The 114835-nt window shown below is 74.0% G+C and carries 97 protein-coding genes, 7 tRNA genes and 1 pseudogene (2 of these 105 cut by a window edge); 61 read left to right on the forward strand and 44 right to left on the reverse strand.

Annotation, left to right across the window (positions count from 1 at the left end; all coding sequences use genetic code 11):
* From LIX60_RS27345 to LIX60_RS27355, 3 genes are all read right to left on the reverse strand, one after another.
* A protein-coding gene (locus tag LIX60_RS27345; protein ID WP_374117927.1) for an RNA polymerase sigma factor crosses the window boundary here: on the reverse strand, positions 1-695 show its 5' portion. The gene continues 571 nt to the left of window position 1, outside the view; only the first 695 of its 1266 coding nucleotides appear in the window; it begins with the start codon at positions 693-695; the stop codon falls past the left edge of the window.
* 57 nt (positions 696-752) lie between these two features.
* A complete protein-coding gene (locus LIX60_RS27350) occupies positions 753-1109 on the reverse strand; it encodes a YciI family protein (protein WP_227961553.1) in 357 nt (118 codons plus the stop codon).
* 163 nt (positions 1110-1272) lie between these two features.
* Positions 1273-2070: a LysR substrate-binding domain-containing protein gene (locus LIX60_RS27355; RefSeq protein ID WP_227961555.1), complete on the reverse strand. Its 798-nt coding sequence runs from the start codon at positions 2068-2070 to the stop codon at positions 1273-1275.
* A gap of 60 nt (positions 2071-2130) precedes the next feature.
* Here LIX60_RS27355 and LIX60_RS27360 point away from each other — a divergent pair, with 60 nt between their 5' ends.
* Together LIX60_RS27360 and LIX60_RS27365 are read left to right on the forward strand one after the other, a co-directional pair.
* Positions 2131-2544 carry a DUF5997 family protein gene (locus tag LIX60_RS27360; protein ID WP_227961557.1) on the forward strand — a complete coding sequence of 138 codons (414 nt, stop codon included), beginning with the start codon at positions 2131-2133 and terminating at the stop codon, positions 2542-2544.
* 424 nt (positions 2545-2968) lie between these two features.
* Entirely contained in the window at positions 2969-3481 is a 513-nt protein-coding gene (locus LIX60_RS27365) for a hypothetical protein (protein WP_227961559.1), read from the forward strand.
* A 72-nt stretch (positions 3482-3553) separates the two neighbouring features.
* On the opposite strand, the gene LIX60_RS27370 is transcribed toward LIX60_RS27365, so the two are convergent.
* The 3 genes from LIX60_RS27370 to LIX60_RS27380 form a co-directional block, all read right to left on the reverse strand.
* Positions 3554-4540, reverse strand: coding sequence for a helix-turn-helix transcriptional regulator (locus LIX60_RS27370; RefSeq protein ID WP_227961561.1), 987 nt, complete (start codon positions 4538-4540; stop codon positions 3554-3556).
* Between the two features lie 184 nt (positions 4541-4724).
* A complete protein-coding gene (locus LIX60_RS27375; RefSeq protein ID WP_227961563.1) occupies positions 4725-5663 on the reverse strand; it encodes a sigma-70 family RNA polymerase sigma factor in 939 nt (312 codons plus the stop codon).
* 10 nt (positions 5664-5673) lie between these two features.
* Positions 5674-6882 (reverse strand): NAD(P)/FAD-dependent oxidoreductase, encoded by a 1209-nt coding sequence (locus LIX60_RS27380; RefSeq protein ID WP_227961565.1) that lies wholly within the window; start codon positions 6880-6882, stop codon positions 5674-5676.
* A gap of 264 nt (positions 6883-7146) precedes the next feature.
* Between LIX60_RS27380 and argC the strand changes: the two genes are divergently transcribed.
* The 5 genes from argC to LIX60_RS27405 all read left to right on the forward strand — a co-directional run bounded on the left by argC (position 7147) and on the right by LIX60_RS27405 (position 12088).
* On the forward strand, positions 7147-8175 hold the full coding sequence (argC, locus tag LIX60_RS27385; RefSeq protein WP_227961568.1) for an N-acetyl-gamma-glutamyl-phosphate reductase: 1029 nt from the start codon (positions 7147-7149) through the stop codon (positions 8173-8175).
* Between the two features lie 97 nt (positions 8176-8272).
* Positions 8273-9433: a bifunctional glutamate N-acetyltransferase/amino-acid acetyltransferase ArgJ gene (gene argJ, locus LIX60_RS27390; protein WP_227961570.1), complete on the forward strand. Its 1161-nt coding sequence runs from the start codon at positions 8273-8275 to the stop codon at positions 9431-9433.
* The gene (argB, locus tag LIX60_RS27395; protein ID WP_227961572.1) at positions 9430-10335 is read left to right on the forward strand and encodes an acetylglutamate kinase; all 906 of its coding nucleotides are present in this window, start codon (positions 9430-9432) and stop codon (positions 10333-10335) included. Before argJ ends, argB begins: the two co-directional genes overlap by 4 nt.
* Positions 10332-11546, forward strand: a complete 1215-nt coding sequence (locus LIX60_RS27400; RefSeq protein WP_227961574.1) for an acetylornithine transaminase — start codon at positions 10332-10334, stop codon at positions 11544-11546. The genes argB and LIX60_RS27400 overlap by 4 nt, the downstream gene beginning before the upstream one ends.
* 5 nt (positions 11547-11551) lie before the next feature.
* On the forward strand, positions 11552-12088 hold the full coding sequence (locus LIX60_RS27405) for an arginine repressor (RefSeq protein ID WP_227961576.1): 537 nt from the start codon (positions 11552-11554) through the stop codon (positions 12086-12088).
* Positions 12089-12152: 64 nt separating this feature from the next.
* Here the strand turns inward: LIX60_RS27405 and LIX60_RS27410 are convergent, their stop codons facing one another.
* The 6 genes from LIX60_RS27410 to LIX60_RS27435 all read right to left on the reverse strand — a co-directional run bounded on the left by LIX60_RS27410 (position 12153) and on the right by LIX60_RS27435 (position 16323).
* Positions 12153-12374, reverse strand: coding sequence for a DUF397 domain-containing protein (locus tag LIX60_RS27410; RefSeq protein WP_019708814.1), 222 nt, complete (start codon positions 12372-12374; stop codon positions 12153-12155).
* A 260-nt stretch (positions 12375-12634) separates the two neighbouring features.
* Positions 12635-13366: an FAD:protein FMN transferase gene (locus LIX60_RS27415; RefSeq protein WP_227962946.1), complete on the reverse strand. Its 732-nt coding sequence runs from the start codon at positions 13364-13366 to the stop codon at positions 12635-12637.
* A 31-nt stretch (positions 13367-13397) separates the two neighbouring features.
* Positions 13398-13955 carry an FMN-binding protein gene (locus tag LIX60_RS27420; protein WP_227961578.1) on the reverse strand — a complete coding sequence of 186 codons (558 nt, stop codon included), beginning with the start codon at positions 13953-13955 and terminating at the stop codon, positions 13398-13400.
* Between the two features lie 31 nt (positions 13956-13986).
* Entirely contained in the window at positions 13987-15387 is a 1401-nt protein-coding gene (locus tag LIX60_RS27425) for a ferric reductase-like transmembrane domain-containing protein (RefSeq protein ID WP_374117994.1), read from the reverse strand.
* A 286-nt stretch (positions 15388-15673) separates the two neighbouring features.
* Complete coding sequence (locus LIX60_RS27430; RefSeq protein ID WP_227961580.1) at positions 15674-16114, reverse strand: type II toxin-antitoxin system HicB family antitoxin; 441 nt, start codon at positions 16112-16114, stop codon at positions 15674-15676.
* Positions 16111-16323: a type II toxin-antitoxin system HicA family toxin gene (locus LIX60_RS27435; RefSeq protein ID WP_227961582.1), complete on the reverse strand. Its 213-nt coding sequence runs from the start codon at positions 16321-16323 to the stop codon at positions 16111-16113. The genes LIX60_RS27430 and LIX60_RS27435 overlap by 4 nt, the downstream gene beginning before the upstream one ends.
* 359 nt (positions 16324-16682) lie before the next feature.
* On the opposite strand from LIX60_RS27435, the gene LIX60_RS27440 reads away from it, so the two are divergent.
* Together LIX60_RS27440 and argH are read left to right on the forward strand one after the other, a co-directional pair.
* Positions 16683-17879, forward strand: coding sequence for an argininosuccinate synthase (locus tag LIX60_RS27440; RefSeq protein ID WP_227961585.1), 1197 nt, complete (start codon positions 16683-16685; stop codon positions 17877-17879).
* A 170-nt stretch (positions 17880-18049) separates the two neighbouring features.
* Positions 18050-19537 carry an argininosuccinate lyase gene (argH, locus tag LIX60_RS27445; protein WP_227961587.1) on the forward strand — a complete coding sequence of 496 codons (1488 nt, stop codon included), beginning with the start codon at positions 18050-18052 and terminating at the stop codon, positions 19535-19537.
* A gap of 38 nt (positions 19538-19575) precedes the next feature.
* Here the strand turns inward: argH and LIX60_RS27450 are convergent, their stop codons facing one another.
* Complete coding sequence (locus LIX60_RS27450; RefSeq protein ID WP_227961589.1) at positions 19576-20376, reverse strand: THO complex subunit 4; 801 nt, start codon at positions 20374-20376, stop codon at positions 19576-19578.
* A 337-nt stretch (positions 20377-20713) separates the two neighbouring features.
* On the opposite strand from LIX60_RS27450, the gene LIX60_RS27455 reads away from it, so the two are divergent.
* Positions 20714-21064, forward strand: a complete 351-nt coding sequence (locus LIX60_RS27455) for a hypothetical protein (RefSeq protein ID WP_227961591.1) — start codon at positions 20714-20716, stop codon at positions 21062-21064.
* Between the two features lie 99 nt (positions 21065-21163).
* Here the strand turns inward: LIX60_RS27455 and LIX60_RS27460 are convergent, their stop codons facing one another.
* Positions 21164-21832: a 1-acyl-sn-glycerol-3-phosphate acyltransferase gene (locus LIX60_RS27460; RefSeq protein ID WP_043468547.1), complete on the reverse strand. Its 669-nt coding sequence runs from the start codon at positions 21830-21832 to the stop codon at positions 21164-21166.
* Between the two features lie 248 nt (positions 21833-22080).
* Between LIX60_RS27460 and LIX60_RS27465 the strand changes: the two genes are divergently transcribed.
* The 3 genes from LIX60_RS27465 (at position 22081) to LIX60_RS27475 (ending at position 24585) form a co-directional block, all read left to right on the forward strand.
* On the forward strand, positions 22081-23247 hold the full coding sequence (locus LIX60_RS27465; RefSeq protein WP_227961593.1) for a glycerophosphodiester phosphodiesterase: 1167 nt from the start codon (positions 22081-22083) through the stop codon (positions 23245-23247).
* Positions 23248-23413: 166 nt separating this feature from the next.
* Positions 23414-23968 carry a sigma-70 family RNA polymerase sigma factor gene (locus tag LIX60_RS27470; protein WP_227961594.1) on the forward strand — a complete coding sequence of 185 codons (555 nt, stop codon included), beginning with the start codon at positions 23414-23416 and terminating at the stop codon, positions 23966-23968.
* Between the two features lie 89 nt (positions 23969-24057).
* Positions 24058-24585 (forward strand): GNAT family N-acetyltransferase, encoded by a 528-nt coding sequence (locus LIX60_RS27475; RefSeq protein WP_374117995.1) that lies wholly within the window; start codon positions 24058-24060, stop codon positions 24583-24585.
* A gap of 148 nt (positions 24586-24733) precedes the next feature.
* Here LIX60_RS27475 and LIX60_RS27480 read toward each other — a convergent pair whose 3' ends face one another.
* The gene (locus tag LIX60_RS27480) at positions 24734-25279 is read right to left on the reverse strand and encodes a hypothetical protein (protein WP_374117928.1); all 546 of its coding nucleotides are present in this window, start codon (positions 25277-25279) and stop codon (positions 24734-24736) included.
* Positions 25272-25643, reverse strand: coding sequence for a hypothetical protein (locus tag LIX60_RS27485; protein WP_227961598.1), 372 nt, complete (start codon positions 25641-25643; stop codon positions 25272-25274). Before LIX60_RS27485 ends, LIX60_RS27480 begins: the two co-directional genes overlap by 8 nt.
* Before the next feature lie 641 nt (positions 25644-26284).
* On the opposite strand from LIX60_RS27485, the gene LIX60_RS27490 reads away from it, so the two are divergent.
* The 8 genes from LIX60_RS27490 to LIX60_RS27525 all read left to right on the forward strand — a co-directional run bounded on the left by LIX60_RS27490 (position 26285) and on the right by LIX60_RS27525 (position 39226).
* Complete coding sequence (locus LIX60_RS27490; protein WP_227961600.1) at positions 26285-27361, forward strand: methionine ABC transporter ATP-binding protein; 1077 nt, start codon at positions 26285-26287, stop codon at positions 27359-27361.
* Entirely contained in the window at positions 27358-28068 is a 711-nt protein-coding gene (locus LIX60_RS27495; RefSeq protein ID WP_227961602.1) for a methionine ABC transporter permease, read from the forward strand. Before LIX60_RS27490 ends, LIX60_RS27495 begins: the two co-directional genes overlap by 4 nt.
* 139 nt (positions 28069-28207) lie before the next feature.
* Complete coding sequence (locus LIX60_RS27500; protein WP_227961604.1) at positions 28208-29086, forward strand: MetQ/NlpA family ABC transporter substrate-binding protein; 879 nt, start codon at positions 28208-28210, stop codon at positions 29084-29086.
* Between the two features lie 173 nt (positions 29087-29259).
* Entirely contained in the window at positions 29260-29895 is a 636-nt protein-coding gene (locus LIX60_RS27505; RefSeq protein WP_227961606.1) for a GNAT family N-acetyltransferase, read from the forward strand.
* A 139-nt stretch (positions 29896-30034) separates the two neighbouring features.
* On the forward strand, positions 30035-31264 hold the full coding sequence (gene cbiE / locus LIX60_RS27510; RefSeq protein WP_227961608.1) for a precorrin-6y C5,15-methyltransferase (decarboxylating) subunit CbiE: 1230 nt from the start codon (positions 30035-30037) through the stop codon (positions 31262-31264).
* Between the two features lie 257 nt (positions 31265-31521).
* A complete protein-coding gene (cobT, locus tag LIX60_RS27515) occupies positions 31522-36414 on the forward strand; it encodes a nicotinate-nucleotide--dimethylbenzimidazole phosphoribosyltransferase (protein ID WP_227961611.1) in 4893 nt (1630 codons plus the stop codon).
* A 608-nt stretch (positions 36415-37022) separates the two neighbouring features.
* Complete coding sequence (cobA, locus tag LIX60_RS27520; RefSeq protein WP_227961613.1) at positions 37023-38300, forward strand: uroporphyrinogen-III C-methyltransferase; 1278 nt, start codon at positions 37023-37025, stop codon at positions 38298-38300.
* A 107-nt stretch (positions 38301-38407) separates the two neighbouring features.
* On the forward strand, positions 38408-39226 hold the full coding sequence (locus tag LIX60_RS27525) for an RNA methyltransferase (protein WP_227961615.1): 819 nt from the start codon (positions 38408-38410) through the stop codon (positions 39224-39226).
* A gap of 345 nt (positions 39227-39571) precedes the next feature.
* Here LIX60_RS27525 and LIX60_RS27530 read toward each other — a convergent pair whose 3' ends face one another.
* On the reverse strand, positions 39572-40918 hold the full coding sequence (locus LIX60_RS27530; protein ID WP_227961618.1) for a serine/threonine-protein kinase: 1347 nt from the start codon (positions 40916-40918) through the stop codon (positions 39572-39574).
* A 205-nt stretch (positions 40919-41123) separates the two neighbouring features.
* On the opposite strand from LIX60_RS27530, the gene LIX60_RS27535 reads away from it, so the two are divergent.
* The 4 genes from LIX60_RS27535 (at position 41124) to LIX60_RS27550 (ending at position 44032) form a co-directional block, all read left to right on the forward strand.
* Entirely contained in the window at positions 41124-41363 is a 240-nt protein-coding gene (locus LIX60_RS27535; RefSeq protein WP_030542042.1) for a hypothetical protein, read from the forward strand.
* Positions 41364-41587: 224 nt separating this feature from the next.
* Positions 41588-41821 (forward strand): hypothetical protein, encoded by a 234-nt coding sequence (locus tag LIX60_RS27540; protein WP_227961620.1) that lies wholly within the window; start codon positions 41588-41590, stop codon positions 41819-41821.
* A 588-nt stretch (positions 41822-42409) separates the two neighbouring features.
* Positions 42410-43675 (forward strand): aminoglycoside phosphotransferase family protein, encoded by a 1266-nt coding sequence (locus tag LIX60_RS27545; protein WP_227961622.1) that lies wholly within the window; start codon positions 42410-42412, stop codon positions 43673-43675.
* 63 nt (positions 43676-43738) lie between these two features.
* Entirely contained in the window at positions 43739-44032 is a 294-nt protein-coding gene (locus tag LIX60_RS27550) for a zf-TFIIB domain-containing protein (protein WP_078649978.1), read from the forward strand.
* Between the two features lie 92 nt (positions 44033-44124).
* Here the strand turns inward: LIX60_RS27550 and LIX60_RS27555 are convergent.
* The 5 genes from LIX60_RS27555 to LIX60_RS27575 all read right to left on the reverse strand — a co-directional run bounded on the left by LIX60_RS27555 (position 44125) and on the right by LIX60_RS27575 (position 44596).
* A tRNA-Val gene (locus LIX60_RS27555) sits at positions 44125-44196 on the reverse strand.
* A 12-nt stretch (positions 44197-44208) separates the two neighbouring features.
* Positions 44209-44280, reverse strand: a tRNA-Val gene (locus LIX60_RS27560).
* A 69-nt stretch (positions 44281-44349) separates the two neighbouring features.
* Positions 44350-44421, reverse strand: a tRNA-Val gene (locus LIX60_RS27565).
* Position 44422: 1 nt separating this feature from the next.
* Positions 44423-44493: transfer RNA gene (locus LIX60_RS27570), tRNA-Cys, on the reverse strand.
* 30 nt (positions 44494-44523) lie between these two features.
* Positions 44524-44596 (reverse strand) — tRNA-Gly (locus LIX60_RS27575).
* Between the two features lie 174 nt (positions 44597-44770).
* Between LIX60_RS27575 and LIX60_RS27580 the strand changes: the two genes are divergently transcribed.
* The 3 genes from LIX60_RS27580 (at position 44771) to LIX60_RS27590 (ending at position 47666) form a co-directional block, all read left to right on the forward strand.
* On the forward strand, positions 44771-45880 hold the full coding sequence (locus tag LIX60_RS27580) for a chorismate-binding protein (RefSeq protein WP_227961624.1): 1110 nt from the start codon (positions 44771-44773) through the stop codon (positions 45878-45880).
* Positions 45877-46701: an aminotransferase class IV gene (locus LIX60_RS27585; protein WP_019708796.1), complete on the forward strand. Its 825-nt coding sequence runs from the start codon at positions 45877-45879 to the stop codon at positions 46699-46701. Before LIX60_RS27580 ends, LIX60_RS27585 begins: the two co-directional genes overlap by 4 nt.
* Positions 46702-46829: 128 nt before the next feature.
* The gene (locus tag LIX60_RS27590) at positions 46830-47666 is read left to right on the forward strand and encodes a GNAT family N-acetyltransferase (RefSeq protein WP_227961627.1); all 837 of its coding nucleotides are present in this window, start codon (positions 46830-46832) and stop codon (positions 47664-47666) included.
* 99 nt (positions 47667-47765) lie between these two features.
* Here LIX60_RS27590 and LIX60_RS27595 read toward each other — a convergent pair whose 3' ends face one another.
* Positions 47766-48290: a DsbA family protein gene (locus LIX60_RS27595; protein WP_227961629.1), complete on the reverse strand. Its 525-nt coding sequence runs from the start codon at positions 48288-48290 to the stop codon at positions 47766-47768.
* A gap of 196 nt (positions 48291-48486) precedes the next feature.
* Here LIX60_RS27595 and LIX60_RS27600 point away from each other — a divergent pair, with 196 nt between their 5' ends.
* Together LIX60_RS27600 and LIX60_RS27605 are read left to right on the forward strand one after the other, a co-directional pair.
* Positions 48487-48984: a hypothetical protein gene (locus tag LIX60_RS27600; protein ID WP_227961631.1), complete on the forward strand. Its 498-nt coding sequence runs from the start codon at positions 48487-48489 to the stop codon at positions 48982-48984.
* A gap of 88 nt (positions 48985-49072) precedes the next feature.
* Positions 49073-49297 (forward strand): hypothetical protein, encoded by a 225-nt coding sequence (locus LIX60_RS27605; RefSeq protein WP_019708792.1) that lies wholly within the window; start codon positions 49073-49075, stop codon positions 49295-49297.
* Positions 49298-49344: 47 nt separating this feature from the next.
* Here the strand turns inward: LIX60_RS27605 and LIX60_RS27610 are convergent, their stop codons facing one another.
* Together LIX60_RS27610 and LIX60_RS27615 are read right to left on the reverse strand one after the other, a co-directional pair.
* Positions 49345-49905, reverse strand: coding sequence for a CGNR zinc finger domain-containing protein (locus LIX60_RS27610; protein WP_043468584.1), 561 nt, complete (start codon positions 49903-49905; stop codon positions 49345-49347).
* 217 nt (positions 49906-50122) lie between these two features.
* Positions 50123-50536: an SsgA family sporulation/cell division regulator gene (locus tag LIX60_RS27615; protein WP_003959770.1), complete on the reverse strand. Its 414-nt coding sequence runs from the start codon at positions 50534-50536 to the stop codon at positions 50123-50125.
* A gap of 188 nt (positions 50537-50724) precedes the next feature.
* Here LIX60_RS27615 and LIX60_RS27620 point away from each other — a divergent pair, with 188 nt between their 5' ends.
* The 6 genes from LIX60_RS27620 to LIX60_RS27645 all read left to right on the forward strand — a co-directional run bounded on the left by LIX60_RS27620 (position 50725) and on the right by LIX60_RS27645 (position 55451).
* Positions 50725-51273 carry a TIGR02611 family protein gene (locus tag LIX60_RS27620; RefSeq protein WP_374117930.1) on the forward strand — a complete coding sequence of 183 codons (549 nt, stop codon included), beginning with the start codon at positions 50725-50727 and terminating at the stop codon, positions 51271-51273.
* Between the two features lie 53 nt (positions 51274-51326).
* Positions 51327-51401, forward strand: a tRNA-Val gene (locus LIX60_RS27625).
* 197 nt (positions 51402-51598) lie between these two features.
* On the forward strand, positions 51599-52861 hold the full coding sequence (locus LIX60_RS27630) for an ABC transporter substrate-binding protein (RefSeq protein WP_227961635.1): 1263 nt from the start codon (positions 51599-51601) through the stop codon (positions 52859-52861).
* Between the two features lie 13 nt (positions 52862-52874).
* The gene (locus LIX60_RS27635; RefSeq protein WP_374117931.1) at positions 52875-53876 is read left to right on the forward strand and encodes a carbohydrate ABC transporter permease; all 1002 of its coding nucleotides are present in this window, start codon (positions 52875-52877) and stop codon (positions 53874-53876) included.
* A complete protein-coding gene (locus LIX60_RS27640) occupies positions 53873-54802 on the forward strand; it encodes a carbohydrate ABC transporter permease (protein ID WP_265584948.1) in 930 nt (309 codons plus the stop codon). Before LIX60_RS27635 ends, LIX60_RS27640 begins: the two co-directional genes overlap by 4 nt.
* Before the next feature lie 7 nt (positions 54803-54809).
* Complete coding sequence (locus tag LIX60_RS27645; protein ID WP_227961639.1) at positions 54810-55451, forward strand: hypothetical protein; 642 nt, start codon at positions 54810-54812, stop codon at positions 55449-55451.
* A 132-nt stretch (positions 55452-55583) separates the two neighbouring features.
* Here the strand turns inward: LIX60_RS27645 and LIX60_RS27650 are convergent, their stop codons facing one another.
* Positions 55584-56291, reverse strand: coding sequence for a S1 family peptidase (locus tag LIX60_RS27650; RefSeq protein ID WP_227961641.1), 708 nt, complete (start codon positions 56289-56291; stop codon positions 55584-55586).
* A gap of 331 nt (positions 56292-56622) precedes the next feature.
* On the opposite strand from LIX60_RS27650, the gene LIX60_RS27655 reads away from it, so the two are divergent.
* Together LIX60_RS27655 and LIX60_RS27660 are read left to right on the forward strand one after the other, a co-directional pair.
* Positions 56623-57168 carry a hypothetical protein gene (locus tag LIX60_RS27655; protein WP_227961642.1) on the forward strand — a complete coding sequence of 182 codons (546 nt, stop codon included), beginning with the start codon at positions 56623-56625 and terminating at the stop codon, positions 57166-57168.
* Positions 57169-57454: 286 nt separating this feature from the next.
* Positions 57455-58360 (forward strand): PASTA domain-containing protein, encoded by a 906-nt coding sequence (locus tag LIX60_RS27660; RefSeq protein ID WP_227961644.1) that lies wholly within the window; start codon positions 57455-57457, stop codon positions 58358-58360.
* 212 nt (positions 58361-58572) lie between these two features.
* Here the strand turns inward: LIX60_RS27660 and LIX60_RS27665 are convergent, their stop codons facing one another.
* The 3 genes from LIX60_RS27665 to LIX60_RS27675 form a co-directional block, all read right to left on the reverse strand.
* Entirely contained in the window at positions 58573-58977 is a 405-nt protein-coding gene (locus LIX60_RS27665) for a type II toxin-antitoxin system VapC family toxin (RefSeq protein WP_227961646.1), read from the reverse strand.
* Positions 58970-59245, reverse strand: a complete 276-nt coding sequence (locus LIX60_RS27670) for a type II toxin-antitoxin system Phd/YefM family antitoxin (RefSeq protein WP_019708782.1) — start codon at positions 59243-59245, stop codon at positions 58970-58972. Before LIX60_RS27670 ends, LIX60_RS27665 begins: the two co-directional genes overlap by 8 nt.
* Before the next feature lie 102 nt (positions 59246-59347).
* Positions 59348-60268: an oxidoreductase gene (locus tag LIX60_RS27675; RefSeq protein WP_227961648.1), complete on the reverse strand. Its 921-nt coding sequence runs from the start codon at positions 60266-60268 to the stop codon at positions 59348-59350.
* A gap of 140 nt (positions 60269-60408) precedes the next feature.
* Here LIX60_RS27675 and LIX60_RS27680 point away from each other — a divergent pair, with 140 nt between their 5' ends.
* The 4 genes from LIX60_RS27680 (at position 60409) to LIX60_RS27695 (ending at position 63377) form a co-directional block, all read left to right on the forward strand.
* Positions 60409-61311 carry a helix-turn-helix transcriptional regulator gene (locus tag LIX60_RS27680; protein ID WP_227961650.1) on the forward strand — a complete coding sequence of 301 codons (903 nt, stop codon included), beginning with the start codon at positions 60409-60411 and terminating at the stop codon, positions 61309-61311.
* A gap of 173 nt (positions 61312-61484) precedes the next feature.
* Positions 61485-61958 (forward strand): carboxymuconolactone decarboxylase family protein, encoded by a 474-nt coding sequence (locus LIX60_RS27685; protein WP_227961660.1) that lies wholly within the window; start codon positions 61485-61487, stop codon positions 61956-61958.
* A gap of 362 nt (positions 61959-62320) precedes the next feature.
* Entirely contained in the window at positions 62321-62893 is a 573-nt protein-coding gene (locus LIX60_RS27690) for a dihydrofolate reductase family protein (protein ID WP_227961662.1), read from the forward strand.
* A 232-nt stretch (positions 62894-63125) separates the two neighbouring features.
* The gene (locus tag LIX60_RS27695; RefSeq protein WP_227961664.1) at positions 63126-63377 is read left to right on the forward strand and encodes a DUF2249 domain-containing protein; all 252 of its coding nucleotides are present in this window, start codon (positions 63126-63128) and stop codon (positions 63375-63377) included.
* A 103-nt stretch (positions 63378-63480) separates the two neighbouring features.
* Here LIX60_RS27695 and LIX60_RS31585 read toward each other — a convergent pair whose 3' ends face one another.
* On the reverse strand, positions 63481-72219 hold the full coding sequence (locus LIX60_RS31585) for an Ig-like domain-containing protein (protein WP_308102108.1): 8739 nt from the start codon (positions 72217-72219) through the stop codon (positions 63481-63483).
* A gap of 152 nt (positions 72220-72371) precedes the next feature.
* Positions 72372-73493: pseudogene (locus LIX60_RS31980) on the reverse strand (Ig-like domain repeat protein); the annotation flags it as partial.
* A 713-nt stretch (positions 73494-74206) separates the two neighbouring features.
* On the opposite strand from LIX60_RS31980, the gene LIX60_RS27750 reads away from it, so the two are divergent.
* Positions 74207-74587, forward strand: coding sequence for a VOC family protein (locus tag LIX60_RS27750; RefSeq protein WP_227961666.1), 381 nt, complete (start codon positions 74207-74209; stop codon positions 74585-74587).
* 231 nt (positions 74588-74818) lie between these two features.
* Here the strand turns inward: LIX60_RS27750 and LIX60_RS31605 are convergent, their stop codons facing one another.
* The 8 genes from LIX60_RS31605 to pnuC form a co-directional block, all read right to left on the reverse strand.
* Positions 74819-77500 (reverse strand): hypothetical protein, encoded by a 2682-nt coding sequence (locus LIX60_RS31605; protein WP_265584951.1) that lies wholly within the window; start codon positions 77498-77500, stop codon positions 74819-74821.
* Between the two features lie 68 nt (positions 77501-77568).
* Entirely contained in the window at positions 77569-78708 is a 1140-nt protein-coding gene (locus LIX60_RS27760; protein ID WP_227961669.1) for a VWA domain-containing protein, read from the reverse strand.
* Positions 78705-81914 carry a DUF5682 family protein gene (locus LIX60_RS27765; RefSeq protein ID WP_227961671.1) on the reverse strand — a complete coding sequence of 1070 codons (3210 nt, stop codon included), beginning with the start codon at positions 81912-81914 and terminating at the stop codon, positions 78705-78707. Before LIX60_RS27765 ends, LIX60_RS27760 begins: the two co-directional genes overlap by 4 nt.
* A gap of 13 nt (positions 81915-81927) precedes the next feature.
* Positions 81928-83076: an AAA family ATPase gene (locus LIX60_RS27770; protein ID WP_227961673.1), complete on the reverse strand. Its 1149-nt coding sequence runs from the start codon at positions 83074-83076 to the stop codon at positions 81928-81930.
* Positions 83073-86885 carry a DUF4132 domain-containing protein gene (locus LIX60_RS27775; protein ID WP_227961675.1) on the reverse strand — a complete coding sequence of 1271 codons (3813 nt, stop codon included), beginning with the start codon at positions 86883-86885 and terminating at the stop codon, positions 83073-83075. Before LIX60_RS27775 ends, LIX60_RS27770 begins: the two co-directional genes overlap by 4 nt.
* 363 nt (positions 86886-87248) lie before the next feature.
* Positions 87249-87881, reverse strand: a complete 633-nt coding sequence (locus tag LIX60_RS27780; RefSeq protein ID WP_227961677.1) for a DUF4291 domain-containing protein — start codon at positions 87879-87881, stop codon at positions 87249-87251.
* Between the two features lie 152 nt (positions 87882-88033).
* Entirely contained in the window at positions 88034-89050 is a 1017-nt protein-coding gene (locus LIX60_RS27785; RefSeq protein WP_227961679.1) for an AAA family ATPase, read from the reverse strand.
* Positions 89051-89247: 197 nt separating this feature from the next.
* A complete protein-coding gene (gene pnuC / locus LIX60_RS27790) occupies positions 89248-89961 on the reverse strand; it encodes a nicotinamide riboside transporter PnuC (protein ID WP_227961681.1) in 714 nt (237 codons plus the stop codon).
* A gap of 227 nt (positions 89962-90188) precedes the next feature.
* Here pnuC and LIX60_RS31840 point away from each other — a divergent pair, with 227 nt between their 5' ends.
* The 3 genes from LIX60_RS31840 (at position 90189) to LIX60_RS27805 (ending at position 93140) form a co-directional block, all read left to right on the forward strand.
* Entirely contained in the window at positions 90189-90734 is a 546-nt protein-coding gene (locus tag LIX60_RS31840) for a YcxB family protein (protein WP_227961683.1), read from the forward strand.
* A gap of 413 nt (positions 90735-91147) precedes the next feature.
* Positions 91148-92533 carry a hypothetical protein gene (locus LIX60_RS27800; RefSeq protein ID WP_227961685.1) on the forward strand — a complete coding sequence of 462 codons (1386 nt, stop codon included), beginning with the start codon at positions 91148-91150 and terminating at the stop codon, positions 92531-92533.
* A gap of 166 nt (positions 92534-92699) precedes the next feature.
* Positions 92700-93140: a VOC family protein gene (locus LIX60_RS27805; RefSeq protein ID WP_227961687.1), complete on the forward strand. Its 441-nt coding sequence runs from the start codon at positions 92700-92702 to the stop codon at positions 93138-93140.
* A 35-nt stretch (positions 93141-93175) separates the two neighbouring features.
* Here the strand turns inward: LIX60_RS27805 and LIX60_RS27810 are convergent, their stop codons facing one another.
* The 3 genes from LIX60_RS27810 to LIX60_RS27820 form a co-directional block, all read right to left on the reverse strand.
* Positions 93176-93391 (reverse strand): DUF397 domain-containing protein, encoded by a 216-nt coding sequence (locus LIX60_RS27810; protein ID WP_227961689.1) that lies wholly within the window; start codon positions 93389-93391, stop codon positions 93176-93178.
* Positions 93388-94236 carry a helix-turn-helix transcriptional regulator gene (locus LIX60_RS27815; protein WP_227961691.1) on the reverse strand — a complete coding sequence of 283 codons (849 nt, stop codon included), beginning with the start codon at positions 94234-94236 and terminating at the stop codon, positions 93388-93390. Before LIX60_RS27815 ends, LIX60_RS27810 begins: the two co-directional genes overlap by 4 nt.
* A gap of 209 nt (positions 94237-94445) precedes the next feature.
* Entirely contained in the window at positions 94446-97244 is a 2799-nt protein-coding gene (locus LIX60_RS27820; RefSeq protein WP_227961694.1) for an SCO7613 C-terminal domain-containing membrane protein, read from the reverse strand.
* A 367-nt stretch (positions 97245-97611) separates the two neighbouring features.
* Here LIX60_RS27820 and LIX60_RS27825 point away from each other — a divergent pair, with 367 nt between their 5' ends.
* The 4 genes from LIX60_RS27825 to LIX60_RS27840 all read left to right on the forward strand — a co-directional run bounded on the left by LIX60_RS27825 (position 97612) and on the right by LIX60_RS27840 (position 101120).
* Positions 97612-98073, forward strand: coding sequence for an SRPBCC family protein (locus LIX60_RS27825; RefSeq protein ID WP_227961696.1), 462 nt, complete (start codon positions 97612-97614; stop codon positions 98071-98073).
* 63 nt (positions 98074-98136) lie between these two features.
* Positions 98137-98211, forward strand: a tRNA-Val gene (locus tag LIX60_RS27830).
* 237 nt (positions 98212-98448) lie between these two features.
* Positions 98449-100428: a threonine--tRNA ligase gene (gene thrS, locus LIX60_RS27835; RefSeq protein WP_227961698.1), complete on the forward strand. Its 1980-nt coding sequence runs from the start codon at positions 98449-98451 to the stop codon at positions 100426-100428.
* Between the two features lie 134 nt (positions 100429-100562).
* A complete protein-coding gene (locus LIX60_RS27840) occupies positions 100563-101120 on the forward strand; it encodes an HIT domain-containing protein (protein ID WP_227961700.1) in 558 nt (185 codons plus the stop codon).
* Between the two features lie 124 nt (positions 101121-101244).
* Here LIX60_RS27840 and LIX60_RS27845 read toward each other — a convergent pair whose 3' ends face one another.
* Both LIX60_RS27845 and LIX60_RS27850 read right to left on the reverse strand, forming a co-directional pair.
* Complete coding sequence (locus tag LIX60_RS27845; protein WP_227961702.1) at positions 101245-102888, reverse strand: hypothetical protein; 1644 nt, start codon at positions 102886-102888, stop codon at positions 101245-101247.
* Between the two features lie 155 nt (positions 102889-103043).
* The gene (locus LIX60_RS27850; RefSeq protein WP_227961705.1) at positions 103044-105263 is read right to left on the reverse strand and encodes an elongation factor G-like protein EF-G2; all 2220 of its coding nucleotides are present in this window, start codon (positions 105261-105263) and stop codon (positions 103044-103046) included.
* A 208-nt stretch (positions 105264-105471) separates the two neighbouring features.
* Here LIX60_RS27850 and pgsA point away from each other — a divergent pair, with 208 nt between their 5' ends.
* From pgsA to yajC, 11 genes are all read left to right on the forward strand, one after another.
* Positions 105472-106143, forward strand: a complete 672-nt coding sequence (gene pgsA / locus LIX60_RS27855) for a phosphatidylinositol phosphate synthase (protein ID WP_227961708.1) — start codon at positions 105472-105474, stop codon at positions 106141-106143.
* Positions 106140-107090 (forward strand): phosphatidylinositol mannoside acyltransferase, encoded by a 951-nt coding sequence (locus LIX60_RS27860; protein ID WP_227961710.1) that lies wholly within the window; start codon positions 106140-106142, stop codon positions 107088-107090. Before pgsA ends, LIX60_RS27860 begins: the two co-directional genes overlap by 4 nt.
* Positions 107087-108280, forward strand: a complete 1194-nt coding sequence (locus LIX60_RS27865) for a glycosyltransferase family 4 protein (RefSeq protein ID WP_227961712.1) — start codon at positions 107087-107089, stop codon at positions 108278-108280. Before LIX60_RS27860 ends, LIX60_RS27865 begins: the two co-directional genes overlap by 4 nt.
* A gap of 184 nt (positions 108281-108464) precedes the next feature.
* Entirely contained in the window at positions 108465-109010 is a 546-nt protein-coding gene (locus tag LIX60_RS27870; protein WP_227961714.1) for a hypothetical protein, read from the forward strand.
* Positions 109011-109244: 234 nt separating this feature from the next.
* Positions 109245-110162 carry a pyridoxal 5'-phosphate synthase lyase subunit PdxS gene (pdxS, locus tag LIX60_RS27875; protein WP_227961716.1) on the forward strand — a complete coding sequence of 306 codons (918 nt, stop codon included), beginning with the start codon at positions 109245-109247 and terminating at the stop codon, positions 110160-110162.
* Between the two features lie 151 nt (positions 110163-110313).
* Complete coding sequence (pdxT, locus tag LIX60_RS27880; protein WP_227962951.1) at positions 110314-110916, forward strand: pyridoxal 5'-phosphate synthase glutaminase subunit PdxT; 603 nt, start codon at positions 110314-110316, stop codon at positions 110914-110916.
* A 44-nt stretch (positions 110917-110960) separates the two neighbouring features.
* The gene (locus LIX60_RS27885; protein WP_227961718.1) at positions 110961-111722 is read left to right on the forward strand and encodes a YebC/PmpR family DNA-binding transcriptional regulator; all 762 of its coding nucleotides are present in this window, start codon (positions 110961-110963) and stop codon (positions 111720-111722) included.
* A gap of 148 nt (positions 111723-111870) precedes the next feature.
* The gene (ruvC, locus tag LIX60_RS27890) at positions 111871-112533 is read left to right on the forward strand and encodes a crossover junction endodeoxyribonuclease RuvC (RefSeq protein ID WP_227961721.1); all 663 of its coding nucleotides are present in this window, start codon (positions 111871-111873) and stop codon (positions 112531-112533) included.
* Complete coding sequence (gene ruvA / locus LIX60_RS27895; RefSeq protein ID WP_019708754.1) at positions 112530-113153, forward strand: Holliday junction branch migration protein RuvA; 624 nt, start codon at positions 112530-112532, stop codon at positions 113151-113153. Before ruvC ends, ruvA begins: the two co-directional genes overlap by 4 nt.
* 66 nt (positions 113154-113219) lie before the next feature.
* A complete protein-coding gene (gene ruvB, locus LIX60_RS27900; RefSeq protein ID WP_043472272.1) occupies positions 113220-114305 on the forward strand; it encodes a Holliday junction branch migration DNA helicase RuvB in 1086 nt (361 codons plus the stop codon).
* A 168-nt stretch (positions 114306-114473) separates the two neighbouring features.
* Positions 114474-114835: the 5' portion of a preprotein translocase subunit YajC gene (yajC, locus tag LIX60_RS27905; RefSeq protein ID WP_227961723.1), read on the forward strand. 157 nt of this gene lie beyond the right edge of the window; 362 of the gene's 519 nt are visible here — the first part of the coding sequence; it begins with the start codon at positions 114474-114476; its stop codon lies beyond the right edge, outside the window.

Consider the following 114835-nt stretch of genomic DNA (forward strand, 5'->3'; position numbering starts at 1 on the left):
ATCAGGTTCGCCAGGACGCGGGCGAGGCGGAGCGCGTCCTCGCACAGCGCGGGACGGCACAGGTCGTCACCGGCCGTCGCCGCGTACCCCTCGTTGAAGACCAGGTAAATGACCTCCAGCACCGACGAGAGGCGCGCCTCCCGGTCGGCCCCGCCGGGGACTTCGAAGGGGACGCCGGCCCTGGCGAGCGTGCGTTTGGCGCGGACCACGCGCTGGGCGACCGCCGGTTCGGAGACCAGGAAGGCGCGGGCGATCTCATCCGTGGTCAGGCCGCCCAGCAGGCGCAGCGTGAGGGCGGCCCGGGCCTCCCGGGACAGCACGGGATGGCAGGCGGTGAAGATCAGGCGCAGCAGGTCGTCGTCGATGTCGTCCGGGTCGCCGAGGTCCTCCGGGCCGGGCGGGGGCACGTCCTCCAGGGTCCGCCCGACCTCCGCGAGCTTGCGCGCGTAGGTCTCCCGGCGGCGCACCAGGTCGATCGCGCGGTGCCGGGCGGTGGCCATGAGCCAGGCGCCCGGCTTCTCCGGGACGCCCGACTCCGGCCACTGCTCCAGCGCGGCGACCAGCGCGTCCTGCGCGAGTTCCTCGGCGATGCCCACGTCCCGCACGATGCGGGCGACACCGGCGGTGATCCGCGCGGACTCGATTCTGAACACCGCTTCGACCGTCTCGGCCGTGCTCCCTGCCGTCACAGCCACCCATCAGAACAGCCGCGGGGAGGCGCGAGCAAGCCGCGCCGGACCGTCGCGGGGCGGTCAGCCCTCGGCGATCTCGCGGACCTCGGCGGTGATGGTCCAGTACTCCTCGTGGGTCCGCAGGAACCGCTTCGTCCACTCCAGGGCCTCGGCCTTGTCCTTGGCCTGGATGATGGAGTAGCCGCCGATGACTTCCTTGCTCTCGGTGAACGGCCCGTCGGTGCAGTTGATCTTCCCGCCGGACCAGGTGACCCGGGTGCCCTCGGAGGTCGGGGTGAGCCCGGCCGTGTCGAGCATGACCCCGGCCTTGGTGATCTCCTCGAACAGGGCGCCCATGCGCTCCTGCAGCTCGGGGCTGGGGCCCTCGGCGGGGGCGTTCTTCTCGTCGATGCGGATCAGTGTCAGGAAACGCGGCACGGCGGCTGCTCCTCGCTCGGAAGGACGGGGCCTCTCCCCGCCTCTCATCCTGACGTCGAACGGGAGACGGCCGGATCGACATCTCGCCGGAACTTTTTTCGCGGAGATGTTCCGAAGGGGGCCGGCCGGGCGGCGGGATGGCGGCGGGAGCGTCCCGCCGGGGCTACGAGCGGCGGCGGGGCCGGCCGCGCTTGCCGCCCCTGGCGCCGCCGGAACCGCCCCGCGGGTTCTTCCCCGCGGCTTTCCCGGTCGGCTTCCGGGCCGTCTTCCCCGCCGGCTTCCCGGCCGCGGGTGTCCGCCGCGTCCCGCGCTGGTCGCCGGCGCGCTCGTCCTTCCGCTGTGCCGGTGCCGGGCGGCCACGGGTGCTGTTGACGGTCCGGCCGCGGACGATCCCGATGAAGTGTTCGACCAGGTCCGTGGTGGCGTCCTCCCGCCACGACAGGGCGACGCGCGACTGGGGGGCGTCGGAGACCGGCCGGTAGGTGAGGTCCCTGCGGTGGTGGAGACGGGCCAGGGACTGTGGGACGACGAGGACGCCCACACCCGCGGCCACCAGTTCGACGGCGTCCGCCGTGGTGGCGGGGCGCTCCTTCGCGGGCCGGCCCGGGAGGGTCTCCCAGCCGAGGGTGTCGTCGAGGGGGTGCAACACGATCTCGTCGGCGAGATCCGCGGCGGTCACCTCGTCGGCGGCCGTCACGACGTGGTCCTTAGGGACCACCACCACGGTCGTCTCGGTGTAGAGGGGGATCGCGCTGAGGTCCGTCCGGTCGGCCGGCAGCCGCAGGAAACCGGCGTCGGCACCACTGTCCCGCAGGACGCCGGCCGCTTCGGCGGCGGTCACCGGGAGAAGGCTCAGCGGGACCGCGGGCAGCCGCTCCCGCCAGATCCGCACCCATTTGGCCGGCGTCACGCCCGGGACGTACGCGAGCCGGAACGCGGGGGAGTCCTCCGAGCCTGTCACGCGGGCCAGGCTACCGGGTCGTGGTCGGGGGCATCGCCCGCGCTCGTTACCCTGGGCACCATGACGTCGCACCAGAACACCCAGACCATGAAGCCCGCGACCGCGGCGAAGAAGTTGGGTGTGTACCTCCAGGCCACCCCCGCCGAGTTCCAGGAGGGCGTCGTCACGCGCGGTGAACTGAACGCGCTGCAGGCCGACCCGCCGGAGTGGCTGCGGGACCTGCGGCGCGACGGCCCGCACCCCCGCCCGGTGGTCGCGGCGAAGCTGGGCGTGTCCATCTCGGGTCTCGCCCGCGGCGGCGTCACGGAAGCGCTGACCACGGAGCAGATCGACGCGCTGAAGCGGGACGAGCCCGGGTGGCTGCGGCAGGAACGTGCCACGCAGGCCGAGGTGCGGAAGGAAGCCGCGCGCCTCAAGGACCTCAGGGAGAAGAACGCGGCGCGGGACGCCGGGCCGGACCGTCCGCGTTCCTGACCCGCCACCGGGCACCGCCCGGCCCCCGGCGGAACGCCGACGCCCGGCGGGCCCCTCCGCCCGGGGCCGCAGCCGCGAGCACCGGTGGTCTCGGCTGCCCCGCCGCGCGCGGGTGGATCGCCGGACCACCGACGGGACCGCGCGGCACCTGGCACCACCCGTCCGCCCGCCTGCCCCGGGCCCTCCCGTCCCGGACCCTCCCGCCCCGGACCCCGTGCCGGGAGGAGCACGGCCCGGGGCCGGGCCGGGGGCGAGGGGCCGGGCGAGGACCAAGGGAACGGGAACAGCGCATTCCGGGAATTCCCGCCACCCACCGGAACCGCACCCTTTGATTGCGTATCCGTCGAATGTTTCGTCCGCCGGCCGGGGAGCGCCCCACGATGGGTCCCGCACGGTTCACCGTTCGAATCACGGAGGGACGCAGATGCAGATACGTCGAAAGGCTGCGGGGCTCGTCGCGGCGGTGGGGCTGGCCGGCGGCACGCTGCTGGCCGCGGCGCCGGTACAGGCGTCCGGCACGGCTCAGACCCCCGGCTCCGCCGAGCGGGCGGGAGGCGACCGGGTGCAGACGGCGCCGCCGGCTCCGGCGGGTGCGCGGGCGGACGCGGGCGTGATGGCGACGTCGCCGAGGATCTCGCCCGCGGCCGAGCAGATCCGCTACGTCACGTCGAACACGGACTACGCCTGCTCCTACGGGCGTCTGTGCACGCGCGTGTGGGACCCGGTCGTCGGCAAGTGGAAGATCTTCGACCTGTACGTCTGCCGCACCTACTCGCTGTCGTACTGGAACGGCACCGGTGGCTACGTCAACAACCAGACCACCGGCACGAAGGCGTACTACTACAACTCCAGCGGCGGGGTCATCAAGACCTCGACCGCGCTGGACACCAGCAACTCCTACAACTGGACTCCGGTCTGGAAGATCAAGAACTGCTGACCGCGAACACGGCGCGGCGCCCGCCCGGGATCGGAGAGAGCCCGGGCGGGCGCCGCCCCGCGCGCCGTTCCGTCACATGCCCTTGAGCAGGGCCTCGCCCAGCGGCGTCCGGCGGTGCAGCACGCGGTGCCCGTCCCGGAAGGAACTGATCAGCCCCGCCTCGCGGAGCACCGCGGCATGACGGCTGGCGCTGGCCGGGGAGAGCCGGAGCGTGGCGGCGATCCCGCCGGTGGACATCGGCCGGCCGAGCGACTCCAGCGCCCGGGTCCGGGTGAGCCCGAGCAGCCGGTGCAGCCGTTCCGCGGAACCGGACGACCGTTCGGACTCGGCCAGCCAGCCCGGTGCGAGCGGGAGAGGATGGACCAGCACCGGAGGGAGTCCGGGGTCGGCCAGGGTGATGGGCCACCGCGTGCAGAAGAACGACGGGACCAGCGTCAGGGGGCGGCCGTGCAGCTCCAGGGTCCGGTCGAAGGGGTAGCCGCATTCGATCCGGCCGTCCCGCCAGGCCAGCTCGGGCTGGTAGCCGGCCAGCAGCCCTTCCGCCCCGGCGGCCAGTGCCGAGTCGGCGCGCGCCGAGCGATCCGCGTCGACTGCGCGGTCGACGGCCGCCCGGTAGGGAGCCACCGCCACCGCGTGATAGCGGCGTACCGCCTCCTCCAGCCGGTGCAGCACGTCGCTTCCGCCCTCGGCGAGCCGGCGGGCGCCCGGGGGCATCGTCCGGCCCTCGTAGAGCAGGGCGAGTTCCCGCCGCAGGCGCCGTCCGGGCGTGGAGAGCACGGCGTCCAGTCCGGCGTCCGGATCGGGGCTGCCGAGCCCGGGGGTGAGGAAGTCCGGAAAGTAGGGGGCGCACGGGCACAGCTCCATCAGCGCCCGTGTGGTCCGGACCAGGCCCGACCGCGTCAGTCCTTCGCGCACCCGCTTGCGCCACGGGTCGAACACCAGGGCGGAATGCCGGTTCTGGAGCAGTTGCAGGCTGAGCACCACGTCCCACATGAAGTCACGGGTCCCCGCCACCCGCAGACGGTTGAGATCGTCCGTGCCGAAGCCGATACGCAGCATGCGTCCCGCACCCCTGTTCCCGCGACACACCGCTGTGAGGGACGGACCGGCGAGGACGGGCGGTTCCGGGGAGCAGGAGGATGTCCGGAAACACGGGCAGGGTGTGCCGGATTCCGACGGGCCTGTCCTGAACTCTCCGGTCCGGCCCGGGATGTGCGGTGCTTTCCGGTGACCGTGGCCGCGGTCACCAGGCGTCGATGACCGGAGCCCCGGGTTCGTACTGCCGCCAGGCCTCGTTGAGGCGCGCGAGGCGGTCCGCGGCGGCGATGCCGCGCAGGGACGCGACCTTGCCGTCGCCGACGTCGAACACCACGGCGCCCACGACCCGGTCGCCGACCACGGCGAGGACGGCCGGGCAGCCGTTGACCACCGCGATGTGCATCGCGGGCGAGCCGCCGGCCAGCCGCCGCTTCGCCGGCGTGGGCTTGAAACCGGCCCGCACGAAGGAGGCGACCCGCTCGGGCGTCTCCCACCGCAGCAGCCTCCGGCCCAGCCCGGCGCCGTCCGAGACCGCCGTCACGTCGTCGGTGAGCAGCGCCACCAGCCGTTCGGTGCGCCCCGACGCGGCGGCGGCGAGGAACTCCTCGGCGACCCGGCGTGCGGACGCGGGATCGGCCTCACCGCCCCGGCGGCGCCCGGCGGCGACCCGGGCCCGGGCCCGGTGGGCGTGCTGCTGGCTCGCGGACTCGGTGATGTCGAGGATCCCGGCGATCTCGGCGTGGCGGTACGAGAAGGCCTCCCGCAGGACGTAGACGGCCCGCTCGACCGGCGAGAGGCGCTCCAGGAGGGTCAGGACGGCCAGGGACACCGATTCGCGCTGCTCGAAGGTGTCGGCCGGGCCGAGCATCGGGTCGCCCTCCAGGAGCGGCTCGGGCAGCCAGGCGCCGGCCGCCCGCTCGTGGCGCGCCCGCGCCGAGCGGAGCCGGTCGAGGCAGAGGTTGGTGAGGACCTTGGTCAGCCACGCCTCCGGCACCTCGATCCGTTCGCGGTCCGCGGCCTGCCAGCGCAGGAACGTGTCCTGCACGACGTCCTCGGCGTCGGCGGCCGAGCCGAGCAGACGGTACGCGAGCGAGGCCAGCCGGTCCCGGCCGGCCTCGAACCTCTCGACGGCCGTGCTGTCCACGCGGAACAACCTAGGCGGCGGCACCCACACCGTCCCGGTCGGGTGCGGTGGCCAGGCGGCGCTTGCGCTGCGGCATGCCGAAGGTCGGGTGGGCGATGCCCCAGCCGGCCCCCGTGAGCACGCCCGCCTTGAGCCGCGCGGCGGTCCGGCCGCCCAGGTACCAGGACTTCGCCCGGGCGTCTCCGTCCACCACCTGGAAGATCGCGTCCCGCCGCCCGAGGCTGATGTGGTTGCCGTGGTACTTCAGCCCGGTGGCCGGGACCTCGCCGCCGGTCAGGCGCGCGACGATCGCGGCCGTCGCCCGCATGTTGGTCAGGCCGGCCGTGGCGCAGGACATCGGCAGCGGCCGGCCGTTGCCGCCGATCGCGTGGGCGCAGTCGCCGGCGGCGTAGACGTCCGGGTGGGAGACCGAGCGCATGGTGCGGTCGACGACGATCCGGCCGGTCCCGGTGGTCTCCAGGCCGGCGGCGGCCGCGATGGGGTGCACGGCGAACCCGGCCGACCACACGGTCACGTCGGCCGGGAGGGACGTACCGCCGGCGGTGATCGCCCGTGCCGGCTCGACGGCTTCGACGCGGGTGTGCTCGTGGACGGTGATGCCGAGCCGGTCGAAGGCACGGCGCAGGTGGCGGCGGGCCTTCGGGGAGAGCCAGTCGCCCGGCTCGCCGCGGGCGGCGAGCGCGACCGAGAGGCCGGGCCGGGACTCGGCGATCTCGGTGGCGGTCTCGATGCCGGTCAGCCCCTCGCCGACGACCAGCACGGTGCCGCCCTCGCCCAGGCCGGCCAGGCGCTCCCGCAGACGCAGCGCCGAGGACCGGCCGCATACGTCGAAGGCGTGCTCGGCCACGCCGGGGACCCCATGATGGGCCGCGGAGCTGCCGAGCGCGTAGAGCAGCGTGTCGTACGCGAGTTCGCCATCGCCGTCCGCGCCGGTCACGGCGTCCGCGCCGGTCACGGCGACGGTCCTGCGCTCGGGGTCGACACCGGTGACGCGCGCCAGGCGCAGCCGCACGCCGGTGCCCGCGAACACGTCGGCGAGCTTGCGGGATGCGAGGTCCCGGCCGGCCGCGAGCTGGTGGAGTCGCATCCGCTCGACGAAGTCGGGTTCGGCGTTGACGACGGTGATCCCGGTGTCGGCGGGGGAGAGCCGGCGGGCCAGGCTTCCGGCGGCGAAGGCCCCGGCATATCCGGCGCCGAGGACGACGATGCGGTGCTTCATGGGGATGCTCCTGTCTCGTTCGCGTGCCCCCTGAACGGGACGGCGCCCCAATTGCTGACACGGAGCGGATGTGACCTGAATCACTGCTCCGGAGTGGGCGGCCGGCAATCGGCAGGCGCCGACGTCACACGGGGCCGGCTGCGACACCCGAAGGCGTCAACTCAAGCGCCGGACGGCCGGATCGGCTGACCGGGCGGCCGCCGCACCCTTCTTGCATAAAACTGCGACCCTTCGTATAGTCATGCTGTCTAGCGGAGGAGTGACATGGCGACGCGTGTGGCAGTGGCGGGAGCGAGCGGGTACGCGGGCGGTGAAGTGCTGCGCCTGCTGCTCGGGCACCCCGGGGTGGAGATCGGCGCCCTCACCGCGAACTCCAGTGCGGGCCGGCGGCTCGGTGAGCTCCAGCCGCATCTGCTGCCGCTCGCCGACCGGGTGCTGGAGCCGACCACCACCGAGGTCCTCACCGGGCACGACGTGGTGTTCCTCGCCCTGCCGCACGGGCAGTCCGCCGCCGTCGCCGAGGAGCTGGGCGAGGAGGTGCTCGTCATCGACTGCGGCGCGGACTTCCGGCTGCGGGAGGCCGCCGCCTGGGAGAGGTTCTACGGCACCCCGCACGCCGGCACCTGGCCCTACGGTCTCCCCGAACTCCCCGGCGCCCGCGACGCGCTGCGCGGCGCCCGGCGGGTCGCCGTCCCCGGCTGCTACCCGACGGCCGTGTCGCTCGCCCTCGCCCCGGCCCACGCGGCCGGGCTCGTCGAGCCCGAGGCCGTGATCGTCGCCGCGAGCGGCACCTCCGGCGGCGGCAAGGCGCTCAAGCCGCATCTGCTCGGCAGCGAGGTGATGGGCTCGATGAGCCCGTACGGCGTCGGCGGCGTGCACCGGCACACCCCGGAGATCGTCCAGAACCTCTCCGCCGCGGCGGGGGAGCCGGTCACGGTCTCCTTCACGCCGACCCTCGCCCCCATGCCGCGCGGCATCCTCGCCACCTGCACGGCGAAGGCGAGGCCCGGCGTCACGGCGGACGCGCTGCGCGAGACATACGAGAAGGCCACCGCCGGTGAGCCCTTCTGCCACCTGCTTCCCGAGGGGCGGTGGCCCTCCACGGCCGCCGTCCTCGGCTCCAACGCCGTCCAGCTCCAGACGGCCCTGGACGAGGACGCCGGCCGCGTCCTCGTCATCGCCGCCGTCGACAACCTCACCAAGGGCACCGCCGGCGGCGCGGTGCAGAGCATGAACATCGCCCTCGGCCTCCCCGAGGAGACGGGCCTGTCCGCGGCCGGGATCGCCCCGTGAACGGCGCGCGCACGGCGGCGGCCGCGACGGCGGGAGCGGCGACGGTGACGGCGGCAGCGGCCGGCGGGGACACGACCACGGAAGAGACGGAGACGCAGTGAGCGTGACGGCAGCCAAGGGCTTCACGGCGGCGGGGATCGCCGCCGGCATCAAGGAGAGCGGGGACCCGGACCTGGCGCTGGTCGTCAACCACGGGCCGCGCCTGGCCGCCGCGGGCGTCTTCACCTCCAACCGCGTCAAGGCCGCACCCGTCATCTGGTCGGAGCAGGTCGTCAAGGGCGGCCAGGTCTCCGCCGTGATCCTCAACTCCGGCGGCGCCAACGCCTGCACCGGCCCGCTCGGCTTCCAGGACACCCACAGGACCGCCGAGAAGACCGCCGAGGCGCTGGGCGAGGAGTTCAGCCCCGGCGAGGTGGCCGTCTGCTCCACCGGCCTCATCGGCATCCGCCTGCCGATGGACCGGCTGCTGCCGGGCATCGGCACGGCCGTCGCCCAGCTCTCCGCGCACGGCGGCGAGAAGGCCGCCCTCGCCATCAAGACCACCGACTCCGTCCACAAGACCGCCGTCGCGGAGAGCCCGGCCGGCTGGACCGTCGGCGGCATGGCCAAGGGCGCGGGCATGCTCGCCCCCGGCCTCGCCACCATGCTCGTCGTCCTCACCACCGACGCCGACGTGGCGCAGCCCGAGCTCGACAAGGCCCTGCGCGCCGCCACCCGCACCACCTTCGACCGGATCGACTCCGACGGCTGCATGTCCACCAACGACACCGTGCTGCTGCTGGCTTCCGGCGCCTCGCAGGTGGCGCCCGGCTACGAGGAGTTCGCCGAGGCCGTCCGCGCCGTCTGCGACGACCTCGCCCGGCAGCTCATCGGCGACGCCGAGGGCGCCTCCAAGGACATCCGCATCGAGGTCGTGAACGCCGCGAGTGAGGACGACGCCGTCGAGGTCGGCCGCTCCATCGCCCGGAACAACCTCCTCAAGTGCGCCCTGCACGGCGAGGACCCCAACTGGGGCCGGGTGCTCTCCGCGATCGGCACCACCTCCGCCGTCTTCGAACCGGACCGGCTGAACGTCGCCATCAACGGCGTCTGGGTCTGCAAGAACGGTTCCGTGGGCGAGGACCGCGAGCTGGTCGACATGCGCTACCGCGAGATCCGGATCACCGCCGACCTGGCCGCCGGCGCCGAGTCGGCCGTCATCTGGACCAACGACCTGACCGCCGAGTACGTCCACGAGAACAGCGCCTACTCCTCATGAGCACCACGCGGAAGCACACCGCCCTCCCCAAAGCGCAGATCCTCATCGAGGCGCTGCCCTGGCTGACCCGCCACCACGGCAAGACCGTCGTCATCAAGTTCGGCGGCAACGCCATGGTCGACGAGGAACTCAAGGCCGCCTTCGCCCAGGACGTGGTCTTCCTCCGGCACGCCGGCCTCAAGCCGGTCGTCGTGCACGGCGGCGGCCCGCAGATCACCGCGCACCTGGACAAGCTCGGCCTGGTCTCCGAGTTCAAGGCCGGGCTGCGCGTCACCACCCCCGAGGCGATGGACGTCGTCCGGATGGTCCTCGCCGGCCAGGTGCAGCGCGACCTGGTCGGGCTGCTCAACCGGCACGGCCCGCTGGCCGTCGGCATGACCGGCGAGGACGCCCACACCATGACCGCCGTCAAGCGCTACGCCGAGATCGACGGCGAGAGCGTGGACATCGGCCGGGTCGGCGACATCACCGGCGTCGAGGCGGGAGCCGTCCAGGCGCTGCTGGACGACGGGCGCATCCCCGTCATCTCCTCCATCGCCCGCAGCGCCGACGACCAGCACGTCTACAACGTCAACGCCGACACCGCCGCCGCCGCGCTCGCCGCCGCGCTCGGCGCCGAGACGCTGATGGTGCTCACCGACGTCGAGGGCCTCTACGAGGACTGGCCCGACAGCGACGAGGTGATCAGCAAGCTCACCGCCACCGAGCTGGAGAAGCTGCTGCCCGACCTGGCCAGCGGCATGGTCCCCAAGATGGAGGGCTGCCTGCACGCCGTGCGGAACGGCGTCAACACCGCGCGCGTCATCGACGGCCGCGTGCAGCACTCGATCCTGCTGGAGATCTTCACGGACGAAGGCATCGGCACGATGGTCGTGCCCGACGCGCAGGGGGAGACGGCATGAGCCACGTGCACGGCAACCAGGAGCTCACGCAGCGCTGGCAGCAGGCGCTGATGGACAACTACGGCACCCCCCGCCTGCCGCTGGTGAGCGGCGAGGGCGCCCGGGTCCGGGACGCCGACGGCCGCGAGTACCTCGACTTCGTCAGCGGCATCGCCGTCAACGCCCTCGGCCACGCCCACCCCGCCGTCGTCCGCGCCGTCTCCGACCAGATCGCCACCCTCGGCCACGTCTCCAACCTCTTCGTCGCCGAGCCGCCCGTCGAGCTCGCCGAACGGCTCCTCCAGCTCCTCGGCCGCCCCGGCAAGGTCTTCTTCTCCAACTCCGGCGCGGAGGCCGTCGAGGCCGCGTTCAAGATCGGGCGGCGCACCGGCCGGAGCCACATGGTCGCCACCGAGGGCGGCTTCCACGGCCGCACCCTGGGCGCCCTCGCCCTCACCGGGCAGCCCGGCAAACGCGACCCCTTCCTGCCGCTGCCCGGCGAGGTGACGCATGTGCCGTACGGGGACGCGGACGCGCTGCGGGCCGCCGTCACCACCGACACCGCCCTGGTGATCCTCGAACCGGTCCAGGGCGAGAACGGCGCCGTCGTACCGCCCGCCGGATACCTGGCCGCGGCACGGGAGATCACCCGGGCCGCCGGCACCCTGCTCGTGATCGACGAGGTGCAGACGGGCATCGGCCGCACCGGCCACTGGTTCGAGCACCAGGCACAGGGCGTCGAGCCGGATGTCGTCACCCTCGCCAAAGGGCTCGGCGGCGGGCTGCCCATCGGCGCCACCGTCGCCTTCGGCGAGGCCGCGGAGCTGCTGGCGCCCGGCCACCACGGCTCGACCTTCGGCGGCAACCCCGTCTGCTGCGCCGCCGCGCTCGCCGTCCTCGACACCATCGCCGCCGAGGACATCCTGGACCGGGTCAAGCGCACGGGGGAGCGGCTGCGCGACGGGATCGAGGGCCTGGGCCACCCGCTGGTCGCACAGGTGCGCGGTGCCGGGCTGCTGCTGGGTATCGTGCTCACCGAACCCGTGGCCGCCCGCGTCCAGCAGGCGGCTCAGGAGGCCGGGCTCCTGGTGAACGCCGTCGCCCCCGGCGTCGTCCGGCTCGTCCCCCCGCTGATCATCGGCGACGACGAGGTGGACGCGCTGCTCGGAGCCCTGCCGGCGGTCCTGGACGAGGCCGCGGGCGACGGGGAATACCGACGATCCGGAGACTGACCACCATGAGCCAGGCGCAGGACACCGAGCACGGCGGGCCGGCCGTACCGCAGACCCGCACGGCCCGCCACCGGCGGATCGTCGACATCCTCAACCGCCAGGCGGTGCGCTCCCAGAGCCAGCTCGCCCGGCTCCTCGCCGACGACGGGCTGAGCGTCACCCAGGCGACGCTCTCCCGCGACCTCGACGAACTGGGCGCGGTGAAGATCCGCAGCGCCGGCGGTGAACTGATCTACGCGGTGCCGTCGGAGGGCGGCTTCCGCACCCCGCAGGCGCCGCTCGGGGAGTCGGTGAAGGAGCAGCGGATGGCCCGGCTGGCCGGTGAACTCCTCATCTCCGCCGAGGCCTCGGCGAACCTGGTCGTGCTGCGCACCCCGCCCGGCGCGGCGCAGTTCCTGGCCTCGGCCATCGACCAGGCCGAGGTCCACGACATCCTCGGCACCATCGCGGGCGACGACACCCTGCTGCTGATCAGCCGCGACCCGGCGGGCGGCCAGGCCCTCGCGGACCACCTCCTGCGGCTGGCCCAGCGGGCGCGCTAGCGCGCCGGCCGTTCTCAACGCCCGGTCGAACGCCGGGAGTCGGGGTGCTGGCGCCCGGGCGCCGTCACAACAGGTCGAACTCGCCCGCCCGGATGTCGGCGATGAACGCGGTCCATTCGTCGGCGCGCAGCAGCAGGGCGGGCCCGGAGGGGTCCTCGGAGTCCCGCACGGCCACGGTCTCCCGCTCGAACCGGGCGACTTCGACGCAGTTGTCCCTCCCGCCGCTGTAGGAGGAGACGGTCCAGCGCAGGGGCAGAGCCGAGGCATCGGGGACGTACGTGCTCATAGGCGTGTGGTGCCCGCTTCCCTGGCCGTGGCGGGGAATCCGCGCGGTGACACGGCCCACGGCCGGATCCGGTCGCAAGGCCCGCCCGCGCGGACCCCTCGCGCTCACTGTCCCTTGGAGGCTACCCGCGTCCCGGCCCCACCAGAACGCCCCGGCCCGCGCCCGTTTCCGTACCCGCGATCCGGAACCGGAGGACGGGCTCGGCGGCGCGCGTGCTCGAAGATCCGTCACCGTCCCGGGGAGCGCCGGAGCAGCGCCGGTCAGCCGGCCGTGAACTTGTCGAAACCCGTCGTGCTCCAGGTGCCGCCGTCCGCCGTCACCGCGAACGCCTCCACGTCCTCCAGCGCCTCCAGCCAGTCCCGTGCCGAGCGGCCCCGCGCGAAGGCCGCCGTCGCCCAGGCGTCCGCCGCCGTCAGGCCCTCCGCCAGCACCGTGACGGAGACCAGGCCGTGCCGGGGCGGGGAGCCCGTGCGCGGGTCCAGGACGTGGCAGCCGCGTTCGGCCGTGCCGCTGGTGGCCACGGCCAGCCGGCCCTCGCCCTCCACGACGGCGGCGAGCCGGCCCGGGCGCAGCGGGTCGCTGATCCCGGTGCGCCAGGGCCGCCCGGGGCCGGCGCGGCCGCACAGCTGGATGTCGCCGCCGCCGTTCACGCAGCTGTCGGCGGCCCCGGCCTCGGCCAGCCGCTGCGAGGCCCTCTCCACCGCCCAGCCCTTGACCAGCCCGGTCGGGTCGAGCCCGCCGGCGTACCGGGTGCTGAACCAGCCGTCGCTCATCTCCTCCGCGCCCTCGCAGAGCAGCAGGACCTCCGCGATCAGCGGATCGCAGTCACCGGCCGACAGTTCGCCGCGCGCCAGCCGGCTGAGTTCGCTCTCCTCCCGGTACGGGGAGAACAGCTCGTCCACCCGGTGCAGCCAGGCCACCGCGTCCTCGACCGCGGGCCCGGCCTCGTGCGCCCGCGGGCCCCGCACGTCGAGGGAGAAGACCGTGCCCATGGCCTCCTCGACCCGGCGGAACCGGGGAGGTTCAGCCACCGGCCCGGTCCAGGGCGCTCTGCAGGGACTTCTTGTAGCCCTCGCTGGTGAAGGTGGCGCCGGAGACGGTGTCGATCTCCGCGCTCTGCGCCTGCACGGCCTTCTTGCCGAGCTCCGGCACCGCCCGGGCGGTGATCGACTCCGTCTGCGGGTTGCCCGACGGGGCCTGGGCGGCGTCGGCCGCGGTGATCTTCCCGCCGGTGAGGGTGATCCGGGCCTGGACGGGCCCGTACTCGGTCTTGACCAGGTCGCCGGTGACGGTACGGGGCGCGTCCTGGGCCGGTGCCCCGCCCTCGCCCCCGCCCTGGCCGTCCCCGGGGGCCGCGGCCTCGCCCCCGCCCGCCGGGTCCCCGGCCGGTGCGCCCGGTGAGGGCGCGCCCGCTCCGCCCGTTCCGGGCGCCGCCGGCGCTCCGGCGGCCGGCGGCTGCGCGGCGGAGGTCCGCTCGGCCTCCCACGGCGCGTACGGCATCTTGAGGGCCAGGAGCAGGACGACACCGGAGACGGTGGCGGCGCTGCCCAGGACGACGCGGCGTATCGGGTGCTTCCTCATGGGTTCTGCTCCGGCTCGCTCTCGCTGTGGCTCACAGCTCGAAGGACTCGTGGTGGATGCGGCGGGCCGGGACCCCGGCCTCGCGCAGGATGGCCTGGAACTCCTCGGCCAGGCCGGGAGGTCCGCACAGGTAGACGTCGTGCTTGGCGATGTCGGGGAGGACGCGGGCCATGCCCTCCGCGGTGATCTGCGGCCGGGTGCCGTCGGGTTCGTTGACGGCGGAGAACAGCTTCGCCTGCCGCCGCCCGGCGATGACGCGCAGTTCGTCCCAGAGTACGAGGTCCTCCTTGCGGCGGGCCCGGTACAGCAGCGTCAGGTCCCCGGGGGCGGCGGGGATCGTCTCGAAGAGTGCCCGCATCGGGGTGATCCCGGCTCCGCCCGCGATCAGCAGCACCTTGGTGCCGCGCCGACCCTCCTCGCCGCGGGGCCGCTGCCGGCGGGCGGCGGTGAGCGCGCCGTACGGGCCCTCGGCCCAGACCCGGGTGCCGGCGGGGAGCGCGGCCAGGGCGGCGCTGTGGCCGCCCGCCGCCTTGACGGTGATGCGCAGCCGGTCGTCGCGCGGCGTCGCCGACAGGGAGTACGGGTTGGAGGTCCAGCGGAGCCCCGGGGCGAGGAACCGCCAGCGGAAGAACTGCCCCGCCTCGGCGTTCATCCCGGCCAGGTCCCGCCCCGACATGATGACGGAGGTGACGCCCGCGCCCTCCTCCACCACTGACTCCACCCGCAGTTGGTGGCGCAGGTTGAGCCGGACGGGGGTGATGATCCGGTACCAGAGCATGAGCGCGGTCACCGTGCCGTACAGCGCGTACCAGGCGGTCTGCGCCGCCGGGACGGCGAGGAACTCGGTGCCGGTGGAGAGCTGGTGCCAGAAGGCGAGGAATACGGCGGCGTAGGTGAGCAGATGCAGGTAGTACCAGAGCTCGTACGGCAGCTTCCGCCGCGCGGCGCCGGCCGAGATGAGGCCGATCACCACCAGCAGCACGGTGCCGGCGGCAGCCTCGATCATGTCGGGGAAGTCGAGGACGACGGTGAGGAACTGGTCGACGAGGCCGGTTCCGGCCTGCTCCGCGTAGCCCCACACGATCAGCGCGGTGTGCGCCACGATCAGGCTGATCGTGTAGCGGCCCGCCATCGCGTGCCAGCGGGCCACCCGGTCGGAGCCGATCCGCCGCTCCAGGACCGGCACCCGGGCCATGAGCAGCACCACCACGGCCGTGGAGTAGCCGGCCAGCAGCCCGGTGATCCGTCCGGCGCCGGTGACCCAGTCGGTGGTCGCCGAGACGACCGGGGTGTTGTACCACCACAGGCCCAGCACGGCGAGGGCGCCCGCCCACAGCGCGCCCAGTACGGGCAGGGCGCCGGAACTGCGCGGCCGCATCCGGACCTCGGCCCGCCGCCGCGCGGCGCGTCCGACGTCCGCGATCGTCTGGATTCTCGTCTGAGCCGCCGGCGTACCGGTCGCCGGCGGTGGTTCCGCCGGCTGCCTCGTCGATGTCTCAGTGGTGATGCTCACGGTCCTGCCTCCCCGCTGCGCCCGGCTACCGGCAGTAGCCCCCGGCCTTCTCCCACCAGTACGGAGAAAATCCCCCGGATGCTCAGCGCACGGGCGAAACGGGCCGTGGCACGCCGGCGCACCCCTCCGGCGGGCGTTGTGGCCCGTCGGAGCGCCGCGCCTCGCGCTCGCTCCCACGAGGCGCCCTGTCACGGGGAGCGCTCCGTCAGCCCCCGACTCTCTTCTTCGCGCGCCGGGCGCTCCCCGTGCGCCTCGTTCTGTGGGCGGCAGCGTCCGCACCGAGAAGTTGTGACACCCGCTGGAAGGACAACCCCATGACGCGGCCGGCGTCCCGCTGGCTCAGATCCCGGGTGAGGACCTCGGCCGCGCGGCGCATGGCACGGCGCTCCGCCTCGGCGGCTTCCGCGGCGGCCTGCTTGGCGCGCTCCGCCTGTTTCAGCGCCTGCCGCGCCTCTTCCGGCAGTTCGGTCTCGATGGAGACCTCGATGTCGCCCGGCTCGGCGCCGAGCATGACGGAGATGGCCTCGCGCGCGGCCCCCTCCGCCTTGTCGAGCCGCTTGGTCTGGCTGAAGACGCCTGGCAGAGAGGGCACTTCGAGTGCCCACCAATCGCCCGCCCGGCGTGCGGTCACACGGTAGGTCTTCATCGCCACCACTTCTCTCCGAGTTCCGTTTCCAGTGCCTTGCAGATGCTCTCTGCCGTGATCTCGTTGATCTCCTTGTGCTTCGGGATGGTCACCGGCGTCGCACCGCACGTCCACACCTGGTGACTGCCTTTCTGCCGACGCATCTCGAAGGGGATGTCCTTGGCCTTTGCTGCTTTTCTGATCCTGCCGACCAGGGTCTTGTACTTCACGAGTGTATGTCTAGTGTTGCTAGAACTCGCAAGTCTAAAGTCCCTAGACTGTTCACCCGGAAGAGTGTGCGCAGCCGAGTGGCGCGGCGGCACGGAGTCGCCGGGACGTCCTGGACCGGCTGCGCGGACTGGCGGGCGGCGACGGCGGGCTGACCCTGCTGACCGCCACGAAGGATGTCGAACGGAGCGCCGCGCGCGTGCTGGAGCGGGTGCTGGCGGACGGCCGCTGACCCGCCGCTGACCTGCCCCGCGGCGGCCGCCCGGGGCGGTGCCGCGCCATCCCCCCGGAGCGCGTTGACGAAACATACGGTCCAGTGCATACTTATGCCTGTCAGCGCATGCATCGTAAGGAGAATCCCGTGACCGAGCGCGTCGTACTCGCCTACTCGGGCGGCCTTGACACCTCCGTCGCCATCGGCTGGATCGCCGAGGAGACGGGCGCCGAGGTCATCGCCGTCGCCGTGGACGTCGGCCAGGGCGGTGAGGACCTGGACGTCATCCGCAAGCGTGCGCTGGCGTGCGGCGCCGTCGAGGCGGAGGTCGCGGACGCCAAGGAGGAGTTCGCCGACGAGTACTGCCTCCCGGCGATCAAGGCCAACGCCCTCTACATGGACCGCTACCCGCTGGTCTCCGCCCTCTCCCGGCCCACCATCGTCAAGCACCTGGTCGCGGCCGCGAGGAAGCACGGCGCCGGCGTCGTCGCCCACGGCTGCACCGGCAAGGGCAACGACCAGGTCCGCTTCGAGGCCGGCATCTCCTCCCTCGCCCCCGAGCTCACCTGCATCGCCCCGGTCCGGGACTACGCCATGACCCGGGACAAGGCCATCGCCTTCTGCGAGGACAAGAACCTCCCGATCGCCACCACCAAGAAGTCGCCGTACTCCATCGACCAGAACGTCTTCGGGCGGGCCGTCGAGACCGGCTTCCTGGAGGACATCTGGAACGGGCCGATCGAGGACGTCTACGAGTACACCTCCAACCCGGCCGACCCGCGCGAGGCCGACGAGGTGATCATCACCTTCCGGCAGGGCGTCCCGGTCGCCATCGACGGCAAGCCCGTCACCGTCCTCCAGGCCATCCAGCAGCTCAACGAGCGCGCCGGGGCCCAGGGCGTCGGCCGGATCGACATGGTCGAGGACCGGCTCGTGGGCATCAAGTCCCGGGAGATCTACGAGGCCCCCGGCGCCATCGCGCTGATCACGGCCCACCAGGAGCTGGAGAACGTCACCGTCGAGCGCGAACTGGCCCGCTACAAGCGGCAGGTCGAGCAGCGCTGGAGCGAGCTGGTCTACGACGGCCTGTGGTTCTCCCCGCTCAAGCGCGCCCTGGACGGTTTCGTCAACGAGGCCAACGAGCACGTCTCCGGCGACATCCGGATGACCCTGCACGGCGGCCGGGCCGTCGTCACCGGCCGGCGCTCGGAGTCCTCGCTCTACGACTTCAACCTCGCCACCTACGACACCGGCGACACCTTCGACCAGTCGCTCTCCAAGGGCTTCATCGAGCTCTTCGGGATGAGCTCCAAGATCGCCGCCAAGCGGGACCTCGCACAGTAAGCGGCCCCCCCCGCGGACCGGTACGGTCCCGTACCGTACGCACAGCAGGACACCACCGCCTCCGCGCCCCGTCCCGGGTCGCGGAGGCGGCCCGTATCACCGGCATGACCGGGGCGAAACGGCATGACCGGCACCACCGGCACACAGCGTCACGCGCACGAGGAGCACCGATGACCAACGGCCAGCAGCACCCGACCCCGGACGGCGGCGACGTCCGGCTGTGGGGCGGCCGCTTCGCCTCCGGACCGGCGGAGGCCCTGGCCCAGCTGTCGGCGTCCGTCCACTTCGACTGGCGGCTCGCCCCGTACGACATCGCGGGCTCCCGCGCCCACGCCCGCGTGCTGCGCTCGGCCGGGCTGCTCACCGACGACGAGCTGGCCCGGATGCTGCAAGGGCTGGACCGGCTGGAGGCGGACGTCGCCGACGGCTCGTTCACCGGCACCGTCGCCGACGAGGACGTCCACACCGCCCTGGAACGCGGCCTGCTGGAGCGGCTCGGCCCCGAGCTGGGCGGCAAGCTGCGGGCCGGCCGGTCCCGCAACGACCAGATCGCGACGCTCTTCCGGATGTATCTGCGGGACCACGCCCGCATCATCGGCGGCCTGCTCGCCGAGCTCCAGGAGGCCCTCGTCGGACTGGCCGAGGCGCACCCGGAGGTGGCCATGCCCGGCCGCACGCACCTCCAGCACGCCCAGCCCGTCCTCTTCGCGCACCACGTCCTCGCCCATGTCCAGGCGCTCTCCCGGGACGCGGAGCGGCTGCGGCAGTGGGACGACCGCACGGCGGTCTCGCCGTACGGATCGGGGGCGCTGGCCGGGTCCTCCCTGGGCCTGGACCCGGAGGCGGTCGCCACCGACCTGGGATTCGAGCACGGCTCCTCGGCCAACTCCATCGACGGCACGGCCTCCCGCGACTTCGTCGCCGAGTTCGCCTTCATCACGGCGATGATCGGCATCGACCTCTCCCGGATCGCGGAGGAGGTCATCATCTGGAACACGAAGGAGTTCTCCTTCGTGACCCTGCACGACGCCTTCTCCACCGGCTCGTCGATCATGCCGCAGAAGAAGAACCCGGACATCGCCGAACTGGCGCGGGGCAAGTCCGGCCGGCTCATCGGCAACCTCACCGGGCTGCTCGCCACCCTCAAGGCGCTGCCGCTCGCCTACAACCGCGACCTCCAGGAGGACAAGGAGCCGGTCTTCGACTCCTGCGACACCCTGGAGGTCCTGCTCCCCGCCTTCACCGGCATGCTGGCGACCCTCACCGTCAACCGGGAGCGGATGGAGGAGCTGGCCCCGGCCGGTTTCTCGCTCGCCACCGACATCGCCGAGTGGCTCGTCAAGCGGGGCGTGCCGTTCCGGGTGGCGCACGAGGTGGCGGGCGAATGCGTGCAGGAGTGCGAACGGACCGGCATCGAGCTGGACCAGCTGACGGACGAGCAGTTCGCCAAGATCTCCCCGCACCTCACCCCCGAGGTGCGGAGCGTCCTGAATGTGCCGGGCGCGCTGGCCGCCCGCAACGGCCGCGGCGGTACGGCACCGGAGGCGGTGGCCGTCCAGCTCGCCGGGGTCAAGGCCGACCTCGCCGTACAGCAGCAGTGGGCGACGGCCAAGGCGACGGCCGAGGCCATGGCCGAGGCGAGCTCCCCGGAGGGCTGATCCCGGCCGCTGATCCCGGCCGGCCGGGGCGCGGTGCCTCAGCCGGTCCGGTCGGCCTGCCGGGCGCAGAGCATGAGCGTGTCCGCGAAGGGCACCCGGAAACCGCCGGGCCGGGCGGCCTGCCCCGTGCCGCCGGCGTCCTCCTCCCGCTCCGTACCGGTCCGCGCCCCGGCGTCCGGGGCTCCGCTCTCGGCGAGTGCCTGGACGACCCAGCCGGGGACGTCCCGGTCGGCCGTGCAGTCGGTGAACCGCTCGGACCAGGAAGAGGGTTCGGGCGTGTGCTCCACGAAGCTGTCCACCACCAGCCGCCCGTCCCGCCACACCGCGACCCGGCCCTGGGTCTCACCGCGCTCCTCGAAGACGTGCTCGACGGTGCCGGTGAGACGCCCCGCCGCGTCGTAATGGACGGCGATGCCGCTGGGCGGGACGGCCGTCCCCGTGTAGGTGACGCGCGCGACGCGGGAGCCGTCGTCGCGGGCCCGCCACACCGTCATCGGCGGGACCTCGGGGATGTGCGCGCCCTGCGGGAGATGCGTGGCGATCAGCCCGGCCTCGATGGCCCGCAGGGTGCGGGCGGCGAGCCGGCGGGCGGCCGGGGAGCCGTCCTCGCGGTAGCGCTCGCGGAAGGAGCCGTCGGACTCCAGCAGCCACCGGACGGTCCGCGGGAGGGCGGTGGCGCGGGCCGCCGCGTGCGCCCGGGCCGGCGGCCGATGCCCCGTCTGCGGTGACGCACTGGCCGGGGGCCGGCTCCGCCGTTCCTCCGCGGCGGCCGGGTGTGCGGCGGGCAGACCGGTCGCCGTGACGGCGGTCAGTGTGGTGACGAGGGCGGCGAGGCGCATCGGGACATCCTCTCGGCCGGGCCGCGGGCGCCCGGCCTGTGGTGGGAGGACCGGCGGACCGGACCGGCGTACGGGACAGGACGCTAGTCACGCACCGGCCCAGGCGCTCTCCCGGCTGCTCCGATCCGGCGACGCCCGGCTGCTCCGATCGGCGGCGCCCGGCCCCGGCCGCTCCGGCGCACTCCGGCGCACACCGGTGTGCCGGTCGTGGGGCCCGTACCCACGGAGCCGCTCCCCGGTCGGGTGATTTTTCCGGCGAACCGCGCTGAACGTCCCCTTCCGGGCCCACAGTCGTGACGGCCGCAACCCGGCGCAACACGACACAAGGGAGTCATTCATGCGCAAGCCGCTCATCGCGCTGGCCGCACTCGCACTGCTCGCGGTGCCCGTCCACGGCACCGCCTCGGCCGCCCCGACCGGCCCGGCCGCCGAGAACGCCCCCTGCTACAACTGGTCCGTCAAGTCCCGCGAGGGCTACGCCAACGGGCGGCGCTGCGGGTCGAAGGTCCACGGCACGGTCAAGGACACCCGCGCCGACGGCCGCTGCCCGTACGTGCGGGTGAAGACCCAGAAGGGCTGGTACTTCGACGGTCCCTGGGTCGGCCCCAAGGGCAAGAGCAAGAAGTTCACCATCGACACCCGGGGCGACTTCGCCACCCACTACTACCTGCGGTACATCCACTGCTGACGGCCGGCGGCCCGGAGCCCGGGCGCGCTCGAACGGCGAACGGCGGCCCCGGCGGGCGGTTCCGCCGGGGCCGCCGTCCGTCGCGCGGGACCGGGGTGGTCAGGCCGCCTTCGCCTTGGTGGCGTACATGTCCACGTACTCCTGGCCGGAGAGCCGCATGACCTCGCTCATCACCTCGTCGGTCACCGCCCGCAGCACATAGCGGTCGCGGTCCATCCCCTCGTACCGGGAGAAGTCCAGCGGAGTGCCGAAGCGGACGGTCACCGGGGCGATCCGGGGCATGCCCTTGCCGCCCGGCTGGACCTTGTCGGTGCCGATCATCGCGAACGGGACCACCGGCGCGCCCGTCATCAGCGTGAGCCGGGAGACGCCGGTCCGGCCCCGGTACAGCCGGCCGTCGGGGGAGCGGGTGCCCTCCGGGTAGATGCCGAAGGCCTTGCCCTCCTCCAGCAGGCGGCGGCCGGTCATCAGCGCGGCGACGCCGCCGTGCCCGCCGTCGCGGTCGACGGGGATCATGCCGGACATCCCGAAGAACCAGGCCATCAGCCGGCCCTTGATCCCCTTGCCGGTGACGTACTCGTCCTTGCCGATGAAGAAGACCTGGCGCTTCATGACGAGCGCGAGGAAGAGCGAGTCGATGAAGGTGACGTGGTTCCCGGCGAGGATGACCGGCCCGGTCGCCGGGACGTTCTCCGCCCCCTCGACCCGTGGGCGGAACAGGACGCGCACGAGCAATCCGAGAAAAGCCTTGAGCGCAATACGGGACAACGGGCCCTCCGGTCTGGTCCTGGTCGTCGGCCGAGACAGCGCGCGCGATGTTTCCGCATCGCGGGAGTCTGCAGGTGAGTACGGTACTCGCGCGATCCCCGGAGACGCACATCCGTCCGGCTCGCGGACGCCGCGAGCCGGAGTGTGTTCGCCCGGTGTTCGGCTTGTGCTCTCCCACGGGACAGGTATAGCCGCCTACGATCACCCCCGGTTGTCGGGCAGGTTCACAACAAGAAACAGGGGATCTCATGGAGCAGGCGCAGGAGCACGGGCCGGGCCGCCGCGTACTGCTGGGGGCTGCGGCCCTCGGCGCGGGCGCGGCCGTCCTGGGCGCGGCGGGCACGGCGAGCGCGGCGGGCACGGCTCCGGCCGCCGGCAAGGACGGCCGGAGCCCGTACCGGGGGCTGCCGGTGCCCGCCGTCGTCGCCCACCGCGGCGCCAGCGGCTACCGGCCCGAACACACCCTCGGCGCCTACCAGCTCGCCCTCGACATGGGCGCGGACGTCATCGAGCAGGATCTGGTGCCCACCCGCGACGGCCATCTGGTCTGCCGCCACGAGAACGACATCACCGGGACCACGGACGTCGCCGGCCACCCCGAGTTCGCCGGCCGGAAGGCCACCAAGACCGTCGACGGCACCGAGATCACCGGCTGGTTCACCGAGGACTTCACCCTGGCCGAACTGAAGACCCTGCGCGCGACGGAGCGCATCCCGGCGGTCCGCCCGCACAACACCCTCTACAACGGCCGCTGGGAGATCCCCTCCTTCGAGGAAGTGCTCCGCTGGGCCGACCGCGAGGGCCGCCGTCGGGGCCGCCCGGTGTGGCTGCACGTCGAGACCAAGCACCCCAGCTACTTCCGGGGGATCGGCCTCGGGCTGGAGGAGCGGCTGGCGAAGCTGCTGCGCCGGTACGGGCGGCACCGGAAGAACGCGCCGGTCTTCCTGCAGTCCTTCGAGCCGACCAGCATGGAGCGGATGAGCCGGCTGGTCTCCACGCCGCGGGTGGTGCTGCTGTGGACCGCCGACGACCGCCCCTGGGACTTCCGGGAGGCCGGCGACCCGCGGACCGTCGCCGATCTGGTCACCCCCGAGGGGCTGGCGTGGATCGCCGGCTTCGCGCAGGGCATCGGCCCGCTCCTCGACCTGGTGATCCCGAAGGACGCCGACGGGAGGCTGACCACCCCCACCACACTCGTCGAGGACGCGCACCGCGCCGGGCTGGTCCTGCACCCGTACACGATGCGGAACGAGAACACCTTCCTGCCCGCCGGCTTCCGCCGCGGCAGCGACCCGGCCGCGTACGGGGACGCCTTCGGCGCGTACCGCGCCTACTTCGCCACCGGCATCGACGGGATCTTCACCGACAACCCGGACACGGCCCTCCTCGCGCGGGAGGACTTCCTGCGGGGCTGAGCCCCGGGGCGCCGGCCCCGCGCCACCGGCCCGGGGCCGGGTCAAGGGCCCAGGTCAACGGGGTGGGTCAAGGGCTCGCGTCAGGGGCGGCCGGCCCGGCGACACGGACGGGTGAGTTCGGGGAGCAGGCGAAACCATCCTGCATCCCCGGGGTGTCCCGGAGGGCATGACACCGAGTGACCTGCTCCTCCGGCTGCGCCCGCTGCTCGCCGCCGAGGCGGCGGCCGAGGCCCACGGCACCGCCGTGGAGGCCGCCGACCTCGAACAGGGCGTCTGGCTGCGCCTGCTGGAACACCGCCGGGAGACCGGTCCGATGCCGGAGCGGGCGGCGGCGGAGTGGCTGCGGGCCGCCGTCCGCAGCGAGGGGCGCGGGGCCCGGCTCCGGGCCCGCCGGGAGGTGCCGTACGCCCCGGTGGACGGCGGGGAGCCGGCCGCCGCCGGCCGGGCCCGGTCGGCCGGCCCGTCCGGGGTGGAGGAGCGGGTGCTGGCGGCCGAGGAGCGGCGCGAACTGTGGAGCGCGGTGCGCCGGCTGCCCGGCCGGTGCCCGGGTCTGCTCGCTGCGATGCTGTCCCCCCGCGACCCGACCTACCGGGAAATCGCAGGCGCGTTGGGAATCTCACAGGGAAGTCTTGGGCCGATTCGTTCCCGGTGCCTGGGATGTCTGCGCAGAATGCTCACGGCGGAGGTTGCGGCTCCCGGACTTCGGGGAAGGGAGCGTTAGCCGACCGGAGCCATGGACGCGGCGAATCCGTTTGCCGCTCCGGTCAGGGCATCCGGCCCGGGCGCCCCACCCTCGACCGCGCCCGGGCGATTCGAAAGGGGAGGCGTGCGCGTATGGGCATGAGCGTGACCATCTCTGCGGCGGCCGATGAGGACGCCGAACAGATCCTCAAACTCCAGTACCTCTGCTACCAGCGCGAGGCGGAGCTGTACGGCGACTACGGCATCGAACCGCTGACCCAGTCCCTGGACGACCTCCGTGCCGAACTGAGCCGGAGCCTGGTGCTCGTGGCCCGGCTCGGCACGGAGGTCGTCGGGTCCGTCCGCGGGACGGTGGACGCCGACGGCACCGCCGGCATCGCCAAACTCATCGTCCATCCGCGGATGCAGCGGCACGGTCTCGGCGGGCGGCTGCTCGCCGCGATCGAGACACGGCTCGCCGAGGAGTCGGAGGCCAAGCGCTACCGCCTTCTCACGGGCCACCGCAGCGAGGGCAATCTGCGGCTCTACCGGCGCTGCGGCTACGCGCCGGTCGGCACCGAGCAGATCTCGCGCGGGCTGAGCCTGGTGACCCTGGAGAAGGGCGCCGAGGTCGGCAGTCTGGTCGCCAGCGCCTGATCCGCGCACGCGGTCCCACCCCGGGCCGGCCGGCACGGCACACGCCGTGGCGGCCGGCCCGCCGCATGTCCCGCTCCCCGGGCCCGGGCTCCCCGTGCCCCGCTGTCCGCGTCGCGTCCGGATGCGCGCCCGGCCGCCTCGTCGGTCGTCAGGTGCGGCGGGCGCCGCGCAGCCAGAACAGCGCCGCCACGGGCAGCACCAGCGGCAGGAAGAGATAGCCCATCCCGTAGTCGGACCAGACCGTGGCGTCGGGGAACGCCGAGGGGTCCACCAGGGTCCAGGTGCCCACGGCCAGAACGCCCGTCAGTTCGAGTCCGCAGCAGACCTGCCCGAGGCGCCGGGCACCCTCGCCGCCCCGCACGAGCGAGAAGAGGATGACCGCGTACACGCAGGCCGCGGCGGCGGAGAGGACGTACGCGAGCGGGGCCTCGTCGAACTTCGTCAGCATCTGCGCGATGGAGCGCGAGGCGGCGCCGACGGTGAAGACGCCGTAGAGCAGGACGAGCAGCCGGCCCGGACCGCTGCCGAGCCGCAGGCGCTCGCCGGACGGAGCCTCCGGGGGAGCGGCGGGCCGGGCCGCGGTGCCCGCGGCCGCCGTGTCCGGGCTCGCGGTGCCGGAGGCCGTGGTGTCCGCGGTCGCGGTGCCGGAGGCCGTGGTGTCCGCGGTCGCGGTGCCGGGGTTCTGTTCAGGCACCGGGACCGCCTCCCCAGATGTCGTGGAGCCGTACCTCCAGCACCGCCAGCACCACCGCTCCGGCGGCCACCGTCACCGAGCCCCAGCGGGTCCGCTCGGCCAGGGACAGGAAACCGGCGGCGGGCACGGCCGCGGCCGCGCCCAGCAGATACGCGAGGAAGATGCCGGTGCCGCCCTCCGGCCGGTCGCCGCCCGCCAGCCGGACGATGCCGACCGCCAGCTGGGCCAGCGCGAGCACGCTCACCACGGCCACCCCGATGAAGTGCCAGTCCTTGGTGGGCTGGTCGCGGTAGGCCGCGAAACCGCACCAGGCGGCGAGCGCGAGAGCGGCCGCGGAGACCGCGAGCGTCAGTGCGGTGATCACCGGTACCGCCTCCGGCGGTGGTGCGGGCCGCTCTGCGGGCGGCCGGGCGGAGGGAGAGGCATGGAACGACTTTAGTGCGCCCGTTCCGGGCCGCCGCGCCCGCCCCCGGGACCGCCCCCGTGCCCGGCCGTACGGCGTGGTGCCGGCCACAGCCGGCGGCGCCACGCCTGCGGCCGGCCCCGGCCGGCGGCCCGCCTGCCGGGGGTTTCCGCCGGTACGGCCGATCTGCCCGATGTCCGGCATCCGATCACTGTTGTCCAACATGTGGAATGCTGTGATCGTTCGGTGCCGGGGTCTGCTTAACTGGGGCGCATGACCACGACGAGCAGCCGCATCACCGCGACCGAGGCGATCCAGACGCCCGGTGCTCGCCGCATGTGTCGAATGTGTCGCCCCTGAGGGCCCCTCTCCCGCTCCTCGCGCCCCGAAGCGAACCCCCGCGGCCGTGCCGCCCCGCCCCGCCGGGCGCACCGTGCCGCGACGCCCCGCGCCATGACCGCCCGGTCCGGCCGTGCCCGGACACCGCGGCGTCGTGACGCCACCGGGCCGCGCCCCCTCCCGTGGCCGCGGCCCGCCCCGTACCCGTATGTCCCGTGCCGGCGCCCCCGTGCGCCGCGCGCTCGAAAGTGACGGATATCCCTGTGATCACCACCCAGGACCTGACCAAGGTCTACCGCTCCCGGGACGGCCGGGAGACCACCGCCCTGGACGGTGTCGGCCTGCACGTCCGCGAGGGGGAGGTGTACGGCGTCCTCGGCCGGAGCGGCGCCGGCAAGTCCACCCTCATCCGCTGCGTCAACCTGCTGGAGCGGCCCACCTCCGGCACGGTCACCGTCGACGGCCGGGACCTCACCGCGCTCGCCGGGCGCGGCCCCCGCGCCGGCGCGGAGCTGCGCCGGGCCCGGACCCGGATCGGCATGGTCTTCCAGCACTTCAACCTGCTCTCCTCGCGCACCGTCCGGGCCAACGTCGAACTGCCGCTGGAAATCCTGGGACTCACCCGCCGCGAACGCGAGCGCAAGGCCCTGGAACTGCTCGACCTGGTCGGTCTCGCCGACAAGGCGCGGTCCTACCCGGCGCAGCTCTCCGGCGGCCAGAAGCAGCGCGTCGGCATCGCCCGCGCCCTGGCCGGCGACCCCAAGGTGCTCCTCTCCGACGAGGCGACCTCCGCGCTCGACCCCGGGACCACCCGCTCCGTGCTCCGGCTGCTGCGCGACCTCAACCGGCAGCTCGGGCTGACGATCCTCCTCATCACCCACGAGATGGAGGTCGTCAAGGCCGTCTGCGACTCCGCCGCCCTGATGCGCGAGGGCCGGATCACGGAGTCCGGCACCGTGCCGGACCTGCTCGCCACCCCCGGCTCCGAACTGGCCCGGGAGCTCTTCCCGGTGGCCGGCCAGGCGTCCGGCGAGAACCGGACCGTCGTGGACGTCACCTTCCACGGCGAGACCGCGACCGAGCCGGTCATCTCCCGGCTCGCACGGACGTACAACGTCGACATCGCCGTCCTGGGCGCCGCGATGGACACCGTCGCGGGCCGCCAGGTCGGCCGGATGCGCATCGAACTGCCCGGCCCCTTCGAGGAGAACGTCGTGCCGATCGGCTATCTGCGCGAGCAGGGCCTGGGCATCGAGATCGTGCGCGCCCCCGGCACCCCGGAGGCCGAGGGCACCAGCGGGACCCCCGCCGGACCGCTGGTCCGCGGAGGTGCCCGGTGACCTGGTCCGAGATGCAGCCGCTGCTGTCCGCCGCCTGTCTGGACACCCTCTACATGGTCGGCTGGTCCACGGTCTACGCGGTCCTCGGCGGACTGCCGCTGGGCGTGCTGCTGGTGCTGACGGGCGAGGGGGGCCTGCTGCGCAACGGCCCCGTCAACAAGGTGACCGGCGCCGTCGTCAACGTCGGCCGCTCGCTGCCCTTCTTCATCCTCATGATCGCGCTGATCCCGTTCAGCACCCTGGTGGTCGGCACCTCCATCGGCCCCACGGCGGCCGTCGTCCCGCTGGCCGTCAGCGCCGTCCCGTTCTTCGCCCGGTTGGTGGAGACGGCCGTCCGCGAGGTCGACGACGGACTCGTCGAGGCCGTGCAGGCGATGGGCGGCTCCACCTGGACGGTGGTCCGCAAGGCGCTGCTGCCGCAGGCCCTGCCGTCCCTCGTCGCGGGCCTCACCACCACCGTGATCGCCCTCATCGGCTACTCGGCCATGGCCGGCGCGGTCGGCGGCGGCGGGCTCGGCAACCTCGCCAAGACCTACGGCTACCAGCGGTTCGAGACCGACCTCATGATCGTCACCGTGGTGCTGCTGATCGTCCTCGTCAGCACCGTGCAGCTGGCCGGCGATCTCGTGGTGCGCGCCCTGGCCCGGCGCGGCCGCTCCGGGACCCGCCCGGTACGGAAACGCCGGCTCCGCGCGGCGCGCCGCTGACCCCGGCGCCCCGCCGCCACCCCCGGCCACCCCGCGCGGCCCACCGAACCTCCGGCCCGCCCGCTCCACACCGGGCGGAGCCGGACCCCGAGCCCGGACCCTTCGCCGGGCGGAACCACCCGCAAGAAAGGCACTCTTCGTGCGTACCCCGCTGGAATCCCTCCGCAAGCCCACCACCCTCCGGGCCGCGACGGCTGCCGCTGCCGCCGCCCTCACCCTGACCCTCGGCGCCTGCTCGGCCCCCTCCGACGCCGGTTCCGGGTCCGGCGGCGACTCCGCGGACGCCCCGCTCACCGTCGCCGCCACCCCCACCCCGCACGGCGACATCCTCGCCTACGTCAAGAAGAACCTGGCCGACGACGCCGGACTCGACCTGGAGATCCGGGAGTTCGACGACTACGTCCTCCCCAACACCGCCACCGAGAGCGGCGAGGTCGACGCCAACTTCTTCCAGCACAAGCCCTACCTCGACGACTTCAACGAGCAGAAGGGCACCCACATCGTGCCCGTCGTCAACGTCGAGATCGAACCGCTGGGCCTCTACTCCGAGCAGCTCGGCGGCATCGGGGACCTGAAGCCCGGCCACACCGTCGCCCTCCCGGACGACGCCACCAACGAGGGCCGCGCCCTCAGGCTCCTCGCCGACCACGGTGCCATCGAACTCGCGAAGGGCACCGGCAGCGACGCCACCCTCGGCGACGTCGCGGACGACAAGGGCCTGGAGTTCAAGGAACTGGAGGCCGCCCAGATCCCCACCCGGCTCGCTGACGTCGACGCCGCCGTGATCAACGGCAACTACGCCATCGGCGCCGGGCTCAAGCCCGCGAAGGACGCCCTCGTCCTGGAGAAGGCCGAGGGCAACCCGTACGCCAACTTCCTCGCCGTGAAGAAGGGCAACGAGGACGACCCGCGGGTGGAGAAGCTCGCCCGGCTCCTCAACTCCGACGAGGTCGGGGCGTTCATCGAAAAGCGGTTCGAGGGCTCCGTCCTGCCCGCCTTCGGAGCCGTCGCGTCCTGACCCGGCCGCACCCCGGGCCGCGCTCCGGCCCGCCCCGGAACCGGCCCCCGGCCCGCGGGCCCCGCCACCGCGCGGGGCCCGCGGCCGTCCCGTCCGCCCCACCCGGCGCTGCGCCCTCCCGCGCCGATGCTGCATGCTGGGCTGTCCAGCAGACCCCGGACCCGGAGCGGCCCATGACCCCCACTTTCCCGGACATCACGATCAGCACCGACCGCCTGGTGCTGCGCCCGTTCGAGGAGGGTGACGTGCCCGCCCTCGCGGACATGATGAACGACGAACTCGTCACGGCCTGGACCTCCGCCCCCCACCCGTACACCCTGGACGACGCCCGCGACTGGGCCGGCCGCGCCGCCCCCGCCGAGCGCACCGAGAGCCGCGGCATCGTCTTCGCCGTCGCCGAGTTCCTCACCCAGCGGCTGGTCGGCTCCGTCCACCTGCGGAACACCAACTGGCGCTGCCGCTCCACCGAGATCGGCTACGTCACCGCGCCCTGGGCCCGCGGCGAGGGCTACGCCAGCGAGGCGGTGCGCGCCGTCGCCCAGTGGCTCTTCCGCCACCAGGGCTTCGAACGGCTCGAACTGCGCACCGCCGCCGACAACACCGCCTCCCAGCAGGTCGCGCAGAAGACCGGCTGCATCAGCGAGGGCGTGCTGCGGAACGCCTGGATAGCCCGCACCCGCACCGAGGACGGCGGCTGGGCGGACATCCGCACCGACCTGATCGTCTGGAGCCTGCTCCCCGAGGATCTGGACGACCTCGACGAGGAGACGGCGAAGGGGGACCGGGCCGCCTACGCCGACTGGAACTGACGCGCCCGGCGGCGCCCCGCGCCCGCGGCCGGAACCGGCGGCCCCTGCGCGCGGTGCCCCGGGCCCACCGGGGTACCCTCACCGTGCCCGCCCCACCCCCGCGGGATCCGTGCGCGACTTTCCCAGGAGACTGACGACGATGGCCGACCGGGTCACGGTGATCGGATGGGACGGCTCGCCGCTGACCGCCGCGGCCCGCTCCGCCCTCGGAGCCGCCACCCTCGTCGCCGGCGCGCCCCACCATCTGGACCTGCCCGAAGTGCCGTCCACCGCCGAGCGGATCAGGCTCGGCAGCCTCGATCTCGCCGCCCGCCGCATCGTCGGCCACCGCGGCACCGCCGTCGTGCTCGCCGACGGCGACCCCGGCTTCTTCGGCGTCGTCCGCACCCTCCGCGCCCCCGAACACGGGCTGGAGGTCGAGGTGGTGCCCGCCGTCTCGTCCGTCGCCGCCGCCTTCGCCCGCGCGGGCATGGCGTGGGACGACGCCCGGATCGTCACCGCGCACAGCCGCGATCTGCGCCGGGCCGTCAACGTCTGCCGGGCCCACAGCAAGGTCGCCGTCCTCACGGCGCCCGGCGCCGGCCCGGCCGAACTCGCCCTGCTGCTGGGCCCGGTGCACCGCACCTTCGTCATCTGCGAGGAACTCGGCACCGACCGGGAGCGGGTCACCGTCCTCACCTCGGACAAGGTCGCCGACCACACCTGGCGCGACCCGAACGTCGTCCTGTCCATCGGCGGCTTCGCCTCTCCCGTCACCCAGCAGGCCGCCTGGCTGGCCGGCGGCGACACCGCCCTGGCCACCGGGCCGCGCGGCTGGGCGCTGCCCGCCCAGAGCTACGGAGGCGTCCTCTCCGAGGCGGAGACCGCGCAGCTCCGGGCCGCCCAACTCGCCCGGCTGGGGCCGCGCGTGGGCGACCTCGTCTGGGACATCGGCTGCGGCAGCGGCGCGGCGGCGGTCGAGGCGGCCCGGCTCGGCGCCGCCGTCATCGCCGTCGACCGGGACCAGGGGGCCCTGGTGGTCGCCGGGGACAACGCCCGCCGCTACGGCGTGCAGATCCAGACGGTGCACGGCACGGCGCCGCACATCCTGGAGGATCTGCCCGAACCGGACACGATCCGGATCGGCGGCGGGGGAGCTCCGGTCGTCGCGGCGTGCGCCGCCCGGCGGCCCGAGCGCATCGTCACGCACGCCAGGACCCGGGACGGCGCGGAGGCCGTCGGCAGGGCTCTCACCGACGGCGGATACGGCGTCGAATGCGCCCTGATCCAGACTGTGGAGTTGGACACGTCGCAGGACACGGGATGGGCCGAACGCCAGCGTGACGTGGGCTTTTTCCTGTGCGGACACAGGATCGGCCGTCCGCTCTGAGCTTGTCCACCCGTGCCGTGCGGGACGTCCGCGCCAGGTAGGCTGGCGGACTGTTGTGACGCAGCGGCGTTCGGCACTTCGTTCGTCAATACCCGGAACGCACCGTGCGTTTCGAGCGCTCGGTACGGAGCTCGGGGGACGTGTGACGTACCGACCGGCGCGGACGCTCGTTCCATTCCATGAGCGGCCTTCGCGTCGCGGTCGGGCGCGCCGGGCGGGCGGGTCGATGGAGCACTATCGATGGGCGAGGGGTACGCATGACTGACACCGGCCGGATCCCGGACGAGGGGCTGCCGGAGAACGGCGGACAGCAGGAGGCACCGCAGCACGCGACTCCCGCCGTCCCCGCGGGCGACCCCTCGCTGAACCAGGACGCGCTCCAGCAGGACTTCCCACTCCACCAGGACCCCTCACCGCACCAGGACCCTTCGCTGCGGCACGGCGCCCCGGGCGCCGGGTACGCCTACCACGGCCCCGCGGAGCCGGCGGCCTCCGCCGGGGACGACGACCTGCTGCTGATGCCCGGCACCCAGGGCGCCTGGAGCGAGCAGCCCGCGTACGACCCGCTGACGGATCCGCTGCCCGACCCCCTGACGGGGCCGCTGCCGCGGCCGGAGACCGGGCCGGCCTCCTCGTACACACCCGCGGCGGCGTCGTACGAGCAGCAGCAGACGCCCTACGAACCGCAGTCCTACGAGCCGCGGCAGTCGTACGAGCAGCAGCCGTACGAGCCGCAGCAGTCCTACGAGCAGCGGCAGCCGCACGACCAGCAGCCGTACATTCCGCGCCCCGCCGCCGAACAGCCGTTCACCGGGCAGCCCCGGTCCGGACCGGCCGCTTCCGCGCCCCAGCACACTCCCGCCCGGCGGCCGCTCCGCCCGGGCCCGCCGGTGCCCGAGCCGGGCGGTACGACCGGCGGTGTCGTCCGCTCGCTCGCCGACCGCGGCCCTGCGGGCGCTCCCGCCCGGCAGTTCCCCGGGATGGCGACCGCCCCGGCGCGGACCCAGGTGCCCCAGCAGCAGCCGCCCGTGACCATCCCGGCATACGCGCAGCAGCCGTCCGCCACGCTCCCGGGCCCGCAGCTCGGCGAGATCCCGGCGCAGAACGGCCTCTGGTCCGGGCAGCCGGCCGCGACGGACGCCGCGCGAACGCCCGTCCCGGCGGCGGCCGTTCCCCGCCGGGAGACGGCCGCGCCCGCGGAGACCGGCACCGCCGATGACGGCACGGACACCGGCGCCGGTGCGGCGCGAGCTGCCGCCCCGCCGTCGCCCGGGGCCGCACAGGCCGTTCCCGTTTCCGAGCAGAGGCCGCGGCCGGTACCGGAGGAGCCCGGCGCGGACGGCGGACAGGAGTCTTCCGCCGTCGTCGCCGAGACGGAGACGGAGACGGAGGGGGACCCGGGGACCGACCCGGCGACCGCGGCCGGGGAGGCCGGTCCGGCCGACGGCGCGGACCCGGCCGCCTTGCGCGCCGCACCCGGCGAGGACCCGTCCGCCGCCGAACCGGCCGTCTCCGCCGCCGAGCCGGAGGAGTCCTCTCCGGCCCCGGCCGCCGCCGGTCTCGCCGCGCCCGTCACCGCGCTGCCGGACGAGATGACGGCAACGGGCCCCGAGGCCACGGCGGCACCCGGGGCTCCCGAGCCCACGGCGGAGGGGGGCCCCGACACGGAGGCCGGCAGCCCGGACGCGGCGCCCGCGTCCCCCGCTTCCACGGCCTCCGCCGACGGGGCACCGGAGCACGCCGCGGGCAGGAGCCGGCGCGGCCGGCGCCGTGCGGCTCCCGCCTCCCCGCAGGAGCCGGCACCCGCGGCCGCACCGGCCGGTGCGGAGAACACCCCTGCCGGACCCGCCGGTGACGGCGTCTCACCGGACGCTGCGGTTGTGGACTCCCCGGGAACACCGGCCGGACCGGACGCCCCCGTGGCGGTCGCCGTGGCCGTGGCGGTCGCCGCCCAGCCCGGTGCCGAAGAGGCAGGGGCCGAAGAGGCCGGTGCCGGGGAGGAGGAGCGGCCCGCGAAGGTCGCCGCGGGAACGGGCCGACGGCGCCGGGCAGCCCGCCCCGCGACCGCCGAGCCGGATTCCGTGCCCGGACCGCAGGCAGGAGCCGCGGAGACGGCCCCGGCCCTCCCGGAGACGGAGCAGGCGGCTCCGGAAGGCCGGGAGACCGCACCGGCCGCCGCACCGGAGGCGGAGCCGGCCGCCGAGCCGGCAGCGCCGGAGAGCGCGGGCGACGCCGCGGAGTCAGCGACGACGGCGGCCGAGCCCTCAACCACCCCGGTGGAAGCGCCGGTCGACGCAGCCGCGCAGGAAGCGCCGGTCGCACAGCACGCACAGCAGGCACCCGCCGGCTCCGGGGCACCCGAGGCGGCCGCCCTCGACGCCGGCTCCGTGCCCACCGACGCCGGCGCCCCGCCCGTCGGCGACGGCTCCGCACCGGCTGCGAGCGAGAGCGCCGTCCCGCCGGGAACCGACGGAGCCGCCGCCCCCGGTGAGGAGGCCGGACCGGACGCCGTTGCCGGACCGGACACGGCAGCCGGGACGGAGCCCGGCACCGGAGCGGATGCCGGTACGGCCGCGCAGGTGGTCGAGCCGGACACGGCCGCACCCGGGCCCGAGGCCGGTGCTTCCGTCCCCGGGACGGAGAGCGCCGAGCCGGAAGCCGCTCAGCCCGAAGCCGCTCAGCCCGTAGGCGCTGAGCCGGAAGCCGCCGAGCCGGGCGCCGACCGGCCGGAGACGACCGGAGCGGATGCTTCCGGAGCGCGGCCGGAGGAAGCCGGCGTGGCGGCCGGCAATGAGGCCGGACCCGCCGGACCGGGGGCGCCGGAGACCGTTCCCGAGGGGGCGGAGCCGAGCGCTGCCGAGCCGAAGGCGGCCGGCCCCGCCGCAACGGAGCAGCCGGCCGTCGCCGAACAGCCCGCCACCGAACCGGAAGACACCGCGGCCGGGCCCGCCGCCGACGCCTCCACGGATCCCGCGCCGGGAGGGGGCGCGCCCGTAACGGGCCCCTCCGCCTCCGAGCCCTCCGCCTCAGACTCCTCCGCCTCAGACTCCTCCGTCTCCGAGCCCCCCGGCTCCGGGCCGGCCGCTGCCGCCGAGGAGACCGCCCCCGCGGGCCCCGGCTCGGCCACCGCTTCCGACCCCGCCCCCGACACCGTTCCGGCGCCCGCCGCCGCATCCACCACCGGAGTCACTCCCATTCCCGACGCCGACCCCGCACCCGACCCCGGTATCGCCCTCGCGGACCGGCTCCTCTCCGCCCGCACCGCCCCGCGATCCGGCGCCCCCGCCCCCGCACCGGAGACCGCGCGGCCGGCGAGCCCCGAGCAGGGCACCGGCGCGGACCGGCCGGACCGGCCGGATCAGCCGGATCAGCCCGCGGAGGCGGACCGGTCGGAGGAGCCCGCGCCGCCCTCCGGCCCCCGGGCCCCCGGCTTCGGCGAGGCCGAACGCGAAGCCGTCCTCCGCGTCATGCGGGAACGCCGCGACATCCGCAACGGCTTCCGCGAGGACCCCGTACCGCACGACGTGCTGCTGCGGGTCCTGGAGGCGGCGCACCACGCGCCCAGCGTCGGCCACTCCCAGCCCTGGGACTTCGTGGTCATCCGCTCCGCCGAGACCCGCCGGGCCATGCACGAACTGGCCGTCCGCCAGCGCGAGGCGTACGCCAAGTCGCTGCCCAAGGCCCGGGCGAAGCAGTTCAAGGAACTCAAGATCGAGGCCATCCTCGACACCCCGGTCAACATCGTGGTCACCGCCGACCCCACCCGCGGCGGCCGCCACACCCTCGGCCGGCACACCCAGCCGCAGATGGCCCCGTACTCCTCCGCGCTCGCCGTCGAGAACCTCTGGCTCGCCGCGCGTGCCGAGGGACTCGGCGTCGGCTGGGTGAGCTTCTTCGACGAGCGGGAGATGGTCCGGGTCCTCGGCCTGCCCGAACACCTGGAGGTCGTCGCGTACCTCTGCGTCGGCTACGTCGACGAGTTCCCGGCCGAGCCCGAGCTGGCGCAGGCGGGCTGGTCCAAGCGGCGCCCGCTGTCCTGGGTGGTGCACGAGGAGACGTACGGCCGCCGCGCCCTGCCCGGCGAGGAGCCGCACGACCTGCTGGCGGAGACCCTGCAGGGCATCCGCCCGCTGGACGCCAAGGCGCTCGGCGAGGCGTGGGAACGGCAGAAGCGGATGACGAAGCCCGCCGGCGCCCTCGGCATGCTGGAGATCATCTCGGCCCAGCTCAGCGGCCTCTCCCGGAAGTGCCCGCCGCCGGTCCCGGAGCCCGCCGTCGTGGCGATCTTCGCCGGGGACCACGGCGTCCACGCCCAGGGCGTCACCCCGTGGCCGCAGGAGGTGACGGCCCAGATGGTCGCCAACTTCCTCGGCGGGGGAGCGGTGTGCAACGCCTTCGCCCGCCAGATCGGTGCCGAGGTCTGCGTGGTCGACGTCGGGGTGGCCGGCGACCTGCCGAGCACGCCCGGTCTGCTCCCGCGCAAGATCCGGGCGGGCACCGGGGACTTCACCGCCGGACCCGCGCTGGAGCGCGAGGAGGTGCTGCGCGCGGTCGAGGTGGGCATCGAGACCGCCCGGGACCTGGTCGCCGCGGGCAACAAGGCGCTCCTCACCGGTGAGATGGGCATCGCCAACACCACCGTCTCCGCCGCGCTGATCTCCGTCTTCACGGAGAAGGACCCGGCCGAGGTCACCGGCCGCGGCACCGGCATCAGCGACGAGACGCACGCCCGCAAGGTGGACGTCGTACGGCGCGGACTGGAACTGCACCGGCCGGACCCGGAGGACCCGATCGGCGTGCTCGCCGCGGTCGGCGGCCTCGAGCACGCCGCGCTGGTGGGCCTGATCCTCGGCGGCGCCTCGCTGCGCACCCCGGTGATCCTGGACGGGGTCAGCGCCGGGGCGGCCGCGCTGGTGGCCCGGGCGATCGCCCCCGAGGCGCTCGCCGCCTGCATCGCGGGGCACCGCAGCGCCGAACCCGGCCACATGGCGGCCCTCACCAAGCTGGGCCTGCGGCCCCTGGTCGACCTCGATCTGCGGCTCGGCGAGGGCACGGGCGCCCTGCTGGCCCTGCCGGTGGTGCAGAGCGCGGCCCGCGCGATGCACGAGGTCGCCACGTTCGACTCGGCCGGCGTCACGGAGAAGTCCTAGCCCCCGCACCGGGGCGGGGGCGGCTCCGGAAGCGACCCGGGTACGGCACCGCCGCCGTACCCGGAGCCGGAGGGGCACGGGCCCGGGCCCGGACCGCGTACCGGCTCGCGCCGCCTGAGCCGGTACGGCCCGGCCGGGCCGCCACCGGAACGGCCCGGTGGGGACGGCCGGTTGGGGGCGCTCGGACCGGAACCGCTCGGACCCGGAAGATCCCGGCAGGGAAATCGCCCGGACCGGAAAGGACCGGAACGGCTCGGCCGGGACCGGGACACGCCCCCCGAACCGAACGGCCGGACGAACCGCCCGGCCCCCGAATGCCCGAACAAGCCCCCGAACCCGGAGGACCCCGACGCGCCCCGAACGCGCGCGGCACCCGCACCCCGAACCGCGCCCCGGCACCCGTACTCCCGTTCCCGTCCCACATCACCCGGTCCCACCAGGCCCGGAGTGAGCCGCGAAACAGCCCGGTAACCCGCCGCACTCTAGGCTGGAGCCCGGCGTGCCGGCCGCCGGACGTACGGCCGGCGCACCGCACCGCACCACCCCGCCCGCCGCTCCAGCGCAGTAGCGGCCCGCAGCCCCCTGCCGCCCCGAGGAGCCGTACCGCCATGACCCGAAACGACGACGCCCGGCCGGCGCCCGCGCACGCCCGCACGCCGGAACCCGCACCGGCCACCGCCTACCCCGTCGGCCTGCGCCTCGCCGGCCGCCGGGTGGTCGTGCTCGGCGGGGGACAGGTCGCCCAGCGCCGGCTGCCCGGACTGGTCGCCGCCGGCGCGGACGTGCTGCTGATCTCGCCGTCCGCCACCCCGTCCGTGGAGGCCATGGCCACGGCGGGCGAGGTCCGCTGGGAGCGCCGCCGCTACCGGCCGGGCGACCTCGACGGGGCCTGGTACGCGCTCATCTCCACCGACGACCCCGAGGCCAACGCCGCCGCCTCCGCCGAGGCCGAGACCGGCCGCGTCTGGTGCGTACGGAGCGACGACGCCGGGGCCGCCACCGCCTGGACCCCCGCCACCGGCCGCAGCGAGGGCGTGACCGTCGCCGTGCTCACCGGCCAGGACCCGCGCCGCTCCGCCGCCGTGCGCGACGCCATCGTCGAGGGCCTGCGGGACGGCACCCTCGCCGCGCCCCGCCACCGTGCCCGCACCCCCGGCGTCGCCCTGGTCGGCGGCGGCCCCGGCGACCCGGACCTGATCACCGTGCGCGGACGCAGACTGCTCGCCGAGGCGGACGTGGTCATCGCCGACCGGCTCGGCCCCCGCGATCTCCTGGACGAACTCCCGCCGCACGTCGAGGTGATCGACGCGGCGAAGATCCCGTACGGCCGGTTCATGGCCCAGGAGGCCATCAACAACGCGCTGATCGAGCACGCCAAGGCGGGCAAGGCGGTGGTCCGCCTCAAGGGCGGCGACCCGTACGTCTTCGGGCGGGGCATGGAGGAGGCCGAGGCGCTCGCCGAGGCGGGCATCCCCTGCACGGTCGTTCCCGGCATCTCCAGCTCCATCAGCGTGCCCGCGGCGGCCGGCATCCCCGTCACGCACCGCGGCGTGGCCCATGAGTTCACCGTGGTCAGCGGGCATGTCGCCCCCGACGACCCGCGCTCGCTGGTGGACTGGGCGGCGCTGGCACGGCTGCAGGGCACGCTGGTGCTGCTCATGGCCGTCGACAAGATCGGCCCGATCTCCGAGGCGCTGGTCGCGCACGGCCGCGCCCCGGAGACTCCGGTCGCCGTCGTCCAGGAGGGCACCACCGCCGCCCAGCGCCGGGTGGACGCGACCCTGGCCACGGTGGCGCGGCGCGTCGCCGACGAGGGCGTACGGCCGCCCGCGGTGATCGTCATCGGCGAGGTCGTGACGGTCGGGCGGCGGACCGGCGGGGGATGACAACCCCCGCACCCGCACCGCACGCGCACCCGCACCCGCACCGCACCCCCGGCCCTCCGCCCCTGGACGGCCCTCGGCGAGAACACCGGACAAGGCAGTAACACGAAGTGGCTGAACTCATCACGGTCGACGACCCCGGCGATCCCCGGCTGCGGGACTACACGGACCTCACCGACGTCGAACTGCGCCGCCGCAGGGAGCCGGCCGAGGGCCTGTTCATCGCGGAGGGCGAGAAGGTGATCCGGCGGGCGCTCTCCGCCGGCTACCCGCTGCGCTCCCTGCTCCTCTCCGCCAAGTGGGCCGAGGCGATGCGCGACCTCCTCGCCGCCCTGGACGCCCCGGTGTACGTGGTCGACCCGGGCCTCGCCGAGCGCGTCACGGGCTACCACGTGCACCGCGGCGCCCTCGCCTCCCTGCACCGCAAACCCCTCCCCGCGGCGGGGGAGCTGCTGGCGGACGCCCGCCGGGTCGCCGTCATGGAGGCCGTCAACGACCACACCAACATCGGGGCGGTGTTCCGCAGCGCGGCGGCCCTCGGCATGGACGCCGTGCTGCTCTCCCCGGACTGCGCCGATCCGCTCTACCGGCGCTCGGTGAAGGTCTCCATGGGCGCCGTCTTCTCCATCCCCTATGCCCGGCTGGACGCCTGGCCGCGCGGGCTGGACGCGGTGCGCGCCGCCGGGTTCGAGCTGCTCGCCCTGACCCCCGACGAGAAGGCCGTGACGCTCGACGAGGCGGCACCGCACCGGCTGGAGAGGGTCGCACTGATGCTCGGAGCGGAGGGCACCGGACTGTCCCGGCGGGCGCTCGCGGCCGCCGGGACCCGGGTGCGCATCCCGATGGCGCACGGGGTGGACTCGCTCAACGTGGGCGCCGCCGCAGCCGTGGCGTTCTACGCGGTGGCCTCGGGCCGGGCCTCCGGCTGACCGGGATCTCACTGGCTGGCCGGGATCTCACCGGCTGGCCGGGGCCCCGCCGGTGGACCGGGATCGCGGCCGGCGGGCGGACCGCCGCGGGTCCGTTCCCCCACCGCGGCGTGGCGGTATCCGGTGCGGCCCCCGGGGCGGCCGGAGGCGTTCGAGCCGCCCCGCCGTCGTGAGCGTCCAGCGGCCGCGAGGCGTCCCGCCGCCACGGGTGCGCCGGTCCGTGAGGTGCGGGCGTCCCGACGGGGCGGCGGACAGCGCCCGTTCAGCCGCTCGCCCCCACCTGGGCGGTCCCGGGACCCAGCGGACCCGGACCGCCCGGACGTCCGCCCGGCGGGCCGGGCCGGCTCAGCCCCTTCGGTCCGCGCCGGCCGGGGCCGGAACCGCGTCCGGGCCGTGGCCCGCACCGTCCGTGACCCGGTCCGCGCCGAACGGCTCCGACGGGCCCGTCAGCCCCCGGGCCGGCCCCTCGCAGCCCTGTGCCGCGGCGATCCCCAGCGCGACCAGCACCGTCACCGTCACGAACACCACCAGCCGCTGACGCAGCAGCCGCCGGTCCGGGCCCGGCGCGGGCCGGCGACCCGTGCCGTTCGTCCGGGACGGGGGGCGCGTGCCCGTACCGCGCCCCGCGCGGGACGAGGGGGGCCGCTCACGCGGCGCGCGTTTGCCCGCCGGACGCGCCCCCGAGCGCGTACCGCCGCGCGACGGAGCCGGGGCCGGCCCGCGAGTGCGGGAAGGGCCCGGAGCCGTGCCCGCCGGTCCGCGCTCCGCGCGCTGCTGCGCCCGGTCGGCGCCGGGGTGCTCGCCGTGCCGCCCGCCGGGGCGGTCGGCCGGGAGCCGCGAGGGCGCCAGCCGTGCGTCCGGCAACGGCCCGTGCGTCTCCCGTGCCGCGATCTCCTTCAGCCGCATGGAGAGCTGAAGGGTCGTCGGCCGCTCCTTGGGGTCCTTGGCCAGGCAGGCCCGGATCAGCGGCGCGAGCGCGTCGTGCACCCCGTGCAGCTGCGGTTCCTCGTGCACCACCCGGTAGAGCATGACCTCGGAACTGCCCTGCCCGAAGGGCGAGTCGGCGGTCGCGCAGTAGGCGAGCGTGGCACCCAGCGCGAAGACGTCGGTCGCGGGCGTGACCGCCGCGCCGCGCACCTGTTCGGGCGCCAGGAAGCCCGGGGAGCCGACCGCCGTGCCGACATGGGTCAGGGTGCTGGCGCCGGTCGCCCAGGCGATGCCGAAGTCGATGATCCGCGGGCCCTTGGGGGAGAGCAGGATGTTCGAGGGCTTGAGGTCGCGGTGCACGACGCCCGCCTCGTGGACGGCCAGCAGCCCCTCCGCGAGGGCCGCCCCGATCGCGGCGGTACGGGCCGCCGACAGCGGGCCCTCCTCGACCACCTTGTCGTGCAGCGACGGCCCCGGGACGTACTGGGTGGCGAACCACGGCCGTTCCGCCTCCAGATCGGCCGCCACCAGCCGCGCCGTGCAGCCGCCGCGGATCCGGCGGGCCGCGGACACCTCGCGCGCGAAGCGGGACCGGAACTCCTGGTCCTCCGCCAGATCCGGCCGGATCACCTTGAGCGCCACCCGCTGCCCGCGCTTGTCCGAGCCCAGGTACACCACGCCCATGCCGCCGGCGCCCAGCCGCCGGTGAAGCCTGAACGAGCCGACGACACGCGGGTCCTCGCGCCGGAGCCGCATCATCGCCATGTTCAATCCCCGCTGCCCGGTCGGTCTGACGAGGCACAGCTTACGGATCGGCGGGCCGGAGCGCTCATAGGCCGCGCATACGCCGCACCCGTGAATTGTCAGTGCCGGGTGGGATCCTGAAGGAGTGGGGGAAGCCGCGCGCACGGCGGTGACCCGGCACGGATGCGCGATCTCAACGGTCCGTCGCAGAAGGGGGTTTGATCCCGTGAAGGGTGACCGCGTGGAGATAGTCGTGGACGCGGGTGACACGACTCGGACATACGAGATGACGGCCGGCCGGGCCGGCCGCAGGGTGGAGACGGCGGTGCGCCGGGGCGTGGTGGAGGTGAGTGAAGTCACCCGCAACGGCACGCCGGTGCGCACGGCCCGCTTCATGGCCAACCGGGTTCTCGCCCTGGTGGAGCACCCGGCCCCGAGGATCGACGAGTCGGAGCGGGGGGAGTGACGGGGGGCGTCCCCTCGGGGAACACCCGCACGACCGGCGGCGGATGTCCACCCACAGGAGTAGCCGGAGGGTCCGGCCGTCATCCTGCGGGAGGCCCGGAATCGATACGAGGGGCTGACGACCGGGCACGGCCGCGCCCCTAATGTTGAAGTCAAGCGGCGGGCGGACGCACTCGTCCCCCGAGGTCACACGCCCGCCGCTCCCAACATGACAGGAGCGGGGCGATGGCGGGCACAGTCGAGCGAGCGGTCAGCCGAACGCACGGGCGCAGAGCGCTCGGCGCGGTCGGGGTCGTCCTGAGGACGCCGTCCGCGGGCACCGCCGCCTCCGGCACCCGTCATCCGCTCGTCGCCGCGGCGATGGTGCTGCCCCTGGCGGTAGTCCTCACCGTGGTCTTCGGCGGCTGGGAGGCCGTCATGACACAGGCGTCGTCCGTGGCTGGACTGCTGGGGCGCTGACAGCGCCCCGGACCCCGGGAGAGCGGCCCGGGACGGGGAAACTCCGGCCTGCATCACCCCGTGGGGACGGGGGTACGGCGGACGGCACGAACGCCCGGACAGCGGGGAGCTGTCCGGGCGTTGTGTTGCCCGGCCACGGCCCCGGCCCGCCCCGGCGCACGAGCACGGGGACCGGCCGCGGGCGCCCGGCGGCCGGGCACCGCGGCGCCGCGTGCCCGCGGGCCCGGAGGAGGGGCCGGGCGCCGGTTCTCCCGCCCGAGCCCGGACGCGCGAGGGCACACCGGCCCACGGGGTGGCCGCCCCGATCACCGTCCCCGCCCCCTCGGGTCCGCCGCCCGGCGCGGCGAGCCCGCGCGGACCGGCCCGCCCGCCTCCGCCGGGCACGGAACCGGGCCACCCCACCGGAACGCGGCTGGCCCGGGCGGAAAGAGGTTCCCGAGCCGGAGGCGGACAGCGTGGGAGCCGCCGCCCCGTCGCGCGACGCCGGCACGGCGGGGTACGTTGCGCGCGGGACGGCCCGGTGCGGAGCAGCGCGGCCGCGGCACACGCGGGCCCGCGCCGGGTCCGCGAGGGGGCAGGGGGCAGCGCATGACCGGGTCACTCGCCGGTGAACTCGCCGGCATCGCCGCACGGGCCGCGACGCGGCCTCCGGCCGGTCCGGAGCCCGGAGCGTCCGCGCCACCGGGGAGCGCGGTCCCGCGCCCGCGTGACGGCCGTGCCCACGGCGCCGGGAGCGCGGGCTTCCTCAACGGCACCGGAATCACCGTGAGCACCGACGGCCCCGGCAGCGCCAACGGCACCGGTAACCCCGGTAACCCCGGTAACCCCGGTAACCCCGGTAACCCCGGTATCCCCGGACGTACCGGGAGCGCGGGCGATACCGGCAATACCGGCAATACCGGCGACGCCGGCCGGCCCGTCGTCCTCGCCGACCGCCCCGACGGCACCGTGGTCCGGCTCGGCTCCGTCGTCGCCAAGGCCCACCCCGCCGACAGCGACCGCCAAGCCCTGGCCGTACGCCTCGGCATCGCCGCTCACCCCCTCCTCGACGGGATCCTCCTCGCCCCGCTGCCGGTCCCCGCCCGGCCCCCCGAGCCCGGCCGGACCCCGCCGCCGGTCTCCGCCCTTCTGACGGAGCTGCGCGACGGCCGCCCCGCCACCCTCTGGCCCCACGGCCTCCCGGTGTCCCCGGACGATCCGGACGCCGCGCCCTGGGAGGAGACGGCGGCCCTGCTCGCCCGGCTTCACGCCGTACCGCCGGGCCCGCTGCCCGGCCCGGTACCGCCCCTGCGCGGCCCCGCCAAGGTCGCGGCGGCGCTGCGGCGGCTGCGGGGCGTGCCGCCGTCGCCCGGGTCCGCCGCCGTCCTGCGGGCGGCGGGGCGGCTGCCGGCCTGGGCGCGCGGCGAGGAGCCGCCGCCCGCCGGCGCGGGGGGCCACACCCTCTGCCACGGCGATCTCCACCTCGGCCAGCTCGTCCGGAGCCCCGCCCCCGGCGGTCCCTGGCTGTTGATCGACGTGGACGACCTGGGCCTCGGCCCGCCGGTGTGGGACCTCGCCCGCCCCGCTTCCTGGTACGCCACGGGCCTGCTCCCCCCGGAGGACTGGACCCGCTTCCTCGGCGCCTACCGGTCCGCGGCGGGCCCCGCCGTGCCCGCCGGGGGCGATCCGTGGCCGCATCTCGACGTGCCCGCCCGCGCGTTGACCGTCCAGTCGGCGGCCCAGGCGCTGGCCAAAGCCGCGGCGGGGCGCCGGGCCCTCGACGAGCCGGAAGAGGCGCTGGTCGACGCCTGCGCGCGGATGGCCGGGCTCCCGGTGGAACCCCCGGCCGGGGCCCGGGCGTCCGTCGTAGGGTGAACCCACTCATCGACGGGGGCGGCCCCGGCGGTGCCGACGGACTCGCGAGGAGCTGAGCCGATCATGCAGTGTCCCAAGTGCCATGCGCCGATGCACACGTACAACCGCAACGGTGTGCAGATCGAGCAGTGCAGCGGTTGCCGGGGGATCTTCCTCGACTACGGGGAGCTGGAGTCGCTGACCCGGCTCGAGTCGCAGTGGTCGCAGCAGGCCCCGCCGCCCGGCCCCGCGCCGCAGGGCTACCCGGCCGGTCCCGCCCCGGCCGCGCCCGCCTGGGGCGCCCAGCACCACGGCGGCCACGGGCACTACGGACACCGCCGGCAGAAGAGCTTCGGCCGGATGCTCTTCTCCTCCTGAGCCTCCCGGTCGTCCGGGGCGGGCCCCGTCCCGGAGAACGGCCGGACGACCGAGGGCCGGAGCTGTCGGCTCCGGCCCTCGGTCCTGCGGTGTGGACGATACTGGGATTGAACCAGTGACCTCTTCCGTGTCAGGGAAGCGCTCTCCCGCTGAGCTAATCGTCCGGGTTTACGGCGTGCGCGATACTGGGATTGAACCAGTGACCTCTTCCGTGTCAGGGAAGCGCTCTCCCGCTGAGCTAATCGCGCGGGGCGGCCCGGCACCGTCCGGTGGACGGCGGCGGAGCCGCGGGTGGTACGGGGTCCCGGGGGACCCGGTGGACGATACTGGGATTGAACCAGTGACCTCTTCCGTGTCAGGGAAGCGCTCTCCCGCTGAGCTAATCGTCCGAGGTGGAGACGGGATTTGAACCCGTGTAGACGGCTTTGCAGGCCGTTGCCTCGCCTCTCGGCCACTCCACCAGGCGGGGACCAGGGACGATCCCCACTTCGAGCGGACGACGAGATTCGAACTCGCGACCCTCACCTTGGCAAGGTGATGCTCTACCAACTGAGCCACGTCCGCACGGTTTCCCCGGATCACTCCGGGAGCCACCCTGTCCCCGGCCCGCTTGCGCGTTCCGGCGACGTGTCGAACTCTAGCGGATTCCCGGGCCAGCTCAAATTCCGTTTGCCCAGCGTGCTGCGCTCATCACCGGCGGGGAGGGCCGGGCGGCCCGCCGGCCATAGAATCGCACCCGTGTCCGACCTCGTCCCTCTGGCCCGCTTCGGCGGACTCGTCGCCGCTGACCTGCGCGACGTCACCGGCGACCCCGCGGCCCTGGAGTCCGGCGGCTTCTGGGCGGTGGTGGCCGGCTTCGAGGGCGGACTGGTCTGCGCCCGCTTCGGCGACGTACGGCCCGCGCCCCCGCCGGCACCCGCCCCGGGGGCCTGGCGCGGCCCCGCGCCGGGGGAGTGGACCTCCTCCCTGGACCGGGACGGCTACCTCGCCGGTGTCCGCCGTATCCGGGAGCACATCGCCGCGGGCGAGGTCTACCAGGCCAACCTCTGCCGGGTGCTCTCCGCACCGCTCCCCGACCCCGCCACGGCCGACATCGACGCCCTCACGGCGCTGCTGGCCCGCGGCAACCCGGCCCCGTACGCGGGCACCGTGCGGCTGCCCGCGCACGGCGTGGAGGTCGCCACCGCCTCGCCCGAACTCTTCCTGCGGCGGAACGGCCGCACCGTGGAGTCGGGGCCGATCAAGGGCACCGGCCGCACCGCCGCCGATCTGCTGGAGAAGGACCACGCCGAGAACGTCATGATCGTGGACCTGGTCCGCAACGACCTCGGCCGGGTCTGCGCCACCGGCTCCGTGACCGTGCCCGAGCTGTGCGCCGTCGAGGCCCACCCGGGCCTGGTGCACCTCGTCTCCACGGTGCGCGGTGAACTGGCCGGCGGCGCGGGCTGGCCCGAACTCCTCGACGGCACCTTCCCGCCCGGCTCCGTCACCGGGGCGCCCAAGTCCAGCGCGCTGCGGATCATCGAGGAGCTGGAGACGGCACCCCGCGGCCCGTACTGCGGCGGTGTCGGCTGGGTCGACGCCGACCGCGGCACCGGCGAACTGGCCGTCGGCATCCGCACCTTCTGGATCGACCGCGAGGCCCCCGGCGGCCCGCTGCTGCGCTTCGGCACCGGCGCGGGCATCACCTGGGGCTCCGACCCCGGGCGCGAGTGGGCCGAGACCGAACTCAAGGCACGCCGGCTGCTCGCGATAGCGTCGGAGAGGCCGGGGAAACCGGAGGAAGCGGGACAACCGCAGGACGCGGAGCACACCGCGGCCCGGGGAACGCGAGGAGAGACACTGTGAAGATCTGGCTGGGCGGGAAACTGCGGGACGCGGACGACGCGCGCGTCTCCGTGCTCGACCACGGACTCACCGTCGGCGACGGCGTGTTCGAGACCCTCAAGGCCCAGAACGGCCGGGCCTTCGCCGTCAGCCGCCACCTCGACCGGCTGGCCGTCTCCGCCCGCGGCCTCGGCCTGCCGGAGCCCGACCGCGACGAGGTCCGGCATGCCTGCGAGGCCGTGCTCGCCGCCAACCCGCTGCCCTATGGCAGGCTGCGGATTACCTACACCGGCGGGCTCTCCCCGCTCGGTTCCGACCGCGGCACCGCCCGGCCGACCCTGGTCGTCGCCCTGGGCGAGGCCAAGCCCTCGCCCGACAGCACGGCCGTGATCACCGTGGACTGGGTCCGCAACGAGCGCGGCGCCCTCACCGGCCTCAAGACCACCTCGTACGCGGAGAACGTCCTGGCGCTGGCCCGCGCCCGCGAACAGGGCGCGTCCGAGGCCCTGTTCGCCAACACCGTGGGGCAGCTCTGCGAGGGCACCGGCTCCAACGTCTTCGTGGTCCTCGACGGCGTCCCGCACACTCCGCCGCTCTCCTCCGGCTGCCTCGCCGGGATCACCCGCGCCCTGACCGCCGAGTGGACCGGTGCGCGGGAGACCGAGCTGCCGATGGACGTCCTGGACCGGGCCGAGGAGATCTTCCTGACCTCCACGCTCCGTGACGTCCAGGCCGTGCACCGGGTCGGCGACCGGACGCTGCCCGGCGCCCCCGGACCGGTCACGGCCAAGGCGATGCGGGTCTTCGCGGAACGCTCGGCGGCCGACCCGGACCCGGCCTGACCCGCACCGCTCCCGCCCCGTACCCGGCCGGCACCCGGCCGGCCCCGGCCCGGCCCGCGGCCGCTCCGTGGGAACTCCGGCCCGCACGACGGGTGACGCCGGGCCTCCGCGCCCGGTACAAAATCTTGATGACGACAACTCTGCGGCCCACGGGGCCGGAACGGCGCGACCGCGACGGCTCACGCGCCCGCGGCTACGAGGTCTGCGTCAACAGCCGCCCCGTGGGCACCGTCGCCCTCACTGCGGACGCCCGGCCCGGCCCCGTGGGCCGTATCGAGGGGCTGCGGATCGCCGTGCCCGACCGGCGGCGCGGACGCGGCACCGTGGCCGTGCTGGCCGCCGAGGAGGTGCTGCGCGGCTGGGGCTGCGTGCGCACGGAGATCGCCGTGCCGGAGTCGTCCGGCGCGGCCCTGCGGATGGCGGAGGCCCTCGGCTACACCGAGTTCGCCCGGAATCTGCGCAAGCGGGTTCCCGCGGAGCCCCCGCCCCTCCCGGCGGGCAGCGAGGGCCGCCCCATGAACGCCACCGAGTTCACCGCCTGGCAGCAGCAGTCCCGGGAGAGCTACGCGCGTGTGCTGACCGGCCGCGGCGTCCCGGAGGAGCGGGCCCGCGCCGAGGCCGGGGCGGACCACGCGCGGCTGCTGCCGGACGGGGTCCGCACCCCGGGGGCCCTGCTGCGCGTCCTCTCCCACGAGGGCACGGACGCGGGCGTGCTCTGGCTCGGGCTGGGTGAGCGGGCCCCGGAGGGCCTCGACGCCTACGTCTACGAGGTCGAGGTGGTGGAGGAACTGCGCGGCCGGGGCCACGGCCGGTCGCTGATGCTCCTGGCCGAACGGGAGTGCCGGGCGGCGGGCGCGGAGACCCTCGGCCTGCGCGTCTTCACGGACAACACCCCGGCTCTCCGCCTCTACACCTCCCTCGGCTACGAGACGGCCCGCCGCCTTCTCACCAAGCCCCTGCTCTGACCCGGCCCCTCCGCCCGGCCCCTCCGCCCGGCCCACCCGATCCGGCGGGCCCGCCCGCCGGCCGCGCCGGACCGGCGGGACCCGCCCGGACCGGGCGGGTCAGGCGGCGCCCCCGCCCTCCGCGAGCAGCCGGTCCGCGATCTCCTCGACGCGCTCCCGCAGCCCCTCCTGGCTCCGGCCGCCGTCCAGCCGCTCACCGCCGATCACATACGTCGGTGTGCCGGTCACCCCGATCGCCTTGCCCTCCGCCTGGTCGGCGTCCACGATCAGCATGTGCCGGCCGTCGACCAGCGCGGTGTCCATCTCCTCGGCGTCCAGGCCGAGTTCCCGGGCGACCTCGACGAGCAGCGGCTCCCCGCGCCGCCCCAGCTCCTCGGCGCGCTCCAGGACGGCCTCGGCGTAGCGCCGGCCCTGCCCCTGGGCGGCCGCCTCCTCGGCGGCCTGGGCCGCGGCGTGGGAGTGCCGGTGCTTGTCCAGCGGGAAGTGGCGCAGCCGGGTCACGAGCGTGTCGCCGTAGCGGGCGCGCAGGGCGCGGAGGTCCGCCAGGGCGGTGCGGCAGTCGGGGCACTGCAGTTCGCACCAGACGTCGAGGACGACGGTGCGGCCGGTGGTGGTGTCCATCATGGGGCCAGTCTCCCAGCCCGCCCGGAGGGCCGGGACCGGCACCTGAGGATGAGGGGCGACCCCGGAAAGTCCCTGACCCCTCCCCGCCGGCATGGCCCCGGCACCGCCACCGGGTGCAGGATGGAAGAGGAACCACGGGGACGAACGTACGGGGGATGGGAGTGGCAATGTCCGCGATCGCCGCTGAGGGGCCGCCATGCTGACCACGACCGTCTGTGTCGCGCTGTCCGCGGCCGGCCTGGCCCTCGCCCTGCTCACCGCCTACCGGAAGCGTTTTCTGGCCGCGACCCGGATCGCCGCCCTGGCGCTGATCCCGGTCGGCCTGGCGATGGCCGGGCTGGCGGATCTGGCCGGTGACATCGCGGCCGCCACGGCCGACTGGGCCGCCGGTCTGGTGCTGAAGCCGTCCGTCTGGGCCGGGTTCGCCGTCCTGGCGGTGTCCGTGGTGCTGCTCGTCGTCACCCGGGTCGTCGGCAGGCGCCGCGGCCCGTCCCGTACGGAACGCCGCGCGGCCTCCGCCGGGGAGCGGCGGGGCGCGGTGGCGCCGGGGGCGTCGGCGCCGTCCCTGGGCCCCGGACGGGCGCAGGGGCGCGACGCGGAGCCGGACCGCAAGGGCGGCAAGCGGGGCGGGCAGGACACCGGTCTGGAGGACTTCGAGGACATCGAGGCGATCCTCAAGAAGCACGGAATCTAGAAAGTAAACCCGAGAACATTTGAACTCCGGGTGAATTCCGGCGTCTTGGCGGTGTGCGCGGCCGCGGGTGCGTCATCATCTGCCCGAGATGAACGATGACCTTGCCCTTCGGGCCACCGAACCACCCCTGACCTGCGCAGAGCCGAGCACCCGGAGTTCCGTTCCGGTCACCGCCGAGCCCGCCGCTCCCCCCGAGAGCCGGGGCTGTCTCTACGCGCTCTCCCAGCCGCCGCTGATGCTCTTCCTGACCGTCATCGGCTCCCTGCTGCTCTTCGGCGCCGTCTACGACCTCCTCGGCCTCCACCGGTGGTGAGGCCCCGGCGGCCGCCCGTCCCGCGCCCCCCCGGGAGGGTGCGGGCCTCACTGCTCCCCGGCCTCCCGGCGCCGGGCCCGGTAGGCGGCCACATGCAGCCGGTTGCCGCAGGTGCGGCTGTCGCAGTAGCGGCGCGAACGGTTGCGGGAGAGGTCGACGAAGGCCCGGCGGCAGTCCGGGGCCTCGCAGCGCCGCAGCCGCTCGCGTTCGCCGGCGACGACGAGGAAGGCGAGGGCCATGCCCCCGTCGGCGGCGAGGTGGTCCGCTATCGAGGAGCCCGGTGCGAAGTAGTGGATGTGCCAGTCGTAGCCGTCGTGGTCGGTCAGCCGGGGTGTGGTGCCGGCGGCCGCCACCATGGCGTTGAGCAGTCGTGCGGCCTCCGTGGTGCCGTCGGCGGCGAAGACCTCGGCGAAGCGGGCGCGGACGTCCCGCACGGCGGCGAGGTCGTCCTCGCCGAGGGTGCCGATGTCGCTGATGCTGTGGCGGTGGACGAAGCGGTGGAGGTCCGCGAGGTTCTGGAGAGCGTCGGGCTCACCGCCCTCCCCCGAGGTGTTCACGAGATCGATGACGCTGTCGAGCGCGCACCGGGTGTCGTGGTTGATCAGCACGGATCGCTCCCTGGCCGGTGGTCGGCGGCTTCCTCTTCGGATGCCGGCCGACTCTAGCGGCTCACCGGGCGCGACGGCGCCCTCACCGCGGAGCCACCGCGGTGAGGGCGCCGCCCCCTTCGGTTGTGTGCCGGCCCGAGCCGTCGCCCCGAGTCGGACGGCTGCGAGCGGTGAGCGGTTGCGTTGCTGCGGGTGGCTGACCCGCGTTCCTGCCTCCTCAGCTCTCCGCGAGGATGTGGGAGAGTTCGGTGTCGAGGTCGAAGTGCCGGTGTTCGGTGCCGGGCGGCACCGCGGCGTCCGTCCGCTTGAGGAACGATTCCAGCGCCCGCGCCGGGGCTTCGAGCAGTGCTTCGCCCTCCGGTGAGCTGAGGGCGATGCAGACGACCCCCTGCCCGTGGCTGCGGGACGGCCACACCCGGACGTCGCCGGTGCCGGTGGGCCGGTGCAGCCCCTCGGCGAGGAGGTCGCGGGCGAACACCCACTCGACGGTTTCCTCGGCTCCGGTGTGGAAGGTGGCGTGCACGGCGTAGGGGTCGGCCGTGTCATACCGCAGGCCCGCCGGAACGGGCAGGGAGGATTCGCTCGACACAACGAGGCGCAGGTGCAGCTCGCAGCTGACCGTGGTGTTCATAAGCGCCATGGCCTTTCGCTCAGTGTGCGCTCGGGGATTCGCACGTCGGCGAAATCGACATGCCACCTAGAGTCCGGTTGTAAACCCCTCTGACCCTTTTACGGGCCTTTGCGTAACCCGTATGGAGGAGTCTTCGGTCATACTCCCGACCGTTCCGGCCGCGCCGGGGTGTCCGGTAGGTTTGATCCATGGATGCGGAGAGTGACGGTCGCCCGGGGTGCACCGGCCCGGTGCCGGCCGGCGGGCCGGCGGGTGCCGCGACCGCCGAGGTGCGGAGCGTTGGCCGGAGTGCGACGGTGGTCGGCGTGAGGACGGAGTCCGGGCCGGAGGCGGAAGTGGAGTCTGAGCCGGAGGACGGTGACGAGCCGCGCCTCGGCTCGCGGGCCCCCCGCTTCATCCGGGCCTCCCGGCCGCTCCATCTGAGCTGGCAGGTCGGGGTGTTCCTGGTCGGCCTCGCGGTCGTGGCCGCGGGGGCCGCCATGCTCGTCCTGCCCGGACCCGGCTGGGTCGTGATATTCGCCGGCATGGCGATCTGGGCGACCGAGTTCGTCTGGGCGCAGCTGGTGCTGCGGTGGACGAAGCGCAAGGTCAAGGAGGCCGCCAAGAAGGCGCTCGACCCCAGGGTGCGGCGGCGGAACATCATCCTGACGGCCGTCGGCGGCGTGATCGCGGCGATCGGCTGCGGCTACTACGTCTGGGCCTTCGGCTTCCAGCTGCCGTGGAACGTGGCCTGGTAGCGGACAGCGGTCCTGAGCAGGCGCCGGCGTGCGGTAATGTGGGGCCCGCGCCCGGGCGATTAGCTCAGTGGGAGAGCGCTTCGTTCACACCGAAGAGGTCACTGGTTCGAACCCAGTATCGCCCACCACCGGCCGCGGGCCGGGAGACGGACAGTCTCCCGGCCCGCGGCCTTTTCCGTGCGTTGAGGCGCCGGCCGGGTCCGGCCCGATCCTTGTCCGAACCGTTGACGGGTTCCGAAGCGGTCTCTACGTTGTCCTGGCAAGCGCTTGCCTAAAACGTTTCAATCGGGTGGGCGGCCCCCGGGCCGTCCGGGAGGGGCGCGCCATGAGAGCAGGTCGGAACGGACGCCGGCTGAGGACGGCCGCGGCCGTGCTGGCGCTGGGGCTGCTCGCCGCCGGCTGCGGCGGCAGCGGCGGCGGGGACGGCACCGTCACCCTTCGCTACTCCTGGTGGGGGGACGCGAGCCGGGCGAAGCTGATCAACAAGACGGTGGCGCTCTTCGAGAAGAAACACCCCGGCATCACGGTGAAGACCGACTTCCTGGAGTACGAGGACTACTGGAAGAAGTTCGCCACGCAGTCGGCGGGCGGCGGCGCCCCCGACGTCTTCCAGAACTCCGCCGCCTTCCTGCGCGAGTACGGCGCCAAGAACGTCCTTCTCGACCTCACACCGCAGGTGAGGGCCGGGCACCTCCGCACGGACGGCTTCCGGGCCGGACTGGAGAAGGCCGGCGAGGTCGACGGCAAGCTGCTGGCCGTCCCCGTCGGCGGCAACACCTTCGCGCTGATCTACGACGTGGCGGAGTTCGAGAAGGCCGGTGTCTCACCGGAGAAGGGCTGGACCTGGGACCAGTACCACGCGGCCGTCGAGAAGATCAGCGAGTCGGGCGGCATCAAGGGAGCCGCGGCCAACGCCGGGGTGATGTACCTCTACGACCTCGTCCTCCGCCAGCAGGACAAGGCCTTCTACACCGCGGACGGCGAACTCGGCTTCACCAAGGACGACCTGCGGACGTGGTGGAACGACAACTACGCCGACGTCGAGGACGGGACCCTGGTGCCGCAGAAGAAGGCGGACCAGGTGGCGCCCAAGTCCGTCCTGGCCGCGGGCCTCGCCGCCTCCGAGTTCTCCTGGGACAACTTCATCGTCCGCTGGTCGGCCGAGACCGACGCCGAACTCGCCCTCGCGCCGCTGCCCACCACCGACGGCGAGCGGACGGGCCAGTACATCTCCTCCCTCATGCTCAGCGGCTACGCCCGCACCCAGCACCCGGAGGAGGTCGCGCGGTTCATCGACTTCATGGTCCACGACCCCGGGGTCGGGAAGATCATGGGCTACAACCGCGGGGTGCTGGCGACGGAGCGGCAGGCCGCTGCCTATGAACCCGAGGGGCCCGACGAACGCGTCGCCGAGTACGAGCAGCAGATCGCCGGTCTCGTCGAGCCCATGACACCGCAGCCGGCCGGGACCTCCGTCACCGAGGCGGCCTTCCTGCGGATCTGGGGCGACGTGGCCCACGGCACGACGTCCGTGGCCGAGGGCGTGGACCAGTTCTTCTCGGAGGCCGAGCAGGCGCTCCGGTCCTGAGGCGGAGGCCGCCGTGACGCATACGAAGACGAGTCCGTTGCCCTCGGGCTCCGCCGCCCGCCGGTTCCGCGGCACCGGAACCGGGCCGCCGCCCGTGGCCCCCGCCGGGGACGCCCGCCGGCGGGGGCGGCGGGAGACCCTGGCCGGCTACCTCTTCCTGTCGCCGTGGATCCTCGGCATGCTGCTGCTGACCCTCGGCCCCATGCTCGCCTCGCTCTACCTCTCCTTCACGGAGTACGACCTCTTCAACGCGCCCCGCTGGACCGGGTTCGGCAACTACCGCGCCATGTTCGAGGACCCCCGCTGGGCCACCTCGGTGGGCGTCACCCTGCAGTACGTCCTGATCGCCACGCCCCTCAAACTCGCCGCCGCGCTCGGCGTCGCCCTCCTGCTCGCCCGCCCGCGCCGCGGCCTGGGCTTCTACCGCTCGGCCTTCTACGCGCCCTCGCTGATCGGCGCCAGCGTCAGCATCGGCATCGTCTGGCGCGCGATCTTCCAGGACGAGGCGGTGGTCGACCGGTCGCTGCGGCTCTTCGGGGCGGACATCGGCGGCTGGGTCGGCGACCCCGACTGGGCGATCCACACACTGGTGGCGCTGGCCGTCTGGCAGTTCGGCGCCCCGATGGTGATCTTCCTGGCCGGGCTCAAGCAGGTGCCGCGCGAGCTGTACGAGGCGGCGGAGGTGGACGGGGCGGGGGCCTGGCGGCGGTTCCGCTCGGTGACCCTGCCGCTGATCTCCCCGGTCCTCTTCTTCAACCTGCTGCTGGAGACCATCCACTCCTTCCAGGTCTTCACCTCGGCGTATGTCGTCAGCAACGGCCGGGGCGGGCCGGCGGACTCCACGCTCTTCTACACCCTCTATCTCTACGAGAAGGGCTTCCGGGAGTTCCGGATGGGATACGCCTCCGCGATGGCCTGGATGCTGATGCTCGGCGTCGGGCTGGTGACCTTCGTCCTGTTCCGCACTCAGCGCGGCTGGGTGCACTACGAGGGAGAGGGGGCGGGGGGCCGATGAGCCGGACGGAACCGGGGGAGCCGGCGGGCCCGCCGCGGCCGTGTGTGTCGCGTGTGCCGCGCGCGTCGCGTGCGCCGGTGAGCGCCCGCCGCCGGCGCACCGCGCGCTCGCTGCTGCCGCATCTGCTGTCGGTGGCGCTGCTCGTCGTGGTGCTCTACCCGGTGGTGTGGGTGATCGGGGCCGCGTTCAAGCCGGGGCAGGACATCGTCGGCAGTCTGGAGCTGTTCCCCACCGAGCCGATCACCGGCAACTTCCGGCGGCTCACCGAGGGCATCGCCGACATCCCGCTGGGCACCTTCTTCGTCAACTCGCTGATCCTGGCGCTCGGTTCGGTCGGCGGCGTGCTCTTCTCCTGCTCGCTCGCCGCCTACGCCTTCGCCCGCATCCGCTTCGCCGGGCGTGCCGTGATGTTCGGGCTGATGATCTCGACGCTGCTGCTGCCGGTGCACGTCCTGCTGATCCCGCAGTACATCGTCTTCCAGAAGCTCGGACTGGTGGACAGCTATGTGCCGCTGCTGCTCGGCAAGTACCTCGCCGTGGACGCCTTCTTCGTCTTCCTGATGGTGCAGTTCATGCGCGGGCTGCCGCGCGAACTGGACGAGGCCGCGCGGCTCGACGGCTGCGGCCATCCGAGGATCTTCTGGAGCGTCGTGCTGCCGCTCTGCCGCCCGGCCCTGATCACCAGCACCATCTTCACCTTCATCTGGACCTGGAACGACTTCATGGGCCCGCTGATCTACCTCAACGACCCGCAGAAGTACCCGGTCGCGCTGGGCATGAAGCTCTTCATCGACCAGGACACGCTCGCCGACTACGGCGGGATGATGGCCATGTCGCTGCTCGCGCTGCTGCCCGTGCTGCTCTTCTTCCTCGCCTTCCAGCGCTTCCTGGTCGAGGGCGCCACCACCTCCGGACTGAAGGGCTGAGGCCGCCATGGGCGGGGACGCACGGCGGGGCGCGGGTGTCCGCGCGGCCGTCCGCGAGGGGGAAACACCGGGCGGGGCCCGCTTCGCGCTCTTCGCCGAATGCCTGCTGACGGGCGTGTGGGTGCTGATCGCCGCGCTGCCCCTCGTCACACTGCTGCCGGCCTTCGCCGCCGGCTGCGGCCATCTGCGCCGTCATCTGGCGGGAGAGCGGTGCACCCGGCGGGAGTTCGCGGCCGGGCTGCGCGAGGCGGTGCGCACCGGGCTGGGCTGGTCCCTGCTGTGGTGGACGGGGATCGCGCTGCTCGCCGTGGACCTGTGGGTGGCCGGCTCGGGCGCGCTGCCCGGTGCCGTGCCGATGGCCGCCGCTGCCTGGGCCGGGCTGGCCGTGCTGACCGTCACCGGGCTGCGGACGGCGGCGGGGCGGGAGCCCGGCGGTTGCTGGGCCCGGGCGGCGGCCGGGGCGCTGCGCCGCACCTGCGTCACCGATCCGGGCGGTTCGGCCCTGCTGATCGGCGGGCTGGCCGTCGTCGCCGTGGCGGCCGGACAGCAACTGCCGCTGGCGGCACCGGCGCTGGGCTGTCTCGTGGCCTGCGCGGTCGCCGTGGAGCGCCGCTGCGAGGCGCGGGTGGGGCAGCCTGACGGGCCGTAGCCCTCCGCGGTGGCGCTGCAGCATGCGACGCCTGCGGAGTGGCGGGCCGGCGGAGCCGGCTCCGTCCGCCGGGAGCTTCGCCCCGCTCGGTCCGCCGTTTTCCGCCCGCCCGGTCGGCGCGGCTCGGCCGGCTCAGTAGACGCTCAGGCCGTACGCCGACAGCCACTCGGTCACCGGCTGGTAGTAGGTGACCCCTCCCGAGCTGCAGTTCCCGCTGCTGCCGACGATGACGCCGAGAGCCGTGCCGCCGGAGAAGGCGGGACCGCCGGCGTCTCCGGGCTCGGAGCAGATGGTGGACCGGAACAGTCCGTAGACGGTTCCCCCGCTGTAGTTGACGGTGACGTTCACGGCCTGGACGATTCCGCAGCGGTGTCCGGTGATCCGCCCGACGTGGCAGACCGCCTGCCCGACGACGGGATGCGCCGCGCTGGTGATGTCCCGGGTACCGGCGCCGGCGCCCAGCGAGATCTCGCCCGGGTGGGCGACCGCCGTGTTGGTGTACCGGATGCTCGCGTAGTCGTTGCCCGGGAAGCTCACTCCTGCGGTGACGCCGACATCGACGGTCCGGGCGGCGTCGGCGTACCAGGTGGTGCCGGCGGCCTGTGCGCACCGGCCCGGCACGAACGCGTACACCGTGGAGCCGGAGCGGGCGTTGAAGCCCACGGTGCAGCGGGTGCCGTTGCTGTAGAGGGTGTCGCCCCCGCGCACCGTCAAGGCCGCCTGTTGCCCCGCTCGTTCCCCGGCATGGGCGGCCGGCCCGGCGGAGGCGGACCAGCCGAGGAGCAGCGCCAGGACGACGACGGCCCGGACGGCGGTGCGAAGGGGGCTCTCGGAACGCATGCGGCTCCTCACGGCGGGCTCCTATGGCATGTTCCTGCCATTGTGCCCCTCCCGGACCCGGAGGGTCAGGCCGAAAGCCGCCAATCACAGGGCGCGTGGGCGGGGCCGCCGTTCATGCTCGTGCGCCCCGGACGAGCGCTCGGCCGCCCGGAGCCCTGACTCCCCGCGGAACCGGCTCCGTTCCCGCACGCGGGCGGGGAGCCGCGGCTCCCCGCTCCCACGGGGTACCGCTCGGGGACCGTGCCAGGTTGGCCGGTATGTCGGGCAACAATTCGAGGGCGTCGCTTGTCTCACCGGTCACAGAGGTACAGCGAACTACTGGGGGGTAGTCATGCGACGACTGAGCGGCACACTGGCCGCACTGATTCTGGCGGTCGCCGGTCTGGCGGCGGCCACGGCTCCGGCCGCGGGCGCAGCCCCGGCGGCTGCGGAGAACTGCTCCGTGACCTGGGGGAGCATGGTCAAGGCCGAGTGGGATTCGGACTACCGGCCGCTGGTGGGCATCAGGAGCGGGCGGCACGACTGCTACGACCGTCTGGTCTTCGACATCGACGGCACGGCGGCCGACCGGATCGGCTACTACGTCCACTACGTCAGCCAGGTGCACCAGGACGGCTCGGGTGACCTGATTCCGGTCAAGGGCGGCGCGATTCTGGAGGTCGTGGCCTTCGCGCCCGCCTACGACCCGGAAACCATGGAGCCGACCCTGCCGGAGACGAAGGTGAACGTCGACGGGTACCGGACCTTCCGGGACGTCGTGGTCGCCGGCAGCTTCGAGGGCCAGACCCAGGTGGGGCTGGGCGTCCGCGCCCGGCTGCCGTTCCGGGTCTTCCAGACGGGTAACCACCTCGTGGTCGACGTGGCGCACACCTGGTGAACCGGAGCCGGCCCCGCTGCCGCCAGGACACCCGGGCAGCGGGACCGGACGCGTGCGGGGGCGCGGCGTCCGTCCGGTCCCGGCGGAGCCGCTCGCCTGCCGCCGGGTCCTTCACCGACGGGCAAAATTTCGCGGGTATCCGACGTATCGCCTCTTGACTGTGTCAACAAGGCTAAGCTGCACCGCAGTTCATCACATCTGCGGGCGGCATCAGGGGGAGTACGTCATGACACACCTGCACACCGGGCGGAAGGCACCGCGGAGACAGCGGATAGCCGGCCGGACCGTGACACGCGGACGATCCGCTGTCCTCGGCCTCCTGGCCGTCGCCCTGCTCGGGGCCTGCTCCGGAGGAGATCCTCAGGCGGAGCCGAGGAAAACGGTCACGGCGACGGCCACCACGACCGTGACGGCGAAGCCGGAGCGGATGCCGTCCCAGAAGGGAACACAGCTCGGGAAGGCGCGGAAGGCGGCCGAGGCCGCCGGGTACACCCCGTCCGCGCACAACGCCAACAAGGGCGACGCCGACCCCTCCGGGAGCTGGACGGTCTGCTTCGAGGACATCGGCTACGGCACGGTCGACTACGGAGCCGTCGAGGAGGGCGCGCTCTGCCCGAAGAAGGACGGCGGCGCCCTGGCGTGGCCCCAGGCCCCCGACGTCACCGGCGCGGTCTACGCCAAGGCCGTCACGGCGCTGACGAAGGCCGGGCTGAGCGAGGACGGCATCAGTGCCGACTCGGCGTACAAGGACGTCACCGTCGCCCCGGCCGACGTGGAGGACGACCCGGACGACTACACGGTCTGCTTCCAGTCACTCAAGGCCGGCAGCGACATCAAGCCCGGGACCAAGACGAAGCTCACGGTGGTCGAGGGCGGCTCCTGCCCGTCGGCGAAGGGCGCCTACAAGGACCGGACGAACGACCCCTCCTACACCCCGCCGGCCCCGGCGCGCGACAGCGGATCCGGCGGTTCGCCGGGTGGCTCGTCGGGCGGAGACTCCGGCGGCTCCGGCAGCAGTGGCGACACCGGCCAGGGGGCCGGAGGGTGCGAACTGACGTCCCCGGCGGGCAACTGCTACCGGGCCGGCCAGTTCTGCGCCAACAAGCACCTCGGCATGCAGACCCACGACGCCGGCGGACGGATCATCTACTGCAAGGAGCGCGCCGACGGGCAGCGCTGGAACTACTCCTAGCCGGTCGCGGCCGGCGCACGGCCGGCGGCGAACCGGCCCTCCGGCCGGTGCGGCACGGGTGACGCGGCACGTCCGGCCGGCCCGCCGGCCCCGCTTGTGCCTCGTGCACCGGCGGCAGCACGCGCCCCGGGCATCCCTCGACGGGGACCCGGGGCGCCCGGCTCCGCCCGGGGGCGGTGCTCCCGGCGTCTCCCGTCCCCGCGGCGGGCAGCTCAGAGGGCTACGACGGTCACCGCGCTGTCGAGCCCTTCGAAGCCATCCGGATTGCGGGTGAACAGCGGCAAACCGTGGACGGAGGCGATTGCGGCGATCATCAGGTCCAGTCTGCGGGGCCGGGGATTGCGGTGGGCTGCGAGGGTGAGAGACACCAGAGTGCCGTAGCGCGCGGCAGCGTCGCCGTCGAAGGGCAGGGGATCGAAGTCGGCGACGGCTGCCCCCAGTTTCTCCATCCTTGCAGCCCTGACCGCGGGGTCCTGGGCCACCGCCACGCCCTGCTGCAGTTCGGCCATGGTGACGGCGGTGAGCTCGGGAGTGGCGGGCAGGGCCGCAGGATCGAGCAGACCCAGGTCGATGTAGGTGCAGGTGTCCAGAACCCCGGAGGGGAAGCGGTCAGCCACGGTGGCGCTGCCACGGGTCCTCGTCGACGCGCTCCTCGGAGCCGAAGAACTCGTCTCCTTCCCGGCGCATAGCCGCATAGTCGACACGGGGGAGTCCGCGATGCCGCTCCACGAGCTCCTCGGCGCTCAGTCCGCGCCTGCGGCGGATGGGGCGCAGTTCGGCGACCTCCGTGCCGTTCCGTGTGATGTGGTAAACGTCGCCCGCCTCGACCGCGTCCATGACGGCCGCGGAATTGTTGCGGAACTCGCGCTGGCTGATCGTTTTCATGAAACCAGTGTAGCTCCGCGTGTCTCGCTGGGCTACGACCAGTTGTGCCGAGAGCTCCCGCGGGGATCCTCATCCGAGTCCGGGACCGGCCGTGGCGTCCGGTCAGAGGTACGCGACGCCGGTCAGGTTCTCGGCGGCGGTCCACAGGCGCTGTCCGGTGGCCGGTGCGGCGGCTTCGGTGCTGGGGCGGACCTCGGTGACGTCGCCGCGGAGCTCCCAGGGCCCGGACGGTCCGAAGAACTGTCCGCCGCGGACACCGGGCGCGGTCGCGGCGAAGAGCTGGGGCAGTGCTCCGCGCTCCGCGGGCTGGGTCAGCAGGAGGCCGCCCCGTGCGACGATCCGTCCCGCGCGCCCGCGATGTTCCCAGGCCCGGGGTGTGAGATTGGACCGGGAGAGCCCGGGGTGGGCGAGGACGCTGGTGATCCGTGAGCCGGCGGCGCGCAGCCGGCGGTCGAGTTCCAGGCCGAAGACGGTGGTGGCCAGTTTGGAGCGGCCGTACGCGCGGGCCGCGTCGTAGGCGCGCTGTGACATGAGGTCGTCGAAGTCGAGGCGGGCGTTCTTGTGGGTGATGGAGCTGAGGCCGACCACCCTGGCGGCGTCGGCCCGGGCGAGTGTGTCCAGCAGCAGGCCGGTGAGGGCGAAGTGGCCCAGCATGTTCGTGCCGAGATGGAGTTCGAATCCGTCGGCCGTGGTGTGTGCCGGGCCGAGGAGTACCAGTCCGGCGTTGTTGACCAGCAGGTCCACCGCCGGGTAGTCGGCGGTCAGCTCCTTCGCGAACGTCCGGACCGAGGACAGCGAGGCCAGGTCCAGTCCGCGCACCTCGGTCCGTGCCCGCGGCACCGCGTCCCCGATGAGGGCGGCGGCCCGCGCGCCGGCCGCGACGTCGCGCACGGCGAGCACGACCTGCGCCCCGTGCCGGGCCAGTTCGGTCGCGGTGACCAGGCCGAGGCCGGAGTTCGCGCCGGTCACGACGGCTGTTCTGCCGTGCTGGTCGGGGATCTGGCGGGTGCTCCATGCGGCCATGGTGATGCTCCTGGGATGCCGGGACTGTCGGGGACCGTTCGCGACGAGAGTAGGAACGGGCGGCCCCGGCTTCGTCGTACACCGTTGCCTGGGAATGCCGGACCTACCTTCGGGCGGAGACCGGCGCGCACACTGGGGGCATGGCCACCGATCATCCGTACGCGCGAGAACTGGGCGACTTCCTCCGCGCCCGGCGCAGCCGGCTGCGTCCACAGGACGTCGGCCTGGAACCGGGCGGCCGGCGCAAGGTGACCGGCCTGCGCCGTGACGAGATCGCCCTGCTGGCCGGGCTGAGCACCGACTACTACCAGCGCCTGGAACAGGGCCGCGGGGGGCGGCCGTCCGATGACGCCCTCTATGCCATCGCCTCCGCACTGGACCTGGACGACGAGGAACGCCGGCATCTGTTCGGCCTCGCCCGGGCCGCGCGCCGGCCGGCGGCGTCCGCTCCCGTCCGCCGCGGTCCCGAACGCGTCCCCGACAGCACCCGGCGGCTGCTGCACGTCATGGCCACTCCTGCGCTGGTGCTCGGCCGCCACCTCGACGTGCTCGCCTGGAACCGGCTGGCCGAAGCCCTGCTGGGCGATCCCGCCACCGTGCCCCCGGCGGAACGCAACATGGTCGTCCAACTGTTCCGGGATCCCGAGGCCCGCCTGCGCTGCCCGGACTGGGAACGCCTCGCCCTGGACTACATCGGCATGCTGCGCGCCGCCGTCGCGGAGGATCCGAGTCATCCGCGCGCCACGACGCTCATCGGCGAACTGAGTATCCACAGCACAGACTTCCGGAGCTTGTGGGCCCGCCACGACGTGCGGGAGACCGTCCACGGAACCAAACTCTTCCGGCACCCCGAGGCCGGTGAGATCACCCTGAACTGGGACAGCTACCCGCTGCCCGGCAACCCGGGTCCCGTCCTCCTCGTCTACACGGCCGAACCGGGCAGCGCGGACGCCGAGCGTCTCCAACTCCTCGCGTCCCTGCGCGCGACCCGCGACCACGGCACCGACGCCGTCGTCGAACCACCTCCGGCCCGCCTGCGGTGACGGCGGCCTCCCGGCCGAACGGGCAGAGCCACCTGGCACAAAGCAGTGGGTTCTCCGCACACCGCCGCCGGGGGCGCGCCCGGGGAGACGCACGTCACCTTCGCTCCTGTCACATCCCGCCGGGCCGTTCCGTCGAGGAGGTGTAACCACCGGCAACGACACAGGAGTTCACCGTGGAAGCTCGCTTGAACCCCTTCGGCAGTCCCGTCGCGGGCACGTTCCTGAAGCACCTCATCGCGGCGGCCCAGTCGCTCACGGAATCGACGCTGCCGCCCGCGACGCGTGAGCTGGTACTGCTCCGCGCCAGTCAGATCAACGGCTGCGCCGGATGCATCGACATGCACACCAAGGAGGCCGCGCACGCGGGGGAGACCTCCACCCGCCTCAACCTGGTCGCGGCCTGGCGGGAGGCCACGGTGTTCACCGAGGCCGAACGCGCCGCGCTGGAGCTGGCCGAACAGGGCACCCGTGTCGCCGACGCGGCCGGTGGCGTCCCGGACGAGGTCTGGGCGAACGCGGCCAAGCACTACGACGAGGATCAGCTTGCGGTCCTGGTGTGCCACATCGCCGTCATCAACACCTTCAACCGCCTGAACGTCATCACCCAGCAGCCTGCCGGCGACTACCGGCCCGGGCAGCACGGATAGCGCGGACCATCCGGCCGGCCCGCCCGTGCCTCGTGCAGCGGCGGCAGCACGCGCCCCGGGCATCCCCGACGGGACCCGGGGCGCCCGGTCGCCCGGCGGGTGCTCCGATGGCCTCCGTTGCGCCGGAGCGCCGGCCGTCCCTGCCGCGCCGCCGGTACCTCTCGCGGCCGGGAGGTGCGGGGCTCGCTCCCCGGGGTGGCCGGGATCGCCGAATCCGCCGAAAAAGGGGGGGCGGCGGCCGATGAGTTTCTCCGGGCCCGGCGGTCAGAGATCATGGTTGGTGCGCCGCGGCCGCGAGTGCGGCGGGAACCCGCGCCGGCCGACTCTGCCGAAAGCTGGACACGAGACACCGAGGAACTGAGATGCGCACCCTGATCAGCACCGCCTTCATGTCGCTCGACGGCGTCGTGGAGGCCCCGGGCGGCGAGCCCGGTTACCGGAACGCCGGATGGACCTTCAAGGACGTCGAGTTCCTCCCCGAGGCATACGACATCAAGGACCGCGAGCAGGAGGAAGCCACGGCGATGCTGCTGGGCCGGATCAGCTATCAGGCGTTCAGCCCGGTGTGGCCCGGCATGGAGGACTTCGCCGGATACAAGGTGATGCCGAAGTACGTCGTGTCCACCACCCTCGGCGAGGACGACCTCGTCTCGGACTGGGGCGAGACGACGATCCTGCGCTCACTCGACGAGGTCGCCGCGCTGAAGGAGACCGAGGGCGGCGCCATCATCGTCCACGGCAGCGCCTCCCTGAACCGCGCCCTCTCGGACGCCGGCCTCATCGACCGCTACCACCTGCTGGTCTTCCCGCTCCTGCTCGGCGCGGGCAAGCGGCTCTTCAGCACGACGGACAAGGACACGCAGAAGCTGAAGCTGGTCGAGCACGAGGCCTATGCCAACGGCGTGCAGAAGAACGTCTTCGACGTCGTCCGCTGATACAGGGCCCGCCCGGGTCTCGCCCCACCCCGCCTTCCGTGTTGTCCGGATGGTTTTATACAGTTCTCTTGGTTAAAACGAGCCAGGCTTGGTGAAATGGTGGTGTGCGGTGATCGGGACGGTGGCTGTGCGGCCGTCCCGAGGGCCACGCACCGTCCGGCCCGCCGGCCCGTAACCGGGACGTCCGCGCCACACCCCGTGTCCGCGGTCGGAGAACGCGAAGGAGACCGCCATGGCCATTGAGGACAAGCAGCTCGACGTGCGCAGTGAGGCACCTGCCCGCCGCCACGCGCTGATCTTCGAGAACTACACCGCGCTGGGAACCGGCGAGGGCTTCGTGCTCGTCAACGACCACGACCCGAAGCCGCTGTACTACCAGTTCGACGCCGAGCACAAGGGCGACTTCACCTGGGACTACCTGGAGGAGGGACCCGAGACCTGGCGGGTGCGCATCGGCCGCCCCGCTGCCGGCGGCGGGAAGTAGACCGGCGCCGGAGGCCGGCCCGGAGCCCCGGGCGCGGCACGATCAGGCCGTGCCCCGGCCGGCCGCCGCAGGGCTGGGCGGCCGGCCGGGGCACGGGGCCGTGTCAGGCGCTGGCCACCGTGTGGACGTGGGAGCCGGTGGAGGGGGCGAAACGTGCGTCGCCGTTGTAGGTGGTGGTGACGGTGTGCGGGCCGAGCGTCAGGCCCCGGTTCGTGATGGTGGCCACGCCGCCGATCAGCGGTGCGGTGAAGGTTCCGCCGCCGCCACCGCCGATGACGAAGGTGACGGTGCCGGTGGGAGTTCCGGTTCCCGGGGGCACCGGTGTCACCGTCGCCGTGAAGGTCACCAGCCGGCCGGGAAGGGACGGGTTCGGGGACGAGGCGGAGACAGTCGTGGTCGGCGCCCGGTCCACGGTGTGAGTGTCGGCGCCGCCGGAGGCCGCGAAGAGCGCGTCACCGTTGTAGGACGCCTGGATCGTGTGCGGACCGATTTCCAGCGAGCTGCTGGTGAGGGTGGCCACGCCGGCCACCAGCGGCTGGGTGACGGTCGTGATGCCGTCGATGACGAAGGTCACGGTGCCGGTCGGCGTGCCGGCGCCCGGCACCGTCGCGGCCACGGTGGCGGTGAAGGTGACGGGTTCCCCGAAGACCGAGGGGTCCGGCGCGGAGGTCACCGTGGTGGTCGTCGGCGACAGGTTGACGATCTGCGTGGTGCCGCCCGTGGAGTCGTTGAAGTTGCCGTCGTCGCTCTCGTAGTCGGCGGTGACGGTGTGCGGGCCCACATCCAGGGTGCTGAGGGTGAGTTGGGCGATGCCGTCGGTGTCCAGCGTCACCGTGAAGCTTCCCCCGCCTCCGCCGCCGATGGTGAAGACGACATCCCCGGTGGGGGTGCCACTGCCGGGGGAGACGGACTGGACGACGGCGATGAAGGTGACCGGCTCCCCGAAGACCGAGGGGTTCGGTGTGCCGGTGACCGAGGTCGCGGTGTCGGCCGCGTTCACCGTGTGGGGGTCCGTCCCGGACGACGGGTTGAAGCCCGTGTCGCCGCCGTAGGTGGCCGTGACCGTGTAGCTCCCGGCAGGGAGGACGGGCACGGTCAGCGTGGCGTGGCCGGTCTCGTCCACGTTACGGACGAACGTTCCCCCGCCGCCGCTGATGACGAAGGTGACGGTTCCGGTCGGGATACCGGTCCCCGGGGCCTCCGGGAGCACCTGTGCGGTGAAGACGATGGGCTGGCCGTAGACGGAGGGGTCGGGGTTGCTGGTGAGGGTGGTGGTGGTGTTGGCGGGGTTGACTTGGTGGGTGTCGGTGCCGGTGGAGGGGTTGTAGCTGGGGTCGCCGGTTCCGGTGTAGGTGGCGGTGATGGTGTGGGGGCCGGGGGTGAGGGTGTTGATGGTGGTGGTGGCGGTGCCGCCGGTGAGGGTGGCGGTGAGGGTGGTGGTGCCGTCGATGAGGAAGGTGACCAGGCCCTGGGGGGTGCCGGCGCCGGGAGCCACGGGTGCCACCGTGGCGGTGAGGGTGACGTTCTGCCCGGACACCGAGGGGTCCGGGAAGCTCGTCACGGTGGTGGTGGTGTTGGCGGGTGTGACTTGGTGGGTGTCGGCGCCGGTGGAGGGGTCGTAGGTGGTGTCGCCGTTGTAGGTGGCGGTGACGGTGTGTTCGGTGACGCTGAGGGTGTCGAGGGTGAGGGTGGCGGTGCCGGTGCCGTCGAGGGGTTGGGTGAAGGTGCCGCCGCCGGTGCCGCCGCTGATGGTGAAGGTGACGGTGCCGGTGGGGGTGGGGCCGGCGGCGTTGGGGGTGACGGTGGCGGTGAAGGTGGCGGTTTCGCCGTAGACGGTGGGGTCGGGGGTGGAGGTGACGGTGGTGGTGGTTTGGGGGGCTAGTTCGACGGTGTGGGTGGTGGTGTCGGTGGAGGTGGTGTAGTCGGGGGTGTTGGGGGTGTAGTCGGCGGTGATGAGGTGGGGGCTGGGGGTGAGGCCGAGGTCGCTCGTGATCAGGACGGCGTTGCCGTTCGGGTCGAGGGGGACGGGGGGCCGGGGTGTGCCGTCGATGGTGAAGACGACGCTGCCGGTGGGGGTGCCGGAGGCGGGTGGGTCGGTGGTGACGGTGGCGATGACGGTGACGGGGCTGCCGAGGGCGGACGGATCGGGGCTGGTGGTGACGGTGGTGGTGGTGAGGGCGGCCAGGACTTGCTGAGTGTCGGTGCCGGTGGAGGGGGTGTAGTCGGTGTCGCCGTTGTAGGTGGCGGTGGCGGTTTGGGCGCCGGCGGGGAGGGTGTTGACGGTGAGGTGGGCGGTTCCGTCCGTGTCGACGGGGACGGTGGTGGTGCCGTGTCCGGTGATGGTGAAGGTGACGGTGCCGGTGGGGATGCCGCTGCCGGGTGCGTTGGCGGTGACGGCGGCGGTGAAGACGACGGGCTGGCCGACGTAGGACGGATCCGGACTGCTGCTGAGCGTGGTGGTGGTGCCGGCCTGGTTGACCTGGTGGGTGTCGGTGCCGGTGGAGCTGTTGAAGCTCGGGTCCCCCGCGCCCACGTAGGTGGCCGAGACGGTGTGCGGACCGGTGGACAGCGCACTGGTGGTGACCGTGGCGGTCCCCCCGACCAGGGTGCCCGTCAGGGTGATCGTGCCGTCGATGGTGAACGTCACCTCGCCCGCCGGGGTGCCGCCGCCCGGCGCCACCGGTGCGACGGTGGCGGAGAAGGTGGCCGGCTCCCCGAAGACGGTCGGATCCGGACTGCTGGTGACGGTGGTCGTGGTGTCCGCCGGGTTCACCACATGCGTCCCGGCGCCGCTGGAGGGCAGGAAGTTGGCGTCTCCCTGGTAGGCGGAGGTGCCGCTGTAGGAGCCCACCGCCAGCTCGGTGGTGCGGACCTCCGCGACACCGAACTCGTCCAGTTCCGCCGTGAAGAACACGCCGCTGGGCTCGGTCAGCACCACGGTGCCGGTGGGAACGCCCGCGCCCGGGGACACCGCCGTGACCACGGTCCGCAGCAGGATCTCCTCGCCGAAGACCGACGGGGTGGGCGTGACGGTGATGACCGTCTCCGTCGCGGCCCGGTCGACCACGTGGGTGTCGGCGCCGCTGGACGGCGCGAAGTTCGCGTCCCCGCTGTAGAAGGCGTCGGCCGTGTAGCTGCCGGCCGGGAAGGTGCTGTCCGTGAACCGGGCGACGCCATTGGCGTCCAGCGGCAGGACGACACTGTCGCCGCGGCTGGTGGCGAGGGTGACCGAGCCGGTCGGTGTCCCCGCGCCCGGTGGGACGGCCGACACCACGGCCTCGAACAGAACCTCCTGGCCGTAGACCGACGGGTCGGGTGTGGACACCAGCACGGTCTGGGTGGCGGCCCGGGAGACGGTGTGCGTGTCGCTGCCGATGACCGGCAGGAAACCGCTGTCACCGCTGTAGGTGGCGGTGACCGTGTACTCCCCGGCGTCGAGCTCGCCGGTGCCCACCTCCGCGACGCCGTTCACGCCGACCGTGCCGGTGAGGGTCAGCGTCGTCGGCCCGCTGAATTCGAAGACCACCGTGCCGCCGGGAGTGCCCGCGCCCGGGGCCACCGGGGCGACCGTGGCGAGGAAGACCACCGACTGCCCGTACGCCGAGGGGTCCGGGCTGCTGGTGACGTCGATCCGGGTGGCCGCCCGTTCGACGTTGTGGGTGTCCACGCCGAAGGACGGGGTGAAGGCCGCGTCGCCGTTGTAGGTGGCGGTGACGAGGTAGTGGCCGACGGGCAGCGCGCCGGTGGTCAGGGTTGCGGTGCCGGAGGGGTCCAGCGGCACCACGGTCGGCCCGGTGCCGCTGCCGTTGCCGAAGGTGAAGGTGACGGTCCCGGTCGGGACGCCGGCGCCGGGCGGTTGGGCGGTGACGGTGGCGGTGAACGTCACCGGCTGGCTGGAGACCGTCGGGTCGGGGCCGCTGGTGACGGCGGTCTCCGTGCCGGCCCGGTCCACTTGGTGGGTGTCGGTGCCGGTGGAGCCGGTGAAGCTCTGGTCGCCCGCGTACTCGGCGGTGATGGTGTGCGGGCCGGGGGTGAGGGTGGAGATGGTGACGGTGGCGGTGCCGCCGGACAGGGCGGCGGTGAGCGTGGTGGTGCCGTCGATCGTGAACGTGATCTGGCCGGTCGGCGTGCCGGCGCCGGGGGCGATGGGCACCACCGTCGCCGTGAGCGTGACCTCCTGGCCGGAGACCGAGGGGTCGGGTGAGCTGGTGACCTGTACGAGCGTGGCGGCCTGGTTCACCAGATGGGTGTCCGAGCCGCTGGACGGATCGTACGTCCCGTCGCCGCTGTAGGCGGCGGTCACCGCGTGGTCGGCGACGCTCAGCGTGTCCAGCGTGAGCGTCGCGGTGCCGCTCGCGTCCACCGGCACGGTGAACGACCCGCCGCCCTCACCGCCGCTGATGGTGAAGGTCACCGTCCCGGTCGGGACCGGGCCCGCGCCGGCCGGGGTGATGGTGGCGGTGAAGGTCACCGTCTCGCCGAAGACGGAGGGGTCGGGGGAGGAGGTGACCACCGTCGTGGTCTGCGGGGTGACCTCCACCCGGTGGGTGTCCGAGCCGGAGGAACCGGCGAAGTCGCCGGTGCCGGGCAGGTACTGGGCCTCGATGGTGTGCGGGTCGGGGGTCAGGCCGAGGGAGCTGGTGAGGAGGACGGCGGTGCCGTTCGCGTCCAGCGGGACCGGGGTCTGCGGGATGCCGTCGATGGTGAAGACCACGTCGCCGGTGGGGGTGCCCGAGCCGGGCGGGTCGGCGGTGACGGTGGCGCGGATGGTGACGGGGTCGCCGAGCGCCGAGGGGTCGGGGCTGGTGGTCACCGTGGTGGTGGTCGCCGCCGGGGAAACCGTGTGCGTGTCGGTGCCGCTGGAGGTGGTGAGGTCGAGGTCGCCGCCGTAGGTGGCGGTGACGGTGAGGGACCCGGCGGGCAGCGTGGCGGTGCTCAGGGTGGCGGTGCCGGAGGTGTCCAGCGGGACCGTGAACGTGCCGGCGCCGCTGATGACGAAGGTGACCGATCCGGTGGGGACCCCCGCGCCGGGGAGCACCGGCTGCACCGCGGCGGTGAGGACGACCGGTTGGCCGAACACCGACGGGTCCGGGCTGCTGATGACGGTCGTCGTGGTGGCGGCCTGGTCCACCTGGTGGGTGTCGGAGCCGTTGGAGCCGGTGAAGCTCGCGTCGCCGGCGTAGGAGGCGGTGATGGTGTGGGGGCCGGTGTGCAGGGTGGAGATGGTGGCGGTGGCGGTGCCGCCGGACAGGGCGGCGGTGAGCGTGGTGGTGCCGTCGACGGTGAAGGTGACCGTGCCGGTGGGTGTTCCGGCGCCGGGGGCCACCGGCGCCACGGTGGCGGTGAGGGTGACCTCCTGCCCGAAGACGGACGGATCGGGGCCGGTGGTGACCGTGGTCGTGGTGTCGGCGCGGTTGACAGTGTGGGTGCCGGCGCCGGTGGAGGGCAGGAAGTTGGCGTCGCCCTGGTAGGTGGCGGTGCCGCTGTACGAGCCCACCGCGAGCTCCGTGGTGCGGACCTCGGCGACACCGCTCGCGTCCAGCGGCACGAGGAAGGTCACACCGCCGGGTTCCGTCATGAGGACGAAGCCCGTCGGCACCCCCGCGCCCGGGGCGATGGAGGTCACCACGGCCCGCAGCAGGACCTCCTCGCCGAAGACGGACGGGGAGGGGGTGACGGTGATGACCGTTCGCGTGGCGGCCTTGTCCACCGTGTGGGTGTCCGCGCCGCTCGACGGGGCGAAGTCCGCGCTGCCGCCGTAGAACGCGTCCACGAGGTAACTCCCCGCCGGGAGCGTGCTGGTGGTGGTCCGGGCGACGCCGGTCGCGTCCAGCGGGACGGTGACGGAGCCGCCGCCGCTGTCGACGAAGGTGACCGCTCCGGTGGGGATCCCCTGGCCCGGGGCGATGGGGGCGACCACGGCCTCGAGGAGCACGTCCTGGCCGAAGACCGTGGGATCCGGCGCGGTGAGCACCGAGGTCTGGGTGAGGGTCCTGCCCACGGTGTGGGTGTCGGTGCCTGCGGAGCCGGTGAAGTCCGGGCTTCCGCCGTAGGTGGCGGTGACGGTGTAGTCCCCGGCGGGCAGTGTGCCGGTGCTCACCGTGGCGATCCCGCTCGGGTTCAGGCCGCCGGTGAGCGTCGTCGTCGTGGGCCCGGCGATCTGGAAGACGACCGTGCCGGTGGGTGTGCCGGAGCCGGGCGCCACGGGTGAGACGGTGGCGCTGAACTGGACCGGCTGCCCGAAGACCGAGGGGTCGGGGCTGCTGGTGACCGTGGTCACCGTGTCCGCCTGGAGGACGGTCTGGGTGTCGCTGCCGGCGGAGGGATTGTGGCCGGGGTCGCCGCTGTAGACGGCGTCGATGGTCTGGACCCCGGCCGGCAGTGCGGTGAGGACCAGGGTGGCCGTGCCGTCCGGGCCGAGCGGGACGGTGGTGGCACCGCCGCCGCCGGGGGTGAAGGTGACGGTGCCGGTGGGTGTGCCCGCGCCGGGGGCGGCCGGCGCGACCGCGGCCGTCACGGTGACCGTTTGCCCGAAGACGGAGGGGTCGGGTGAGGTGGTGAGCGTCGTGGTGGTGTCCGCCCGGTCGACCTGGTGGGTGTCGGAACCGGTGGAGCCGGTGAAGCTCTCGTCGCCGACGTACTCGGCGAGCACGGTGTGCGGTCCGGCGGGAAGCGTGGCGTCGGTGACGGTGACGGTGCCGCCGGAGAGGATGCCGGTGAGCGTGATGACGCCGTCGACGGTGAAGATCACTTCGCCGGTTGGGGTGCCGGTGCCGGGGGCCACCGGCGTCACGGTGGCGGTGAAGGCGACCGGCTCGCCGAACACGGACGGGTCGGGGGAGCTCCCGACCGAGACGAGCGTGGCCGCGCGGCTCACGATGTGGGTGTCGATGCCGGTGGACGTCTCGGTGTGGACGGCGTCACCGCTGTAGGTGGCGGTGACCGCGTAGGTGGCGACGCTGAGGCCGTTGAGGGTGAGGGTGGCGGTGCCGGTGCCGTCGAGGGGCCGGGTGAACGTGCCGCCGCCGCTGCCGCCGGAGACGGTGAAGGTGACCGTGCCCGTGGGGACCGGGCCGGGGCCCGAGGGCGTCACGGTGGCGGTGAAGGTGACGGCCTCCCCGAAGACCGACGGGTCGGGCGCGGAGGCGACGGTGGTGGCGGTCTGCGGGTTCACCACCACGCGGTGCGTGTCGGAGCCCGAGGAGCCGGTGAAGTTCGCGGTGTCGCTGGTGTAGTCGGCGGTGATGACGTGCGGGTCCGGGGTCAGCCCCAGCGAGGAGGTGAAGAGCATCGCCGTGCCGTCCGGGCCCAGCGTGACGGGGGCCTGCGGGATGCCGTCGATGGTGAAGAACACCGTACCGATGGGGGTGCCGGAGCCGGGTGGGTCGGCCGTCACGGTGGCGCTGATGGCCACGGGCGTGCCCGACGCGGAGGGGTCGGGTGAGGTGGTGACGGTGGTGGTGGTGTCCGCGGCGGTGACCGTGTGGGTGTCGGTGCCGGTGGAGCCGGTGAAGCTCGCGTCGCCGCTGTAGACGGCGGTGATGTCGTGTGGCCCGGCGGGCAGAGAGTGCAGGGTGAGAGTGGCGATGCCGCTGGTGTCCACCGGGACGGTGGTGGTGCCGCCCCCGCCGGAGACGGTGAAGGTGACGGTGCCGCCGGGCACGAGCGCCGTCGGCGTCACCGGATGGACCTGGGCCGTGACGAGCACGGGCTGGCCGAACACCGAGGGGTCGGGGCTGCTGGTGACGGTGGTCGTGGTGCCCGCGGCGGTGACGGTGTGGGTGTCGGTGCCCGTGGCGCCGGTGAAGCTCGCGTCTCCGGCGTAGCTCGCGGTCACGGTGTAGGTCCCGACGGGCAGGGAGTTGTCGGTGACCGTGGCGGTGCCGCCGGTCAGAGTGCCGACCAGCTCCGTGCCGTCGACGAGGAAGACGACGGTACCGGTCGGGGTGCCCGTGCCGGGCGCGGTGGGGGCGGCGGTGGCGGTGAACGTCACCGGCTGGCCGAGGACGGACGGGTCGGGGCCGGTGGTGACGGTGAGGGTGGTCCCCGCCCGGTCGACCCGGTGGGTGTCGCTGCCCGACGAGGGCGCGAAGTTGGCGTCGCCCAGGTATTCGGCCGTCCCGCTGTAGGTTCCCACCGCCAGGCCGGCGTTGCGCACCTCGGCCGAACCGGTCTCGTCCAGTTCCAGGGTGACGGTGCCGCCGGCGCTGTCGGTGACGGTGACGGAGCCGGTGGGGATGCCGGCCCCGGGGCCGGCCGCGCTCACCGTCACCCGGAAGACCACCTCCTCGCCGAAGGCCGAGGGGTCGGGGGCGGAGGAGAGGAGGGTGCTGGTCGCGGCGCGGTCCACGGTGTGCGGGTCGGTGCCGCTGGACGGTTCGTGGTTCTCGTCACCGCTGTAGGCGGCGTTGGCGGTGTAACTGCCGGCGGGCAGGGTGGCGGTGGTGAACCGCGCGACTCCGGTCGCGTCCAGGCTGAGGACCACGGTGTTGGCGTCCACCGTGAGGGTGACCGTACCGGTCGGCACCGGCCCGCCGGGGACGGTGGAGGACACCAGGGCCTCGAAGGTGACGTTCTGGCCGTACTCGGAGGGGTCGGGGAAGGAGACCAGCAGGATGCTGGTGGCGGCCCGGACGACCGTGTGGGTGTCGGTGCCGGAGGAGCCGGCGAAGGTGGCGTCGCCCTCGTAGACCGCGGTGACCGTGTACTCATCGGCCTCCAGATCCTGCAGGAGGACCACTGCCTGGCCCGAGGGGTCCAGTTGGCCGGTCCGCACGATGGTGCCGGACGGCCCGGCGATCTCGAAGCGGACGGTGCCGGCCGGGGTGCCCGTGCCGGGGATGACGGGGCGACGGTGGCGGTGAGGGTGACCGGCTCGCCGTAGGCGGAGGGGTCGGGGCTGCTGACGACGGTGGTGGTGGTCGCCGCCGGGCCGACGGTGTGGGTGTCGGAGCCCGTGGAGCCCGCGTAGCCGGTGTCGCCCGGATAGGTGGCGGTGACGTCGTACTCGCCGATGGGAAGCGCGTCGGTGCTGACCGTGGCCACGCCGCCCACCAGGGTGCCGGTGAGCGTCAGCCCGTCGATCTCGAAGTCCACGTGGCCGGTGGGGGTGCCGCTGCCCGGCGGCACCGGGGCGACGGTGGCGGTGAAGACGGCCGTCTCGCCGAAGGCGGAGGGGTCGGGCGCGGAGACGACGGTCGTGGTGGTCGTGGCCTGGCCGACGGTGTGCGTGTCGGCGCCCGCGGAACCGCGGTGGCAGGCATCGCCGCCGTAGGTGGCGGAGACGGGGTGCGTGCCGGGGTCCAGGGAGGAGATGGTGAGGGTGGCTGTGCCTCCGGCCCCCACGCTCCGGATGAATGTGCCTCCACCGGAGCCGCCGATGACGAACGTCACCGTGCCGGACGGGGGGCCGGGGCAGCCGGTGCCGGGACCCGGGGTGACGGTGGCGGTGATGGTCACCGGCTGGCCGACCGCCGAGGGGTCGGGGGCGGAGACGACCGTGGTGGTGGTCGGATAGCGCACCGGTTCGACGATGTGGGTGCCGCTGCCCGAGGACGGCAGGAAGTTGTCACTGCCCTTGTAGATGGCGGTGACGCTGCTGCTGCCGGTGGGCAGCGCGTGCACGGTGACCCGGGCCACGCCGTTCGGGTCGAGCTTGGCGGTGAACTCCCCCAGGGCATCGATGACGAACACGACCTTGCCCGTGGGGGTCCCGGACCCGGGTGGCACGGCTTCCACCCGGGCGGTGAACGTGACCGGCTCACCGGGGGCGGACGGGTCGGGGGAGGAACTCACCCGGGTGACCGTCGAGGCCCGGGCGACCCCGTAGAGGGAGGACCCCTGGGAGCGTTGGTGGACGGGCGAGCCGTTGTAGGTGGCGGTCAGCGAGTGCGTCCCGGCGCCGAGCGTGCCGAGGGTGACCCGGGCCCGGCCCAGGGAGTCCAGCGTGCGCGTGAAAGTGCCGCCGCCCGGGCCGCTGATCTGGAAGGTGACGGTGCCGGTGGGTGTACCGGCGGGCGGGAAGAAGGAGCGCACCGTGGCGGTGAAGGTGACCGGCTGGCCGTAGACCGTTGACGTGGGCGAGGCGGTGATGGTGGTCAGCGTGGTGTAGGACATGACACGGCCTTTCGCTGTACGGGGCCGGTCCGCCCGTCATCGCCCCGGAGCGCTGGACGCCCCGGGGGCCCGCGGCGGAACCCGGACCCGGCATCCCGGGCCGGTACCGGGCTCGGTACCGGTTCTCGCAATCCCGGACCACCCGAGCTCCGGGCGTCCGTGGTGCGGCCGTTGCGCTCGGCGCGAGCTGTGCGGGGGGAGGGGCTGTCCGCACGGCTCATCCCGCTGCGCACGGCTCATCCCGCTGCCCGGCCGCGGTGAGAACGGCCGGCCGGCCGATTACCCTCATGGACCCACGGCCCGTTCCATCACTCCAGGCCCGGGACGGAGATGAGACACGAACGGCGCAGCGCGCACGGAATCGGACGGGAGGTGAAGTTCCCGGCGGCGGGCGCGCACCGGCCCCAAGTGCCCCCACGGGGCACGCCAATGACGCGTACCGCCGCTCGGGGCGGGTTTGGCGGCGAGACCCCGGCCGGGCCGCGTACCGCCCGCGGCGGTTCCCGACGTCCCGGACCCGGAGGGGGACAGCGGCCGCTGCATCACGGGGCGTGAAGCCCGGCCGCAGGGGCGGCCGTTGTTCACGGGGCCGGCCCCGAAATCAGTTCGCCCGTACTCGCCGGGTCCGGTACGGTCGCGGGGTTTTCACTGCTGAGGCCATGAGGTTCGTGTGCGGCCTCCGGCAGTCCCCACGTTGAGAGCAGGTTTGTTTCATGGCATGTCGTATCAGTGAACTCGTGCTCGGCTGCCGCGACCCCGAGGTGCTGGCGCGGTTCTGGTGCGAGGTCCTGGACTTCGTCGTGCTCGACCGCGAGGGCGACGACATGGTGGAGATCGGGCCGCGCGAGGGGTTCGGCGGTCCGCAGCCGACGATCATCCTCAGCCGCAGGGACGAGCCGGAGCAGGGCAAGGCCCGGCTGCACATCGACGTCAACGCCACCGACCGCGATCAGGACGCCGAGCTCGAACGCCTGCTGAAGCTCGGTGCGCGCCCGGCCGACATCGGCCAGACCGGGGAAGAGCAGTGGCACGTCCTGGCCGACCCCGAGGGCAATGAGTTCTGCCTGCTCAAGGCCCGTCTCGCCCCGCTCTGACGCTCGTCGGCCCCGCATGGCGGTGCCCTCGACCCGGCGGCCGGGTCGAGGGCACCGTCGCGGGAGTGCGGCCGCCGGCCAACCGCTCGCACGGTGCACCGGTCACGCGCCGAGGCCGTACAACGGCCGTACAGACCCGTATGGACACGTCGGGCCCGGGGTCTGCTGGGCCGTCTCCCCTTCCCGGCTCCCCTCGGGCGGTCCCGGGACGGGCGCTTCCGTAACCGGTGCTCAGCCGCGACGGTGGAGTTCGGCGGTGGTGAGCAGGCGTATCTGGGCGTCGGTCCAGCGGGCCGGGGCATCCTCCAGACCCGGCAGGGAGTCCAGGAGCCGTCGCACCGCGGTGGCGCAGACGGCCAGGCCGGTGCGGGCGAGGTCGTCGGCGGAACGGGCCAGGGCCGTGCGCACGGGGCCGGTGAGATGGCGCAGCCCGTGGTGGGCCGCGTCGGCCAGGGCGGCCAGGGCGGAGCCGAGTGCGCCGGCCACCGGGTCCGGCGGGGGAGAGCCGGGGAGCAGCGGCAGGTTCGCGGGCTCGCCGGCCGCCAGATGGGGGACGGTGATGCCGCCGGGGTCCGCGCTGCCGGTGCCGCTCCGGTTTCCGCTGCCGGTGCTGCCGGCGACGGCGTACGGGGTGATCCGGAGCCCGCCGCCGTCCCGGTGCAGGGCACCGGCCACATAGCGGGGGCCGCCGGCCAGCGCGGCGGCGAGGGCGTCCAGCGCGGCGGGGGCCATGGGCTCGTGCGGTGAGGAGAGCAGGGCCGTGTTGCCGGCCGCGTCGAGGACGGTCGCCTCCAGGCGCTGCGCGGCCGGGTCGTAGCCGATGCCGGTCACCTCGGAGACCTCCACGACCCGCACCGTCTCCGCCTCGACCCGGGGACGGACGAGCCGGGGCGGACGGTCGTCCCACTCCGCGGCGTGCGCGGCCAGATCGCGCACCAGAAGCGTGCTCGGCAGCTCCGACCAGGCCGTGGGGCCCAGCGGGGTGACCGTGGTCACGGCGAGCCGGCCGCGGGTGAGGGTGAGGGCGCGGCTCGCGGTGCGCCGCGCGGTTTCGCTGACCACACTGCCCGCGGCGAGAGAGGCCAGGGTCGTACCGAGAACGCGGCGGCTGCCCCACGGGCGGTCGGACGGCTGCCAGGTCTTGTGCAGGACGACCACCACGCCCGCCTCGGCGTGCGCGAAGAAGGTCTGCGTCACCGGGTGTTCGGGCGTGCCGGAGAGGCGGCAGCCGAGAGCGGTGAGCCGGACCCGGCGCAGCGGCGTCTCCGCCGCCTCGCGCTCACCGAGCACGCCGGGGGTGCGGCCCGCGGCGCGGTGGCGGGCGTGGAGTTCGGCGAGGAGCGCGGCGTGGCGCAGCGGGTCGTGCGCGGCGTCGCGCGCGGTGTACGCGGCCAGCTGGTCCGAGAGTTCGGCGGTGGCGGCGGCGGGCCAGTGCAGGGAGGCGGCCGTCAGGGACTTCGCGGTCCGGCGGAGCGCGGCGGCGAGCACGGGGCCCGCGTGGGCCGCGCCGTCGAGGAGGAGGTCGTCGGCCAGGGCGAGAGCGGTGGCGAGGGGCGGGGGAGTGGTGGGGGCGGGCGTCGCGGGTGCGTCGGCGGGCAGGGGTTCGGGTGCGTCTGCGCGCGTGACGCCAGGGGTGGCGGTGGCTGCCCGGGTCCTGGCCCGTGTGCCGGGCGGCCGGGCGCCCGGGTCCGGGGAGCCCGGCGCGGCGGTACCCGAGGAACCGGCCGTCTGCGGGGCGTTCTGCGCGGTCGGGCCGGCGGGTGCGGCTTCGGGGCGGGGTGCGCCCGGGGTCCCGGCGGTGCCCGCTGTGGCGGGAGGCGCGGCGGCCGAAGGCGCCGTGGTGGTGCCGGGGTGGCCGAGGGTGCCGGGGTGGCCTGCGGTGCCGGGGGAGGAGGGGGCGCCCCGGCGGGTGGTGCCGCCCGAGCGGGAAGGGGGGTGCACCTCGACGGGGCCGTCGCCGGTCCCGGCCTCGTCCGCCGCACGGAACGCCCAGACGGCGAGGGCCACCATCTCGCCCCGTACCGCCTCCGCCGCGTCGGTGAGGGCGTAGCCGATCTCGCCGGGCACCGGGAACCGGACGGTGCACGTGGGCAGTTCCACCCACGGCCCGGCAGGGCCGGAGGACGGGCCCGGGCCGACGGCGGTGTCCGGGGCCACGGGTTCGGAAGGGGCGGGGACCGCGCGGTGGATCCGTGCGGTGTAGCCGCGGCGGGCCGTGCGGCGGGCGGCGGTGACGGCACGGGCGCCGACGGCCGCCGTCAGCGTCTCGTCGTCGAAAGCGCCCGGCGACCAGCCGGCCGGTGGGTTCGGCGGGGTGGGAGGGGTGAGAGGGGTCGGCAGCGTCGGTGTGGGGGGTGCGCCGTCCGGAGCGGGCGCGGGGCCGGTGGCACGGGGAGCCGGGACGGTGGGGGCGGTTCCGCCGTCGGCATGGCCGGCCCGGGGGCGGACGGCCGTGGCCGGGCCGGTGGCGGACGGGGCCACGCCGCCCGGCGGGACCGGGACGGTGGGAGCGGCTGTCGTGGCGGGTACATCGGGTGCGGCGGGTGTGCCGATCGTGCCGTGCCCGGAAGCGGTCCGCTGGTAGGCGAGGACCAGGCCGATGAGATGACGGCACACACCCGTGGCACCGCACCCGCAGGAACCGTTGTCCAGGCCCGCGCCCGGCGGGAGTTCCGCCACCGCGGCTCCGGCGTAGTCGGCCCGCACCCGGCCGTCCTCCCCGATCGTCAGGACCGGGGCGCGGCCGGCGTCGAGGTCCTTGCTCGCGCGCTTGACCAGACCGCGGTTGGTGAGGGCGGCAAGGGTGTCGGGGGTGAGCGCCAGCAGGTCGGCGCGGGTCCTCCCGCTCAGTGCCGTCATCGCCGTCATCGCCGCCCTCGCTTCCGCCGCGTCCGCGGGCGTCTCCGCATCCATCGCCGCTTTCCCCGTCTCTTCCGTCTCGGCTCGCACGGCTGCCGTGGGCGCCGTCGTCCTCCCCGCCGTCACCGGACCAGCCGCTCCGCCACGAACTCGGCCAGCTGCCCCGGCGTCATGGCGCCCATGTGGGCGCCCTCCCGGGCGAGGCGGCCCGCCAGCTCCCGGTCGTAGGAGGGGTTGGCCTCCTCGTCCAGGGCGGCGAGGCCGAGCACCGTCGTGCCCTGCTGGACGAGTTGCCGCACCGTGTGGATGAGCCGGTACGGGTCGCCGCCCTCGTAGAAGTCGCTGATGACGGCGAAGACGCAGCGGCGGGGGTTGTCGATGAGACCGGCGCCGTAGTCCACGGCCCGCGCGATGTCGGTGCCGCCGCCGAGCTGGACGCGCATCAGCAGCTCCACGGGGTCCGGCACATCGGCGGTCAGGTCCACGACCGAGGTGTCGAAGGCGACGAGATGGGTCTTGAGGCCGGGAAGATTCCACAGGCAGGCGGCGGTCACGGCGGAGTGGATGACGGATCCGGCCATCGACCCCGACTGGTCCACCAGCAGGACGAGTTGCCACTGCTGGAGCCGGCGGCGCGTGCGGGAGCGGAAGGAGGGACGCTCGATGATCAGCCGCTTGTGCTCGGGCTGGTAGTGGGCGAGGTTGGTGCGGACCGTCGTCCTGAAGTCGAAGTCGCGGGCGACGGCCAGCCGGGAGGGACGGCGGTCGCGGCTGCCGGTGAACGCGCGGTGCACCTCCGGACGGAGACGGTCCATCAGCTGCCGTACGACCTTCTCCACGATGCGCCGGGCCGCCGCCAGCACGGCCGGGTTCATCAGGTGCTTGGTGCGCAGGACGGCGCGGAGGAGGGCCGGGCTCGGCTCGACCCGCTCCAGCACGGCCGGGTCGGTGACGATCTCCTCGATGCCGTAGCGCTCGACGGCGTCCCGCTCCAGCCGCTCGATCGTCTCCCGGGGGAAGAGACGGTGCACGTCGTCCAGCCAGTCCACGGCCGTGACGGCGCTGGGGCCGTCGCCGCCCTCGCGGCCGGCGGGGGAGGGCCGGCGGATGCCGCGCCGGGCCAGTTCCGGGTCGCGGCCGTACAGCCAGTCGAGCGCGGCGTCGCGGGCGGCGGCCTCCGCGCCGAGCGGTCCGGCGCAGCGCTCGGCGGGTGAACCGAGGATCAGTCGCCACCGCTCCAGGGCGGGGTCGGGTGCGGTCACCGGTCGATTCCCTTCGGGTCGTCCTCCGTGCCGTGGGCGGTCCGGGGCGGGGTTCCCCCGCCGGTCCCGTGGCGGGGGCGGTGCACGGTTCCGGTCCCGTCTGCGGGCCCGGGTTCCTTCGCGGCCCGGTGCCGGGCGGTCCTCCGGGTTCCGCCGGCCGCGGAGCCGGGACCGTCCGGGACTCCGGTCGGTCCGTCCACGACCGCGGGGGCGGTCCCGGGCTCGCCCCCGGCCTCGGGACCGGCTGCTGACGGCGGCGGTCCTTCCGTTCCCGTTTCCCGACCCGTTCCCGTTCCGGTGCCCGGACCCGGCACCGGTGACGCTCCCGGCTGCGGCCGGGGCGGTGTGCCGAGCCCGTACCGGGTCAGCAGGGTGCTGACCCGGTCCTCCAGCGCCCGTGCGGCGGCCAGCGCCATCGGGTCGCCACCCGTGCGCAGCAGGGCGCGGGCCGAACCGCGCACCCCGCGCAGGTCCAGCAGCCGGCCGGCGATCCGCTCCCGCTCCCGGGGCGGGAAGAACGCGAACGCCTGGCGGAGGGCGGGCAGCGCGGCGAGGAAGGCGCTCTCGCTCATCCCGCCCACCGTCCGGTCCAGCACGCCGACCAGATCGCCGATGTCGTCGCGGGAAACGGCGAACAGCCCGGCCAGCCAGTCGCCCAGTACGTCGGGGCCGAACTCGGCCATCGCCGCCGCCGGTTGGCTCTCCGTGCCCAGGGCACGGGCCAGGCCGAAGGCCGCGCCGCGCAGATCGGCCGGGGCCTGCCGGTCGGCCGCGACGCGGTGGGCCGCGCCGGCTGCCGTCTCCCGGTCCAGCGACAGCGGGCGCGGGGCGTGGAGCAGCGCGTCCCGCAGCGCCGCGACCGCCGCGAGCCGCCCCGTGTCCACGCCGGACGAGGGGCCGTGCACCCCCTCCAGCAGCCACAGCAGGCGGACGGCCGCCCCGTCCACGACCTCCGCGAGGAGCGGGCCGCGCGCCACCCCGTACACCCGGTCGTGGCGCCACAGACCGAGAGAGGTCGCCAGCACCTCGCCGAGCGCGCCCGGCTCGGGGAGCTCCCGCACCCGGCCGGCCAGCACCGTCAGCAACTCCTCGGTCAGCGGCCCGACTCCGCACAGCACGGCGTCGAACAGGGTGCGCGCGAGCCCGCCCGCGTCCGGGCCGTCCCGGCGGGCGCGCTCGGTCAGCGCCGTCACGGCGGCGTCCGCCAGCCGGGCCCCGTAGGCGCCGGCCTCCACCAGCGCCGCGTCCCGGCCGGGCGCCGGCACCCGTTCCCATCGCTCGGAGAAGACCGCCTCCGTCCCGTGCCGCGGCCCGGATCTCCGCTCGTGACCGGGGACACCGAGCACGCGCAACCGGTGCAGCGCGCGGCTCCGTTCCAGCCCGCGCGGGGTCGTCAGGTCCAGGACGGCCGGCTGCTCGCCGTCGAGACCGAGGCGCTCCAGTTCGGCGGCCACGTCATGGACGAGGGGCGGGGCCGGGGTGGCGGGGTGGAGCCGGCCGGTCCGGTCACCGCAGCAGACCGCGACCATCTCCACGATCGCCGGATGGCTCCCCGGCGCGAGCGTGCCGCGCGCGGTCCACGGGAGGGGCTGGTCGAGGGCGTCGGCGACCAGGGCACCGGCCAGCCCGTCGAGCACGTCGACCCGGGCGGGGACGGGATGGCCGCGCAGCAGGGACAGCCCCTCGGCCTGGGCGCGGGCGGCGATCAGCGCGGCCGTGGAGACCGGATGGCGCCGCTCCCGCAGCCGGCCGGCGACCTCCCGCACCAGCGTGTCGGCGGCGGCCCGGGGGCCCTCCTCCCACAGCCGCTGGTAGTAGCCGGGCGAGGGCATACCGGACTGGTATCCGGCGAAGGCGTCCAACTGCCGGAAGGAGTACGGGACGAGGAAGCTGCCCGCCAGAGCCCCGGCCGGCGGCTCCGGCACCCGGGGCCACGCGGCGCGGGTTCCGGACTCGGGCCCGGACTTGCCCTCAGCCCCGGGCTCGCCCTCCGACCCCGACCCGGTCTCTGTCCCGGCCCCGGCTCCCGGCCTTCCGGACCCGGTGTTCGTCCCGGTCTCCCCTGCCCCGGACCCGGTCTCCGACCCGGACCTGGACCCTGCCCCGGCTGCGGCTGCGGCTGCGGTTCCGGCTCCTGCCCGGCTCCGGGGGGCCGGCCCGGAACCCGTTACGCCCCTTGTGTCCGGGCCGGGCTCGGTTGCGGCGCAGGGCTCGGGCTCGGCTCCGGTCGTGGAGGTGGCTCCCGTTTCGGCCCGGGCTCCGGAACCGGCGTCACCGGTGGGCTGCGGTTGCCCCTCTGGGGAGAAGCCGGTGAGGGCCCGCAGGGCGGGCTGGTGGAAGCCGCCGGTCACCACCAGCACCGGCCCGCCGTCGGCCCGTTCGGCCGCCGCCCGCACCCAGGACGCCATATACGCCTCCCGGGCCCGGTCCCCCTCGTCGGCCTCCGCGTCGCCGCGGACGACGGCGAAGTAGGCGTCCAGGCGCCCGGCCATCTCCGACCATGCGCCGAAGCGGGCAGCGCCGGCCCCGGCCGCCGCCTCCGCTGTGCCGGCCGCCGCCTCCGCGGCCCCGGCCCGCGTTTCTTCCGCGGAGCCCCGCCCGCCGGCGCCGGCGGGCCCGGCCGCGTCCGTGTGGTCCGCGACCTCGAACAGCCGGTCCCAGAGCGCGTCCACCGAGTCGGCCGCGAACCGTTCGCAGAGCCGGGTGGTGGCCTCGGTGTAGCGGGCCTCCGCGTCCGCGAAACGGTTGACGCGCTCGGCGAACGCCGGGTGCCAGGCCGGCAGGTCGATGAACAGGACCTCGGCTCCCGCCGCCCGGCCCTCGGTGAGCGCCACCCACTCCGGCGAGTAGTCGCACAGCGGTGCCCAGGACGTGGCCGCCCGCTCCTCGTCCCGGTAGTGGCTGAACACCGCCACGGGCAGGTCGTGCCCGAGCAGCAGCTCGTCCAGCCGGCCGTTCATGTCGGCCGGGCCCTCCACCAGGACGTACGCGGGCCGCAGCGCACGGATGGCACGGGCCACCAGCCGGGCACAGGCGGGGGAGTGGTGGCGTACCCCGATGAAGGTGACGTCCGCGTCGCGCCGGGGCCGGGGGCGGGTACCGGCACCGGCATCCGTCCCGGCCATGGCCCCCGTCCCGCCCGCCACCGTGCCGGCGTCGCGGGCCGCGTCCGCTTCCGCGGACCTGTCCGCCGCTGTCGCTGTCATGAACGTGCTCCCGTCAGCCGTCCAGCAGATGGCGTGCCCGGTACAGCGCCTTCCACTGCGCGCCGGACCGGCCCTTCACCCGCTGCTCCAGATAGCGGCGCAGCCGGGCCAGATCCTCCGGGCTGTCCTTGGCGGCCGTGCCGGCCAGGCAGGACACCACGTCCGCGGCACCGCCCGGCTCCCCGCGCAGGAACCAGCCGCGGACGCCGACCGCGTGGGCCACCGCCACCGCCTCGGCGGTGCTCATCACGGCGTCCGGACGGCCGGTCCGCGCGCCCTCGCCGCCCGCCCCGGACCGCAGTTCGCGGAAGGTGGTGACGAGCACCTCCAGGACGTCCCGCTCCGGGGCAGCCGTGACGCCGGAGCGGCGGAGCAGGGCGGTGGTCTCGGCCTCCACCAGCGCCAGTTCGGTGTCGAGGTCGGGGATCGGGAACACCGTCTCGAAGGTGAAGCGGCGCTTGAGAGCGGCGCTCATCTCATTGACCCCGCGGTCGCGGGTGTTGGCGGTGGCGATGACGTTGAACCCCTGCCGGGCGAAGACCATGCCGTCCGGGCCGTCCAGCTCCGGTATGGCCACGACCCGTTCGGACAGCAGCGACAGCAGCGAGTCCTGGACCTCCAGCGGACAGCGGGTGATCTCCTCGAACCGCACGATCCGGCCCTCCGCCATGCCCCGCAGCATCGGCGCCGGCACCAGGGAGCGCTTCGACGGGCCCTCGGACACCAGCAGGGCGTAGTTCCAGCCGTACTTGATCTGGTCCTCGGTGGTGGCCGCGCCGCCCTGCACGGTGAGGGTGGAGGTGCCGCTGACGGCCGCCGCGATCAGCTCCGACAGCAGCGACTTGGCCGTGCCCGGCTCGCCGACCAGCATCAGGCCGCGGCTGGTGGCGAGGGTGACCAGAGCCCGTTCGACCAGGGACGGGTTGCCGACGAACTTCCGGGTGACGCCGGCCTCCTCGTCACCGGTGATGAAGCGGCGCGCGGCGCGCAGGCTGAGCCGCCAGCCCGGCGGGCGCGGCGCGTCGTCCGCGGCGCGCAGGGCGGCCAGCTCCCCGGCGTACCGGACCTCGGCCGGGGGCCGCTGCCACGACTCCCCGTCACCGGACCGGCCGTTCTCCGGCGCGCTCGCGCGGGGGAGGGCCGGGGTCTCGTGGGTGCTCATGCGGCGGTCAGCTCCGTCAGGTCGGCGATCACCTCGGAGAGGATCACGGGGTCGATGTCCGCGAAGGCCAGCTCGATGCCCTGGTGCGGCGGGGACCAGTCACCCGGCCGGTTGTGCAGCCACACCGCCTCCACCTTCTGCTCGGGGAAGATGTCGATGGCGCCGACGGCGATCCCGTCGCTCGGGTTGAGGATCACCCAGCGCTTCTCGGCGACCCGCCGGGAGATCCAGCACTCCACCCCGGCGTCCTGCGGCTCGCCGCGCTGCCAGCCGCGCCGCTCCAGGCCGAGCAGTTTGCGCGTGTCCACGGTGATGCCCTCGAAGCGCCCGAGCCGGCCGCCGGCGGCCTCCTGCTCGGTCAGCCGGTGCACGGGGCGGCCGAGCTGGGGGAAGGGCTGCAGGATCTCGTAGTCCGCGAACAGCTCCGCCCACACGGGGAGTTCGGCGCCGAGGTTCAGGGGATGGGCCAGCCGTACGGTGGCGTCCCCGGGCAGCGTGAACTCCTCGTCCCCGGCGTCAGCGAACGTCCGGTCCTCCGCGACCCGGAACGCGGTCACGGACCGCTTCCCCCGGGTCCCGCCACCGGAATCCGCGCCACCGGTACCTCCGCCACCGGAGCCGGTGGCGGAGGTACCCGCGCCGGGGGCACCCGCGGCGGTGCCCGCCCCGGCTCCGCCGGCCTCCGCGCCGCCGCCCCCCGTCGCGCACAGCCACACCAGCCGCCGCACCAGGTGTCCCAGCAGCGGATGCGCCACGAACAGCTCGCGGAACTCGGCGGCGCTCCACACCCGCCCCTCGACCATGGCGCTCTCGAACCGGCGCACCTGGTCGGAGGCGACCGTCCGCACGTCCTTCTTCAGCGCCAGGAACCGCTTCCGCTCCAGCGGCGCCAGCTCCGCGTCGTCCCGCGCCCCCGGTTTGGGAAGATCCTTGCGCCGCTTGCCGTCCTCGTCGAGCACATACGGACGCAGCTGCTCGTCGAAGCCGACGGTGAAGCGGCGCGGGCCGTAGTCCACGACCGCCGAGCCGTTCGCGTCGAGCCCGAAGTCCGGCACCAGCCGGTCGGCGAGCTGCTCACCGGAGAGCCCGAGCCCGGCCGCCACCTCCGCGATCTTCTCCTTGGCCCGCACCTTCAGGGCCTTGAACTTCACCCGCTGCGCGATGCCGTGCAGATGCATCAGCGCCACATCGCTGCCGATGGCGGCCAGCACGTCCAGCCCCTCCACGGCCCGGTGGTGCGCGCCCTGGCCCGGCCAGGCCCGCAGGACCGGGGAGAGCGCACGCACCGTGTCGTCGTCGCCGAGCAGCCCCAGCGCGTGCAGTGCCCAGCTGTCCTTCGCCGGCATCCCGGCCAGCCGCCACTGCTCGAACAGCGCCCAGGCGAAGCGGGCGAGCGAGCCGGGGTCGCAGGTCTCCCGGACGATGCCGACGCCCGGGTAGACCTGACCCGGCTTGGAGATCGCCAGCATGGTGAGCAGATGCCGGACCGACGCCGACGGCAGCGCCCCCCTGTCGTCGCGGAGCAGCACCTGCGGCAGCAGCGCGGGCTCGGCCCAGGCGTCCGCCTGCGGCATCCGCGCGGGCAGGGCGTTCTCCAGCGGGTCGGCCGACAGCAGCTCCTCGACGGCGGCCGCGGCCTCGCTCCCGTAACCGGCGGCGGCCTCGCGCACCGCGCCGGCTCCGTGCCGGGCGGCGATGAGCCGCAGGGCGTGCTCGGCCCTGCGCCGGGCCGGACCCGCGGCGCCCACCGCATCCGGCACGAGCAGGGCCGCCGGGGCGGCCCCGTGCCGCTCGAACCACGAACGGGCCGTGCCGGCGGCCGACTTGAGCCGCATGGACCAGTCGGCCATCAGCCGGGCGACTTCCACGTCCAGGTACGGCAGCAGGATGGCGCCGAGCGTGGCCGGGTGCCGGGCCGCCGTCCGGCGCAGCCCCGGCAGGGCCTCCGTGCCGAAGCGGGCGGCGACCGGTTTCATCGCCTCGTCGGCGTCCCAGAGCGTGTCCGGCTGCCAGTCGTCCAGCAGGGGGCGGACGAGATCCTCGGGGCCCTCGGCGAACAGATTGACGGTGTGATGGCGCAACGGGCCGCCGCCCTCGCGGAGCCTGGCCACGTCCTTCTCCAGCCGGAACCGCCGGTACCACTCCCGGCTCGAGGACTCGGTGGCCGCCCACTCCTCCCGCTCGCCCGGCAGCCACACCACCCGCGCCGGCGCGCAGGCCGACAGGCCGGTGACGGTCCGCGGCTTCCTCACCACGCGCTTGCGGGTCCACGGCGGGCTCACCAGCAGCGCGGGCAGCGCCTCGGCGGGGGCGTCCGCGACCCGGCCCGCCGGGTCCAGGAGCCCGGCCACCGTCTCCGCCACCTCCTCGGAGAAGCCGTCCAGCCGGGGCTCCAGCAGTTCCCGGTGCACGGCCACATGCGCGGCCAGGATCTGCCGGGCCGTACCGAACTCCCGCCCGGACCCGGCAGCCGCCTCCGCCAGCATCCGCGCGGCACGCACCGGATACCGCCGCGCGGCCTCCAGCAGCGCGGTCCGGACATGCTTGTCCTCGACGCGGGCCAGCAGCATCCCGAACGCCTCGTCGGTCGGCAGCTCTACGAGCGCGCCGGCCATCGCCTTCATCGCATCGGCCGAGACGTAACTGTTGGCCAGATAGGCGTCGATGAGACCGGCCACGGCCGTGCCGGTGCCCTCGGCGAGGGTGGCGACGGTGGCCAGGGTGCCGTTGACCGGGTTGACACCGGGTCCGGCCGCCAGCCGGTGGAGCTGCTCCGGCGCGTACAGCGACTCGAAGAGCAGGGAACGGATCGAGTGGTCCTCCGTCCCGCTCGGCCCCGGATCGGCGCAGCACTCGTCCACCCAGCCGGTCTCACCCGGCACCAGGTAGGCGGCGACGATCCGGCGCCGCGTCCCGCTCGCTTCCCCCCGGACCGCGGCGACGGCGGCGACGGCCTCGCGGTGGGTGTCCTCGCCGGCGACCGCGAGCAGCGCCCGGACCCGGTCGGCGGCCGGCCGGCGCATATGGCTGAGGTACTGGTGCGCGCCCTCGGGGAGCGCCCCGAGGGAGTCCGCGGTCCGGATGTGCCGCTGGCTGTACGTGATGCTGACCCCCACCTCGAACAGCTCCACGACGGCGCGCGCGGCGAACGGCAGCCCGTGCAGCAGCACCCAGGCGTCCACCACGGGTTCGTACCGCCGCTGCCAGCTCTCGGTGATCACCGCGAGCACCGCGGCGCCCAGCGGATCGGCCTCACCGGCGAGATGGGCCCGCGCCGCGGCCGCCATCCGCTCGTCGCGGCCCTCGGCTCCGAGTGCTTTCCGGATCGACTGCTCGCCCGAACGGAGTCGGCCGTGCCACAGCTCCACCGCGTCCTTCGCCGGCGCGGCCACGGACCGGCGCAGCCCGCCGCGGCGCGGCCGCACCTGACGCCGCCAGGCAGCGGGCATGGCGAAGGTGTCCTCGTCCGGGGCTTCCCGGGACTCCTGGGATTCCGGGGCTCGCGGGGCGGCCTGCCCGGTGCGGGCGGGGGCACCCGCCGTACCGGCCGCGCCGGAGACACCCGCCGCCGCGCCGGAGGCCGGGCCACCGGGAGCGCCCGGGCCGTCCACGGACACGTACCCCTTGCGCTCCTTCTCCCCGATCACCTTCGCCAGATACGCCTCCGCGCCCTCGGCGGAACCGCAGTCCTTCTCCTGGGTTCGGCCCTGCGAACCGATCCGCCCGTACCGGACGGTGACCACCGCCCCGGCCGAACCGGCCTCCCAGAACTTGGCCGCCTTGCCGTCCTCGAACTCCCAGCGCCGCATGTCCGCCCCTCCCCTGGAGCCGGCCGGACCTGCTCCGGCCTGCTCCGATCCGTTCCACCCCGCCACAGCGCACACGTCACCCCCGAGGGCACACGCGTGGATTCCACCCGCGCTCCGCGAGCCGGGCGATCAATGGGCTTCACCTTAGGACCGGGTACCGACAGTGACACCCGGGGCCGCCGGGAACGGCCGCCGGCCGGACCGTGCGGGAGTGCCGGAACGGCCGGGTACAGGAGCCATCTCCCCGCCCGCCGGTGCCGTGCCGTGCTCCACCGTCACGGCGGGGCGGCAGATTTGAGGCGCGCTCAGCCACCACGAGCCCCGAGCCTGTTCATACCGGTGGCCGTCCGCTCAGGCCTCTACTCAGGCCAGGTCCGGCGCCGTGGCGCGCGGTCCGGGGCGCAGATGGGCGAGGAGTTCCTCGCCGGCGTCGTACACGGTCTCCGTGGGGAGTTCCCGGGCGGCGGCGTCGAGATCGCCGTCCCGCACCAGGCCGTGAACGCGCCGGGCGAGCGCGGTGACGTCGGTGATGGACACCGTCCACGCGTCCGCGTACCGGCGCGTCGCCTCGCCCGCGAGGCCGAGTTGCAGTGAACGGTGCTCCAAGGGCCGCAGCCGCAGATCGCGTTCGGGATCCCACTGCACCCGGGCCGGCGCGCTGCGCAGCTCGCGCCGCCAGGAGTCGTGGTCCGGATGGACACCGGGTTTGTAGTGGGAGAGGCAGGAGTGGCGCAGCGCCCACTCGAAGCCCTCGCGGCTGATCTCGACGGCGAGGACCGTCCGCTGACCCTCCTTGGTGCCCCAGCCGCAGCGGTACATCATCCACAGGAACGACGGCTTGATCCACGTCATCCGGTCCCGCTTCCAGGCCGCCGGGAAGCGCCCCTCGCGCGCCGCGGGGAGCCCGATGCGCGGATCGTAGGCCTGGTAGACGGTGACGGTCGTGTCCGTGTGGAGGGCGCGGATCTCGTACCGGGGTGCTTCGGGTCTGTCCATGGACGGCAAGAGTGCCGCCGCCCGCCACGTCCGGGCCACCGATTATGCGCGTCGGCGGTCGCCGGGCGGGCGGTCGTCCCGATGGGCTCGTGGCCGGTTGTGCCGCGCCGGGCCCGCCTCCTCTGCCGGTATCCCGGCGCGGCCTGGCCGGTTCATCCCCGTTCCGGCAGTGGGTCCGCGAAGTGCCAGCCGCGCGCCAGCAGTTCGTCGACCGCGGCCACGGCCGTGCGCAGCCGTTCCCCGGGCGGGCCGGTGAGCAGCAGGTGGGGCAGGCCGCGGCGGGTGAGCTCGGCGCGGAAACGGCCGGTCATCCAGGCGCGCAGGTGTTCGCCGTCGCGCAGTCCGTCGTCCTCGAAGGGGACGCCCGTGTGGTCGGTGAGCAGCCACAGGTGCTGCCGGCCCCGGGCCGCGACGGCCTCGACCGCCGGGCTGCGGCCGCCCAGATAGCGCTCGTGCCAGATGGTGGTGGCCAGGGCGTCGGTGTCGCAGAAGAGGACGGGGGAGCCGGCACCCGCCGCCGCGTCCTCATCCGCCGACTGCCGTTCGGCGATCAGTTCGAAGTCGGCCGTATCCCAGGTGACGTCGCCGAACCCCGCGCCCGGTCTGGCCGCGCGCAGCCGCGCGTACTTCTCCGCACTGAACCGGCGCCCGTACTCCGGCACCCACCGGGTCTCCGCCCAGACCCCGCCCCGGGCACGGTAGTGCCCGGCCAGGGCGCGGGCCGTGGTGGTGGTGCCCGTGGACTCCGCGCCGACCACGACCACCCGGCGGGCCAGCGCCGCGCGCACCGGGGCCGCCAGGTGGGGCCAGCACCCGGCAGGGTCCGCACGGACGGCCGTCCCGGAGACCGGGTACGCGATGCGGCCGGCGTCCACGGTCACGGCCACCGCCCCGAAGCGGCGGCCGAGTTCGGCTCCGTACACCTCCGAGGTGAAGACGGCGTCGACGCGGTCCGGGACGGCGGCCCGGAAGACCGTCATGTGCGCGTCCCACACGGCGGGGTCGGAGTAGTCGACGGGCACGTCGTCCACCGCGCCGACCACCTCGATGTGCTCCTCCGGGTGCACCGCCCGCATCCACGCCACCCGCTCCGCGAGCGGGACCGACTCCACGGAGGAGGCGCAGACCAGCACGGTGAGGCGGCGGCAGCGTGCGGCGGCGCTGCGCACCAGATGGTGGTGACCGGCGTGCGGCGGATAGAACTTGCCGAGAACGAGCCCGTGTCCGAATACGGGCCCAGGCCCGTGCCCGTGCCCAGTTCCGCGGTCGTCCTCGCGGTCATCCGTGCCGCCGGCCGTGCGAAACGAAGAAGTGTCCCCTTCGGCCGTGCCTCCGTGGGTGTCTTCGGCCGTGCCCCGGTACGTGCTCACGCCGCGGCCTCCACCGGGCCCCGGTCGGTGGGATCCGCCCGTCCTGTCGGCCCTGCCGGGCCCTCGGGTCCCAACGGACCTGCGGTCGCGCTCAGTTCACGCCGCCAGCTGCGCAGCCCGAGCACGCACAGCGCCATGAAGCCCAGGTAGAGCAGCGCGGTGAGGTACAGCCCCTTGTAGGCGTAGAGGGGGACGTAGACAACGTCGGCGGCGATCCACAAGTACCAGGACTCGACCTTCTTCCGGCACTGCCCGTAGGTCGCGGCCAGCGACAGTGCGGTGGTGAGCGCGTCCCAGAAGGGCACGGTGGAGTCGGTGGCGTGGTCCAGCAGCAGGGTGAGCAGCACCGTGCCGGTGAGCGTGGCGGACGCCAGGACCCACCAGGTACGGGCCGGCGTGCGGCTCACCGGCAGGCGGCCCGAGGCCCGCTCGGGTCCGCCGGCCACCCAGGCCCGCCAGCCGTACACCGCCAGCGCGATGTAGACCACCTGCAGCCCGGCGTCCGCGTACAGCCCGGCGCCCGCGAAGAGGAGGATGAAGAAGAGGTTGTTGGCGATGCCGATCGGCCAGTTGGCGATGTGCTGGCGGGCGACGAGCCACACGCACAGCGCCCCGCTGCCGAAGCCCAGCACCTCCACCCAGCTGACCGGGGTGTTCAGCGCGGTGAAGAGAGGCTGCTGAAGGGGAGCGAGCAGGTCCGCGATGTCCACGCGGCGACCTCCTTAAATGTCAGGATGACGATAAGCGTAAGGGGGTGCCCGGGACAAGGGGGTTGGGCATCCTCCACCGCCGCCGGACGGCGAGGGCTCCGGCCGGCGCCGGTGCCGTACCTCCGCGGCGGTCGCACCCCCTCCGCTGTGCGGACTGGTTGGGGTCGGCGCAGGTCACGGAGGGTGTTGGCCTAGGATCCGGTGGAACATTCGATGGGGGAGGGCCCGTGGCCGGGAAACAGAACGTGGCGCAGTCGGTCGAGCTGGTTTTCAGCGCCACCACCAAGGACATCGGGGAGGCTCTGCGGGCCCGGCGGCGCCTCAACCGTCGCAGGCATCTGCTGGTGATCGGGGCGTTGTTCGCCCTGATCTATGCCGCGGTGGTGGCCCTGTACCTCGCCCTGGACACCCCTTACCCCTACGCTTCGGCCGCGGTTCCGACGCTCGCGGGCGCGCTGGCGGGCGGCCCGGCTTTCCTCATCGCCCGGCGGGTCCAGGTCCGGATGGTGTCCCGCTTCGCCCGGGCCCAGGGGGAGTGCCGCGCCATGGTGAGTGACGACGGCGTGCGCGTCGTCGTGGCGAACGGGGATTCGCGGCTGGGCTGGGAGCTCTACCCCCGGTATGTGGAGACGGCGAACCTCTTCGTGGCGCTGAGCCGGGACAAGAGCGCGATGGGGGTGGCGATGCTCCCCAAGCGCGGGGCCGACGGGCCCGGCGACGTGGACCGGCTGCGGGAGATCCTCGACCGCAACGCCGTCCGCGCCGGCCGGTAGGCACGGCCCGCCACGGCCCCGGGCCCGGTCCCGGGGCCGCAAACGCTTTCCGCCATGTTCGAGGACCCGAATGGGGCAGGACAACCGGCCGGCCTGAGCGTCCCACGGGCTCCCACCCGGCACCCCTCGGCGCCGAGGGCGGGGGAGCCGTCCGGGCGGTCGGACAGGTTGCTCATTTCCGGCCAACTGAAGAACAGGGAAGGGTTGCGACTGAAATTTTCAGAGGTGTATATACACCAGCGTATGTTCGGGCCCCGATCGAAGCCTGGGGGCACTTCGGCGACATCGCGGCCTCGCACGTCCCTCCACCCGATGTATCCCGGCGTGCACCAACCGGCAGCCGCACATGCCGTGCCGCCGTGCAGGGCATGGCTGTCCCTTGCGCGCGCTCCCTCTCTGGAAGGACCCCCCACATGTACTTCCAAAGGCACCGGCGGCCCAGATTATGGGCAGCCGCAACCCTCGTGGCCGTCGCGAGCCTGGCGGCGCCCACCCTCACCGCGCAGGCCGCCGACACCCGCCCGTCGGACACCCTGCGCGTCCAGGACAACCCCTCCTGGGGCAAGGAACTCCCGCCCGCCGACGCGCCCACGGGCCGCGCGTACGACCTCATCGTCGAGGACAACGACAAGGGGTACGCGCCGCGCAGCGGTGAGTGCTCCAAGGAGATCCACGCGCGGTACTGGGCCTACGGGCCCGACGGCAAGGTCTACCCGACCTGGCACCCCGCCAGGGACGCCGGCGGGTGCACCTTCGGACACGAACACGGTGACGACCCGCGCCGCTCCGAGCTGTTCTCCACGGTCGACTGGCCCACGTTCGGCTACACCAGCGAGGTGCTGGCCGGGTCGAAGCCCGAGAGCAGCCACCGCCACGAGGACCACGTCGGGCACAAGGTCCTCTCGGTCAACAACATCAACGTGATCCAGGGCGACAACGGCACGAGCTTCTTCCCGCCGCAGGGCAACACGATCGCGACCTGCGACGTGCTGCTCAAGTTCCACCAGGGCACCCACTCGCCGGACGCGTTCGCCAACAACGCGCACGAGCTGATCTACAACAACAAGTGCACCCGCAACGGCCAGACGTTCGAGGCCCGTTACACCGCGCTGATCCCGCTCGGACGCCCGGGCGGCTTCGGCGCCACGGACTGCCCCGGCCCCGGCCTCGGCATGGGCTTCAGGAACGTCGGCCCGGCCGTCCCGGGTGACTCGCCGTCCGACAACCGGTCGCTCGGCCGGCTCATCACCGACGCGAGCTGCGTCCAGGCGATCCGGGAAGGCAAGACGCACTACGAGCCCATCACCAACTCGTACATCCCGTTCGACACGAACGACCTGCACGAGTTCTGGTTCTCGGACGTGACGGTGCAGGGCGCGGGCGTGAACTTCAACATCGGCCCGCTGTTCTACGTCCTCAACCCGAGCCGTTACTTCGACTCGAGCAAGCCGAACAACATCGCACGCCAGGTCGACCTCTGCTACGAGAACATCCGCGGCCAGTACTGCGACCAGGTCCGCCAGACCACCCAGCAGACCGGCAAGCGGGTCCAGTGGGATGACGTGGAGTCTCCGTTCAAGGGAACGCTGCGCGAGTTCCGGCCGGGCACGCTCAGGCTCAGCAACAGCGGCCCGACCACCGTCTACACGGACGTGTACGGACGCAACGTCTCCACCTCGCCGTTCGAAGGCTCCATCACGCAGTACTTCTCCGGCAACAGCGGCGACCAGATGTACCTCCGGGGCGCCACGCGGGACTACGCGGCCAACTCGTCCGACCGCATCCACGCGCCCAACTGATCCCACCACCCCCCACACGGAAAGCAGTTGACCCACCCACCCACGAGAGGGCCCGCGGCGGAACCATCCGCTGCGGGCCCGCCCGCGTTGGCCGACGGGTGGCCGAACCGCCGGCGTTCGGGCGAACTCAGCCGCGACTGTCAGAGGCGGGCAGTACGGTCCCGCCATGGCGAACAGGATCACTCTGACCCTCGACTGCGCGGACGCGAAGCTCCTCGGCGACTTCTGGAAAACGGCGCTGGGCTATGTCGATGTACCGCCGCCCGCTCCTTTCCGAACCCGGGCGGAATGGCACGCGAGCTTCGGCCTGCCGGAGGACGACTCGGTGGACGACCTGGCGTGGCTCTGCGATCCCGAGGGCATCGGCCCCCGACTCTCCATCCTCAAGGTCCCGGAGCCGAAGCGGGCCAAGAACCGGCTCCATATCGACATCCGGGTGCCGGGACACGGCACCGCGGAGGAGCGGTGGGCGCGGATCAGGGCGGAATCCGAACGGCTGGTGGCGGCAGGCGGGGCCGTCCTGGAGGAGTTCGAGGGGCACCACGTGGTCATGGCTGATCCGGAGGGCAACGAGTTCTGCGTCGCGGCGGCCGCGTCCGAAGCCTGAGCCGATGTCCTACAGCCGGCTCCCCGGACCGGTCCTCAGCGCGACGGGAAAGCGCCGTTTCCGACCGCTGCCACGAAGGCGCCCCAGTCGGTGGCGGGAATGACGAGTGCGGGTCCGTCCGGGACCTTGCTGTCCCGGACGGGGACCGCGCCGGGAATGTTGACGGCGACTTCGACGCACGCGCCTCCCTCGCCGTTGCTGTGGGAGGACTTGCGCCAGACAGCGGTGCTCAGGTCGTGGTCGGTGCTCATGGTGATGAGTAGTCCTTCGCTACCGATTCGATCAAAGCCAGGGACGTCCTAGGGGTCAGTGCTGCGGCCCTGACGTGATCGTATGACCTGTCGAACTTGGCGACCAGCGCGGGCTCGTCGATGAGTTGGCCCGTGTGCGCGCCCTCCGTGTAGGCCACAGGAGGAGCATCGTCGAAGGTCATCAGCAGCGTAGTGCCGTACATCAGCGGGTGCGGCCCGGCCGAGTAAGGGACCACCTGCACGATGACGCGGCTGTGGTCGTGCCCCATGGTCACCAGGCGATCGAGTTGTTCGCGCATGACCTCGGGGCCGTCAACGGGAACACGGAGTGCCGCTTCATGCAGGATCGCCCACAACTCGGGTGCTCCCGGATCGTCCAGTCGGCCACCTCGCTCCATACGGGCGGTCACATGGGCTTGGACCTCGTCCCTGGCAGCGTACGGGAGTGTTGCCCGCGTGAGCCCGCGTGCGTACGCCTCGGTCTGCAGCAGGCCCGGGATCAGCATCGGCGCGTACTCGCTGATCGTAGCGGCATGTTTCTCCAGGTCGGCCGCATCCGCAAAGTAGTCCGGGTGCTTCGAGCGCCGGGCGAGCCTGCAGAGGCGCTGCAAGTGTTCGCCGCTGCCCAGGACTTCGTCCAGGAGCCTGGACACCTCCGGCTGGGGGCGGCGGGATGCGGACTCGAAGCGGCTGATGTAGTCACGGGAGCAGAAGACCCGCTCGCCGAGCTGGAGCTGGGTGAGACCGGCGGCCTCGCGCAGGCGGCGCAGCTCGGCCCCGAAGAAGGTTTTGGGTGAGCTGTAGGGGTCGAGGTCCCCGACGTTCTCGAGGTGGTCGGTCGTCACGGTGCGGTCCCCCCGGTGCGGTGCACGTGGTGAGCTGGGTGGTTCCGCTCAACGTAGCGACGTCGTCGCACACGGCGCGTAAGTCTTCCGGGAGTTGACAGCGACAATCCCCCGGTCGAGTGACGGGGCCCGGTATCCTCGCCTCCGCCTCGTCCCACCCCGTCCGGTACGGCGGTCGCCACGGCAGGAGCCCCGCGCCGTGGGCCCGTTCAGCGCATACGGCCCAGCAGTTCGCGCAGTCTGCGGGCGTCGCGCAGGCGCTGTTCGTACGTCGCGCCCGCGCCGAGCAGCAGCAGCCCCGCCAGCGCGGGCGGGACCCAGCGCGGCAGCGCGCCGGCCATCTGGGCGAGGTACGGGGCGAGTTCGTGCAGGGCGACGAGGGCCAGCACCCCGCCGCCCAGCAGCAGCGGCGCCTGCAGCCGTTCGCGGGCGCCGAGCAGGGTCAGAGCCAGTGCCGCGAGGCCCAGCAGCAGCGGACGCGTCCAGCCGCTGTCCGCCCAGACCGCTGCCAGGCTCGGCAGCAGCGTCACGGACAACCCGGGGCCGTACGCCACCCAGGAGGAGGCCGCCGCGTCCGTGCGGCGCCGCAGCAGCCCCACCACGAGCGCCGGGACGGTCACCGGAAGGGTGTACGCCTCCGGCTCCTCGACCCCGGCGGCGCCGAGCCGCACCCAGGTGGCCAGGACGAACAGCGCCGTGGCGGCGTAACCGGCTGTGCGGCGGCGGTCGGCGCGGAGCGCGCAGCCCGCTGCCACCACACCGGCCAGGGCCAGCACGGCGGAGAGGACGACCGGCGGCCCGGTGACCGCGAGGGCCAACGCGAGCAGCGCGGTGGCCGCGCCCGCGATCTCCAGAGGCAGCCCGGCCGGGCGCCTGCGCAGACGGGAGGCCAGCAGCTCCACGGCCGCCGCGGCCGCCAGGACGGCGAAGGCCGTGCGGTGTGCCGGGAGGCCGGCGTCCGCGCACACCGCCACCACCAGGCCGACGGCGCTCGCGACCGCCGCGCACGCCGTCACGGGCTGCCGTACGCGGTCGTCCGCCGGGGAGGTCACGGCGGCCACCGCGAAGGCCGCCAGCAGAGCCGCCAACGCCCCCTGCGTCACCGGCCGTTCGGCCAGGCTCCAGGCGGCGGCCGTGCCCGCCACCGCCACGGCGCAGGCGAGCGCCGTGCGCGAGAGCACCACGGACCCGGAGGTCCCGGCCGCCACCAGCAGCACCGCCGCCTGCGCGGCGAGCAGCAGGACCGCCACCGGGTACGGAAGGTCGAGGGTCACCGGCAGCACCGCCGCCGCCGCGGCGGCGAGGACGAGGGCACCCGCGGGGACGGCCCGGCCCCCGGGCCACGGGGCTGTCGCCGTCCCCGGCCGCCAGGAGCGGAGCCGGGACGCGGCGCACAGGGAGACGGCGAGTATCGCCAGGACGACGGGCACGACGGTGCCGCCCGCCCAGATCACCCCGGGCGCGACGGCGGCGCGCGCCCCGCGCGGGGCGCCCTCCCACACCGCGTCCACCCAGCCGGCCGGCCCCAGCAGGGCCGAAACGGTGTCCGGCAGGACCCACAGCAGGGCGAGCACATGGACGACGGCCGCCGCCACGGCCGTACCGCGGTCCGGCGCACGCTCCGGCGCGCGGTGCCTGACCGCGCTCACCGCGTAGGGCAGCAGCGCGGCGGACAGCAGATAACCCGCTACCCCGAACCCGTCGGGCAGGGCCATGCGCAGCAGGCCACCGGCCGCCGTGACGACGGCCAGTCCGGCGACCGTGGCCGGAACGGCGGGGAGGAGGAGAGCGCGCGATCCCGCCCGGACGGCGGGGGAGGGAACGACAGGGCTGTGGCTCGGCGCGGACGGGACGGTGCCCGGAGCCGCCCCGGGCGCGACGGCGGCCGCGCCGGGTGCGGGGACGCGGGTCGCGACGGACCACAGGACCACGGCCGCGCCGCACAGCAGGAGAGCCGCCCGTGCCGCCTCCGCGACCTCCCCCGCGGTCACCGACATCCCGACCGCCGGTATCAGCCCGGCGGCGCCCGCGAGCGTGCCCAGCACCACCGCGGTGCGCCGGATCGCGGGCCGCGCGAACCGCAGGGCGATCACGGCGTCGAGCGCGGCCGTGGCGAGCAGCGCGGCGCCCGAACCGAAGGCACCGGCCTCCACCGCGATCGACCAGAGGAGCAGCGGCAGTTGGGCCGGCAGTACGGCCAGGGCCGGCACCAGACGGGGCCACCGCCCGCCGCCGGGCGGAACGCGACCGGCCGCGCCGTCGGCCGGGCGACCCGTCGCGTCACCTGCCATACGACCGGCCTCGGCCTCACGACCGGCCTCGGCCTCGGCCTCGGCGCCCGCGAGGCCCGCCGAGTCTCCGGCAGCCTTCGCGCGGCCTCCTATGCCACCGCTCACGGGAAGGCCATCCGCGGCCCCGGGTGCCGGTGCGTGCCGGGACAGCAGCCGGCTGTACCCGGCCCAGACCACGGCCAGCACCGCGCTCACCACCGCCGCGTACCCCGTGCCGTCGACCCCCGGCAGGGCCACCCGGTGCAGGGCATAGGCGTCCAGCACCAGCAGGAGCAGCCCCAGGCAGGCGATCACCTCGGCCGTGGCCCCCAGCGCCTTCCGCAGCAGCGGTACGGGGACCGCCAGCGCGCAGACCGTCAGGACGCCGAGCACCACCGCACGGCCGCCGATGCCCATGCGTCCCCAGCTGAGGACGGTGAAGGCGATCACGGCGACGGCCAGCAGCATCCCGCCCAGGGTCAGCAGCACGTTCCGTACGGCGGGCGCATCCGTCTCCCGCCGGTCCGCCGTACCCGGGCGCGGCAGCGCGCCCCGGTTTGCGCGAGCCACGGGGAGTGCGGCGGACTGCTGCCCCCACAGCCGTACGAGCAGCTCGGACCGGCGCGTGAGCAGCCGGGCGCGTTCGGCGTCGATCCAGGCCAGGGCGCGGTCGATCTCCCGCAGTTCGGCTTCCGGGTTCCCCTGGTGCGTGGACGCGGGCGGTGGCTCGTTCTCCATGGGCGGGAGTCTGTCCCCCTCCGCGGTCCCCGGCATGGGTACCCCTACTCAGTCGAACGTGAGTACCGTCCCGGACCGGCGGTCCGCACCGGGGCGTACCCAGCTTTTCCGGGCGGCGACCGCCCACTCCGGCGCCGTGGTTCCGGGCCGCCCCCGAGCTGAGCAGGAGAGGACACGGGGCCGTTCGCGCGGAGAGCGTCACCGGTGTGGCCGCACTCTACGCCGCCGTGAGCCGCGCTCCCATGCCCGGAACACCACCTTCCGCGTCCCGCCGCCGCGGGCAGCCGGCTTGGGCGGACCCGGCCGGGGAATCCTCCGACCGGGCCGGCAGGGAAGCCGGAGGCCGAAAAGGGAAAGAGAGAGGCCCATGGACCCGCACCACTACCGCTTCCGCAGCCTCTGGACGCTCGACGCCCCGCCCGAGGCGGTGTACGCGGTGCTGGAGCGGCCCGAGGAGTACCCGCTGTGGTGGCCGCAGGTCCGGGAGGCCGAACGCACCCCGTCGGGCGCCGGGCGGGCCCGCTTCCGCTCCGTCCTCCCGTACGACCTGGTCGTCACCGCGCTGGAGAGCCGGCGCGACCCGGGGGCCGGGGTGCTGGAGACCGTCCTCGCCGGAGACCTGGAGGGCTGGGCGCGCTGGACGGTGACGGCCGGCGGCAGTGACGGCGGCGGCGGGAGCCACGCGCTCTTCGAGCAGGAGGTGACCGTGCGCCGCAGGCTGCTGCGGGTGCTCGCCGTGCCCGGCCGCCCGCTGTTCCGGGCCAACCACCGGCTGATGATGCGGGGCGGGCGCCGTGGCCTGCGGGCACGGCTCGCCGAAGCCGTTTGAAGGAACTCCTCCGCGCCCTGTATTGTCGGGCCCGAGCCGCAGGGGGAAACCCCGGCACTCCAGGGGCGATTAGCTCAGTGGGAGAGCGCTTCGTTCACACCGAAGAGGTCACTGGTTCGAACCCAGTATCGCCCACCACCCCTGACGCACGGCGAGGCCCGGCAAGCAGCGGGCCCGGCAGGCCCTTCCCCGGCGGGAGGGCCTTTTCGCCGTCCGGGGCGGCCGCCGTTCCGGACCGTCTCCCGTACACACCCCGCAGGTTCCGTACGGCCGTGCCGCCGCATGCAAAGCCTTTCGCGGGGCGGCCGTCCGGCTCGGTACGATTCGCATGCGCAGCGTCCGCTGCGGCGCGAACCCATCAGTCAGGAGAGACCGGTGTCAGACGTCCGTGTGATCATCCATCGCGATTCCGAGCGGGAAGAGCGCGTGGTGACGACGGGCACCACGGCGGCCGATCTCTTCGGCGGCGACCGCTCGATCGTCGCCGCGCGCGTGGCCGGCGAGCTGAAGGACCTCGCGTACGAACTCGCCGAGGGCGACGAGGTCGAGCCGGTCGGCATCGCCACCGAGGACGGCCTGAACATCCTGCGCCACTCCACCGCGCACGTGATGGCCCAGGCCGTGCAGGAGCTCTTCCCGGAGGCACGGCTCGGCATCGGCCCGCCGGTCAAGGACGGCTTCTACTACGACTTCGACGTCGAGCGGCCCTTCACCCCCGACGACCTCAAGGCCGTCGAGAAGAAGATGCAGGAGATCATCAAGCGCGGCCAGCGCTTCTCCCGCCGCGTCGTCACCGAGGAGGGCGCCCGCGAGGAGCTCGCCTCCGAGCCGTACAAGCTGGAGCTGATCGGTCTCAAGGGTTCGTCCGCCACCGCGGGCGAGGGTGCGGACGTCGAGGTCGGCGCCGGTGAGCTGACCATCTACGACAACCTCGACGCCAAGACCGGCGAGCTGCGCTGGAAGGACCTCTGCCGCGGCCCGCACCTGCCGACCACCCGCACCATCCCCGCCTTCAAGCTGATGCGGAACGCCGCCGCCTACTGGCGCGGCAGCGAGAAGAACCCGATGCTCCAGCGCATCTACGGCACCGCCTGGCCGACGAAGGACGAGCTGAAGGCGCACCTCACCTTCCTGGAGGAAGCCGCAAAGCGCGACCACCGCAAGCTCGGCTCCGAGCTCGACCTCTTCTCCATCCCGGACGACATCGGCTCCGGCCTCGCCGTCTTCCACCCCAGGGGCGGCATCATCCGCCGGGTCATGGAGGACTACTCGCGCAAGCGGCACGAGGAGGCGGACTACGAGTTCGTCTACACCCCGCACGCCACCAAGGGGAAGCTGTTCGAGAAGTCGGGCCACCTGGACTGGTACGCCGACGGCATGTACCCGCCCATGCAGCTCGACGAGGGCGTGGACTACTACCTCAAGCCCATGAACTGCCCCATGCACAACCTGATCTTCGATGCGCGGGGCCGCTCGTACCGCGAACTCCCGCTGCGGCTGTTCGAGTTCGGCACGGTCTACCGCTACGAGAAGTCGGGCGTCGTGCACGGCCTGACCCGCGCCCGCGGCTTCACCCAGGACGACGCGCACATCTACTGCACCAAGGAGCAGATGGCGGACGAGCTGGACAGCCTGCTCACCTTCGTCCTGAACCTGCTGCGCGACTACGGTCTGGAGGACTTCTACCTGGAGCTGTCCACCAAGGACCCGGAGAAGTTCATCGGCTCCGACGAGAACTGGGAAGAGGCCACCGAGACGCTCCGCAAGGCCGCACAGAAGCAGGGCCTGGAGCTCGTCATGGACCCGGGCGGCGCCGCCTTCTACGGCCCGAAGATCTCGGTGCAGACCCGGGACGCCATCGGCCGCAGCTGGCAGATGTCGACCATCCAGGTCGACTTCAACCTGCCCGAGCGCTTCGACCTGGAGTACACCTCGGCAGACGGCTCCCGGCAGCGCCCCGTCATGATCCACCGCGCGCTGTTCGGCTCCATCGAGCGGTTCTTCGCGGTGCTGCTGGAGCACTACGCGGGCGCGTTCCCGGCCTGGCTGGCGCCGGTGCAGGCGGTCGGCATCCCGATCGGCGACGCGCACGTCCCGTACCTCCAGGACTTCGCCGCGGAGGCGAAGAAGCGCGGGCTGCGCTTCCAGGTGGACGCCTCCTCGGACCGGATGCAGAAGAAGATCCGCAACGCCCAGCGCGAGAAGGTCCCCTTCATGGTCATCGCCGGTGACGAGGACGTCGCCAACGGCGCGGTCTCCTTCCGTTACCGCGACGGCACGCAGAAGAACGGCATCCCGCGGGACGAGGCGCTGCGGGAGATCGCCGACGCGGTGGCCCGCCGCATCCAGGTCTGAGCGTCCAGGTCCGAGCGTCCGGGTCCGAGCCTCCGGCCGCACGGCGCCGCCGCCCCGCACAGGGCGGCGGGAGAGGGGGTGGATCCCGTCCGGGAGCCACCCCCTCGCCGCGTTGCCGCCCGCGCCGGGCGAATATGCTGGCCGTCATGACGAGTGAGCCGGAGCAGCAGATCGGAGTCGGTTCCCAGGACGCCTTCCAGCGCCTGTGGACGCCCCACCGGATGGCGTACATCCAGGGCGAGAACAAGCCGACCGGGCCCGGGACCGAGGGCTGCCCGTTCTGCACCATCCCGGCCAAGTCCGACGAGGACGGCCTGATCATCACGCGCGGCGATCACGTCTACGCGGTGCTCAACCTCTACCCGTACAACGGTGGCCACCTGATGGTCGTACCGTTCCGGCACATCGCCGACTACACCGAGCTGGACGAGGCCGAGACGGCCGAGCTGGCCGCGCTGACCAAGCAGGCCATGACGGCGCTGCGCACCGCCTCCGGCGCCCACGGCTTCAACATCGGCATGAACCAGGGCGTCACCGCCGGCGCGGGCATCGCCGCGCATCTGCACCAGCATGTGGTGCCCCGCTGGGGCGGGGACACCAACTTCATGCCGGTCGTCGGCCACACCAAGGTGCTGCCGCAGCTCCTGGCCGACACCCGCCGCCTGCTCGCCGCGGCCTGGCCGGAGAGCTGAGAAGCCGGGCCGCCGCCGGGCCGCACGGCATGCGTACGGCCGGTGACCCGCGCCCCTCGCGGGGGCCGGTCACCGGCCGTTCCGCCGCGCCGTACGCGCCGTACGCGCCGGTGCGGCGAGGGCGTCAGGCGTTGTAGACGTCCGCCTTGCCGGGCTCCGCGCCCTGGACCGCTCCGCTGAGGAAACCGGCCCGGCTGCCGAAGCTCTCGGTGTTGACGTCGTGCTCCTCCAGCACGCGTATGGCGGCCTGGTGCACCACGCGCAGCACCGGCGTCGCCGCGCGCAGGGCGTCGTCCGCCATGAAGCGGTGGCGCCAGGGCTGGTCGGCCCAGGCGTGCCGGAGACCGAACGGCTCGGGCAGGCCGAGCTTGCCGCCCAGATGGTCGAGGACGGCCGGGAACCACGTCAGCGGGGCGCGCGCGGCGAGCCGCACCACCTCCTTGGCGTCCACCAGCGGCAGGGAACGCTCCTTGGTCTCCCAGAACCTGACGGTCTTGGAGATCGTCTCCGTCTTCGGCGAGGGCTTGCTGGTGAAGAGGCCGTGCACCGGGCCCAGCGCGTGCCCGGTGACCTCGATGCGCAGGGTGTGGTGGAGCACCGTGACGTTGACCAGCAGGGTGATCACCAATTGGCCGTCCCAGAGCACGAACTGGACGCCCAGGTAGTGCCGGTTGCCGCTGCCGAACTGCTGCTGGTCGCAGATGCGCTGTATCTCGCCGGGCCTGATCTGGTAGCCGTCGTCACCGGGGCGGGACACCTCGCCCGCGCCCTCGCCGACCGGGGCGACGATCCAGTGGGTGACCGAGGGGGCGGTGAACCCGCCGGTGTGCAGCGGGGTGCGCTCCAGGAGCTTCAGCTGGTCGTGGACGGCGCGGACGATGTCCCAGCTGCGGAACGGGTCGATGTCCTTGTCCGGGTCCTTGGGGACGAGCTCCTCGGCGAGCTGCCAGCTGCCCCAGCGGGTGCCCATGCCGAGGATGCCCTTGGGGCCGGCGTAGAAGACCAGATTGCTGTTCTGCTCGGCGGTCAGTCTGGCCAGATTCTGGCGGAGCTGCTCGGCCGCGGTCTCGTTCGGGTTCTTCGGCACGGCCTCCGGGATCTTCGCCCCGACGGCACCGCCGGAGAGCAGCCCGTTCCAGCGCTCCCGCAGGTCGGCCGCCGTGCCCTCGCAGACCTGCTTGGCCCAGAGCCAGCCGACGACCGGGGCGACGATCATGGCCCGCAGATAGATGCCCCAGAAACCGGTGAACGGCAGCTTGATCAGGAAGACCACGGCCAGCACGCCGAAGGCCACCAGCACCGCCATGCCGAAGGCGCCGGCCCGCTTGTTCGACGCGCCGGCGAGCGTGCGGCGCAACTGGAAGGCGACGAGCCAGAGCAGCAGTCCGGGCAGGAACAGCAGTCCGAAGACCGCCATCAGCACCGTCAGCCGCGTGTCGCGCTCCTTGCGGATGCGGCTGGCGGCCAGGCAGTGCTCGACGACGGTCTGCGGCTCCATCCCGAAGGACTGGATCAGGGCCTTGCGGGCGCCGCCGAGCATCCGGACCTGGACCGCCCGGGAGAACGCCTCACCGAGGTTGGGCTCGAACAGCGACAGCTTCGGCGGTGTGATGGACGACTTGTGCCACTCGTTGTCGGCCTTGAGGATCTCCGCGACCGGGCTGTCCCGGTAGGCCGCCGAGGCCAGGGCGGTGGTCGCCGCCGTCTGCCCCGCCCCGCCGGAGAGCGGAACCTGCGCCCCGGGCCTGAAGTCGAAATCGCTCGCCACTGATTGCCCCCACCGCTCGTCCGCTGCGTGGCCTCTTCCCGGGTTCCGTCCCCGGCACACCTGCCGGCCTGCGTCTCAGCGTAGCGAGCGATGGCCGTCCGGCGCAGGGGAGTTGGCCCGCGCCGGACGGTTACCGGCCTTTTTCTTCCCGCTTCCTACCCGTCCTGCCCCTCTTCGGCACGGATCTTCTCGGCGAGCTGCGGCGGCATCGGCTCGTGGCGGACGTACGAGCGGCTGAACCGGCCGGTGCCGTGCGACAGGGAGCGCAGGTCCACGGCGTACCGGCCGATCTCCAGTTCGGGCACTTCGGCGCGGACGAGCGTGCGCCCCGGGCCCGCCTGTTCGGTGCCGACGACCCGGCCGCGGCGCCCGGAGAGATCGCTCATCACCGGCCCCACACAGTCGTCCGACACCATGATCCGCACCTCGGCGACCGGCTCCAGCAGATCGACGCGGCACCCGCGCGCGGCCTCGCGGAGCGCCAGCGCGCCCGCCGTCTGGAAGGCGGCGTCGGAGGAGTCCACCGAGTGCGCCTTGCCGTCGAGGAGGGTGACCCGGATGTCGGTCAGCGGGTGGCCGGCGGCGACCCCGCGCTCGGCCTGGGCGCGCACCCCCTTCTCCACCGAGGGGATGAACTGCCGGGGGACGGCGCCGCCCACCACCTTGTCCGCGAACTCGATGCCCGAACCGCCCGGCAGCGGTTCGACCTCGATCTCGCAGATCGCGAACTGCCCGTGCCCGCCGGACTGCTTGACGTGCCGCCCGCGCCCGGTGGCCTTCGCGCCGAAGGTCTCCCGGAGCGGCACCCGGTGCGCCACGGCGTCGACCCGGACGCCGTAGCGGCTGCGGAGCCGTTCCAGCGCGACATCGCGGTGCGCCTCGCCCAGGCACCAGAGCACCACCTGGTGGGTCTCCGGGTTCTGCTCCAGCCGCATGGTCGGGTCCTCGGCGACGAGCCGCGCCAGGCCCAGCGACAGCTTGTCCTCGTCGGCCTTGCTGTGCGCCCGCACCGCCACCGGCAGCAGGGGGTCGGGCATCACCCAGGGCTCCAGCAGCAGCGGCTGCTCCTTGGCGGAGAGGGTGTCCCCGGTCTCCGCCCGGCTCAGCTTGGCCACGCACGCCAGGTCCCCGGCGACGGCCTGCTCCAGCGGGCGCTGCTGTGCGCCGAAGGGCGCGGAGAGGGCGCCGACGCGCTCGTCCACGTCGTGGTCCTCGTGTCCGCGGTCGGCCAGGCCGTGCCCGGAGACGTGCACGGTCGCGTCGGGCCGCAGCGTCCCGGAGAACACCCGGACCAGGCTGACCCGGCCCACGTACGGGTCGGAGGAGGTCTTGACGACCTCGGCGGCCAGCGGGCCCCCGGGGTCGCAGGTGAGCGGCGGCCTCGGCTCGCCCTCCGGTGTGGTGACGGCCAGGGGCGGGCGCTCCGGCGGGGTCGGGAAGCCGCCGGTGACCAGCTCCAGCAGCTCGACGGTGCCGAGGCCCTGCCGGGCTCCGGCGGCGGGGGGAGCGGCGGCCAGGACGGGGTGGAAGGTGCCGCGCGCCACGGCCCGTTCCAGATCCTCGGTCAGGGTCTTGAGGTCGATGTCCTCACCCGCCAGGTAGCGGTCCATGAGGGTCTCGTCCTCGCTCTCCGCGATGATCCCCTCGATGAGCCGGTTGCGGGCCTCCTCGATCAGCGGCAGCTGACCGGGCTCCGGATCGGCCGCCACCCGGGTGCCGGAGGAGTAGTCGTACACCTGCTGGGAGAGCAGGCCGATCAGTCCGGTGACCGCCGGACTCCCGTTCCCGGAGCCGCCGGAGTCGTCCCGCGGGCCGTCGCGCAGCGGCAGATAGAGGGGCAGCACCGCGTCGGGGTCGTCACCGCCGAACGCCTCGCGGCAGACGGCGGTCATCTCCTCGAAGTCGCTCCGCCCGGACTCCAAGTGGGTCACCACCAGGGCGCGCGGCATGCCCACGGCGGCGCACTCGTCCCACACCATGCGGGTGGCGCCGTCCACGCCGTCCGCCGCGGAGACGACGAAAAGGGCCGCGTCCGCTGCCCGCAGACCGGCCCTGAGTTCCCCGACGAAGTCCGCCCTGCCGGGGGTGTCCAGCACATTGATCTTGATGCCGCCCCATTCCACGGGGACCAGGGACAGCTGCACCGACCGGCCCTGCCGGTGCTCGATCTCGTCGTGGTCGGAGAGCGTGGTGCCGTCCTCGACCCGGCCGGCCCGGTTCACCGCTCCCGCGGTGAGGGCCAGCGCCTCCACCAGAGTCGTCTTGCCCGAGCCGCTGTGGCCGACCAGCACCACATTCCGTATCGCGGTGGGCCGGTCGGCCGCGACTGCCCTGCCCGCGGCCCCGGGGTGTGTCCTGACGCCTGCATTACCCACGTGTACCGCCTCCCGGTCCGCACGTGTTGAGGTCATTCGAGCTTTGCACCGCGGACCCGGGGCGTCCATAGGCCCACCGGCACCCGGGAACGGGCCGTCCGGTCCCCGCCCCCCCGGGGACCGCGGAGGCGGGTGACACGGACGTGGCTACGATGGGCCACCCGGCGGCCCCCCGGCCGCCCGGCTCCAGCGACCCTCCGGGAAGGCCATGCTGAACAAGTACGCGCGTGCTTTCTTCACGCGTGTTCTCACGCCGTTCGCCGCTCTGCTGCTCCGGCTCGGGATCAGCCCCGACGCGGTCACCCTCGTCGGCACCGGCGGGGTGGTGGCGGGAGCCCTGGTCTTCTTTCCCCTGGGAGAGTTCTTCTGGGGCACGGTCGTGATCACCCTCTTCGTCTTCTCCGACCTGGTCGACGGCAACATGGCCCGGCAGGCCGGCCGGTCCAGCCGCTGGGGCGCCTTCCTCGACTCCACCCTCGACCGGGTAGCGGACGCCGCTGTCTTCGGCGGGCTCGCCCTCTGGTACGCGGGCCGCGGCGAGGACCTCCTGCTGTGCGCGATCGCCATCTTCTGCCTCGCCAGCGGCCAGGTCGTCTCGTACACCAAGGCGCGGGGCGAGAGCATCGGGCTGCCGGTGAACGTCAACGGGCTGGTGGAGCGCGCCGAGCGGCTCGTCATCACGCTGGTCGCGGCCGGACTCGCCGGACTGCACGCCTTCGGCGTCCCGGGCATCGACATCCTGCTGCCCATAGCGCTGTGGATCGTCGCCCTCGGCAGCGCCGTCACCCTCGGCCAGCGCATGGTGACCGTCCGCCGGGAAGCCGCCGAGGCCGACGCCGCGTCCGCGCCGGGCGGCGCCGCCGAGGGAGGTGCCGCGTGAAGGACGCGAAGGACGTGAAGGAGCAGCTGACCGGCGCGGTGTACGGACTGGGCTGGGGCGCCGTCCGGAGACTCCCCGAGCCCGCGGCCGTGCGGCTCGGCCGGACCATCGCCGACACCGCGTGGAAGCGGCGCGGCAAGAGCGTCCTGCGGCTGGAGTCCAATCTCGCCCGGGTCGTCCCGGAGGCGTCCCCGGAGCGGCTGGCCGAACTCTCCCACGCCGGTATGCGCTCGTACATGCGGTACTGGATGGAGTCCTTCCGGCTGCCCGTCTGGAGCCCCGACCGGATCCGGGCCGGCCTGGAGGTCAAGGACATCCACCTGGTCGAGGAGGCCCTGGAGAGCGGCCGCGGTGTGGTCGCGGCGCTGCCGCACCTCGCCAACTGGGACCTCGCCGGGGCGTGGATCACCACCCGGCTCGGCCGGCCCTTCACCACCGTCGCCGAACGCCTCAAGCCCGAATCCCTGTACGACCGGTTCGTCGCCTACCGCGAGAGCCTCGGCATGGAGGTGCTGCCGCACGCCGGCGGCAGCGCGTTCGGCACCCTGGCCCGCCGGCTGCGCGAGGGCGGGCTGGTCTGCCTCGTCGCCGACCGCGACCTGTCGGCCTCCGGCGTCGAGGTGTCGTTCTTCGGGGAGCCCGCGCGGATGCCCGCCGGGCCGGCTCTGCTCGCCCAGCAGACCGGCGCCCTGCTGCTGCCCGTCACCCTCTGGTACGACAGCCCCACCACGATGCGCGGGCAGATCCACCCCGCCGTCCCGGTACCGGAGACCGGCACCCGGCCGGAGCGGACGGCCGTCATGACCCAGCAGGTCGCCGACGCCTTCGCCACCGGCATCGCCGAGCACCCGGAGGACTGGCACATGCTCCAGCGTCTGTGGACCGCCGACCTCGAACCGCGCGCGGCGAGCGGCGGCGTTCGGGCAGCGGAAACGGAGACACCGTGAGGATCGGCATCGTCTGCCCGTACGCCTGGGACGTCCCCGGCGGCGTCCAGTTCCACATCCGCGACCTGGCCGAACACCTGATCGCGCTCGGCCACGCCGTCTCCGTGCTCGCGCCCTCGGACGAGGACACCACGCTGCCGCCCTACGTCGTCTCGGCCGGCCGCGCCGTGCCCGTCCCGTACAACGGTTCGGTGGCCCGGCTCAACTTCGGCTTCCTGTCGGCCGCGCGCGTGCGCCGCTGGGTGCACGACGGCGATTTCGAGGTGCTGCACATCCACGAACCGGCCTCGCCCTCCCTCGGCCTGCTCGCCTGCTGGACGGCGCAGGGCCCGATCGTCGCCACCTTCCACACCTCCAACCCGCGCTCCCGGGCCATGATCGCCGCGTATCCGATCCTCCAGCCCGCGCTGGAGAAGATCAGTGCGCGCATCGCCGTCAGCGAGTACGCGCGGCGCACCCTGGTCGAACACCTGGGCGGAGACGCCGTGGTGATCCCCAACGGCGTCGACGTCGGCTTCTTCGACCGGGCCGAACCCAAGCACGCATGGCTGGGCGACGTCCTCCACGCCAGCGGCGGGGGCCGCGGACCCACCCTCGGCTTCATCGGCCGCATCGACGAGCCCCGCAAGGGCCTGCCGGTCCTGATGAAGGCCCTCCCCGGCATCCTCGCGGAGCACCCGGAGGCCCGGCTGCTCGTCGCGGGGCGCGGGGACGAGAAGGAGGCCGTCGCCGGGCTGCCCGCCGGGATGCGCGACCACGTCGAATTCCTCGGCATGGTCAGCGACGAGGACAAGGCGCGGCTGCTGCGCAGCGTCGACCTGTACGTGGCGCCCAACACCGGCGGCGAGAGCTTCGGGATCATCCTGGTCGAGGCGATGTCGGCGGGCGCCCCGGTGCTCGCCAGCGACCTCGACGCCTTCGTCCAGGTGCTCGACGGCGGCCGGGCGGGGGAGATCTACCCGAACGAGGACGCCGCCGCCCTGGCCGGCGCGGCGAACCGGCTGCTGCGCGACCCGGCGCGGCTGCGGGAGCTCCGCGACCGCGGCAGCCGCCATGTGCGCCGCTTCGACTGGTCGACGGTGGGCTCGGACATCCTCTCCGTCTACGAGACGGTGACCGACGGCGCGGCCTCCGTCGCCGCCGACGAACGCCCGGGCCTGCGGGCCCGCTGGGGCCTGGCCCGCGACTGACGGGGCCGGCGGGCGCGGTACGGGCCCGAACCCGCGGTGGACGGTCAACGGGCGGGCGGGAGGGGAGCAAACCCCGCGCGAAGCGCGAGAGGCCCCCGCGCGAAGCGCGAACACCCGCACCGGGGAAGCCGGGTGACACCGGCCGGCGCCGCGGGCGCCCGACCGGCCGGTACTGTGGCCCGCCGTGAGCACACTCATCTGGACAGCGGTCGCCCTCGCCCTCATCGGCGTCTATCTCAGCTGGACCGCGGGCCGGCTGGACCGCCTGCACGCCCGTATCGACGCGGCCCGCGCCGCGCTCGACGCGCAACTGCTGCGCCGGGCCTCGGTCGCCCAGGAGCTGGCCACCGCCGGAGTGCTCGACCCGGCCGCGTCCATGGTGCTCTACCAGGCCGCGCACGCCGCCCGGCAGGCCGAGGAGGAGCACCGCGAGGTCGCCGAGAGCGAACTCACCCAGGCGCTGCGCGCCGTCTTCGCGGAGCCCGGGCAGGTGGTGGCCGTCCGGGAGGCACCCGGCGGTGACGCGGCGGCGGACGAACTGGCCGCCGCGGTGCGCCGGGTGCCGATGGCACGCCGCTTCCACAACGACTCCGTACGCGCCGCGCGGGCCCTGCGCGAACACCGCACGGTGCGCTGGTTCCGGCTCGCCGGCCACGCCCCGTTCCCGCTGGCGTTCGAGATGGACGACGAGATGCCGGAGGCGCTGACGGACCGCACGGTCGGCCACTGAGGACGCCGGACCGCGCGCCGGGGCAGCACGAACCGGCGGCCCCGGCCCCCGGCCCCGCCCCGTAACCGCCCGGCCGGATTGGCCCCTCCGCTCGGGCCACCGTCCGCAAATTGGCCCTTTCCGTACGACACCGCCGCACGGTTTCCTCGAAGCTGTCCCACACAGGTGTCCGGACTCCCGCCCCACCCCGGGCGGACCGGACCGCCGTCATCCGCAGCGAATGAGGTCGAAACCGTGCCCACCACGCCCCCCAGCTCCGCTCCGTCCGCCCCCGAGACCGGCACCGCGCGCGTCAAGCGCGGTATGGCCGAGCAGCTCAAGGGCGGCGTCATCATGGACGTGGTCACCCCGGAGCAGGCGAAGATCGCAGAGGACGCCGGCGCCGTGGCCGTGATGGCCCTGGAGCGGGTCCCCGCCGACATCCGCAAGGACGGTGGCGTCGCCCGGATGTCCGACCCGGACATGATCGAGGGCATCATCGACGCGGTCTCGATCCCCGTCATGGCCAAGTCCCGGATCGGCCACTTCGTCGAGGCCCAGCTGCTCCAGTCCCTCGGCGTGGACTACATCGACGAGTCCGAGGTCCTCACCCCGGCCGACGAGGCCAACCACAGCGACAAGTGGGCCTTCACCACCCCCTTCGTCTGCGGTGCCACCAACCTCGGTGAGGCGCTGCGCCGGATCGCCGAGGGCGCGGCCATGATCCGCTCCAAGGGCGAGGCCGGCACCGGCAACGTCGTCGAGGCGGTCCGCCACCTCCGGCAGATCAAGGCCGAGATCGGCCGGCTGCGCGCCTGCGACAACCACGAGCTGTACGCCGCGGCCAAGGAGCTCCGGGCCCCGTACGAGCTGGTCAAGGAGGTCGCCGAGCTCGGCAAGCTGCCCGTCGTGCTGTTCTCCGCGGGCGGAGTCGCCACCCCGGCCGACGCCGCGCTGATGCGCCAGCTCGGCGCCGAGGGCGTCTTCGTCGGCTCCGGCATCTTCAAGTCCGGCGACCCGGCGAAGCGCGCCGCGGCCATCGTGAAGGCCACCACCTTCTACGACGACCCGAAGGTGATCGCCGACGCCTCGCGCGGCCTCGGCGAGGCCATGGTCGGCATCAACTGCGACACGCTCCCGGAGAGCGAGCGCTACGCCAACCGCGGCTGGTAACAGCGGCATCCCGGGGCGGCCGCGGAACCCCCGCGGCCGGGCCCGGGGCGGGGCGGTACCGCCGGGCCCCGCCGCGCCCGCGCACCGTCACCGCCGCGCCTCCCGCGCGTTCCACCCCCCTCGTCCCCCGAAGAGGTAGTCACCCGTGCCCGTGCCCACCCCCGTCATCGGCGTCCTCGCCCTCCAGGGCGACGTCCGCGAGCACCTCGCCGCCCTCGCCGCGGCCGGCGCGCCCGCCCGCCCGGTCCGCCGCCCCGGGGAGCTGGCGGAGGTGGACGCCCTGGTGATCCCCGGCGGCGAGTCCACCACCATGGTCAAGCTGGCCGGTCTCTTCGGCCTGCTGGAGCCGCTGCGCGCACGGGTGCGGGCGGGGATGCCCGCCTACGGCTCCTGCGCCGGCATGATCCTGCTCGCGGACAAGATCCTGGACGGCCGGGCCGGGCAGGAGACCGTCGGCGGCATCGACATGATCGTGCGCCGCAACGCCTTCGGCCGCCAGAACGAGTCCTTCGAAGCGGCCGTCGACGTCGCCGGCATCGAGGGCGGACCGGTCGAGGGCGTCTTCATCCGGGCCCCCTGGGTGGAGTCCACGGGTGCCGCCGTGGAGGTGCTCGCCGCGCACGACGGCCACACCGTCGCCGTACGCCAGGGCAGCCTGCTGGCCACGTCCTTCCACCCCGAACTGACCGGCGACCACCGGGTGCACGCCCTCTTCGCGGAGATGGCGCGCGGGGCGGCGGCCGCGCACCGGTAGGATCGCGGAGTTCGTATTCATCGGGTCGTTGAAGGAGCGAGGCTGTGTCCGGCCACTCCAAGTGGGCAACCACCAAGCACAAGAAGGCCGTGATCGATGCCAAGCGCGGCAAGCTCTTCGCCAAGCTGATCAAGAACATCGAGGTCGCGGCCCGTACAGGGGGCGGTGACCCGGACGGCAACCCCACGCTCTACGACGCCATTCAGAAGGCGAAGAAGAGCTCCGTTCCGAACAAGAACATCGACAGCGCCGTCAAGCGCGGCGCGGGTCTGGAAGCCGGCGGCGCCGACTACCAGACCATCATGTATGAGGGCTACGGCCCGAACGGTGTCGCGGTGCTCATCGAGTGCCTCACCGACAACCGCAACCGCGCCGCCTCGGACGTCCGGGTGGCGATGACCCGCAACGGCGGCTCCATGGCCGACCCGGGCTCGGTCTCGTACCTCTTCAACCGCAAGGGCGTCGTCATCGTCCCCAAGGGCGAGGACGGCAAGCTGACGGAGGACGACGTGCTGGGCGCCGTGCTCGACGCGGGCGCCGAGGAGGTCAACGACCTCGGTGAGTCCTTCGAGGTCATCAGCGAGGCCACCGACCTCGTCGCGGTCCGCACCGCGCTCGTCGGCGCGGGCATCGACTACGACTCGGCCGAGGCCAGCTTCGTCCCCACCATGCAGGTGCAGCTGGACGAGGAGGGCGCGCGCAAGATCTTCAAGCTGATCGACGCGCTCGACGACAGCGACGACGTGCAGAACGTCTTCGCGAACTTCGACGTCCCGGACGAGGTCATGGCGAAGGTCGAGGCCTGATCCACCGGCACCGCACCACGCGGCACCGCGCGCCGGAGCCACGGCGCGGCACGGGCCGACGGGACACACCCCGTCGGCCCGTCGCGCTGTCGGCGGCAGCCGATAGCCTGCAGGAACACCTGACCGAATCGAGGGGAGGGGCGCCGCTGTGCGCGTACTGGGCGTGGACCCGGGGCTGACCCGGTGCGGCGTCGGCGTCGTCGACGGGGCCGCCGGCCGGCCGCTCACGATGCTCGGCTTCGGAGTGGTCCGCACCCCCGCCGACGCCGACGTCCCCGACCGGCTCGTCCTGGTCGAACAGGGCATCGAGCAGTGGCTCGACGAGCACCGCCCCGACTGCGTCGCCGTGGAACGGGTGTTCAGCCAGCACAACGTCCGCACGGTCATGGGCACCGCCCAGGCCAGCGCCGTCGCGATGCTCTGCGCGGCCCGCCGCGGCCTGCCCGTCGCGCTGCACACCCCCAGCGAGGTCAAGGCCGCCGTCACCGGCAGCGGCCGCGCCGACAAGGCGCAGGTCGGCGCCATGGTCACCCGCCTGCTGCGGCTCGGCGCGCCGCCCAGGCCGGCCGACGCGGCCGACGCCCTCGCCCTCGCCATCTGCCACATCTGGCGCGCACCCGCCACCAACCGCCTCCAGCAGGCGCAGGCCCTGGCCCGCGCGCAGCACACGGCGCTCCGCTCCGGCCGCGAACCGGGAACCCCCCGCGCCCCGCGCCCGGCGGGCGCCCCGGCCGCCGTCCCCGCGCGGCCCGCAGCCGCGAGCCCGGCCGCCGCCCGGCCGGAGAACACCCCCGGAGAGGGACCATCGTGATCGCCTTCGTCAGCGGCCCCGTCGCCGCGATCGCCCCGGGCAGCGCCGTCGTCGAGGTGGGCGGCTTCGGCGTCGCCGTCCAGTGCACCCCGGACACCCTCTCCGGGCTGCGCCTCGGCGAGCAGGCCAGGCTCGCCACCTCCCTGGTGGTCCGCGAGGACTCCCTCACCCTCTACGGCTTCGCCGACGACGACGAGCGGCAGGTGTTCGAACTCCTCCAGACCGCCAGCGGCGTGGGCCCCCGGCTGGCCCAGGCCATGCTCGCCGTGCACCGCCCCGACGCCCTGCGGCTCGCCGTCTCCACCGGGGACGAGAAGGCCCTCACGGCGGTACCGGGCATCGGGAAGAAGGGCGCGCAGAAGCTCCTCCTGGAACTCAGGGACCGGCTCGGCGAGCCCCTGGGCACCGGAGCCGCCGCCCGGGCGAAGACCTCCGGGCCCGCAGCCTGGAGCGAGCAGCTGCACGCCGCCCTGATCGGCCTCGGCTACGCCCCCCGCGAGGCCGACGAGGCCGTGGCCGCCGTCGGCCCGCAGGCCGAGGAGGCCCTCGCCGCGGGCACCGCCCCGCCCGTGCCGCAACTGCTGCGCGCCGCCCTGCAGAGCCTGAACCGCACCCGCTGACCCGGACCGGGGCCGGGACCCGCGAGCCGGACCCGGTCACCGGCACCCGCCGAGCTGAGAGAGACCATGAACTGGGACGACACCCCTACCGACACCGCGGCCGGGACCGAGGCCGGGGAGCGGCTGGTGGACGCCGGTGCCGCCGGTGAGGACCAGGCCATCGAGGCGGCGCTGCGCCCGAAGAACCTGGGCGAGTTCGTCGGCCAGGAGCGGGTCCGCGAGCAGCTCGACCTCGTCCTGCGCGCCGCCCGCCAGCGCGGCGCCACCGCCGACCACGTCCTGCTGTCCGGCGCCCCGGGCCTCGGCAAGACCACCCTCTCCATGATCATCGCCGCGGAGATGGGCGCCCCGATCCGCATCACCTCCGGCCCGGCCATCCAGCACGCCGGCGATCTCGCCGCGATCCTCTCCTCCCTCGCGGAGGGGGAGGTCCTCTTCCTCGACGAGATCCACCGGATGTCCCGGCCCGCCGAGGAGATGCTCTACATGGCGATGGAGGACTTCCGGGTCGACGTCGTCGTCGGCAAGGGCCCCGGCGCCACCGCCATCCCCCTGGAACTCCCGCCCTTCACCCTGGTCGGCGCCACCACCCGGGCCGGACTGCTGCCGCCGCCGCTGCGAGACCGCTTCGGCTTCACCGGGCACATGGACTTCTACGAGCCCGCCGAGCTGGAGCGGGTGCTGCACCGCTCCGCCCAGCTGCTGGACGTCGAGATCGAGCCCGACGGGGCCGCGGAGATCGCCGGCCGTTCCCGCGGCACCCCCCGGATCGCCAACCGGCTGCTCCGCCGGGTCCGGGACTACGCCCAGGTCAAGGCGGACGGGGTGATCACCCGCTCCATCGCGGAGACCGCTCTCGGCGTCTACGAGGTGGACGGGCGGGGCCTGGACCGGCTCGACCGCGCCGTCCTGGGCGCGCTGCTCAAGCTGTTCGGCGGGGGACCGGTCGGCCTGTCCACCCTCTCCGTCGCGGTGGGCGAGGAGCGCGAGACGGTCGAGGAGGTGGCCGAGCCCTTCCTGGTCCGGGAGGGGCTGCTGGCCCGCACCCCCCGCGGCAGGGTCGCCACCCCGGCGGCCTGGGAGCATCTGGGGTTGCGGCCGCCGCAGAACGCGGGCGGCTCCGGCGGTCAGCAGGGCCTCTTCGGGGTCTGACGGCGCGGTCCCCTCGCCTGCCCCGGAACCCCGGTGCCATGCTGGACGTTGTTCCATCGGCGCGAACTCGCTTAGACTCCGCCGATGCCGTCCCATGCACCGGACGGCGCACCCACCCCCGAATACCAGGCCGCATCCCCTGCGGTCGTGCGAAGGAAACCCCGTCCCGTGAATATCGTCACTCTCCTCCCCTTCATCGTGCTCATCGGGGCCATGGTCCTCATGACCCGCTCGGCGAAGAAGAAGCAGCAGCAGGCCGCCGCGATGCGTGACCAGATGCAGCCGGGCACCGGTATCCGCACGATCGGGGGCATGTACGCCACCGTCAAGGAGGTCGGCGACGACACGGTCCTCCTGGAGGTCGCTCCCGGGGTCCACGCCGTCTACGCCAAGAACGCCGTCGCCGCGGTCCTCGAGGACGCGGAGTACAACAGCATCGTGCACGGTACCGGCTTCGACGGCGGCGAGCTCAAGTCGGACACCCCGGTCGTCCCGGACGACGCGTCCTCGCTCACCGCGGCGGACCGTCC

It is taken from the genome of Streptomyces sp. S07_1.15, from assembly GCF_020739505.1.
GTDB classification, from domain to species: Bacteria; Actinomycetota; Actinomycetes; order Streptomycetales; family Streptomycetaceae; genus Streptomyces; species Streptomyces xinghaiensis.

Coding starts and splice junctions, on each gene's coding strand:
- LIX60_RS27360 (WP_227961557.1), top strand. CDS start 2,131: ATGACGTCGCACCAGAACACCCAGACCATGAAGCCCGCGACCGCGGCG.
- LIX60_RS27365 (WP_227961559.1), top strand. CDS start 2,969: ATGCAGATACGTCGAAAGGCTGCGGGGCTCGTCGCGGCGGTGGGGCTG.
- LIX60_RS27370 (WP_227961561.1), bottom strand. CDS start 4,540: ATGCTGCGTATCGGCTTCGGCACGGACGATCTCAACCGTCTGCGGGTG.
- LIX60_RS27380 (WP_227961565.1), bottom strand. CDS start 6,882: ATGAAGCACCGCATCGTCGTCCTCGGCGCCGGATATGCCGGGGCCTTC.
- argC (WP_227961568.1), top strand. CDS start 7,147: ATGGCGACGCGTGTGGCAGTGGCGGGAGCGAGCGGGTACGCGGGCGGT.
- argB (WP_227961572.1), top strand. CDS start 9,430: ATGAGCACCACGCGGAAGCACACCGCCCTCCCCAAAGCGCAGATCCTC.
- LIX60_RS27400 (WP_227961574.1), top strand. CDS start 10,332: ATGAGCCACGTGCACGGCAACCAGGAGCTCACGCAGCGCTGGCAGCAG.
- LIX60_RS27405 (WP_227961576.1), top strand. CDS start 11,552: ATGAGCCAGGCGCAGGACACCGAGCACGGCGGGCCGGCCGTACCGCAG.
- LIX60_RS27410 (WP_019708814.1), bottom strand. CDS start 12,374: ATGAGCACGTACGTCCCCGATGCCTCGGCTCTGCCCCTGCGCTGGACC.
- LIX60_RS27415 (WP_227962946.1), bottom strand. CDS start 13,366: ATGGGCACGGTCTTCTCCCTCGACGTGCGGGGCCCGCGGGCGCACGAG.
- LIX60_RS27420 (WP_227961578.1), bottom strand. CDS start 13,955: ATGAGGAAGCACCCGATACGCCGCGTCGTCCTGGGCAGCGCCGCCACC.
- LIX60_RS27430 (WP_227961580.1), bottom strand. CDS start 16,114: ATGAAGACCTACCGTGTGACCGCACGCCGGGCGGGCGATTGGTGGGCA.
- argH (WP_227961587.1), top strand. CDS start 18,050: ATGACCAACGGCCAGCAGCACCCGACCCCGGACGGCGGCGACGTCCGG.
- LIX60_RS27450 (WP_227961589.1), bottom strand. CDS start 20,376: ATGCGCCTCGCCGCCCTCGTCACCACACTGACCGCCGTCACGGCGACC.
- LIX60_RS27455 (WP_227961591.1), top strand. CDS start 20,714: ATGCGCAAGCCGCTCATCGCGCTGGCCGCACTCGCACTGCTCGCGGTG.
- LIX60_RS27465 (WP_227961593.1), top strand. CDS start 22,081: ATGGAGCAGGCGCAGGAGCACGGGCCGGGCCGCCGCGTACTGCTGGGG.
- LIX60_RS27470 (WP_227961594.1), top strand. CDS start 23,414: ATGACACCGAGTGACCTGCTCCTCCGGCTGCGCCCGCTGCTCGCCGCC.
- LIX60_RS27505 (WP_227961606.1), top strand. CDS start 29,260: ATGACCCCCACTTTCCCGGACATCACGATCAGCACCGACCGCCTGGTG.
- cbiE (WP_227961608.1), top strand. CDS start 30,035: ATGGCCGACCGGGTCACGGTGATCGGATGGGACGGCTCGCCGCTGACC.
- cobT (WP_227961611.1), top strand. CDS start 31,522: ATGACTGACACCGGCCGGATCCCGGACGAGGGGCTGCCGGAGAACGGC.
- cobA (WP_227961613.1), top strand. CDS start 37,023: ATGACCCGAAACGACGACGCCCGGCCGGCGCCCGCGCACGCCCGCACG.
- LIX60_RS27530 (WP_227961618.1), bottom strand. CDS start 40,918: ATGGCGATGATGCGGCTCCGGCGCGAGGACCCGCGTGTCGTCGGCTCG.
- LIX60_RS27540 (WP_227961620.1), top strand. CDS start 41,588: ATGGCGGGCACAGTCGAGCGAGCGGTCAGCCGAACGCACGGGCGCAGA.
- LIX60_RS27545 (WP_227961622.1), top strand. CDS start 42,410: ATGACCGGGTCACTCGCCGGTGAACTCGCCGGCATCGCCGCACGGGCC.
- LIX60_RS27550 (WP_078649978.1), top strand. CDS start 43,739: ATGCAGTGTCCCAAGTGCCATGCGCCGATGCACACGTACAACCGCAAC.
- LIX60_RS27590 (WP_227961627.1), top strand. CDS start 46,830: ATGACGACAACTCTGCGGCCCACGGGGCCGGAACGGCGCGACCGCGAC.
- LIX60_RS27595 (WP_227961629.1), bottom strand. CDS start 48,290: ATGATGGACACCACCACCGGCCGCACCGTCGTCCTCGACGTCTGGTGC.
- LIX60_RS27600 (WP_227961631.1), top strand. CDS start 48,487: ATGCTGACCACGACCGTCTGTGTCGCGCTGTCCGCGGCCGGCCTGGCC.
- LIX60_RS27605 (WP_019708792.1), top strand. CDS start 49,073: ATGAACGATGACCTTGCCCTTCGGGCCACCGAACCACCCCTGACCTGC.
- LIX60_RS27615 (WP_003959770.1), bottom strand. CDS start 50,536: ATGAACACCACGGTCAGCTGCGAGCTGCACCTGCGCCTCGTTGTGTCG.
- LIX60_RS27620 (WP_374117930.1), top strand. CDS start 50,725: ATGGATGCGGAGAGTGACGGTCGCCCGGGGTGCACCGGCCCGGTGCCG.
- LIX60_RS27630 (WP_227961635.1), top strand. CDS start 51,599: ATGAGAGCAGGTCGGAACGGACGCCGGCTGAGGACGGCCGCGGCCGTG.
- LIX60_RS27640 (WP_265584948.1), top strand. CDS start 53,873: ATGAGCCGGACGGAACCGGGGGAGCCGGCGGGCCCGCCGCGGCCGTGT.
- LIX60_RS27645 (WP_227961639.1), top strand. CDS start 54,810: ATGGGCGGGGACGCACGGCGGGGCGCGGGTGTCCGCGCGGCCGTCCGC.
- LIX60_RS27650 (WP_227961641.1), bottom strand. CDS start 56,291: ATGCGTTCCGAGAGCCCCCTTCGCACCGCCGTCCGGGCCGTCGTCGTC.
- LIX60_RS27655 (WP_227961642.1), top strand. CDS start 56,623: ATGCGACGACTGAGCGGCACACTGGCCGCACTGATTCTGGCGGTCGCC.
- LIX60_RS27670 (WP_019708782.1), bottom strand. CDS start 59,245: ATGAAAACGATCAGCCAGCGCGAGTTCCGCAACAATTCCGCGGCCGTC.
- LIX60_RS27675 (WP_227961648.1), bottom strand. CDS start 60,268: ATGGCCGCATGGAGCACCCGCCAGATCCCCGACCAGCACGGCAGAACA.
- LIX60_RS27680 (WP_227961650.1), top strand. CDS start 60,409: ATGGCCACCGATCATCCGTACGCGCGAGAACTGGGCGACTTCCTCCGC.
- LIX60_RS27690 (WP_227961662.1), top strand. CDS start 62,321: ATGCGCACCCTGATCAGCACCGCCTTCATGTCGCTCGACGGCGTCGTG.
- LIX60_RS27695 (WP_227961664.1), top strand. CDS start 63,126: ATGGCCATTGAGGACAAGCAGCTCGACGTGCGCAGTGAGGCACCTGCC.
- LIX60_RS27750 (WP_227961666.1), top strand. CDS start 74,207: ATGGCATGTCGTATCAGTGAACTCGTGCTCGGCTGCCGCGACCCCGAG.
- LIX60_RS31605 (WP_265584951.1), bottom strand. CDS start 77,500: ATGGATGCGGAGACGCCCGCGGACGCGGCGGAAGCGAGGGCGGCGATG.
- LIX60_RS27765 (WP_227961671.1), bottom strand. CDS start 81,914: ATGACAGCGACAGCGGCGGACAGGTCCGCGGAAGCGGACGCGGCCCGC.
- LIX60_RS27770 (WP_227961673.1), bottom strand. CDS start 83,076: ATGAGCACCCACGAGACCCCGGCCCTCCCCCGCGCGAGCGCGCCGGAG.
- LIX60_RS27775 (WP_227961675.1), bottom strand. CDS start 86,885: ATGCGGCGCTGGGAGTTCGAGGACGGCAAGGCGGCCAAGTTCTGGGAG.
- LIX60_RS27780 (WP_227961677.1), bottom strand. CDS start 87,881: ATGGACAGACCCGAAGCACCCCGGTACGAGATCCGCGCCCTCCACACG.
- LIX60_RS27800 (WP_227961685.1), top strand. CDS start 91,148: ATGTACTTCCAAAGGCACCGGCGGCCCAGATTATGGGCAGCCGCAACC.
- LIX60_RS27805 (WP_227961687.1), top strand. CDS start 92,700: ATGGCGAACAGGATCACTCTGACCCTCGACTGCGCGGACGCGAAGCTC.
- LIX60_RS27810 (WP_227961689.1), bottom strand. CDS start 93,391: ATGAGCACCGACCACGACCTGAGCACCGCTGTCTGGCGCAAGTCCTCC.
- LIX60_RS27820 (WP_227961694.1), bottom strand. CDS start 97,244: ATGGAGAACGAGCCACCGCCCGCGTCCACGCACCAGGGGAACCCGGAA.
- LIX60_RS27825 (WP_227961696.1), top strand. CDS start 97,612: ATGGACCCGCACCACTACCGCTTCCGCAGCCTCTGGACGCTCGACGCC.
- LIX60_RS27840 (WP_227961700.1), top strand. CDS start 100,563: ATGCTGGCCGTCATGACGAGTGAGCCGGAGCAGCAGATCGGAGTCGGT.
- pgsA (WP_227961708.1), top strand. CDS start 105,472: ATGCTGAACAAGTACGCGCGTGCTTTCTTCACGCGTGTTCTCACGCCG.
- ruvB (WP_043472272.1), top strand. CDS start 113,220: ATGAACTGGGACGACACCCCTACCGACACCGCGGCCGGGACCGAGGCC.